Below are 112,638 nucleotides of genomic sequence, written 5' to 3'. Positions count from 1 at the left end.
GCATCGAAGTCCTGTCTGAATCCGAGCTGCACCAGGCCAGCGAAATGCACGACAGCTAGCCGTTTCCTGAGCTAGCTTCCGGGACTAACCGCCAACAATCTGCTTGGCGTACGTCGCACGCTCCATCTCGACGACATTCACCGATATCTGCACTGTCTGCCCGGCCGCGCCCGGGCGGACCATTTCCGAGATCGCATTGCACACGAGCTGGCCGAGTTCCTTGCGCATGGCCTGATCGCGGCCGTCCAGGATCTGCAGCGTTGCGTGGACGAATGCGCGATCCACGTTCTCGGTCCCCTGGCGATACGTGGATAGCGTCACGCAGCGCGACTTGATGTCGGGTTCCTGGAACTGCCCGCTCGACAGCAGCGCGGCATTCGCTTCGTCGAGCAGTTCCTCCTGCGAGCATGTCAGGCGCGTGTTCTCGGTGAGTTCGATGACGAGGTGAGGCATGAAACCGGATCCGGTTGATGGCAGGGAACTCGCATCGTACGGCATTCCGCGATATCGCGCCCCGAACTTTCACCGCGTGACGCCGAATGCCGATTCGATCCTGCCAATACTTGTGCGCAACAGCGGACGTACCTTTTCCAGCAGGTGCGTCGGCGGCACAAGCGCATTGGGCCCGCTGCAGCTCAGCGTCATCGGCGGCAGCGACGGGCCGGGGCGGAACGCCAGCGCAATCGAGTTGATGTCGGGCAGCCATTCGCCGAATGACGTGGTGCAGCCAAGCTTGCGTTGCTCGTCAAGGCAGTTCGCCAGAACGCTCTCGGCCTGGGCGGCAGTGATCTTGTCGTCGGTGCGGAACGCGGTCAGCGCCTGGCGCTGCTCCGTCGGCGGAAGGGCCGCCAGATACGCGCGGCCGGCCGCCGTATTGAGGCCGGACACGCGGCTGCCCACGGCCACGCGCAACGTCAGATAGGTTTCGGACTGGCAGTTCTCGAAGATCAGCATGCGGCCGCGATCGCGCACGATCAGCGATGCCACGCCTTGCGACAGATCGGCCAGCTCCTGCATATAGGGCCGGGCCACGGCCAGTACTTCGGCGCCTTGTTGTGCCGCCGGCGCCAATGCCAGCGCGGAGCTGCCAAGCCGGTAGCGCACGGGGTCCGTCAGCGCCTGCAGATAGCCGAGCTCTGTCAGCGTGTGGGTCAGACGCGAAATCGTCGATTTGGGCAGGCCGCAGCGCTGCGCCAGTTCGGCGTTGCCAAGTTCACTGTCGAATGCGCGAAAACACGCCAGCACGTCCAGGCCGCGTGCGAGGGCGGTCACGAAATGGCGGTCTTCCTTGCGCTTGCTGTCCTTGGGGGTGGCGGAGGCATCCGCCGATTCGATCATGTCTTCCATCGCGATGCTCACACGTTGTTCGCTGCAAGCTGCTCGCGCAGCTTTGCCTTGAGAATCTTGCCCGACGGCGCCGCAGGTAGCTGCGCGACGACGCGGATCTCGGCCGGAATCTTGTACGGCGAAAGCCGGTCACGCAGGAAAGTACGTAGCGCCGGTTCGTCGAGCGTCATGCCGCCACGCACTTCGACAAACGCGATCACTTCCTCGTTGCCTTCCACGGCGCGGCCCACCACGGCCGATTGCAGAACGGATGAAAAAGCATTCAGCGATTGTTCGACTTCCTCGGGATACACATTGAATCCCGAGTGGATGATGATTTCCTTCGAGCGGCCGACGATCGACACAGCGCCATCGGGATCAATGCGTGCGAGATCGCCCGTGTGCAGCCAGCCATCGCTGTCGATGGTCTGCGCGGTCAGGTCGGGGCGTCGATAGTAGCCCTTCATGACGTTCGGGCCGCGCACCAGCAGTTCGCCGCTGCCATCGGGCAGGGGCGTGCCCAGGCGGATCTCCACGTCCGGCACGGCGGGGCCGACCGAACAATCGCTGCGCGGGCTTTCAACGCGGGTCTGGCATACGGTAGGCGAGGTCTCCGTCATGCCGTAGCCGTTGTTCAGCACGATGCCGAAAGCCTCTTCGAATGCGGCCTTCAGCGATGCCGTCAGCGGCGCCCCACCGGACTGGGCGATGCGCAGCGAAGGCGTGCGCAGCGACTCGCCGTTCGCACGGCTCCATTCGATCACCTTGGCATACATCGCCGGCACGCCATGCAGAACGGTCAAGGCCTCGTCAACCAGCGTGCGCACAAGCTTGTCCGGACGGAAACGCGGCTCGTAGTAGACCGTCGCGCCATTCGATATCGGCCCGACAAGCAGCACCGAAAGGCCGTACACATGCGAGATCGGCAGCACGCCATAGATGCGGTCGCCCGGCTGCACGCGCGCCTGCATGCGGTTGGAATGACCGATGAACATCAGATTGGCATGCGTGAGCATGACCGCCTTCGAGGCGCCGGTGGTGCCCGTGGTGTAGATCAGCGCGGCCACCTGGTCGCGAGCGTCGGCCTCGACGGGCTCCGCCTGGGCGCTGTCATCGACAGCACCGACCAGCAGGCGCCCCACATGCGGCCATTCGGCCCACTGCGCGCCACGCGCCAGACCGTGCTCGCGCGCTTCGGGGAAATCGCTGTCGAGGTAGAGCGTCACGCGCGCATCTGCGTGCTCGACGATGTTGGCGATCTCGCGTGCCGACAGCCGTGCGTTGACCGGTACCGACCATGCATCGAGCGAACTCAGCGCCAGCAGGATCACCGCGCAGCCAACGCTGTTCTCGGTGACCAGCACCACCCGATCGCCACCGCGCACGCCAAGCTTGGCCAGCGTTTGCGCGGTCTGGCGCACGGCGGCATCAAGCTCCCCATAGCGCAGCGCGCGATGCGCATCCATGACGGCAATGCGTTCCGGATGACCGGCCACCCACGGGGCCATGGTCTGGTGCAGGCGTTGGAAGGCAGGCTGGAAGGGTGTTGCGGAAATGGGGGAGGACTCCGGACCAGAACGGCCAGCGGGTACAGCGGTACTGCGCATGATGTCTCCGGGGAAGGCTTCCGGCGTGATGCCGCCGGTATTCGATGTGTTGCATCGTCCCATCGAAGCTGGGCAGCTGTCAACCGCACCGTGGAATCATAGTTCTGCAAGGCAGAATTGCGGCGGCGCTCAGCCAATGAAAAAGGCCGCAATTGCTTGCGGCCTTTTTTCATCACAGTCTGAGGCGATCAGCGATCAGGCGTGGATCGCAGTGGATTCGAGTTGCTTGCCGGTCAGGCTTGCCACCGCCACGGCCATGGCCTTTTCGCGGGCCTCTTTGGCAGCGGGTGCCGGCATGAAGCGTTCCGGTGCTTCGCGCGCAAGCCGCTGCAGATGCCGCAGCTTTGCCTTGAGGCCCGGTTCAACGCGTGAGTCCGGCGTAACGGTGGACGGGCAGGCCACGCCAAGGATATCTAGCGCGCGGCGGAAGTTGTCGACGGTCAGGCCTTCTGCGGGGGCAACCTGTACGAGGTGGGCGCGCTGTGCTTCGCTGAGCGATTCGGGGGCGGCCGTCGAAATAACGACCCAGGCGCCCGGTGCCGCATGCTGTGCGAACCACGCTTCGATCTCCGCGCCATGGCCGCCGGAGACAGGTGGCGTCATGCCTTCCACCTGCAGATCCAGTTGCTGGAAGATGGCGGCCGGCGTGCCGCGGCGCCATGCGTCCGAGACCACCACGCGCGCACCGGCAATTCCAAACAGGCGGCGCAGATAGCCGAGTGCGATGGGGTCGAAGTACCTGACATCGCGCAGGGTTCCCGTGTTTGGCGTACCGCCCAGGCGGGCAGCGGAGCGGTCCGAATACAGGACGCCGGGGACGTCCAGCATGATGAGGCGTTCAGACATGGGATTCCTGTGGTTGTCAGTCGCTGTTGGGTTGAATCAAGCGTATCCGGCTTTGAGGTGCGATGGGCTACACAAAGTGCGTTCAAGTGCAACAGTTGTGTAACTTGGTCGCTCGACTCGTAAATGCCGGTTACCCCTTGATGTCAGTTGTTTCGTGCAGACACACTGGTCAGCGCTCGGCCAAATTGTCTTGACAATGTCTTCGCCGATACGAACCTGATGCACGCCTCAACGGGCGGTTTGACGCAACGGTTGACAGAAATTTGAAAGGAAATGTTCGTGTAGATGAAACATTCGGTTCGGGCGATTCGGTGCGGTCGTTCAGCGCTTATCAGCGCTTCCGCAGTAACTGCATTTCGAAATGCTCGAACGCGTATTGGCACGTGATGCTGCAAAACAGGTCAGTGCGGCCAACTGGTTTCTCGCACCCGTGACAGCTTCCGCAGGGCTTCAGGCGCGGCGCCCAGTCGCGCCCGGCGGCGTCAAAATCCTCCTGAAACGAGCTGTCGTCCTGCACGGCTTTTCGTAGCATGCGCGCCTTTCGCTAGATCATTCATGGGCCGGCCACGCAACGACCATGGCTCATGTATCAAGCTAGCGGGGGAGCGGCGCGCCGGCAATAGGAACAACCTTAATAATTACGGCAGCGTGCGACGAAGTTGAAGTTGCGCCGCTCCATCGGGTGGAGCAGCGCGGTGCGGTGGAGCGGCGAAGCAAGGCTCAGAAGCGGAATCGGGCGACGTCGGCTTCAAGCGCGGCAGCTTGCTGGTCGAGCAGCGCAGCCTGGCCGGTCACGGCCTGCACGAGCGCGCCGTTCTGTGCACTGGTCTGTTCAAGCCGGGTCAGCGCGTCTCCCACATGGCGGATGCCGGAGGCTTGCTCATCAGCCAGCGTGCGCAGTTCGCCGGCAAGCGTGTGGCTTTGGTTGACGGCGGCTTCGATGCCTTCCATCGCAGCCACAACGCGCGCGCTCAGATCTGCTCCGCGGGAGATTTCCTTCGCGGCGTCGCCGACGATGCCACCGATTTCGCGGGCAGCGGTTGCGCTGCGTTGGGCCAGCGCGCGGACTTCCTGCGCCACCACCGCGAAGCCGCGGCCCGCAGCGCCTGCACGCGCCGCTTCCACTGCCGCGTTGAGCGCCAGGATATTGGTCTGGAACGCGATCCCTTCGATCACGCTGACGATCTCCGAGATATTGCGTGACTGTGCATGAACGTTGGCCATGGCGCCGCTCATGTCGCGCACCGATGCCATGCCGGCCCCGGTCGCTTCACGCGCGCGGGTGGCCATTTCGCTCGACTGTATGGCCTGCGCGTGCGCCTGCTGGACCAGGTCCGTGAGGCGTGTCACCGTTCCGGCAGCTTCATGCAGGGCTTCGGTCTGCAAGCCGGTACGCGTGGCAAGCTCCCGGTTGCCGCTGTCGATGCCTTCACTGGCGGCGGAAATCTCATGCGCGCACTGCTGGATGCGCCCAAGCACGCCGGCCAGTTGATCCTGCATGCTGGCCAGGAAATACAGCAGGCTGCGCTGGTCTTTTGCGCGCACTGCAATGCGTGCGGTCAGGTCGCCGCTTGCAATGCGATTCGTCACGGCTGCGGCATCGCGCGGTTCGCCGCCGAGTTCGCGCGTCAGGCTGCGCGCGGCGATCCATGCGAGCACGGCGGCGGCCAGCAGACTGGCCACGAGCAGGATCGCCATGACGGATTGCGCCGTGATCTGGGCCGCAGCCACACCGGCAACCGTATCCGCTGCCTGGCGGTCCAGCGTTGTGCGTGTGGTCTCGATCAGTGCGCCGAGCTTTTGCAGTTGCTCCCCGACGAAATGTCCGTCAACGGAAACGGAGGCGTCGAACTGCAGCGAATCGAGCGGCTGCTTGCTAATCAACGCAACGAAGTTGTTCATCAGCTCGCCTGCGGTGGCGCGCTCTTTCTGAAGGGCCTGGGCCCGCTGTGGCGCCGCCAGGCGCACGCCATCGACTGCTTCATCGAGCCGTTGCAGCGCCTGTGCGATCTCTGCCGCGGCGGTATCGCGTTCGGCCGAACTGGTGGCCAGCGTCAGCGAAAGCTGGGCGCGCCCAAGCGTTGCCAGTGCCGTTTGCGCTCGCTCGGCCGAGATGGCGCCGCGCATGTCACGCTGGTAAAGCGTGTCGGTATCTCGCTTGAGATGAATGAGATTGACGATGCCGGTGAGCCCGACGATCGCGCCGAACGCGTAGATCAGCACAAAGGCGGCGGACAGCCGTATGACCAGCGGCAGATGCGCGAGTCCTTGCCATACGGATCTGCCGCGCATGACTGGCAGCCCAAGCTTGATGGCTTGCAACACGTGAAACGCTCCTTTTGGGGCCTTGCCCCCAATCCATGACCCGATGCATCGCAACAGGCCGGCCTCTCGGTTGTCACGATGCGGACATGGGGCGCTGGTTCTGCTGCGGCGCAGCGCGATCGTCGGCTAAAAATGTGACAGAGACGTGACATTCCCAAATGGGTGATGCTGTCATGCCAGTGACATATTTCCGCAATGAAATGACGATCGCTTCATTTACCTGCCCCCGTTCAAGCTTTGCTGCAAGAAGGCCGTAGCCGCCTAATCCCCCCTATTCCGCATTTCATGTTGACCGTAGCCTCCCTGTCGGCGACGGCCCCCGATGCCGTGCGCCTGCCACCGCTGCATGCGGTGTTCCAGCCCATCGTGACGCTGGGCAGCGGAGACATCCTGGGCTACGAGGCGCTGATTCGCGGACGGGCCGGATCCCCCTTCGCGGCGCCCGACGCGCTGTTCCGGCTTGCGCAGGCCGGTGGGGCAACCGTGGACCTGGAAGTTGCCGCCGCCCGCACCGCGCTCGATGCCTGGTCGACCCTGAACCTGCCGGGCAAGCTATTCCTGAACTTCAGCCCGCTGACACTGCGTCACTTGCTGACCGGACGCGGTCAGGCCATGGCTGCGTTGCTCGGCGCGGACGGCGCGAGTGGCGGCGCCGCGGCGATTGCGCCGTCGCAGGTCATCATCGAGATTACGGAGCAGACTGCGATCGGCGACGCGGCGAGCTTCGGCCACGCCATGGCGCTGCTGGGCGAGTTGGGCGTGCACTATGCGCTCGACGATTTCGGTTCGGGCCATGCCAACCTCGACATGCTGGCCGACCTGTCACCGCAGTTCATCAAGATCGACAAGTCGCTGGTGCGCGGAATCGGCACGTGCCCGCGCAGGCTGGAGATTCTGCGCGCGATGCTTCGCATGATGGGAGCGTTCGGCGGGCGGATGATCGCCGAGGGCATCGAGACCGCCGAGGAATTGGCCATGGTGCGGGATCTCGGCGTGACGGCCGGGCAAGGCTACTTCCTGGGCCGGCCTGTCACGCAGCCCGGGCGCCACGTATCGCCGGAGGTGCGGGGCGTGCTGGCGTCCAGGCAGATTGCGGTGTTTCCGCAGACCCTGCGTTCGGGATGGTCTGGCATGACGGCGGGCCAGCTACTGCGGCCGGCCCCGACGGTTGGCCCCTCCACGCTCAACGATGAAGTGCTGGCGCGGTTTCACAGCCAGCCAGAACTCCATGCCATCGTGGTGGTCGATGACCACAAGCGGCCGGTTGCGATGATCAATCGACAGAATCTGATTGATCGCTATGCCACACCGTTCCATCGCGAACTCTTTGGCCGCAAGGCCTGCATCATGCTGGCCAATCCGGCGCCCGTCTGTTTCGACAGGCGCGTGAGCCTGGAGGATGTTGCACAGGTTTTCGCGGGCGAGCGTTCGCATGCATTGGCCGATGGATTCGTGATTACCGACGAAGGGCGCTACGTTGGACTTGGCACTGGCGCCGACCTGCTGCGCGCCACCGCCGAGGTGCGCACGGAGGCGGCACGCTATGCGAATCCGCTGACGTTCCTGCCCGGCAATATCTTGCTGAACCAGCACGTGGACCGGCTTATCGACGCTGGCAGCCCGTTCCATGCGTGCTATGTCGACCTGAACCAGTTCAAGTCATTCAACGATCATTACGGCTACTGGAAGGGCGACGAAATGCTCAAGGGAGCCGCGGCGATCCTCTCGCAGGCCTGCGATCCGGCGCGCGATTTCCTGGGCCACGTAGGCGGCGATGACTTCCTGGTGCTGTATCAGGGAGACGACTGGGAGGCGCGCATTCGCGCTGCCATCGCGCGCTTCAATGATGCGGCGCTGATGCTGTACTCGCCGGCGGATCGCGCGGCCGGTGGCATCCAGGGCGAGGACAGGTTCGGCAGGACGGTGTTCTTCGCGCCGGTGACGATGGCCGTGGGTGTGGTGAGCGTCAGTGCCGGGGCGATGGCGACGCTGCGGCTCGGCAGCCAGCATATTGGCGCCGCGGCGGCCGTGGCCAAGCGCAGCGCCAAGCGCGCTGCGTCCGGCGTTGCCTTGATCGACATTGCCGAACTGGCCACACAGGGTGTGCTGGACGTCTAGGCAGATTACTTGTACAGACCGGCTCCGCCCGAAGCCGAGGCAGCATGCCGGCTCGCGGCGGATAACTCGGTGCGCGCCGCGTGGTCCAGGATGTCGAGCCGATAGCCCTGCGCATACACGACGCTGACCGTGACGCCGTTTTCGGGGCAGAGATTCAGCGTACGCCGCATGCGCGATACCAGGCCGGCAAGTGCACGCGAGTAGGGCGGCAGATCGTGGCCCCAGATCGTGTTTTCGATGCGCCGGGTTGCCAGGATGCGGCCAGCGTTGGCGAACATCAGCATGGCCAGGTCGAACTCCTTCGGCGTCATCGAAATCCGCTCGCCGTTGCGCACCGCATAGCGGCCAGGATTGTTCAGTTCATAGGGGCCGGCACGCAACGGCATGGTGGTGTGCAAACGCGTGCCGTTCATGCGCCGGCGCAGTGCGGCCATGCGCGCCAGCAGTACGCGCGCGCTGAGCGGGCGCACCACGTAGTCATCGGCGCCCGCGTCAAGCGCTTCAACCATGTCGTCATCGTTGGATGCGTTGGCGAACACCACGATCGGCATGTCCCGGTTGCGCACGGCGCGAACCGTGCGGATGACATCGATGGCGGAGATATCGGGCAGTTCGCGGTCGATCAGCAGCATGTCATGGCTGTCATGGCTCAGACCGTGGATCAGGTCGCGCCCGGAACGGAAGATGTTGCATTGATAACCTGCGACGGAGAGAAGCTCCTGCAACGGGTGAAGCGGCGATGCGCTGCCGGCAAGCAGGGCGATATTTGTCTGGACATTCATACGGCACTATCAAGAAAGCAAATCGGATTGAAAACGGGTAACCATGTCTGAGCGTAGCCAGAGCATCTCGCGCGAACAATCGGAGTTCCTTTAAATGGATGGCGCCAATGTCGGAATCAAACGAATAATTGCGCCGGGCGATGCCGGTGGATACCGGGCAACCCGCCGGCTTATCCACTGTTCCTGTGGATAACCGCGTCATCGGTGCCTGCGGACGCGCGATGCGACTGCCGCGCACTGGCTTGCACAGAAAACAGGCAGACCGCGGAGCCGGGGGATGTTGGAAGTGACGTGCTGTGCCAGAATAAGGACCATTCCGTCCGGGCCTGGCTGCCTATGTTGACCCCTAGCGTGATTGCCGCGATCGTTGTGACGTTCCACGTGGTGGGCGTGCTTGCCGCGCTGCACGCGGTCATCACGGTACGTACCGCGCCCGGCGCGATTGCCTGGGCGGGATCGCTGGTCATGATGCCGTACCTGTCGCTGATTCCGTATCTGATATTCGGGCGCAGCCGATTCGCCGGATACGTGAATGCGCGCCGCTTCAACAACCACCGGTTGCGCGAGATCCGGCAGAGCATGAGCTCGCAGGAACTCCAGGCGCTCAGTGCCTGCCTGGTGATGAGTCCCGAGCAGGAGTGCATGCGTGCATTGCCGCGCCTGACCGGCATGCCGTGCCTGGGCAACAACGATGTACGGCTGTTGATCAATGGCACCGCAACGTTCGAGGCGATCTTTGCCGCGATCGATGCCGCCACGCAGGTCGTGCTGGTGCAGTTCTTTATCGTTCACGACGACGAACTCGGACGCGAGCTTCAGCGCCGCATGTGCCAGCGCGCGCAGGCCGGGGTCCGGGTCTACTTTCTTTACGACAGCATCGGCTGCCACGCGTTGAGCCGTGGCTATCTGCGCGTGCTCGAGGACGCCGGCGTCAACGTGCGATCGTTCGCCACGCACCCCGGCTTCGTCAACCGCTTCCAGCTCAATTTCCGCAACCATCGCAAGCTGGTCATCGTCGATGGCGCGCACGCGTTTGTCGGTGGCCACAACGTCGGCAATGAATACCTGGGCAAGCGCCCGCCGCTCGCCCCCTGGCGCGACACGCACATCGAGATTCGCGGTGCGGCCGTGCTGGAACTGCAGATGACCTTCTCCGAGGACTGGTACTGGGCCGCGCGCGAGGTGCCCTACCTGCTGCTGCCGCCACCGGGGCACGTGGGCGAGATGGTGTGTCAGATCGTGCCGTCGGGCCCGGCCGATGCGCAGGAAACCTGCTCGCTGTTCTTCGTCGAAGCGATTCAGGCCGCGCGCAAGCGGGTCTGGATTACGTCGCCATACTTCGTGCCCGACGAAGCCGTGTTCGCGATGCTGCGGCTTGCGGTGCTGCGTGGCGTGGATGTGCGAATCCTGATACCGGCCCGGCCCGATCATCTTGTGGTCTACGGCGCCTCAACGATCTACGCCTACCAGGCCATTTGCGCCGGCGTGAAGATGTACCGCTACCAGCCGGGCTTCCTGCATCAGAAGGTGATTCTGGTCGACGATGAGGCAGCCGCGGTGGGCACCGCGAACCTCGACAACCGGTCTTTCCGGCTCAATTTCGAAATGATGGTCATGACGGCGCACCCGGAGTTTGCCGCGAGCGTGGCGGAGATGCTTGAAGCGGACTTTGCCGAAGCCCGCCAGATCGACCGCGACGACTTTCTCGGCGCCCCCGCCATCCTTCGCGTGGCCATGCACGTGGCCAAGCTGTTTGCGCCGATTCTCTGAAGGCCTGACGTATCGAGGCCAGATCTCACGCTGGCACTCCTTGTGTACACTGTCTACTATTGTTACAAGTCGCCCTGGACGCTGTCCACAAGGGAATTAGCATGAACCGTACCGCCGCAGCCACGCCGCCAACCCGGACCACCTATCGACATGGCGATCTGCGCCGGGCCTTGCTCGAAGCCGGTATCGACCTTGCGCGCCACGGTGGTCCGGACGCCATCATCCTTCGTGAAGCCACGCGCCGTGCCGGGGTAGTGCCCAATGCGGCATATCGGCATTTCGCCAGCCGTCAGGACCTGCTGCAAGCGGTGCGCGCGTCGGCACTGTCGAGCCTGGCGGTCGCCATGGAGGCCGAACTGGCGACGATTCCACCGGATGCCTCGCCGGCCGATCGGGCGCGTGCCAGCTTGCGAGCCGTAGGCACCGGCTATCTTCGCTTCGCCATGACCGAGACCGGTCTGTTCCGCACCGCATTCTCCGTTCCCGACGAGGTCGAGGACGATGTCGATCCGTCCAAGGCCGGCGAAAGCGGCCTGAATCCATTCCAGTTGCTGGGTGCGGCGCTGGATCGCTGGGTCGATGCAGGGCTTTTGCCACCCGAACGGCGGCCGGGCGCGGAGTACATCGCGTGGTCGGCAGTGCACGGGCTGGCTGTGCTGCTGATCGACGGTCCGCTGCGCGGCCATGCGAGGGAACAGGCTGCTCTGCTTGGCCAGAGGCTGCTCGATCTGGTGGAGAAGGGGCTATAGAACCGAACCAGCGATGGAACGAGCGATGAAAAAAAAGGATGCCACAGGGACGGGGGCCATGTGGCATCTGAAGGATAGAGTTTCAGGGGAGGGGTCAACCCTGAACTCGGTTGGGTCACCCGCATTGCACGGGCGAGGGCCAGTGTAAGGAGACGATTCTGAAACGAGAATCGGAGAAATCCGAAAAATGGACTTCTTGAGGCAGTTTTTGTCTAATTGACTATCGGATCGTGTATTCCGATGTCGACATTCACGTGAGTCGGGCTTGCGGGAGACAAAAATGAGGGGCGCCAACAAATGGGGCCTGGCGGGAGCGGCAGGGGCCGCGTTGATGCTGGCCGGCTGCGCAACCTACCCCGGGTACGACACCGCCCCTGGCTACGACATCAATTACCCGTTGGGAGATCTGGGCCCCGTCTATGGGGGATATCCGGGCTACGACTATGACTATTCGTACCCCTACTGGTACGGATATCCGTACGGGTACGCCAGTGGATACCCGTACTGGCCCGCGTACTGGCCCGTCTATGGTGGCGGGGTGTTCTTTGGAAGCTTCTGGTACGGGTGCTGCCACTACCACTACAGCCACTACAGCCACTACAGCCACTACGGCTGGTACGGGCATGGATACCGCGGCTACTACGGATACCGCGGCTATGATTACCACGGCTACGGGTACCACGGCTACTATCACGGCGGCCCCGGCTATGCCGGGTTCCAGGGAACCCCGGGCGTCCAGGGGGCTGGCGGATTTCATGGATGGGCCGGTGGAGGCCGTGGAGGCGGCCGGGGTGGCGGTGGCGGCCGTGGCGGGGGACATCATTGAGAGTTACCATCAACGCAGGCCACCAGGATTCGTGGCGACACGCATACCACACACCACACATACGCCGCCGCACCTGATGTCTCACTCGGAGACGCCATCAAGATTGCTGCACTTCATCCTGATAGCGTCATTTCAAATGGAGTTGATGACATGAGCAAGCACGATCCCGCAAAGACACCCGCTACTTCCACCACCAGGAAGGACAAGGGCAAAGAGGAAGGTCACGACCAGGATCTGGACGAGGCCCTGCGTGAGACGTTTCCCGCCAGTGATCCGATTGCAGTAGACACGCGCAAGCCAGCCAAGGGTGGCAAGGGCGGCAAGGGGTAGGAGCGTTACGGTGGGCGTTATGGAAGCTGGCGCAACTGCCCGATGACGGACATCAGCCGCCCATGCGCGACGGTGACAGCCGCTTCGTCCTGTAGGGCTTCCTGGTAACGCTTGCGAAAATCCACGTCCCCGCGCTCGCTGAACAGCTTCTGCGCTGCACCTGCCACAGCGCGGCATGTAGCGTCGTGATGCTCGTCGCCATCGAGTTCTTCGTCGATCTCGATGATCAGCCTCGATAGCGGATCGAGCCAGCGGAAGAATGATTCCTCGGTCACGAGCTGCACGAACTGGCCTGCGGGAATCGGACCGTGCAGTCGTTCATACTGGCCACGGTCATATCCGATGACTTCCTTGTGAACCTGGAGCAGCGCCGCGCGTAATGCTTGGAGCCCCGAGCGGCGGGTTTCCTGGATCGCAAGGAACTGTTCGCTGGGCATGCCCATCTCCACTTTCCTGTTCATGGGCAGGCTGAAAACACTTGTCCATCTGCGGCGCCCTCCCGGGGTACGCCAGTGCCTGCCCGCTGTTATATCGGGCACACGCGTTCACGCTCGGCGGCGTGCACGGTGCGAAGTCAGTATAGGCAGCAGGGCAGGCGCGATCTAGCGCGGACGCCTAGCGAAATACCCGTATTGCGGCCCCGCCGCAAACAATGGCGGTCATGCGGGACGCGCCATCGCCATGCAGCGGGCATTGCACTGCGGTATCAATCGGCAGGCACGGTGGGGCGATTGCGGCGTTACTTCTGCGGTGGCAGGTTCTGCAGAAGCTCTACGAGATAGCTCTTCCAGACCTCGGGGTGCTGCAGTGTCTGGTGCCCGTATGTGTGCTCGCTCTCGGGCAGCTCCACGAACTTGCCCTTCGGCACCTTGGGCACTGTGCGTTGCATGGTGCCCAGGTCCACGGCGTTGATCATGTCGTCCGCAAAGTTCACCGCGTAGAGCGGCGCGCGGATCTTGCCGAGTTCGGGCTCGGGGTTGTAATCCCATGACGACTCGAACCAGTAGAGATAGTCGTTGGCATCCACGCTGCGGGTTTCGGCCACGGTCCGGTCCATGTACTGGTTGACCTGGTCGCGCGTCGGCGCGGCTTTCTGCAGCGTGGCCGCGCTCTGCGTCATCAATGAGAACAACGGGACCGTATGGGTCCAGTGCTTTGGCTGCCGCGTGTAATTGCCGCCGTTCCAGTCCGGGTCATTGCGGATGGCATCGATCAGCATGCGGCGCCACAACCAGTTGCGGCCGGACATCGCCACGGGTTGGCTGGCAATCGGCATCAGCGCATCCATCATGTCCGGATGACGCTCGCCCCATAGCCACGTCTGCATGCCGCCCATCGATGTGCCGAGCACCAGGCGCAGATGATCGACCTTGAGCCCTTCGGTCAGCAGCCGGTAGTGGCCCTCCACCACGTCGTTGTACCCGTAGCGCGGGAACGAGGCGCGCATGCCGTCGCTGGGTTTGCTCGATCCGCCACGGCCGATGCCGTCCGGCATGATGATGTAGTAGCGCGATGCGTCGAGCGGTTGTCCCGCCGCGAACAGTTCCTTCTGCATCAGCGGCGTCAGGTATGCGCGGCCGGTGCCGGTGGTGCCGTGAAGCAGCAGCACGGCGTTCTTGACCTTGCCGTCAGCGCCGCGCGTGGGCGTGCCTAGCGTGGCGTAGTGCAGCTTGACGATCGGCAGCGTTTGTCCATTCTGGAAGCGGAAGTCGCTCGCTTCGAAGTCGCCTTCGTGGGGCTGCATTGAGGGCGCCGGGGTTTGCGCGTATGCCATGCCGCAAGCCAGCGCGGCTGCCACTGCGAAGTGTCGGACTGCAATCGCCACGATGCTTTTCATTGATGTCTCCCTGTTGTGGTTCGAGTACGCGCGATCATACGCGCGGCGGGAGAAGTCTGCCGCTCAGGCCAGCGCGGCGGCGCGCCAGGTGCCCGGGGGCTTGCCGAACCGGCGGGTGAATGCGCGTGTGAAGGTGGTCTGGTCGGGGTAGCCAATCGCGTATGCGATCTCTGCCAGCGGCATGGTGCCGGACATCAGCCATTGCACGGCCTGGTCGAGCCGCAGGCGCGTCTGATAGCCGTGGGGCGTATCGCCGAATGCTTCGCAGAACAGCGTGTGGAAGCGGCGCGGACCCCAGCCGATACGGGCCGCGAGCTGGTCGACGCGCAATGGCGACGCGAGGTTGGCGCGCATGAACGCATCGATAGCCATCACCGGAAAACGCGCGGCATCGTCGTGCGCGTCGTCAAGGCCGAGTGCCGATGCGAGGCCGCAGGCCAGGGTGGCGGCGCGTTGCCATGCGTGTTGTGCGGGCACGGCATCGTTTTGGGGGCGTGTCGCCAGCGAGCGTACGCGCGTGGCAAGACCCGTATCGATCGAGAACGTGCGTGGCCGTGCCATCAGCCGCGCTGGCAGTGCCACGGAGCTTGCAGGAAAGTCCGCTACGACCTGAAGGTTGCGGGTCAGTCCGGCGCAGACATGGTGCGCGCCCGCAGGCACTACGAGTCCATGTTCGCCATCGACCCGATAGGCATGACCGTCGATCTCGAGTTCGATCGCACCATCCATGCCGAACAGCAACTGGTGGTAGTCGTGCGCATGGCCGAACGGCTGCGGCGAATAGCAGCGCGGCTCCACCAGCGGTGCGGTGTGTTCAACGAGCTTCGGCATGTTGCGGTTTGCCTTGCGTCTGGCAGAGCCACACGCCGATACCGGCCACGGCCATGCCAAGCCACTGGAGCGGGCCAAGCCGGTCGCCGAACAGCAGGGCCGCCTGCACGGCGGCCAGCGGCGGCGCCAGGAACATCAACGCGGCTGCATTGGCGGCCTGGCCGCGACGCACCAGGCCCAGCAGCAGCCAAGTGCCCAGTCCGGACAGCACGAACGCGGCCCAGGCCAGCGACGCCCACAGCGTCACGCCCGTTTCCCAACGCAGCGCGCCGGCACCACCGGTGGCGACGACGAGCACGCCGGCCACCAGCATGGCGCCAACGTTCTGCCATGCCGAACTGGCGCGGATATCCGCCCTGGAGATCGAGGTCTTTTGCAGCAGGGTTCCCATCGTGATGGAGAGAATGGCAAGCACGCCGGTCAGCACGATCCATGGCGACACCGCGTGCGGCGCGCCAGCCTGCATGGCCGGCAACACCACCAGGCCCACGCCAAGCGCGCCCAGCGCAAGCCCGCGCCACGTGCGTGAGGAAGGTAGCTCCTTTAGCAGGGGAATGGCAAGCAACGCGGTCAGCAGCGGCTGCAGGGCGCCCAGCAGTGCCATGATCGACGGAGACAGGCCATGCGCCACCGCGCCATAGCCCGCGCACAGATAGATTCCCTGCATCAGCGCGCCGGCCAGCAGGTGGCGTGGCACCTGTGCGAGCGGTGGCCAGTCGGCGCGGCCGGCCGTTGCGGCTGCAGCGAACATCAGCGCGGCCAGCGCAAAGCGCGCAAGCAGGAACAGGTTGCTGTCGGCAACCGGCACGACGGCCTTGCCGACGATGAATCCGGTCGACCAGATCAGGACAAAGGCCATGGCCGGCAGCCAGGCGGGAACGGGGCGCGACATTGTTTGGAAACCGGGTGGGGCCTTGCACTGGCCGAAGTACGGGAAATTGTCCGGGAGACTATCGCGGCGGAAGGCCGGCCGTCTTGGCATTTCCTGCATTCTTGGCGCGGGCGCCGGATGGCGGCGTCGGCGCGCCCCCGTATTCTGTCATGCGCGGCTTTCGGGTAAGGTGGCGCATCCAGCGCACCAAAGACGCTCCCAAAGACGCGCCCCCAATCACAAGTACTCAACACCCGCCAACCATGCCCACGAACCGGCTGCCACAGCGCCTGATCGACGAACTGGCCCTCGTCCCGCACCCGGAGGGCGGCTTCTACCGCGAGACCTACCGGGACCCGGCGCGTATCAAACGCGTCACTGACGGCGCCGAACGGTCGGCATCCACGGCGATCTACTACCTTCTGACCGATGACGCATATTCAGCCTGGCATCGCATCCAGTCCGACGAGGGGTGGCATTTCTATGCCGGTGACGTGCTCAATGTGCACGTGCTGACACCTGATGGCGCGCTGACCCTCCACCGGCTTGGCAACCCGCTTAGCCAGCCGGGCACGGTCTTCCAGGCGGTGGTGCCCGCCGGATGCTGGTTTGCAGCGGAACGGGCGGCCGGTGCGGCAGGCTATGCGCTGGTCGGATGCACGGTGGCACCCGGATTCGAGTTCAGCGAGTTCGAACTGGCCGATCCGGCGGAGGTGGCACGGCTTGCGTCATCGCACCCGCGTCATGCCGCGTTGATCACCCGGCTGGGCAAGGCCTGAAGCTGTTTCAGCAGGCCGGTACAGGCACACGACGACCGTGGCCAGCGCAGCACGCACCGCCCCGCCGCCTCCGGACCAACCCTGATCCCGCCGCTTTCTCCTTGACACGCCACCACGTGTCTCCGATAGTTGCGCAAACTATGCGGTGATTAGTTTGATGTCGCACCGCTGCTTCCGGTGTGAAGACACCTGATGGAAACACGGAAAGGTTCTGCATGCGCGCACTTCTCTACGCCGTTCGCCCGGTCCTGTTCGATTCGCTTGGCGTCATCGTGTTCGCTGTTCTGTTCGCCATGAAGGTGGACACACTGGTGGCCACGGCAGCCGGCGTGGTCGTGGCCGTCGCCGTGGTCCTCTGGGCGAAACTGCGCCACGAGCCGATTGCCGCGCTGCAATGGATCAGCCTGATCAGCGTGCTGGTGTCTGCCGCTGCGACGATGCTGACCAATGATCCGCGCTACGTCATGGGCAAGCCGAGCGTGCTGTACGCGCTGGTCGGCTTTGTGATGCTGCGCGGCGGCTGGATGCACCGTTATGTACCGCCGATCGCACGTGAACGCATGGGCGATCTGCTGACACGCTACGGCTATCTCTGGGCCGCGCTGATGCTTGCCACGGCTGCGCTGAACCTGCTGGTGGCGGTAGCGTTCACAGCGTGGTGGCCGTTGTTTATCGCGGCATTTCCGCTGGCGTCGAAGCTTGTTCTGTTCGGCATCCAGTTCACGCAGATGAAGCTGACCGCGCGCAGGATGGGCATTGTGCAGGCGCCAGTCGGTGGGGAAGGGGCCGCTTGAGTGGCGGCCTGACCGGGTTCACGGTTCGACGTGGACCCCGCATCTGTTGGCGATATCCAGCAGTTTTTCAACGTCCGGCGGGCCCGGTGCAATTTCCGCGTCGATCGTCCTGAACAAGCTGGCCGCGTTGCCGCCGTGGCTGGTGATCGAGAGCATTTCGCCGCCCCCGGCCCCAAACCGGAAACTATGGAGCGTGCCGGCTGGAAGGTGAACCAGCGCGCCACGCGTGGCGGCCATGGTCGTGTCGCCATAACTGATTTCCACGCTGCCGCCGAGGACGAAGAAAGTCTCGTCCCAGTCATGGCTATGGGGTGGAGGTCCGGTGCCTTCGTCGCCTTGCTGGAAGAAGATCTCGTAGCCTTGCGTGGCCGCCTTCGAGGCCAATACGGTGATCTTCTCGCCCACCACGTTCAGGGCACGGTCATACGCGTCCGGTGTTACCACAAAAGGCAGCGGCTTCATGGCATCTCCCGCCTGGCTGATCCGAGTGGCATTCATTGTAGTGGTCAGGTTTCCACCGGGGCAGGCACTCGGTCTGTCCGCCATGCCACGCTGTGTGTCCCGCCGCACACAGTCCGGACGCACGTCCCTACCAGCGCAGCAGCCGTGGCCCCAGCAGCCAGCCGGCCAGTGCCGGGATAAGCATTCCCACCACGTACCAGACTGCCCAGAACGGGACTTCCATTTCCGGGCAATGCAGGCAGTACGCCACCGTTGCCACCGAACTCGCCAGCAGGCCGGCCATGGCGCCAGCCGTGCGCAGGCGCGTTGGGGCCATCTGGCGCACGGCCCAGATCACCGCCACGAACAGCGGCACCGAGAGAAGGGCGATATTGAAGGGGCAACTCTTCCAGGTCAGGCCGAGTATCAGGCGCAGCCGGTCTCCGTCTGGGGCATTTGCCAGCACCGCCAGCGCGCCGATCCAGACGATAAGCACCGGCATAGCCGGCACCGCCCACCGGGTACCCACGTCCGCACCCGGTACCACGAGCCGCTTGAGCACCAGGAAGGACGCCACCGCTAGCGAAAACGGCAGCGCCACCTTGATCCAGAACACCGGCGTGACCAGCATCTGCCCGATATCGGGGCGTACGCCGTACAAGGCGGCCAGCAGGACCAGCGCCCCGGCACCGCCAAGGACGATGGCGCGCACGAACGCGCGGCGCATGACATGCCTGTCCACCGGACGGATGCCGGTAGCCAGCAGGGAAACAAGGTCGTCGGTTTTCATGATGTGAACAAGCGTGCTTTGGCGGCCAGGGCTTTCAGGCCGCGGTGAATCCCCACCTTGACCGCCGATTCGGACAGCCCCGTCAGACGGGCCGTTTCCGCCACCGACAGGCCCTCAAGCTTCACATGGACGATAGGCAGGCGCTGCTTGTCGGGCAGTTGCTGAAGCAGGCCGTTGATATCGAGCCTGGCGTCGTTGGCCGGCGCCTCGTCGCTATAGGAAAGGATGTCGGCCAGGTCGTCGAGCGGCTCGGTTGCCCCCTGCCGCGAACGGCTGCGCAGGAAGTCCAGGAGCTTGTAGCGGGCGATCGCATAAACCCAGGCCGTCAGCGGTTCTTCCGCACGATAGGTATGGCGCGCATTGTGCACCGCAAGCAACGTCTCCTGGACGATGTCCTCCACTTCATCCTGCAACTGATAGAGCCGCCGACGGACGAAGGCGCGCAGCCGGCTGGTGAGTTCGGTCAGGAACGCGTGATAGGCGGCCTGGTCGCCATCCAGCCCGGCCAGGATCAGCGCGCGCAGGCGCTGCTCGACCGCGTCCATCGCTTCGATGCCGGCACGCTCTGGGGTTCGCTTCATGCGGGTGAAGACTGCAAGAAAGTTTGACCGATCAACATTGTCGGAAAGTTCTGGAGCGATCGCTTCGAAATGATATGTGAGGGCGCCCATGGCGACAATCCGCGAGCATGTGGTTCTCTTTTATTCGTTCGCGCAGCCCGTCTGGTTACACCGGGCTGCAAAAAAATATTCCGCGATGCTGCTGTAACCGGACGCGGACGCCTTGCGAATTGACAGACAGATCATCCGACGGACCCACAACGTGCCACGGATATCTGACCTTCTTTCATTCATTCGCTCTCAAGGAGTCCCACCATGAATACCATCAAGCTCGCAGCCGCCGTTACGCTGGCAGCCCTGACTTCCGGCGTTGCGCTGGCGCAGACCGGTACGATGCAGCCCGCCAAGGACAAGCCGGCCATGGAGAAGTGCTACGGCGTGTCGCTGGCTGGCCAGAACGACTGCAAGGCCGGCGCGGGCACCACCTGCGCAGGCACCCAGAAGACTGACTATCAGGGCGACCACTTCAAGAACGTGCCCGCAGGTACCTGCACCGGCATCAAGACGCCTCACGGCATGGGCTCGCTGAAGCCAATGTGAGATGAGGAGGCCGTCAGCCATGAAAGCGATGCCGCGTGCGGGGCTTGGGCTCAAGCCTCAGCACTTTGACGACGCCCTGTATTGCCCTGCGCCGGGCATCTGGTTCGAAGTCCATCCCGAGAACTACCTGATGGCGGGAGGTCCGCGGCTGGCATGGCTGGACGCCATCCGCGAACGCCATCCGGTGGCACTGCACGGGGTGTCGCTTTCGCTGGCCGGCGATGCACCGCCGGACGAGGCCCATCTGGATCGCTTGCAAAGCTTGATGCGCCGGATCGAGCCGATGCTGGTTTCGGAACACCTGGCCTGGTCGACATTGGACGGGCGCTATGTGCCCGATCTGCTGCCCGTGGCCCGCACGACCGACCGGCTGGTGCGGGTGGCGGCCAATATCTCCCGTGTTCAGGATCGACTGGGCTGCCCGATTGCGCTGGAGAACCCGTCGCACTACCTGCGCATGGACCGGCACGAATGGAGCGAGACCGATTTCCTGGCCGAGCTTGTGCGGCGCACGGGCTGCGGCCTGCTGCTGGATATCAACAACGTGTATGTCAGCGCGCGAAACATGGGGTATGACGCGTGGGACTACCTGACCCGTGTGCCAGCCGAGGCGGTGCGGGAAATTCATCTGGCCGGGCATAGCCGGGACGACGAACTCGGCGAGGCGCTGCTGATCGATTCCCACGACGCGCCGGTGGCAGATGCCGTATGGGCGCTGTACCGCCGGTTCGTGGAGCGCGTTGGCGAGCGCCCGACGCTGATCGAGCGCGACGGCAACATTCCCGATTTCGCCGAATTGCTTGCCGAACGGGACCGTGCGCAGGAGATCCTGGCTGCGGAGGTGGCCACACCATGAACGCCAATTCCAACGCCAACGCCAACGGAAACAGCTATCAGCACGACTTCCTGCGCGCGCTCTACGCGACGGACGGCAGCGCTCCGCCGCTGATTGAACTGACGAGCCAACCGGGCTTCAAGGTCTATCGCAATACCGTACTCAAGGGCTGCGTGGATGCGCTGGCGGCCAATTTCCCGACCGTCGTGCGGCTGGTGGGGGAGGACTGGTTCCGCGCGGCGGCTCTTGTTTATGCGTGTGCCGAGCCCCCCGGCAGTGTTTGCCTGATCGATTACGGCAACGGGTTTGCCGACTTTCTCTCAGGCTTCGAACCTGCGTCGGAGTTGCCGTATCTGGCGGACGTGGCCAGGCTGGACAGGCTCTGGATCGAATCGCACGTGGCGGCCGACGACATGGCGCTGGACGCATCGGCGTTTGCGGGGCTGGCCGGTGCAGACCTGCTGCAAGCGGTGTTGCGCCCCGGTGCCAGCGTGCGCTGGCGCTGGTTCGAGACGCCGGCGTATTCGATCTGGCAGGCCAATCGGGAACTGCGCGCGCTGGATGGCGAGCTGGAATGGACCGGGGAGGGCGCCTTGCTGACCCGGCCGGACGGCGGCGTGGTCTGGCAGCGTGCCAGCCGGGGCATGTGCGCATTCCTGGATGCCTGTGCCGCTGGCAATGACCTGCAGGCCGCCAGCCAGATCGCCATCGACGCGGAACCGGGTATCGACATCGGCCACATGCTGGCCATGTTGATCGGCGCACGCGTGTTTGTTGACATTCACTGAGCACAGAGGATTGCCATGTTCGATATTTCCCACACCGAATCGAAGGCGCCGGCCGATACCACGCTCTGGGCCCGCATCACCACGCACGCTTCACGGCTGATCAGCGATTCATTGCTGGCATTGCTGGCACGCCTGGCGATTGCCTCGGTCTTCTTCCTGTCCGGGCGCACCAAAGTCACCGGGCTGCTGACGATCAAGGACAGCACCTATTCGCTGTTCGAACAGGAATACAAGCTGCCGCTGGTCTCGCCGGAACTTGCGGCGCACCTGGCCGCCTATGCCGAGCATCTGTTTCCGGTGCTGCTGGTACTCGGGCTCTTCACGCGTTCGGCGGCGCTGGCGCTGCTGGGCATGACGCTGGTTATCGAGATCTTTGTCTACCCCGATGCGTGGCCGACTCACCTGACGTGGGCCGCGCTGCAGCTGTTCCTGATAGGCCGCGGCGCCGGCGCGCTCTCACTTGATCGCGTGTTTGGCATCAAGTAGCGCGCCCGGTCCGAAGATCTTCTCGCGCCACCCGACGACGGCCGGCATCTGGCGGATACGATTCCTGCCGCCGGCCCGGTGGCCCCGTGGCCCCGGGCTGTCCGGCACTCCGCAGAGCGCGTAGCATTGAGGGTCTCAGGACAACTTTTGCATGGGTGATGAGTGAGATGCGAGGTGGCTTGCCGGGATGGCGGCTGGCCATGGCTGTTGTGGGTGCCTTGTTGGTTGGCGATGGCCTGGTGCTGATGCTGCGGGGATTGTTCAACTTTGGCATCGTGCTGCCCGGCGTACTTGGCATCGCCTTGATGGGTCTGGCCTGGCGCTGGGACACCGTTGCCCGGTGGCGCGCCGCGCAACCGTGGCGTCAATGGCTCTGGCGTGCCGGCTGGGTGGCGCTGATTGCGTGGCTGGGCAGCCTGGCGCTGTTCTTCCAGTTCATGCGCCACGATATTGCCAGTCTCGCGCCGAAGGCTTCGGCGGGGGCGATGCCATCGGCCATCATCATTCTCGGTTCGGGTTCGCCTAACTGCGAGGTGTCGCCCACGCTTGCGGCCCGGCTCGACGATGGTTTGCAACAGGCGCGCCGATTCCCGGAGGCCGCGGTAGTTGTCAGCGGTGGCCAGGATTTCGGCCGACTGCCGTGCACCGAGGCCGGCATCATGGGGGATTACCTGCTGGCTCATGGACTGGCCCCGGATCGCCTGATCCGTGAGGATCGCAGCACCAGCACCGCCGAGAACATGCACTTCAGCCGCCAGTTGCTGGTGCAGCACGGTATCCGCACAACCGATCCGGTGATTGTGGTGACCAGCGACTTCCACCTGATGCGCGCGGAACGCATTGCTCGCAAGGCCGGCTTTGCCTCGGTGTCCGGCGCGGCCGCGCCCACACCGCTTTACATCCGCTACAACGCCTGGCTACGCGAGTATTTCGCGTATATCAGCGGCTGGCTGCTGGGCGAGTACTAGACCGGACCGAGCCGCCGGTGTCGGCATAACAAGACGCCGCAACGAGCGCGATGCCTGGCGCTGGCGTTTCACAGCCATATCTGCCAAGATTGCGCCCCCTTACTGACCACCGGCAAACAAGCGCAGTCGCATCATGGCCTCACGGAAAGCACACCACGCCACCGGATGGGCGGCCGCAGTCATCGCCGCCTCCGTTATCGCGAAGTGCGGTGGTGGAGGGTGGGCAAGCGCGGCAGGCTTCGTGGCGGCGCTGCTTGGCAGCACCGCACCGGACTGGCTGGAAGTGGCCTGGTGGTCAAGGTCGCGTCGCCTGTGGATTACCCATCGGACCTGGACGCACTGGGGCATCGCGTGGATCGGCTTCCTGCTGTGGGCATACTATGCACTGGGCACGCATGCGCTGGCGGCGCCGGCATTCGGCTTTGCCTGCGGCGGCGTCATGCACCTGCTGGCCGACTGGCCAAACCCGCTCGGCGTCCCATGGATTGCGGGACGCCACTCGCTAAATTGGTGGAAAAGCGGGCGCTGCGACCTCATCATCGTCACGCTGTCCTGGCTGATCGCGTTGGCCGTTTCCGACGAGATCTGGCTTCACGGAAGACATGGCATCGCGCTGATGCACCATTTCACTGCTGCCATGAACTGGCAGGCTCAGACCGGTGCCTATTGGCTTGCAGGCTGGTCGTGCAAGCTTGCCTTCGCTTCGGCCTCGCTCTGGTAGACCGATGGCGCCAGGCCGCGGCGGGCAAGCGTGTCGCCCAGCCTGGCGCGCATGAATGCGCTGGTGGCAAAGCGGGTCACGCGGAGGTAGTAGCGATTCACCACCTCCTCGACCATTGCCGTGTAGGCATCTTCGACGTCTCGATCCAGCTCGAACCCCTCGTAGTTGATCACCGCGTACACCTTGTGACCCAGCGGCTCGCAAATGCGGATGACATGTGCCCGGATTGCCTCGACGTCGTCCAGCCGCTTCACTTCAAGCCGCTCGAAGTTGATGAACAGGACGTTGATCGCACCGTTGTAGTTGAAGCGGGATTCCATCGGTACACGCATCACGTCGGCGCGTAGCCCCATGGGCTCGGGCAGGAAGATTCGCGCGTCCATAGGCACCGGCGCGTGGATGATGGGGGTGAAGTCCATCTTGGCGAGGATGTCGCGCTCCAGATCCACGCCCGGGGCAATCTCGATGAGCTCCATCCCTTGCGGGCCCAGCCGGAACACGCAGCGCTCGGTGATATAGAGCACAGGCTTGCCGGCCGCGGCCGCATAGGGGCCGGAGAAGGTACAGTGCTCCACCTCCTGCACAAACTTGGTTGCCTTGCCATCGCGGCGGACGTGCAGCTTGCCTTCTTCAATCGCGATCTCGCCGCAGCCCGCCATGAACGTGCCGACAAACACGACCTTCCTCGCGCTCTGGCTGATATTGATAAAGCCGCCGGCACCCGCCAGGCGTGGCCCGAACCTGGACACGTTCAGGTTCCCCATGCGGTCCGCCTGAGCCAGGCCAAGGAACGCGACGTCCAGTCCGCCGCCGTCATAGAAGTCGAACTGGTAGGGCTGGTCGATAATGGCCTGCGGATTGACCGCCGCGCCAAAGTCCATGCCGCCCGCAGGTATCCCCCCGATGACGCCCGGCTCGGCAGTCAATAACACGAGGTCGAGAATGCCTTCCTCGTTGGCGACGCTGGCGATGCCCTCCGGCATGCCGATACCGAGGTTCACCACGCCATGGGGCCGCAATTCCATCGCCGCCCGCCGTGCGATCACCTTGCGCTCATTCATCTGCATGTGTGGGACGCTGCTCGCCGGCACGCGGAGCTCTCCCGAGAAGGCCGGACTGTAGGCCGTGGCGAAAGTCTGCTTGTGATTCTCCGGCCGGGCCTGCACCACGCAGTCCACCAGCACGCCAGGGATCTTCACTTGCCGCGGATTGAGAGTGCCCCGTTCGGCGATGCGTTCGACCTGCGCGATGACCAGGCCACCGCAATTGTGTGCAGCCATGGCGATCGCAAGGCCTTCCAGCGTCAGGGCTTCGCGCTCCATGGTGATGTTGCCGTCCGGATCGGCGGTGGTGCCGCGCACGATGGCGACATGGATGGGAAATGCCTTGTAGAAGAGATAGTCCTCCTCGCCGATTCGCATCAGTTCGACCAGATCCTCGGTGGTGCGCTCGTTCAGCTTGCCACCGCCAAAGCGCGGATCGACAAAGGTACCAAGGCCGACTCGCGTAAGCAGGCCGGGCTTGCCGGCGGCAATATCGCGGAACAGGTGCGTGATTACGCCCTGAGGCAGGTTGTAGGCTTCGATCTGATTGCTCACTGCAAGCCGCTGGAGTTCCGGCACCAGGCCCCAGTGTCCGCCGATGACGCGCTTCACAAGTCCAGGCAGGGCGAAGTGGTTCAGCCCCTTGTCCTTGCCGTCGCCCTGTCCGGCCGCGTAGACGAGTGTCAGGTTGGCGGGGCGCGCGGGTGCGTCGTCGGCTTGCGCCAGGTAGCGCTCCTGGACCGCAAGGGCGATCTCTTCCGCGAAGCCGATGCCGACGAAGCCGCTGGTCGCCACCGTATCGCCATCGCGAATCAGGCGCACGGCGTCCTGCACCTGCACCAGCTTGCCATTCTCGCGTGAGATGACGGCCGCAGCCGTGTCGGATTGCGTATTCATCATCTGTCGCCTCAGTAGATACCGGTCAGGTAGTAGAAGGCTATGGCAATGAACACGGCCATCGTCTTGATGCAGGTGACCGCGAAGATATCGCCGTAGGACTGGCGGTGCGTGAGCCCGGTCACCGCCAGCAGCGTGATAACGGCACCGTTGTGAGGCAGCGTGTCCATCCCGCCGCTGGCCATCGAGGCAACGCGGTGGAGTACCTCCAGCGGAATGCCGGCGCTGTGCGCCGCCGCGATGAAGTTGTCGGCCATCGCGGCAAGCGCAATGCTCATGCCGCCCGAGGCCGAGCCGGTGATACCGGCCAGCGCGGTCACCGTGATTGCTTCGTTGATCAGTGGATTGGGAATCGACTTGAGCGCGTCGGCCACGATAAGGAAGCCCGGCAGGCCCGCGATTACCGCGCCGAAACCATATTCGGACGCGGTGTTCATCGATGCCAGCAGCGAACCGGCCACCGCCGCCTTGGAGCCTTCGGCAAATTTCTGGCTCACCGGCTTGAAGGCCAGTACCAGTACCGCGATGATGCCCACGAGCAGAGCGCCTTCCACCGCCCAGATCGCAGCAATCTTGGAGACTTCCGTGGTGATCGGTTTGGTGGCGCCTGCAAGCGTGAACTCATGGGTCTTGCCATAGAAGTGCGGGATGGCGTCGGTGAATACCTTGTTCAGTACGCCGACCAGCACGAGCGGAAGCAGGGCAATCCACGGATTCGCAAGCTTGCCATGCTCGAAAGCCTCGGGTTCATTGGTATGCCCTTCGCCATAGCCTTCCCCGGCGGAGGCCGCCGTGCGCCGGCGCCAGTTGAGATAGCCGAGTCCCGTCACCAGGATGAAGACTGTGCCGATCAGGCCGAGCCACGGGGCTGCCCATGTGTCCGTGTTGAAAAAGGTGGTCGGGATGATGTTCTGGATCTGCGGGGTGCCGGGAAGCGAATCCATCGTGAACGTGAACGCGCCCAGCGCAATCGTGCCGGGAATCAGCCGCTTGGGGATGTTGCCCTGGCGGAACATCTCGGCGGCAAACGGGTAGACCGCGAATACCACGACGAACAGCGAAACGCCGCCGTAGGTCAGGATCGCGCAAACCGCCACGATCGACAGCATTGCCCGCTCGCGTCCGACCAGTCCGATCACCGCCGATACGATCGATTTGGAAAAGCCGGAGAGTTCAATCGTCTTGCCGAATACCGCCCCCAGCAGGAAGACCGGGAAGTACAGCTTGACGAAGCCGACCATCTTGTCCATGAACACGCCCGAGAACATCGGCGGCACCAGGGATGGGTCGGTCAGCAGGACGGCGCCCAGCGCGGCAACCGGCGCGAACAGGATGACGCTGAAGCCGCGATAGGCCACGAACATGAGCAGGACAAGGGCGGCCACGACGATCAGGAAACTCAGCACGTTGTTCTCCTTCTTGGCGATGAGCCGGACAGCCCGGCCGGTTTGCTGTTACGGCTAGTAGCAGCCGCCGGTGTCCACGGTTATCTGGAAGAGGTCGTGCTCAAGGTCCTGGATAAAGTGTTCGTCTTCGCGGATCAGTTCTTCCAGCACATCGCCGTTCGAGATCACGCCGAGGACCCGCTGCGCTTCCAGAACCGGCAGATGCCGGATACGCCGGGTGTGCATCAGCGCCAGGCACTGGTCGCAGGCAGTATCTGGTCCCACGCAGATCACTTGCGTGGTCATGATCTCACTCACCTTCGTGTCCGCAGCCGTGCGGCCGGCGAGTTCAACTTTGTGGGAATAGTCCCGCTGGGAGAGGATGCCGGCCAGGCTTTCTCCCTGCATGACCAGCACCGTGCTGATGTCCTTGTCTACCATCAGGCGGAGCGCCGTCAGCACCGAATCGTCCGGGCCGACGGCGATGACATCGCGAGGCTTGTCGAGCAGAAGCTGGCGAGCCGTTTTCCTCACTTTTTTCATTGCCGTCTCCAGTTGAATGCGGGGCGCTGCGCGGGTGGCCTGACAGGCGCGCGCCGGCAGCCCGTATTCAGAATATTCTGCGCAACGGACGTGCGCAGGATTTTCCCCAGCCAATGGGACACAGGCGAGGAAAAGACCGGATTCCGGCGTCCCGACTGAGAAGCGTTGTTTTCTGCACTTTCCGGGTGGACGAATCGTTTGCGGTGTTTGGTATCGACAATCACCGCATAAAATGCGGCGATTAACTTGTGACTGCGGTGAATGCGCGCCATAATCACCGCATGAATCGCGGCGAATATACCTATATCTGGCAGGCTCCCGACTGGCCCGTCTGGCGTTACGACCTCAGTACGCTGGCTGCGCCGATGGCGGAGGTCAGCCGTGCCCAAGGCATGTTGATGGGGCGGCTGGCCGATCTCGGCGTGGGGTTGCGGGATCAGGCTTGCCTTGCGGCGTTGACCGACGACGTGGTCAAGTCCAGCGAGATCGAAGGCGAGCATCTCAACGCGCATTCGGTACGTTCGTCCATCGCTCGACGGCTCGGCGTCGACATTGGCGCGCTGGCGCCCGTGGATCGCCACGTCGAAGGGGTGGTCGAAATGGTGCTCGACGCAACCGCCAACGGCCAGGCGCCCGTCACCCGGGAGCGGCTGTTCGGCTGGCATGCCGCACTGTTCCCCACCGGCTACTCGGGCCTGGCGAAAATCAACATCGCCCAATGGCGCGACGATTCGGCCGGCCCCATGCAGGTGGTTTCCGGCCCGGTCAGCCGCCAACGCGTCCATTTCGAGGCGCCGCCCGCCGCACGGCTTCCTGCTGAGACCGGGCGATTTATCGACTGGGTCAACGCCGCGCCGGCCGAACCTGCCGAGCCGCCGCTGATCCGCGCCGGGCTTGCGCATCTGTGGTTCGTTACGCTGCACCCGTTTGACGATGGCAATGGCCGTATCGCGCGTGCCATTGGCGACCTGATGCTTGCAAGGGCGGACGGCAGTCCGCAACGTTTCTACAGTCTGTCAGCGCAGATCCAGCGCGATCGCAACGCGTACTACGACATCCTCGAACGCACGCAGAAGGATTCGATGGATGTCACCGCGTGGTTGTCGTGGTTCTTCGAAACGTTGCACCGCGCAGTGGATCAGGCGCAGGTCACGCTCGACGACGTACTGGCCAAGGCACGCTTCTGGCAGCACTGGGGAATGCAGGCGCTCAATGCGCGGCAGGTGAAGGTGCTGAACCGGCTGCTGGACGGATTCGACGGCAAGCTCACAACCAGCAAGTGGGCGGCCATCGCCAAATGCTCGAGCGACACCGCGCTGCGGGACATCAACGACCTGGCCGAGCGTGGCGTGCTGCGCAAGACGGTCGCGGGTGGGCGAAGCACCAGCTATGAGCTGAACGATGCATCATCCGGCGCTGGCGCCGGCGGGCACGGAGCGGGCTGAGGCGCCGAAACCGAAAGCATTCGGCGGAGCCTTCGCTGCCTTGTTCCGTGCCCGGTCGATGGCCTGGTCAGGCGATCGCCTCCAGCGCGAGCGCGATGCCCTGGCCGCCGCCGATGCACAGCGTCACCATGCCGCGCCGGATGCCATCCGCGCGCATCGCATGGAGCAGCCGGGTGGTCAGTACCGCGCCGGTCGCGCCGATCGGATGGCCGTGGGCGATGGCGCCGCCATCGACGTTGATGATGTCATGCGGCAGGCCAAGCTCTGCAGCCACGGCGAGCGGCACTGCCGCAAACGCCTCGTTGATTTCAAAACGCTCGACGTCACCGAGCGCCCAGCCCGCACGTGCCAGTGCCTGACGCACGGCCGGAACCGGGCCGAGGCCGAACAGCCCCGGCTCGACCGCGCCCAGCCCATACGCCACCAGCCGTCCAATTGGCTGAAGCCCGTGTTTTTCGGCGGCAGCGCGATCGGCGACGATCATCGCCGCCGCGCCGCTGTTGATCCCCGGCGCATTGCCAGCGGTAATCGTGCCGTCACTGCGAAAGGCCGGCTTCAGTTTGGCAAGCGCCTGCAGCGTGGTGTCGGGGCGATTTGCTTCATCTTCGTCGAACAGCGTGGCGCCTGCCTTGCCCTTGATGGAAACGGGCACGAGCTCGCCCGTGAACTTGCCCTGTGCCTGTGCGAATGCAAAGGCCTGCTGTGACCGCTCGGCCCAGCGGTCCTGCGCTTCGCGGCTGAGCTCGTAGCGGGTGGCCAGATCTTCGGTATGCCAGCCGGAATGCTCGCTGGAGAACGCATCGACCAGGCCGTCCATCAGCATGCTGTCATGCAGGACGGTGTCGCCCATGCGCTGCCCCCAACGTCCGGCGGGCATCAGGTACGGGGCACGGTCCATGTTTTCCATGCCGCCGGCAATCGCAATGTCGACATAACCGAGGCGGATCTCGTCGCCGGCCGAGGCGATGGCTTGTGCGCCGGAGCCGCAAACCCGATTCACGGCCAACGCGGGCACGGAGACCGGAATGCCTGCGTGGATGGCCGCCTGGCGCGCCGGGTTCATCTTGTTGCCAGCCTGGATGACATTGCCGAACACGACCGAGCCGACCAGTGCGGGGTCCAGGCGGGCTCGCTCCAGCGTTGCGCGAATTGCCGCTGCGCCAAGCTCCGTCGCCGGAATGGACTTCAGGGAGCCGTTAAACGCGCCAATGGGCGTGCGGACGGGCTGGCAAAGTACAACTTCCTTGGTACTCATAACATCCTCGCTATCGGAGTAATCCGGAGTAATCCGGCGTGAACCGGGGTGAATCAGGGTGAATCAGGGTGAATTCAGGCGTTGCGGTGCAGCCGGTCGGCGCGGCTGCCAGGAGCATCCTGCCGAACGGCGTTGCCGCCAGACAGGCAATAGGTGTTTTCGGCACGAGCGCACGCCACGCCGGTATCGCGCCCTGGTCTTCCGGCGGCGTTCGCGGCCGGTGCCAGGGTTGCAGTCGAGATGGCCGCGATAGCCGAAAGCAGGAGCAGGGTTGAGTGGTGTCGGAGCATGCTTGCCTCCACGATTGGCTTGTCGATCAATGGGCATCCGCGGACGGGGCAGCCGGCGCGTCGACCTTGCGCATCAGCGGAACCATCAGCGTTGCGATGACGAAGCACACGAAGATGGCAAGAAACGCATCGGCATAGGTCAGCGTGTGCGCCTCGCGCATGGTCAACGCCCAGAGCTGCTTGAGCGCGGCGGCATTGCCATCGATGACCTCGTTGTTCAGCCCCGCCGCGTGGCTCGTCGCATCGTTCAGGAACGCGGTCATCGTTTCGTTGCGAATGTTCAGGTGCTCCGCCAGCCGCAGGAAGTGAAGGTTGGTCCGGTCGTTCAGGATCGTGGCGCAGGCTGCAATGCCGATGGCGCCGCCAAGGTTACGCATCAGGTTGAACAGGCCGGAGGCCTGCTTCAGCCGGGACGGTGGCAGGGCACCGAGCGTCAGCGTTACCGTGGGCGCGACGGTGAACTGTTGCGCCATGCCGCGAATGGCCTGCGGGAGCAGCAGTTCCGCGCCGCCCCAGTCATGCGTGATCGGCGCGAAGTACCACATCGACACCGCGAACAGCGCAAGGCCGAACATCATCAGCCAGCGCAGGTCCACGCGGTTGGCAACATAGGAATAGAACGGGATCGACAGCACCTGGAACAGGCCGGTGGAGAAGATGGCCAGCCCGATCTGCAATGCGCTGAACCCGCGCACCTGTCCCAGGAACAACGGGGTCAGGTAGATCGTTGCGAAGATCCCGATGCCGGTGACGAACGAGAAAAAGCAGCCAAGCGCGAAATTGAGGTCTTTCAGCGCGCGCAGGTCGACAACCGCGTTCTTGAACGTCAGCGAACGCCACAGGAAGCCGATGCCGGCCAGGCCCGTTATCCAGGCGGTGGTCAGGATGGTGGGGTCACCGAGCCAGTCCCAGCGCGGGCCTTCCTCCATCGTGTACTCCAGGCACCCAAGAAACAGCGCCATCAGCGTGATGCCGAGGTAGTCCGCGCCTTTCAGCAGCGACCAGTCCGGCTCGTCGATCTTGACCAGCATCGGCACCGCGATGGTCACGAAAATCCCCGGCACGAGGTTGATGAAGAACAGCCAGTGCCACGAGAAGTTGTCGGTGATCCAGCCGCCGACGGTGGGTCCCAGCGTCGGGGCCAGCGACGCCAGCGCGCCGATGATCGCCGCTGCCGCCACGCGCTGGCGCCCCTGGAAGAACGCGAACGCCGTGGTGAAGACCATCGGAATCATCGAGCCGCCAAGGAAACCCTGCGCGGCGCGGAACGCGATCATGCTCTCGATGTTCCAGGCGATGCCGCACAGCAGGCTGGTGATGGTGAAGCCGGCGGCGGACGCGGCAAACAGCCAGCGCGTGGACATGACGCGGGCCAGCCAGCCGGACAGCGGAATGACGATGATCTCGGCGATCAGGTAGGCGGTCTGGACCCAGACCGTCTCGTCCGCGCCGGCGGAGAGGCCGCCGCCGATATCGCGCAGCGAAGCGGAAACGATCTGGATATCGAGCAATGCGATAAACATGCCGACGCACATCGACGCAAACGCGAACACCTTTGCGCCGGTGGACATTTCGCCGGGCGCGAGGGCGGAGGCGCGCGCCGTTACTGCGGTGGCTGCGGTGGCTGTTGGGGCGGGCAGTGTGTCGATGTCGGTGCTCATGACTTGCTCGCCTGCTTCGATGACTTGGTATCGACTTCCGCCACCACGGACAGGCCGGGGCGCAGCGTGCCGAGCTTTGCGTCCTCGTCGTCCAGCACGATGCGCACCGGCACGCGCTGGACGATCTTGGTGAAGTTGCCGGTGGCGTTTTCCGGCGGCAGCACGCTGAACTGGGCGCCAGTGGCCGGGGCCAGGCTTTCCACGCGGCCGTGGAAGACCCTGCCGGGCACGACATCAGCCACGATGGTCGCGCGCATGCCGGGCTTCATATGCGCAAGCTGGCCTTCCTTGAAGTTGGCATCGACCCACAGCCCGCTGGCCGGCACGATCGACAGCAACTGCCCGCCGTTGGGCGCATAGACGCCCACACGCACGCGTCGATTGCCGATCGTGCCGTCGACGGGCGCGCGAAGTTCCGTGTATCCGAGATTGAGGCGGGCGATATCGCGGTCGGCAATGGCCTGTGTCAGCGACGCCTGCGCCTGCTGCTTCTGCGTGGCGATGACGTCCAGCTGGCGCTGGGCGGCTTCCACGCTGGCCTTGGCTTTCTGGCCGTTGGCGACCGACTGCTTGAAGTCGGCATCAGCCTTCTGGGAGCTTTGCAGCGACACGGCGGATTTGGCGACGAGGCTTGCATAGCGCGCCTGGTCATCGCGGGCACGCGTCGTTTCCGCGTCGACGGCCAGAACGCCGGCCCTGGCCTCGGCAATCACGGCCTGCTGCAGCCGCTCACGCGCATCGAGGTTGGCAATCAGGGCCTGCTGCGATGCCACCGCGCCCTCCGCCTTGGCCAGTGCCGCGCGATAGTCGCGGTCATCGATGCGTGCCAGCAGGTCGCCCGCATGTACCTGCTGGTTGTCTGTCACCAGCACTTCCGCGATATAGCCGGGAACCTTGGCGGCGATCAGCGTGACGTCGCCGCCGACATAGGCATCGTCGGTGTTCTCCATGAAACGTGCCTCGGTCCACCAGTGATAGCCGTATCCCGCCGCGGCCACGGCGATCAACGCGCCGGCGCCACGGAGCAGCAAGGCCCGCTTGTTGAACTTGATCGTGGTGGGGGCGGCCTCGGAAGGGGCGCGGCTCGCGGTGGTGGTGCCTGTCATGACTGATGCTCCGTGATTAGAACGCGCCCGTTGCGGACGCGGTGTTACCTGTATGTGTCTGTGTTGCGCAGGCCGCCTGCTCCAAGCGCGCGCGAAGGCCCGCACTGGCCGCGGGGCCCGCTTCGATGTAGTGGTCGGCTTCGGTGATCGGCTTGCCTGTTGCGGTGTCTACCAGCGCCACTTGCACGGGGCGGCCCGAGTGGCGGTCCACCAGCCGCACGATCTCGCCTTCGGGGGCGAAGTGCCGGTTTCCCCACTCCAGTAGCGTCAGCAGGACCGGACGGAAGTCGTGTCCGAGGTCGGTCAGCACGTAGTCGTCACGGGGCGGGTGGGCGCTGTACTGGCGCCTGGCCATGAGCCCGGCTTCCACCAGCGTGTTCAGGCGCCGCGTCAGCATGTTGGGCGCGATGCTCAGCCGTTTCTGAAATTCGTCAAACCGCGTGGAGCCGTAGAACGCCTCGCGCAGGATCAGGATGCTCCAGGGGTCGCCCACGCGTTCGATGCCGCGTGCCATTGGGCACGGAGCATTCTTGTGTGACTTTCTAAGCATTGCTGGTTCCTCTACAAAAAGAGGTTGCTATCAACGTGAAAGTTAGTCTAGGCTAGTCACTACCATCATGCAAGTAAGAAATTTGCGTGAACCCTGACCGAAGGATTCGACATGACATTGAAAGCACTCCAGCGCGCAACGACACTGACAGCCGTCGCGCTCGCCGCACTGGCGCTGGCCGCCTGCGCGGTTGGTCCCGACTACCGCACGCCCGATAGCCCGATGCCGGCGCAGTACCAGCACGCAACTGACGTAGCCGCGATCAATGCCGCGCGCGAGCCGGTTGCGCTGGATACCTGGTGGGCCGGATTCCAGGACCCGGTGCTCACAAAGATCGTCGAGCGCGCACTGGAGCAGAACCTCGATATGGCGGCGTCGATCGCACGCGTGCAGCAGGCGCGTGCCGCCGCGAACTTCGCCGGGGCCGAACTGCTTCCGCAGGGCAATGCGTACGGCGACGTGACCAAGCTGCATCAGTCCGTGCAAAGCCCGCTGGGCAAGATCGGCAGCACTTTCCCCGGATACAGCCGGAACCAGACGCTCTATTCGGTGGGTGCCGCCGCAACATGGGAAATCGATATCGCAGGCGGACTGCGGCGCGGAGCGGAGGCCGCCGATGCGGAGCTGCAGGCCGCCGAAGCCAGCCACATGGGGGTGCGGATACTGGTCGCGGCCGAGGCCGCCGACGCCTACTTCCGCGTGAAGGGCGCACAGGCGCGGATTGCCATTGCGCAGCAGCAGGTAGAGACCAACCAGCGGCTGCTCGATCTCGTACGGCTGCGTCTTGCCGATGGCATCGGCGCCGAGCGCGAACAGGCCCAGGCCGAAGCGCAGGTTGCGCAGACGCGCGTCACGATCCCGCCGTTGCAGATCGAACTGGAAACGCAGCTGAACCGGCTTGACGTGCTGATGGGCGCGCAGCCGGGCACATACGCCGCCGAACTGCGCGATGCGAAGCCCGATGCGAAGCAGGGGCTGGTGGTGCCGCAGGTTGCGCTGTCCCAGGGGCCGGCGAACCTGCTGCAGCGCCGCCCGGACGTGATCGCCGCGGAGCGCCGGCTGGCGGCATCCAGCGCGCGCATTGGCGTGGCCACGGCGGAGTACTACCCGAAGGTCTCGCTATCGGGATTGCTCGGCTTCGAAAGCCTTTCGGCGAGCAAGCTGTTCACGGCACAGGCGTTCCAGCCTGCCGCTGCGGCCGGGCTGCGCTGGCGGCTGTTCGATTTCGGCCGGGTGAACGCGGAGGTCGCGCAGGCCAAGGGCGCCAATGCCGAGGCGCTGGCCATCTATCGCAAGTCGATGCTGCAGGCCACCGAGGACGTAGAGAATGCGCTGATCTCGCTGGCGCAGCTTGAATCGCAAAGCCGCGAACTGACCGTGGAGATCGGCGCGCATGTACGCGCGCGCGATGCGTCGGAAGATGCTTACAAAGGTGGCGTGGTCAGTCTCTACGAGGTGCTTGACGAGGACCGCCAGCTGCTCGCCGCGCGCGACGAGCAGGCCAGGGTCCAGGCGGACAACGCACGCGCCGCCGTCGCGGCATTCCGGGCGCTCGGCGGCGGATGGTCCTGATGCGCGCTCAGCCGCGCGGGTAGGTCACCACTGTTGCCTCCAGGCCGGCCATTGCACCAGCGGCTTCGATGGCCGGCTCGATCGCTTCGAACGGGAAGGTTTTCAGGCCAACCGTATCGAGCGAAAGCTGCCGGGCACGGACCAATGCCACCAGCGCACGGTAGTCCGCCGGCGAGTACATGAAATGGCCGATCAACTCCCAGCTATTGCGCAGCATCTGGGCATAGGGCACTGGCAGCGGAACGCTCATGCTGCCCATCAGCACCATGCGGCCACGCCGCTTCAGGCCGTTCAGCGCGGCAAGCGTGCTGTCCGGGTCCGTGGCCTGGCCAACCATGTCGAACGCCAGGTCGACCCCACCGGGGGCCGCATTCCGGATCGCCGCGCTATCGGCCGCGGCATCGCCGCCCAGCACCACCGGCAGCACCCGGCCATCGCCGAACCGGGCCAGCGATTCCAGCGGACCGGCACGGCGCCCCAGCGCAAGCACTGTCGATGCGCCCATTGCCAGCGCCGCCAGCACGGCCGCCGACCCGAACGCGCCGGTGGCACCGTTGACCGCCACCGTCTCGCCGGCAATCAGCCGGCCCCGCCGCAGGCCGCCAAACGGAATCGCGAACTTGGATAGCGTGGCCAGCCGCTCGGACGGAATGTGGTCGAGCCCGTCCAGCGCAATCAGCGTCGACGATGGGAACTCGGCGACTTCACGCAGCGTGCCGTGGGGGAAATCGCGTTGCAGGGGCCCGCTGTCGGCGCTGATGCCGGTCAGGCCGATCAGGATTTCCGCTGGCGCATCAACGCTTTCCGTGCTGGTCAGGTACGGGTTGACGGCCACGCGCTGCCCAACCCGGAAATGGTGGACGCCAGCGCCGGCCTCGATGATCGTGCCGATGCCGTTGGTGCCCGGTGTAAACGGGCCGGGCGGGTAGGCATAGGGCAGCGCGCCGTTCAGGTAGGCACGCGTGTAGCTGAGCAGCGGCACCGCTTCCATGCGCACGAGCACGGCGCCGGGCCGGGCGCGCGGGGTGTCGATATCGCGCAGTGCAAGCGGTTGACCGGGCTGGTCGAGCATCCAGGCTTTCATGAACGGGGCTCCAAGTGTTGGGTGCCTTGTACTGTAGGCGGTATGGGCATCCGCTGCGGGGGCGTTCAGATGGGTGCCGGATTTGTTGTGCCACGGCGGGTAGGTCTGTACGATGCCGGCACGGCTGATGGCCCGTTCTGCCGATCGTCTCGGCCATTCACACTGACGGGCGCAACAGGAAATTTCAGGAAATCTCAGGAAATCACATGCAAAGAACCCGGGTACTGCTGATTGCCGCCTTCGCGGCGCAACTTCTTGCGGCTTGCGCCAGCGGCAACACCACGGAGTACATCGAGTCGCAGGAGCCCAAGCGCATCCAGTCGAAGGCCAGTGTCGGCGACCTGGTCCAGTGCCTGAAGAGCAAGCTGCAGGAAGAAGCCAGCATCGTTCCCTATTCCGAGCCGGGCAAGGTCGATGTGCGGGTCGGCTACGCATCGAGTTCCGATACGCGGTACTTCTATCTGGTCAGCCTGCGTCGTGCGGAGCAGGGCACCAACGTGGAAATTCGCAGTGCCGGAGAGTGGCATCCAATCCTGAGGCAGGGCCGCATCCAGGGCATCGTGGAAGATTGCAAACCCGGTGCGGCAAGCGCCCGGTGAGCGCGCATGTCGTGCGGCCTCGCGCAAAACGTTACGTAACGCGTAACGCCGGCCAGCCAGTCACGCGCGCCGCAGGCGGCCTTCGCCCCACCGTCTTGAACATCTGTAAGTCATTGAAATGACTGATCTTCAATGGATGCGCCGCGCCGGTGCCGGCGCAGATCCGCACGATCTGCGCGGCGCTGGCACGCGGGTTGCGATATCAGGATCGTCAGGGGCCATGCAGATGAGTGCTGGCAGATCCCGACCTACCACCCCAGGCTGATACCTGCACAGCCTGGGGTCTTTTTTTGGGCGATCAGATCCTGAGAAGCAGGTCGCGCGCCATTGGCATTGCGCTAGACTTCGTCGAACCATTCGGCATCGATCTGGAGACACACACATGAAGGCCTGGCTCACAAGGCTTGCCGGCGCGCTTGGCTGCGCGCTGATGTTCGTTGCCGCCCCGGCTGGCGCAGCGGATACCGCAACGCTGACCGTCGTCGCCGGTTCTCAGGAACGAAGCTGGACACGTCAGGAACTGCTGAAGGACCACCGCCTGACCAGTGTGACGGTGGAAGACGACAACCTGAAGCGCCGCCTGACCTTCAAGGCCATTGCAATGCCGGAGCTGCTGCGCGGCCTGCCGGTCTCTGCCGATGCCACCGCCACCACCGCGGCCAGCGATGGCTATATCTCGCACCTGCCGGTGCGCCTGCTGCTGGGCGAAGGTGCCGGCGTGCCGCGTGCCTGGCTGGCCGTGGAAGATGCCAGGGCCCCGTGGCCGAAGCTCAAAGGGCAGGGCATCGGGCCGTTCAGGCTGATCTGGACGGTGCCGAAGGGCCAGGCCGGCGCCGCGATCAACGAGAGCCTGTGGACTTACAGCATCGTCCGTATCGACGTCACCGCATCGCCTGCCGAGCGCTTCGCGGCTATCCGGCCGGCCGCTGACCAGCCAGCCGACGGACCGGTCATGCGCGGCTTCGCCACGTTCCAGCGGGTCTGCTTCTCGTGCCATTCGATGAACCGGATGGGAGACGCCAACCTGGGTCCCGACCTTAACGTGCCATTCAGCGCGGTGGAATATCTTGGCGACGAGAAGCTCAGCGCATTGATTCGTAACCCGCAGTCGCTGAGGTGGTGGCCCGGTACGCGCATGTCGTCGATCGATGAACGGACGTTGTCCGATGCCGACCTGAAGGACCTGCTGGCGTACCTGCACCACATGGCCGGGCGCAAGGCGCCGCCGCCGGGTTCGGGGTCCTGACAGACCAACGACATTCGAACCATAGCGAAGGAGTCATGTGACCACTGCGGATTCGCCGAGCCCGACAGATAGCGCACGCAGCGGCAGTCCGGTGCGAGACGTAATCGCAGGCTGTTCGATCGCCGGCCTGCTGCTGCCCGAGGCCGTCGCGTACGCCGGCATTGCCAACCTGCCGCCGCAGGCTGGCCTGATCGGCCTGCTGGTGGGCCTTGTGGCCTACGGCCTGATCGGGACCAGTCGTTTCGCTCTGGTGTCGGCTACCTCGTCTTCCGCCGCCGTGCTGGCGGCCATCACGGTGTCGATGGCCGGAGGCGACGCGGCGCAACGGCTGCTGCTGGGCGCGGGCCTTGTGATCCTGGCTGGTGTGTTCCTGGTGCTGGCCGGCCTGTTCCGGCTTGGCGGCATCACCGAATTCATCGCCAAGCCGGTGCTGCGCGGATTCACGTTCGGGCTGGCCATCACCATCATCCTGAAGCAGGTTGCCAGCGTGGTGGGCGTGCACCCCACGCATGGCGACCTGCCTCGCTTCGCCTACCAGTTGATCCACCAGGCTTCGGCGTGGAACCTCAATGCGCTGGCCGCAGCCGGTGTCGTGTTGCTGATGCTGTTCTCGATGTCGCGCTGGAAGAACGTGCCGGGCCCGCTCGTGGTCATCGTGCTCGGTATCGCGCTGGCCTACGGCGTGGACCTGCATCACTATGGCATCGGGCAAGTCGGCACGATCGACCTGGCCGGCGTGTCATTCGATATTCCCGATCTGGCGCGGACCGAGTGGCTTCGCCTTGGTGAGCTGGCGTTTGCGCTGGTCCTGATCCTGTACGCGGAGTCGTACGGGTCGATTCGAAGCTTTGCGCTCAAGCACGGCGACAAGACATCGGCCGATCGCGACCTGATCGCGCTGGGCGTGGCGAACCTCGGCTCGGGCCTGCTGCATGGCATGCCGGTGGGGGCGGGCTATTCGGCCACGTCGGCCAATGAAGCGGCCGGGGCGCAGTCCCGGCTGGCAGGCTGGTGCGCTGCGGCCGTCGTTGCCGTGATCGTCGCGCTCCTGCTGCCGCAACTGGCGCTGACACCGGAGCCCGTGCTGGCTGCCATCGTGGTCTATGCGGTCAGCCATACGCTGCGCCTGAGCGTGTTTCGGCCGTACTGGTCATGGCGGCGTGACCGCCTGCTGGTGGTGCTGGCGTGCGTGGCTGTGCTGCTGCTTGGCGTGCTGGACGGCCTGCTGGCGGGCATTGGCGTCAGCCTGCTGATGACGCTGCGCAATCTTTCGGAACCGAGGGTCAGCCAGCTTGGCCGGCTGGGCAGCAGCCACGATTACGTGGACAACGCCGCGCACCCCGAGGCCACGACCATTCCCGGCGTGCTGATCGTACGGCCCGAAGCGCCGATCTTCTTCGCCAATGTCGAGCGCATCCTGACGCAGGTGCGGCATATGGCGGCGCAGGGCGCCGTGCATACGGTGATCTTCAGCCTGGAGGAATCGCCGGACCTGGACGGATCGACGATCGAGGCGCTGCACATGTTCGCCGCCGGCACGATTGCGCACGGGCGCCGCCTGCTGCTGGTGAGACTGAAGCCGCGTGCGCTGGAGGTGCTGGCCCGCGCGGCCAATGAAGCGCTGCCGCGTGAATCGCTGCATGAGCTCAGCGTCGATGAGTGTGTGCAGTCTCTCGGCAAGGAGAGCATGGGGGCCGCAAGCGCATGACGGCGGCATGGCCCCCGGAATAGCCCCGGAATGGCTTCGGCATCAAGCCATCACGTGACGGAGCAGCGCCCACCATCGCGCCAGCGTGCGCACGACATTGTCTACGTCCTGTGCGATGGGCTGGAGCATTGACCTGAGCGCCTGCCCCAGGTCCTCCCGCTCCCGCTCATGCTCTCGCTTTGGTTCGCGGGCGCCGTGCGCCGGCGATTCCGCGCGCATTTCCGGCGCCGTGGCGTTGGCATTGTCGGCAGGAACGATACCCGGCAGGAACTCAACACCCGTGCGCGCCACCAGCTCGCGATAGCTGATCGGCTTTGACGGGCGGGCCTCGTTGGTATTTGCAATCCAGTGCGCCCACGCCCGGTTCGTGGTCGGGTCGTAGACCAGTTTGAAGTAGTAGCTTGGCACCCAGACACGGCCCGCACCGATCGTCTGCGGATGGTCGGCGAAAACCGGGCCGGAGATGACATAGACATCGCCCCGGGCCCGCATCGCATATTTGCGCGTGGCCGATTCGATCGAACTCCACGCTTCCCGGTTGTTCTTCGGCGCCTGCGGCGTCATGTTGGCCAGGCTGAACGATTGGGCCATGGCCTGCGCGGTCGGCTGGTCGCCTGCCGGGGCCAGGTGGCCGCGGTCCCATCCGCTGCCCCGGTAATCATCAAGCTCGGCGCGTTCGGCACGCGGTAACCGCGCATCGGCAAAGAACTGGTTGGTCCGCTTTTCTTCGCGGGCATCCAGAAGCTGGGATCTGGATAATCGCTCGGCCACGTAGACGGGAGTCTTGCTGCGGCCCGAATGCATGACCGCGAATGCGTCATAGCAAAGCGGGCGCAGTTTCAGTTCAGGCGTGGCAACGACTTTCGGGGGCGCGTTGTGGGCAAAGAACTGGCGGCATTGGGAAAAATCCGCCGTACCGGTGGCGCCCGCAAGCACGGGCGCTAATCCCAGGATCAGGGAAAACACTAACTTCTTCATTGTTCTGGTGTAACTGGTAGGCCCAGATTGACTGCGCAAGTGCCAATACGTTCACGCAAAAATTTCAAATCCATGCCACGGTCCGGCCTGGCCGGGCCGCTGGCATGGTCGGCCAATATGTGGCGCAAAGCGTCAAGCGGCAAGCGGGCAGAGTGGCCACAATCATCTCCAGACGGCTGGCGGGCCAATCGAATTGCCCGCGCCACGGATTCCTGAGTGGATGCCATCCAGCCCAACTGTCCAAGGAATTGAAATCATGCAAGTCAATCCTCTCACATGCTCGATCGGTGCCGAACTGGCGGGCGTGAGTATCGCCGATGTTGCGCGCGACGATACGCTTTTTACCGAGATCAAGGCGCTGCTGCTGAAGCACCGCGTGCTGTTCTTCCGCGACCAGGACATCTCGCGCGCCGACCACGTTGCGTTCGCCAAGCGTTTCGGTGACCTGGAAGACCACCCGGTCAACAACACCGTCCCCGGGTATCCGGGCCTCATCGAGATCGTCAAGAGCCAGAAACGGGACCATTTCGAGAACACCTATCACAGCGATGCGTCGTGGCGGCCGAAGCCTCCCAAGGGGGCTGTGCTGCGCTGCATTTCGTGCCCGGATGTGGGCGGCGACACCATCTGGGTGAACATGGTGGAGGCGTACAAGCACCTGCCCGAAGAGATCAAGCAGAAGATCGCGGGACTGCGCGCCAAGCACGGCATCGAGCATTCGTTCGGCGCGATCATGTCGACGGAAGAGCGTGAGGAACTGGTGAGGAAGAACCCGCTGGTGGATCACCCGGTCGTGCGGACGCACCCCGAGACCGGCGAGAAGGTGCTTTACGTGACGCCGTTCTCGACCCATTTCATCAACTACCACACGCCGGAGAACGTGCGCTTCGGGCAGGACAAGACGCCGGGTGCCAGCCTGCTGCTCAACTACCTGCTGAGCCAGGCCGCGATTCCCGAGTACCAGGTGCGCTTCCGCTGGCGCCCGAACAGCGTGGCGCTGTGGGACAACGTGGCCACGCAGCACTATGCCGTGAGCGACTACTGGCCCGCGCCGCGCCACATGGAGCGCGCCACCATCATGGGCGATCGTCCGTTCTGAGGTTCGCTTGGGGGTCAGTTAAGGGCCGGCTGAGTGCCGGCCTGAGGCCTGAGGCCTGCCCGATCTTAGTTGGGCAGGCTGACGCGCCAGCGCGTGGGCGATTGGCCGAACTGCGCGGCGAACCAGCGCGAGAACGTGCTGACTTCGGAAAAGCCGAGCAGCGTTGCCACCTGGGATACCGGATAGCGCTGGTCACCGAGATATCGCCCGGCCAGGCCGCGCCGGATTTCATTGAGCAGCGCAGAAAACTCCACGCCCTCCTGTTCCAGCCGCCGCTGCAGCGTACGGGAACTCATGCCGAGCTTATGTCCCACCTGTTCGATGCCGCTCCGGCCGTGCGGCAGCAGCAACTGGATCGCGCGGCGCACGTTGGACGCCGTGGAAGGCTGTTTGCCGTGCGGACGCTCGTCAAGGAATTCCTTGGCGTAGCGCGCAAGGTTGACGTCGCCGAGCGGGTTGGGGCGGTCCAGGTCATGACGGTCCATCGAAATGCCGTTGAAGTCGCAGCCAAACTCGACCCGCGTGCCGAACAGCCGGTGATGGATATGCAGGCCTGACGGCGCCGCGTGCGAGAAATGGACGCTGCGCGGCTTCCACTGTCCGCCGAGCATCGACTTCATCAGGCTCAGCAGCGCTCCGAGCGACAACTCCACAGGCTGGCGCCCGGGGTTCGCCCGTTCGGTGATCAGTTGCTGATGGACGATGACGATATCGTCGAATTCCTCGACATGAACGGAAACGGATTCGCTCAGCAGGTGACGATACGACTCAAGATGGCCAAGCGCATGGCGTAGCGTCGGCTGATGCTGGAGCAGCAGGCTGATCGGACCGAAATCGGACATGCGCCAGGTCTCCGCCATCAGCAGGCCGATGGAAGCGGATGCGCCGCCCGATACCTGTTCGCTGGTTTCCAGAACCTTCGCCAGCCATGGCTCCGGCACATGCAGGTCCGGCGAGATCATGCACGAACGGTCGGCGCCGACATGCTGGATCAGACGCTCGGGATCGATGCCGACGGTCCGGGATACTTCGGAAAATTTAACGAGAAGGGCGCTGCGAATCAGAGTACTCATGGCATCACGGGGGCGTAGGCTCCGGCGCTGGCGTCACTTGCGGACGGCGCGGTAAGCAAAGCGGGAAAGCTGCAGGTCTTATCCGATGATTTGGCAGAACGGACAAGCCGGGATTGCCCTGATTCGAGCGCGGCCAGCGCCACTTCCCGCCATATATTGGACGGGAAGTGGCGCTGGCTCGTTGCCTGCCTTATTGCGTCTTGCGCAGGAAGCCCTGGTTGCCGCCGTTGCGGTTCGGGGCGAAACCGTTGGCTTGCAGCGATTCCTCCACGGTGTCATAGAACACGCCGATCTTGCTGATCTCGCGCGCTTCCTTGGCCGTGGCGATATCGCGGTCCAGTTCGCGCGAGATGCGCACCAGCTGTTCGATCTGCTTTACGGTGCTCATCTTCTCGGTGCGGCGCTGGTTCCACAGGCCGTCCTCGATGCCGCAACGCACGTGCAGGCCCATGGCGATGCCGATCGTGTTGATCGGTTGCACGTTGCGCACATGGCTTTCCACCGTCACCACTGCGCCGTCCGGCACCGGATGCAGGAAGTTGGCAAGGCTGTAGATGCTCGGCTTGTCCATGCCGCCACCAATCGCCACCCAGTTCATGACCAGCGGCCCCTTGTAGAAGCCGCGGCGCATCAGCCGTTCGACTGACTCGAAGCTGTTGATGTTGTAGCACTGGAACGCGCTCTGAATACCAGCGGCGCTCAGGCGGCGAACGTGTTCTTCCACCCAGTCAGGGTTGGCAGGCACCGTCATGTTCTTGTAGGCGTTGAAGATTGCCATGTTCTCGCGCGACGTGCCCTTGAAGTCAGCGTCTTCAGCCTGATCGGTGACGTTCATCTGCGAGGTGTTGACGGTGACGGTGACCTGGTCCGGCGTGGGGTCCAGATCGGCCAGCATGTGGCGCGTGTCGTCGGACAGCCACTTGGCGGCTTGGCCTTCATTCTCGGGTGCGAACGAGATGGAGCCGCCCACCTGGATGATCATCTCGGGCACGGCCTTGCGCACGCCGGAAATCAGCTCGTTGAACTTGGACAGGCGCTTGCTGCCCTTGCCATCGAGTTCGCGCACATGCAGGTGCAGCACCGTGGCGCCGGCGTTGTAGCAGTCCACCGCCTTCTGGATCTGCGCTTCCATGCTGACCGGGATGTCCTCCGGGAAGTCCTGGGGCAGCCAGCCCGGGGCATAGGGCGCGGCGGTAATGATCAGCGGCTGCTGGTTTTCAGGGAACAGGTGACCGTCGAGAAAGTTCATGTGATGTCTCCGGGTATTGGGGGTGCGTTGGGTGCGGTGGCTTCGGTGGCTTGAGGGATCGCTGTGATCCTGCCCTTGCAGTATCTGGAGCATTGATGGCCGTCGCTTGCTTTTTTGGGACATGCGTTTGCTTAGTTGGGACATCTCCGGGTCATTCCCGGGTCTCGCCATGCCCTTGGCAGATCATCGGCAAGCCAGCGCAGGGGCGGACTCCCACCCCCGGTAAACCCCGAGGGCCGGGTGGCGCAATTGGTATGTCGATGTCGTCCAAAGCAAAGCGCCTTTTCGCGCGAAACCACAGAATCTGGCTCAAGACCACACGGACGGCCACACGGACGACCACGGGCAAAGCCGTGGCACCGCAGAGTGCAAGCTGGCCGGAAAACAAAAACTACGCTTTCATCTATCCGGAGCGAGACATGCAATTTTCAAGCGCCCCCCTGCAACCGATGACCACGGGCGATTGCGCCTGCAGGCCGACTGCCCAGGCAACGGCGCTGCGCCGCCTTGCCTCGGTCGCGCGCCGCGCGCTGGGATTCTCTGCAGGACTCTCCGTCGGTCTCGCCGCGTTGCTGGCGACCGCGCCGGCCGTGCATGCGGCCGATTGGCCGACCAAGCCTGTACGTATCCTCGTCGGTGCGCCCCCGGGAGGCACCGCCGATATCGTGGCGCGCCTGGTGGCCCATGAACTGCAAGGTACGCTCGGCCAGTCGGTCATCGTTGACTACAAGTCGGGTGCGGCGGGCACCATCGCCGTCCAGAGCATGCTGTCGGCGCCGCGCGATGGCTACACGTTCCTGCTGATCCAGAAGGGGATCGCCTCGGAGGTGCCAAACGCCATCAAGGTGTCCTACGACCCGTTCAAGGACATCATCCCGATTGCCCAGTTGACGCGGCAAGGCCTGATCCTCGTCGGCAATCCCAGCCTGCCCGCGAAGAACCTCTCCGAACTCGTCACATACATCAAGGCGAACCCGGGCAAGCTTGACTATGCGAATTTCGGCATTGGCATGCGCGGCCAGACCATCGGCGTGCAGTTCAACCGCCTGGCTGGTGGGCTGGAGACCGGTACCGTGAGCTACAAGGGGTCCCCGCCCGCGCTGCAGGACGTCATGGGCGGCCAGGTGCCGCTGATGTTCGATGCACCGGCAACGTCGCTGCCGTTTATCAAGTCGGGCAAGCTCCGCGCCTATGCGGTGGCGTTTCCCCAGCGGATCTCCATGCTGCCCAACGTGCCGACGTTCAAGGAACTCGGATACCCCGACCTGCAGGAAGTGGGCTGGATGGGGCTCTGGACGACGCCGGGCGTGCCGCCGGCGGTCGTGGCAAAAATGCGTGACGCCACGCTCAAGGCGCTGCAGTCCCCGGATCTGAAGCAAAAGATCGAGGGTCTCGGCATGGAGATCGGCTCGCCAGCGACGACCGCAGAGCTCTCCAAGGATGTGCGTGAATCCCATGCGCGCCAGCACGCGCTGCTGCAGTCGATCCACTATGTACCGGAATGAAGACCAGGTTGAAGGAGCAGGCTTGATGCTGGCCGAGAACGCGAACGGAATCGTGCTGCCGGAGACCTCTCTCTGGTACAACCTCGAGGTTTCCGCACGGCGCTATCCCGGCAAGACCGCGCTGGACTGCTTTGGCCGTGCGATCCGCTACCGTGACCTGCACGCCGAGGCCGCCGGCATTGCCGGCTGGCTTCAGCAGCAGGCCGGTATCCGCAAGGGCGACCGCGTGCTGCTGTATATGCAGAACTGCCCGCAGTTCATCGCCGCCTACTACGCCATCCTGCGTGCAGACGCCGTGGTGGTGCCGGTCAATCCGATGAACCGCGCCGATGAGTTCCGCCACTACGTGACCGATAGCGGGGCGCGCGTGGTGATTTGCGCGGAGGATGCGTTCGAGTCGGGCATCACCGCGGATGTGCTGAACGCCGGCGGCATCGATCACGTGCTTGTTGCCCGCTATTCCGATGCACTGCCCGATGCACAGCCGGACGATGCAGGCTGCAGGCCACCCGCGTGGATGACCGCGCAACACGAATTGCCCGCCTGGGCCGCTGGATGCGCCTCGCGCTGGGCGGAAGCACTGGCGGGCAATCATGTGCCTGCGCCGCATACCGCGCAAGCTGGCGACATGGCGGTGATGCCGTATACGTCCGGCACCACCGGGGCCCCGAAAGGCTGCATCCATACGCACCGGTCCGTCATGCAGAACGCCGTGGGTAACAGCGTCTGGTCGGCGTGCGACGCGCAATCGGTCGTCCTGTCCGTCTTGCCGCTGTTTCACGTCAGCGGCATGCAGCACGGCATGCACACGCCGATCTACTGCGGCGCCACGATCGTGATGCTGCCGCGCTGGGATCGCGAGGCGGCAGGCAGGCTGATTGCTGACCACGGCGTTACGCACTGGATGGGCAATCCCACCATGGTGATCGACCTGCTTGCCAGCGCGAACCTGGACCAGTTCGACCTCACCAGCCTGCGCCACGTCGGCGGCGGCGGCGCGGCAATGCCGCAGGCCATCGCGGACCGGTTGAAGCAGCAGTTCGGCCTCAGCTACCTCGAAGGCTATGGCCTCTCCGAGACGATGGCCGCCACGCACAACAATCCGCACGACCGGCCCAAGCAGCAATGCCTTGGCCTGCCGGCGTTCAACACCGAGGCCCGGATCGTCGATCCGGAAACCCTTGAGGTGCTGCCTGCCGGCGCGGCAGGCGAGATCGTGGTCAGCGGGCCGCAAGTGTTCCAGGGCTACTGGGGCAAGCCGGACGCCACGCGGGAATCGTTTATCGAGCTGGAAGGCAAGACGTTCTTCCGGACCGGCGATATCGGCACCGTGGACGAGGACGGCTACTACTTCATTACCGATCGCCTGAAGCGGATGATCAACGTGTCCGGCTTCAAGGTGTGGCCAACCGAAGTGGAAAGCCTGCTGTACCGCCACCCCGACGTGCAGGAGGCCTGCATCATCGGCGCGCGTGACGCCTATCGCGGGGAAACCGTGAAGGCGCTGGTCGTGCTTAAGCCCAACGCCAGCCAGACCACGCCGGAAGCGTTGATCGAATGGGCCAGGAAGAACATGGCCGCGTACAAGTATCCGCGCGTGGTGGAGTTTGTCGATGCACTGCCGAAGTCGAGCACCGGCAAGGTGATGTGGCGGCAGCTTCAGGACCTTGAGAACGCGCGCAGCGCACAGAGCGGGAGGCCGTAGCCTCCGGGGCTTTCAACCTCGGTGCAAGGCATCCCAGATTCCATTCACACCCAATCAACCATTACCTGACGGAGTCCACGACCATGGCTGCGCCGCAAAGCAAAATTATCGTGACCTGCGCCATTACTGGCGGGATTCACACACCAACGATGTCGCCGTACCTGCCGATCACGGCCGATGAGATCGCCAGCGAGGCGATTGCGGCAGCGGAAGCAGGCGCATCGATCGTCCACCTGCACGCGCGCAAGCCGGAGAACGGCCAGCCGTCGCAGGACCCGGAACTGTTCCGCAAGTTCCTGCCGACAATCGCCGAGCGCTCGGACGTGGTCATCAACCTGACCACGGGCGGCGCGCCGAACATGCTCGTGGAAGAGCGCCTGCAGCCTGCGCTGGAACTGAAGCCGGAAGTGGCGTCGCTGAACATGGGCTCGATGAACTTCGGCCTCTACCCGATGCTTGCCCGGCACGAAAAGTTCAAGTACGACTGGGAGCGCCCGTATCTGGAAGGCTCCGAGGACCGGGTGTTCCGCAATACGTTCAAGGACATCCGCTACATCCTGGAGTCCTGCGCGGACAACGGCACCCGCTTCGAGATCGAGTGCTATGACACGAGCCATCTCTACACGGCAGCCCACTTCATCGATCGCGGCATCCTCAAGGCACCATTCTTCATCCAGTCCGTATTCGGCCTGCTCGGTGGCATCGGCACGCACCCGGACGACGTCATGCATATGCGCAGGACGGCCGAGCGGCTGTTTGGCAAGGACTACTACTGGTCCGTGCTGGGCGCTGGCCGCAGCCAGATGCCGCTGGCAACGATGGCTGCTTCGATGGGCGGAAACGTCCGCGTGGGCCTGGAAGATTCCCTGTGGGACGGCCCGGGCAAGCTTGCCACGAGCAATGCACAGCAGGTGCAGCGCGTGGTGTCGATGCTCAAGTCGCTGAACCTGGAAGTGGCCACACCCGACGAGGCGCGCGACATGCTGCAACTCAAGGGCCGGCAGGCCGTGGCGTTCTGAAGCAAATCAATCAACTTTACAGTTGAACTGGAGACAGAAATGAAAGCAGTACGAGTACTACCCAGCGCCGAAGGCGGTCTGCTTGAGGTACAGGACATTCCCGCTCCGACTCCCGGCCCCAACGAGGTGTTGATCCGGGTCCGCGCATCGGGCATCAACTACGGCGAAATCATCTACATGCGCGAGCATCGCTCCGGCAATCCGATGACCGCAGGCGTCGAGTTTGCCGGCGAAGTCGCTGCCGTGGGCGCTCAGGTGACCGGCTGGCGTGAAGGCGACCGCGTCATGGGCCATGGCCGCAGCTGCCACGCGCAGTATGTGGTTGCAGCCCCGCTGGCACTGATGCCGATCCCTGACGGTGTGTCGTGGGTCGACGCAGCCGCGTTCCCCAATGTCTTTATCACCGCCCATGACGCGCTGGTCACCAACGGCGAACTGAAGGCCGGCGAATCGGTGCTGATCAACGGCGCCTCGGGCGGCGTTGGCATGGCCGCGATCATGATCGCATCGGCGATGGGCGCCAAGCCGATCATGGCCTCCTCGCGTTCGGCGGAAAAGCTGGAGCGCCTGGCCGCGTTCGGCGTGGACGTTGGCATCAACGCGTCCAAGGAGTCGCAAGTCGAAGCCGTCATGGCTGCCACCGACAACCGTGGCGCCGATATCATCATCGATTTCATCGGCGGCTCGGTGCTCGAAGACCACGTCCAGAGCCTTGCAGTGAAGGGCCGTCTGGTCAATATCGCACGACTGAGCGGTGAGCAGTATGGCCGGTTGGACCTGAGGCTGCTTTGGCTGAACCGCCTGAAGCTGATCGGCGTCACGTTCCGCACGCGCACCGAGCAGGAACGTCTGGAGTGCATTCAGGCATGCGCGCGCGACCTGCTGCCGTTCTTCCGTGAAGGCAAGCTGCGCCTGCCGATCGACCGCACGTTCAAGATGGACGATATCGCCGACGCCTATGCGTATATCGCGAAGAGCCAGCACATGGGCAAGATCGTGCTGATCGCCGATTAAGGCGATTCAGTCGAGTAGTTCGATTAAGCAATGCTCTCCGAACTGGCGCTCTGCTTGCGCCAGTTCGAGACGCTGCAGCCATAGACCCTGTGGAACCAGTGGCTGAAGCTGCTTTGGGCCGAAAACCCCAGCAGCCCACCGACCTCGCCAATCGGGAGGTCGCTTTCCTGCAGGTGACGCATCACAAGTTCCGACCGCACTTCGTCCAGCAGCGTCGAAAACGAGAGCCCATCCGCATCCAGGTAGCGATGCAGCGTGCGCCTGTCCACGCCCAGGTGTAGTGCCACCTGCTGGGCCGTGCAGCGTCCGCCCGGGAGCAGCGCCTGGATAAGTTCGCGGCAGGCGTCGCGGACACCTATTTCGCGGCGTTGCAGGGCCGATTCAAGATAGTCGCGCGCAAAGCGCGCAGCGCCGGGGTTATCCGGTGTACGTGGAATCTCCAGATCCGCTGCCGTGCAGACCATGCCATTGAATGGCTGGTTAAACATCGGGTTGCGCCCGAAGAACGCGCGGTACGGCGACATGTCCGCCGGTGGACGGTGTGTGAAGCAGACCTGCTGCGGATGCCACCTCGGCCCGATCAGCTCGCGCAGCATGCGGAACGTCACGCCCATCGCCAGTTCCATTGCCTGGCGCGTCGACAAGCCAGGGCTCGGCAACAGATCCTCGCGAATAATCACTGCCTCGCCGGCATCCTCCACACGTGTGACAAGCGCGGCGCTGAGCAGCTTCAGATAGCGGCACAGCGTGTTAAGCGCCTGCCGAGGCGTGGGCTCTTCCTTGAGCACCAGGCTGATTGGCCCCAGGTTGGAAAAGGTACGCCGGGCCGCCAGCCGCAGCGCGAAGTCTTCCGCGCCGGTTGCCTGCGCCGTGATCTCCAGCAGTTCGCGCACGGCGTGGCTGGGAATGAGCGTTTCCGGGTTCTCCAGCAGCCGCGCAGAAAGCCCGACTTCCCTCAAGAACACGCGCGGATCGCGCCCAAGCGACTCCACCAGTTCCATGTACCCGTTCAGGCTGGCGCTGCGAACTAATCTGACGTGTTGCATGGTGGCGGTGGTTCCCGAATGCGTCCCGCCCAATGACAAGGGCTCGGGCGGCTGAAGGCATGATTTGAGCATATCCTTGCGGATCGCGACAGATAGCGGCACAGTCGGCTGGGCGTTACGCGGCCTGTGACTGACCGCTTGCGCAAACGTTCATCGGTGCGACGAACGGTCAAATTTATGTCCCGAATGGAAAACCGGGCGCAATGGCAAGTTGGTAGAATCGGGAGCCCTATGCAGGCTGGTCCAGCCGGCAGGCTACGCCGCCCCCCAGTTTTACTCTCGCGTGCCGCCGGATGTATCGAGGCTGATCTGCCTTGAGAATGGACCACCCTTTGCATGCTTCAAGAGAAAGTGCCCTTCCAGGATCGACCTGGAGTGTGGAGAAATATAGCGCATGCCACTACGTACCATCTCCGTCGTGATCGCGGACGATCACCCGGTGATTCAACTCGCCGTCAAGAGCACGTTGAGCGAGATCCCGAATGTGCGGATTTCTGCAACGTGCTCGTCGGGCAAGGAACTCTTCGCGGCACTGGAAACCCAACAGCCTGATCTCATCGTTACGGATTTCACAATGGAGCGTTCCCAGGGCAATGACGACGGGCTGCGCCTGATCCAGCGGCTCAGGCAGTCCAGCCCCGGGACGCCGATCGTTGTGTTCACGATGCTGACCAATGGCGGCCTGCTGACCCGTATCCAGGAATCGGGCGTCGCCGCCATCGTCGGGAAGAACGAAGAGCCGGCCATCCTGAGGCAGATGTGCATCGACGCGATGTCCGGCCACACCCAGCGCCTTTCGCCAACGATTTCCGCGCGGATGGCAAGTGCCGGTGCGCTGGCCGATGGCGGCACAAGCCCGCTGTCCCCGAAGGAAATCGAAGTCGTGCGGATGTTCGCGGCGGGCAGCACCATCACGGAAATCGCCGGATATCTGCACCGGACACTGGCCACCGTGGCCACGCAGAAGCGATCCGCAATGCGCAAGCTGAACATCACCAGCAATGCAGACCTTGTCACGTACGCACGCGACAACGGTCTCACATGATGCAAAGCACGTTCGAGCCGCCGCCGTCACCGGATCTTCAGGCCGTAGAACGGAACCTGCAGCGGGAACGCCGGGTGTTCTCGATGGTGATCCTGCTGCTGGCGCTGGTTGTCATCGCCATCGCATCGGCAACCGTGCTGGTGCGGCTCAATGGCTCGCTGCGTGCGCAGGAACAAGTTGCCCGCCTGTATGAGCAGGGGGTTGTCGATGCCGTGCTGGAACGCCGGAGCACGCTCACCGCAACCAACCTGATTCTTGAACTGCGTGCCAACAGCACGTTTCCAGTCTCGCAGGGCCGCACGGCCGCCAGTCTCTGCAGGCAGGTGTCGCCGTCGGCGCCGCCGGACGATGTGCTGCAGCAGAGTTGCGACCAGTCCGTGCGCACGCTGACGGCTGCAAGCCAGAAGCCGTCGATCGAGATGATCTCGATTGCCAATGGCGCAACATATCGCTACGAGGCGGAGGACCCATCGGGGGCGGGCGGGCAGTCGGTGCTGCCGCTGATTCCGTCGTCGGTGATCATCCGTGCGGTCCTCGATCGTTTTCAAAGCCGGGACCCGGACCTGCTGCAGGCCGCACGCGAAAAGCGCGTGATCTGGCAGGGCATTCCGGCGAGAGTCGCAGGCGACGATCCGGAGATGATTGGCGCATCGCTGGTGGCGAAGGGAGACGCGCTCTACGCCATTGTCCTGACACGCCTGCCGCTGCATGATCTGCTGCGGCCTGCGGGGCCCAACGTGTCGATCCCCGAGCCGATTGTCATCGACAGCCTCGGCACGCCGCTGGTTGCAACGGGCACGCGCGCGGGCGCGGAGCGCCTGGACGCCCAACTGGAGGCGCAGGCGGACGGGCTGTTTCACAGGGTGTCTGACTATGGGTGGGCGCTGCGTCGCCCGCCGCTGGTGGCGGACTTCGGGCACCTGATCTTTGCGCTGCCGGTTGGGCATCAGTTTCGCGAAATGACGGAGGAACTGGTCGTTATCGGCCTGATCGCCGCCGCGCTGATCGCCTTGCTGTTTGCGATGTACCGCTACTGGAACTATCGCTTCCTGACCGGCACCTACGCGGAAGCGGCACGCGCGCAGCGCCTGCTGCACGAGGCGAAGCTCGCGAGCGATGCGGCCGCCAAGGCCCGGGTGGCGTTCTTTGCCTCGATGAGCCACGAGATTCGCACGCCGCTTGCCTCGCTGCTGGGCAACATGGAACTTGTTGCCATGGGCGCGCTGGAGCCTGCACAGCGGGCCAGGGTCGGTGCGATGCAGCTTTCGGCCGAGGGGCTGCTGCAGATCGTCAATGACGTGCTCGATTTTTCCCGGATCGACGTGGGGGCGCTGAGCATCGTCGAGGAGCCCGTGTCCGTCACTGAACTGCTGGGCCGCATCGCCATTTCGCACGCGCCGCTGGCGGGGCAGCGCAAGCTGAGCTTCCTTGCGGTGTACGGCAAGGGCATTCCCGCCCGGCTTGAGCTTGATCCCGTGCGCCTGACCCAGATCGTCAGCAACCTGCTTGGCAATGCGTTCAAGTTCACGCAGGTGGGCAAGATCGTCCTGCGCGCACAGTGGGTGGACGAAAACCTGGAGATCATCGTCTCCGATACCGGCATTGGCATACCGGCGGAATACAAGGACCGGCTGTTCCAGCCGTTCTCCCAGGTCGATGACAACCGCGTTGCGCAGGTCCGGGGGACCGGGCTTGGCCTGTCGATCTGCATGCGGCTGGTGGAACGGATGAACGGCCGCATCACGCTGGACAGCATTCTGGGCGTTGGAACACGGGTCACGGTTCGCCTGCCGCTGAAGGTGTCGGAGATGGCGCCGCGCCCACGCCTGAACCTGCCGCCCAACCGAACGCTTGTGTTGTCCCGCGAACCGGAGTGCCTGGAAGGGCTGCTCAATCATTTCGACTGGGGCGCGTGCCCGCCATCGACGCGTTCGAACCTCGACGAACCCGTGGACGTGGACCGCTATGACTGCCTGCTGGCGACCGAGGGATTCGATCCCGCGCAAGTCATGGCCTGGTGGCCAAAGCCGGCCACCATCATATGGCTGAAGCAGTTGGGCCCGCTTGTGGAAACGACACGGCCCGACGGGGGCCACGAAGTTTCGGCCTATAGCCTGCCGGGCATCCACGCCGCCGTGCTGGCGGCGATGACGAAGGCCCAGGTTTCGAAGGAGCCTGGTGGCGCTCATGCCGAATCCTCCGCGCACGGGCACCCGCCAGCGCCGCTGGCAGGCCGCTCCGTGCTGATTGCCGAAGACAACGTGCTGAACCGGAACCTGCTGCGGGACCAGCTCCTCGCGCTAGGCGCCACGGTTGTCGAGGCGGGCAACGGTAGCGAGGCCATGGCGGCGCTGTCGAAGCACAGCGTGGACGCGGTTCTGACAGACCTCGACATGCCGGTGATGAGCGGCTTCGAGCTGCTCCGCGAGATGAAGCAGGCAGGTATGCAAACGCCGGTGTACGCCGTGAGCGCAAGCGCGCGGCCAGTGGATGTGGCGCAAGGGCGGGCGAGGGGATTCACTGGCTATCTCACCAAGCCGGTGCCGCTTGCCGCGCTTGTATCGGCCCTTGTACCGGCCCTTGTTCCGGCTCTCCCATCGGCTTTCGACGGCATGCGCGACGCGGCAGGCGCAATGCACGAGGACGCGCTTCCCGAACTGCCCGCCGTCCCTGCCGAGTACGTGGATGCGTTCGTCGCGCAGACTGAAGCAGACCTCGATGCGTACGACGCGATTCGCGCCAGCCGCAACGTGCAGCAGCTCGAACGGCTGCTGCATCGCATCTCGGGCACGCTCGCGGTGGTCGGCCGCTCGCAACTGGCCGAGCTGTGCGAAGACCTGCACGACCACACGGCGGATGCGGATGGCTGGGACGACGAGATCGAACACCAGTCCGGCTACATCGCACAGCGCCTGCGGCAAATGTGCGAGCTGCTGCTGGCCAAGGCAGACTAGCCCGTCGATTGGCTGTGGATTGGAAGCAGCGCATCGGCAGGGTGCCCGCCCGCGCCGCGCCACCGCTTTTCTAATTTCTATGATTGTGATTGATCCCCTGCAAAGCGAACATTGTGGGGACGGGTGCTTGTCCCCCTCTTACTGGCACCCGTCTTGGGTACTTCCCCAAGCAAGACCTCGCAGTTTGCCCGCCTCCCCGGCGGGCATTTTTTCTTTGAACAGGAGAGTTCATGAGCAATCGTCAGGACTTTGCTCTTGCCGCATGCACGGTATTCGCGCTGATGTCAGGCGCGTTGCCCGGCACGGCCGGCATGGCACGCGCTCAAACCATCTACCAGAAGCCCGTTATCTATCCGGCCAGAGGGCAATCGGCCTATCAGCAGGCCAGCGACGACAGTGCCTGCTACGGCTGGGCCAGGCAGCAGTCAGGCGTTGATCCGTACCGCGTAGCAAGCTCGCCGGTCCCGGTGGTCGTGCCGGGCGGCGAGCGGGTGAGGGGAGCAGCAGGTGGCGCGGCTGCCGGCGCAGTGGTCGGTGCAATTGCCGGTGACGCCGGCAAAGGGGCGGCAACGGGCGCGGCGGTCGGCACGGTAGCCGGTGGCATTGCGCATCGCCAGCAGCGCAGGCAGGCCGTTGCCGCGAGCGCGCAGATTCAGGCCAACAACGACTGGGCGATGAATTCCTACTGGCAGGCGTGGAGAGCTTGCATGACCGGCCGCGGCTATTCGGTTCAGTAGGAGGCCGCTTCAAAATGATTCTGGCGTCGTTGCGGGGCCTTGCCGTACCACTTGTACTGTCTGCGGCCCCGCGCCTAGCCAGAACCGCTTCGCTTCATTTTGAAACAGCCTCCAGTAGGCGGCCGAATGTGGACCAGGCCGATAGTGGCCGGTCCACGCTGGCTTGCGGGCGCAGCGTGGAAACCTGCCGAGCCTAGAGGACGGCGCAAGCCTCGGCGGCGGCGACGACGGTCAAGCTCACCGGTGCATCGTTGCGCAACAGTACGCATAGATACTGGCCCGTGACGTCTTCCGGGCGCGGCTTTTCAAACCAGAGGGGCGGCGGTGCGGCTGTGGACGCGTGCGGCTTTCCTCGACCGGTGGCGCTGGGTTCCGCGTCGCCCACGGCATCGGTCCATGTGATCGTGATCGGCCCTTCCGGCTTCTTGCCAAGGAAGCAGAACGCAGGCGTTGACTGCGATTGCCGTGATGCCGGCCCGGTTTCGCAACGGCCTGCGCGTACGGCCGAGATGTCCTGATCGGTGCGATTGACAACAACGACCTTGGTCCATGGCCAGGACTCCTGGAACGGACTCAGCGTTTCGGCGGTGGGGATTGCGCATCCAGACAGGACGCTTGTGGCTGCGATGGCAAGAATGCCCGCAGACATCGAGGAAACAGCATTCATGTTGTATTGGGGCAGGCAAGCCGGAGCTTTACCTGAGGGGCGTGCAACGACGGACAGGGTAGGGCGGCCCTGCCGCGCTTGCTATCAAAGGAATTCGAAAAGCCGGGTGACACGGGAGCTGGATCAACCGCGAGCGTGCTTACTTTCTAATTTCTTCGATAGCCGTGATTGATGCGCTGCAATAAGGTGTGCTCTCGATCGATACGTGGCCGGCAGCGCCGGCGGGCGTCGACGGTAGCTGAAACACTTCGGAGGACACTGCAGACATGATCAAGAACTGCCGAAAGGCCATCCCAGCCATCGCGGCTACAGGCATTGCGCTGCTGATCGTGGGCAGTGGGCAAACGTACGCGCAGATCTCGCCCGACACCGGGATGCATGCGTCCACCAATCAGTCGGATCTGTGCTCGGCCGACGGCCTTGCCGCAACGCCCGCGGTGTGCCGTGCTTCCGGTGACCCAACCAGGAGCAAGTACAACCTGCTGTATGCCGACGATGCGCCAGACACCGAAGACACCCCGACGTCAGGAGAAGACGCGCCAGCCGATCGGCAAACGGGGCGTACGCCCAAGGTTGCGCCCCACAGCGGTCTCCGCAGTGGGGCAGCGGATTCGTAGACCAGCCGCTGCATTGTGAACAGCCCCCGTGTTCCATCTCCATCCAATAACTACTCCATGAAACTGCGACCCTATCTGCTGGCGGGCATCGTCCTGCTGGCGCTCAGTGAACCCGCGCTTGCATCCGAACTTAGCGGAAAGGCCCTGGATACCGTGGCCAATGCCATCTCCTGGGTTGTGCTGATCTTTGTGCCCGTTGCGGGCATCTACCTGTTCTGGATCCTCCATATCTGGCCCGAGAAGATCGCGCACAAGAAGCGCCATCCGCAGAAGGAAGCAATCCACGCGTTGTGCCTGCTGTCGCTGTTCTTCGGGGGGCTGCTGTGGCCGCTGGCCTGGCTCTGGGCGCATACCAAGCCGGTGTTCTACCGCGCGGCCTATGGCACCGACAAGGCGCCGGAGGACGACGAAGTATCGGAGAGTGCGGCGTCAGGCGCGGGCAGGAACGGCGCAGCCTCATATGGAACGCAAAGCGCGGTGACGCTGCGGGCCTCGACGATGGCACCCGTCGCCAGCGCCATGCGCGGCGGAAAGGAGCCGATCTGAATGGACGCTCTGCTGCTTGCGGTCTACGCGCTGGTCGTGTGGCTGGTTTTCTTCAAGTTCAAATGGTTGCCGTGGAACACGACCTCGATGGTCATCGTGGTTACGATCCCGGTGGTTGCACTGACGTTGCTGATCCTGACGCTCAACGTGGTGGCGCCTTCTTCCCATGACATCCGCGTGGTGGGCAAGGTCCTTCAGGTGGTGCCGCAGGTTCGCGGCCGCATCGTCGAGCTTCCGGCCGAAGGTAACCGGAGCTACAAGAAGGGCGAAGTGCTGCTGCGCATCGATCCAACCCCGTATCAGGCCACGGTCAAGCAACTCGAAGGCAGGCTGATGGCAGACGACGCCGCGCTTGCCGAGGCCGAGGCATCGGCGCGCCAGCTTAGCGAATCGGTACGCGGCGCGGCTGGCCGTGTCAGCACGGTAGAGGCCAAGCTGAACCTGGCCCGCCAGCGGGTCAAGGAACATGACGCGCTGCTTGCTGCCGGTGCCGGCTCGAAGTTCGACCGGGACGACGCAATCGCCCGCCAGCGCGAACTGGAAGGCGAACTGGTCAGCGCACAGGCTGCCGAGGATGAGGCAAAACAGAAGCTGTCAGCCAAGAGCCAGGGTGAGTTCGCGGCCATCGCCACGGCACGCGCCAAGCGCGCGGAAACCGAGGTCACGCTTGAGAACGCCAAATGGGAACTTGACCAGACCGTGTACCGTGCGCCGTCTGACGGCAAGGTCGTGAACCTGCAGGTGCGCGTGGGCACCATGCTTGTGCCGTTCCCGTTCATGCCCGCATTCAGCTTTGTGGAGGACCAGCAGGAAGTGGTGGCCTTCTACCGGCAGAACGAGCTTTACAACGTCAAGGAGGGCGACCTCGCCGAGATCTACCTGCCGACGCGTCCGGGCGAGATCATCAAGGCCAAGGTGGATTCTGTTGTTTGGGCGCAGTCGCAAGGGCAGTTTGCCCAGAGCGGCATGATCCCGAACACTGGCGCCACGGATGTCGTGCCGAATCGGTTCGCGGTCAAGCTGGACCTCCGTGACGAGTCGAAGAACCTGATGCTTCCCGTTGGTGCGATCGGCGCCGGCGCAATCTACACCGAACATATGAAGATGTTCCACATCATTCGCATGGTGTTCCTGCGCGTCAGTTCCAAGCTGAACTACCTGGTATTCAAGCTTCACTAAGGGGATCACCGTGTCGTCGTCACATATCAAGAAGCTCCTTCCGGCGATGCTGGCGATTCCGGTCGCCTTGCTCTGCGGCTGCGCGCTGCAGTCGCCGCCTCAAGGTGCCGACCTTCAACAACAGGCCGTTCCGGCGCTCGAAGGAAAGGCCGCCTGGACCAACGACGCCGCAGCGGGCAATCCCGCCGACGGCTGGCTGGCAGACTTCGACGATGCCGAACTGCAGCGGCTGGTGCGGGAGGCCATCGCGCACAACGGTGACCTCCGGCTTGCCGCGGTGCGTGTCCAGCAGGCGCAGACGCTTGTCACCATCCAGAGCAGCGGCCTGCTGCCAAGCGCAGGCGTGAAGGGCAGGGCAGGCAATTCGGAGACCCAGATCCTTTCCATCGGCGCAAGCTGGGAGATCGATCTCTGGGGCCGTATCCGCGCGCAATCGCGGTCGGCGGAATCGCAGTACGCCGCCACCAGGGATGACTATCTCTGGGCCCAGCGCGTCGTCGCCGCGGCCACCGCCAAGGCATGGTTTTCGCTGATCCGGAACATGCAGCTGGAAGACCGGCTGCGGCAGGCCGTGGCCATTCAGGACCAGTTGGTGCAGATCGCCGGCCAGCGCGTGGCCATCGGCATCGCGCCGGACAGCGAGTTGCTGGAAGCGCAGAATGCGCGGCGGTCGCAGCTTGATGCGCTCAAGTCCGCCGAACTGGCCAGAAGCCAGGCCGCACAGGCGCTGGAACTGCTGCTGGGCCGTTACCCGGACGGGGAAATCGGCAAGATCGCGGCAGGGGTGAATCTGCCGGCCATGCCGGCGCAGCCTCAGGCAGGCGTGCCGGCCGATCTGCTCGACCGTCGTCCCGATCTGACGGCGGCCTCTCACAAGGTTGCCGCAGCCTTCGACATGAAGCAGTCGGCCCAGGCAGCGCGTCTGCCGCGCATCTCCATCAGCGCGGCCATTACCGGCATCAGCAGCGACGTGTTCCTGCTGAAGCAGGCCGGCAGCCCGATCAAGGGGCTCAACGGCTCGTTCTTCGCGCCGATCTTCACGGGCGGAGAGCTCAAGGCCCGGGCGGACTACTACTCCGAAGAGCAAAGGGCCGCGATGATCGCCTACGGCAACAGCGCGCTGCAGGCGCTGAGCGAGGTGGAAGCCGGGCTGCGGGCCGATTCCAACTACGCCGAACGCACCAGGCAACTGCAGGACAGGGCGAGCGAAAGCCGGGTGCTGGTCCAGCGGGAAGAGGCACGCGCCAGGATCGGGGCATCCGACACGCGCAGCGTGCTGAAGGACCGGCAATCACAGCTGGCGGCCGAGATGGACCTTATCAACGTGCAGGGTAGTCATCTGGACCAGCGCATTGCGCTGCTGCTGGCGCTGGGCGGGGACTGGAACGCGAAGGGCGATGCCGCCAGTACTCCCGGGGCCGGCGCCTGACGTACAAAAAGCGGCAACAAGGCAAGCCGGAGATGTGCTGGAATGTCGGTCATCCAGCCATTGGACTCCTCTCGGCGGAGGGTAACGATGACAATCGACTACCGTTGCACAATGTTCGCGCTGCTGGTGCTGGCCTTGCCCACGCACGCCGAGGACGACCTGCAGAACCGCGGGCATGATCCGTTCTTCCAGATCTCGTCGGCGATACCGAACTGCCCAGAGCCGGCGGGCCCGCGCGTGAGCGAGGCCGAGTGGATGCGCGAATCCCACCACCGCATCGAGCACGGCAACCACTGCTGGGTGGAAGGCCGCTGCCGTCTGCCGAATGCCTTCGCCTATGACGACGAAATTGCGGACAGTACGCGCCGCCGCCTGCAATGGCTGTCGGCCAACCTGCCGACGTGGCAGCAGAGCACCTTGTGGGTGACCGTGTGGCAGCGCTGGATGCTGGTTCAGGGCTGCGTGGATCCGGGTTTCCCGCTGGCGCGCTTCATGGCCGCGCTGCGTGACGTACCAGATGTCGAGCGAGTCATCGACGAAACCACGGCGCATCCAGAACGCGGCGTGCCATACGCGTTGTTCCGGAAGGGCCCGTGATCGCCGTCCGGTCGGCGCCGGGCAGGGCGCCTCCTGAAGCGGTGCCTGTAACATATGCCGACTCGATCCCGAGCGCACATTGGAGAACTGATGATCACAGGACACGTCTTCATTGCCACCAGCCTTGATGGTTTTATCGCACGGCCCGACGGCGACATCGGCTGGCTTCTCGAACGGGATGACCCGGCCGAAGACCACGGCTACCCGAGCTTTATCGCAGACAAGGACGCGATCGTGATGGGCCGGGGCTGCTATGAAAAAGTCCTGACGATGGGCGAATGGGCTTACGACAGGCCCGTGCTGGTGCTGTCCCGGCAATTGGCCGACAAGCCGGTGCCCGAGGGGCTGAAAGGAAGAGTGCGTTTCTCCGGCAGCACGCCGGTTGATGCGATGGCGCAACTGGAAGCAGAAGGCGTGCGCCGCGTATATGTCGATGGCGGCCAGTTGGTTCAGTCATTTCTGCGCGACGGATTGATCGCCGACCTGGTCGTCACCACGGTTCCAGTCTTGATCGGAGCTGGCAGGCCATTGTTCGGCGCGTTGCCGCACGATGTGAGTCTGGCGCTGGAATCGAGCCGGCATTTTCCGTCCGGCCTGGTGCAATCGACCTATCGCGTGCTGCGCTGATTCGTCCTCACTGCGGAACAATCAGGGGCGCCGATCGCCGGCCGCCCCATGACTGAACGGCCATCAGGCTGGGATCGGGGTGAAAGGGGAGTCGTAGCCAACGTTGCTCTTGGAGGGATCCGTGGTCTGGATGTTGATGCCGTCGTCGTAGAGCACAGTCGGCTCCTTGTAGTCGGGCACCATGAGGACCTTTCTGAAGATGCCTCCGCAGATTTTTGCGAGTACGGTGGGCTGGAGGGTGTCGACCTTGGAAAGATCGTGGATGAGGATGGCGGACATGGTTTTCTCCTTGTTGAGAGGTGCGGATTCCGTGATTGGGTCGCGCCATATCTCAGCAGCAAACATGCCAGCGGCGTACGCGGCATGTTCGAGGCTGCGGCAATCAGTTCGGTTGGCTCCGGAGAGACATTCGTCTGGATATCTGTTGGCGAAACACCAACATTTCCTGGGCCGGCAGGCGATGACCTTCTACGCTGCGGTAGACTGCTCGCGCATGCGGCGGGCTTCGTCGCGCAGGAACTGCTGGTAATCGTCCAGATCCCCGTCGAAGGGCTCGACGCCGCCCTTGGTGACCAGCCAGAACTCGTCACATACGGCGCGCAGCAGGGCCCGGTCGTGGCTGACCAGCATCACTGTGCCTTCGAATTCGTTGAGTGCCATGCCTAGCGCTTCCCGTGTGGCCAGGTCGAGGTGGTTGGTAGGCTCGTCGAGCAGCAGCAGGTTGGGGCGCTGCCACACGATCATGCACAACACCAGCCGCGCCTTTTCGCCGCCGCTCATCGTGCTAACCGCCTGATGGACCATGTCGCCACTGAAGTTGAAGGTGCCGAGGAAGGTGCGAAGGGATTGTTCGGTGCCACTCTGGCCGGGCGCGCGCATGTGCGGCGGCGTGTCCTTGGCAAGGCGGATCATGTGTTCCATCGGCGTGTCGAGCGGGCGCAGCACGTCGAGTTCCTGCTGTGCGAAGTAGCCGACATTCAGGCCCTTGCCTTCACTGATTTCGCCAGCAATCGGCGCCAGCGCGTGCGCCACCGTCTTCACCAGCGTGGACTTGCCCTGGCCGTTGGCACCGAGAATGCCGATGCGCTGCCCGGCCAGCACGGACCGGTTGATGCCCCGCACGATGACCGTGGGCGGCGTGCCCGGTACTGCGTCTGTCGGCGCCGGGTAGCCGAAGCTTGCGTCCAGCATCGACAACAGCGGGTTCGGGACGTTGAGCGGCTCCTTGAACTCGAAGTTGAATTCTGCATCGGCAAGCACCGGTGCAATCTTCTCCATGCGCTCCAGCGCCTTGACCCGGCTCTGCGCCTGCTTCGCCTTCGAGGCCTTGGCCTTGAAACGGTCGATGAATTTCTGCAGGTGGGCGATCTTTTCCGCCTGCCTGGCCACCGCTGCCTGCTGCAATACGAGTTGCTCGGCCCGCATGTCTTCGAACTTGCTGTAGTTGCCGCCATAACGCACGAGCTTGGCGTTGTCGACGTGGACTGTCACCTGAGTCACCGCGTCGAGAAACTCGCGGTCGTGGCTGATCACTACCAGGGTTCCCGCATAGCGCTTGAGCCAGGCTTCCAGCCAGACCAGCGCGTCGAGGTCGAGGTGATTGGTCGGCTCGTCGAGCAGCAGCAGGTCGGACGGGCACATGAGCGCGCGCGCCAGTTGCAGCCGCATGCGCCAGCCACCTGAGAAACTATTGACCGGCTGTGCAAGCTGCGCAGCACTGAAGCCCAGGCCCAGGATCAGCGCCTGGGCACGTGCGGGGGCATCGTGTGCGCCGGCGTCGTGCAGGGCCATGTAGGCGTGCGCCATGCGCATGCCGTCGTCGCTGGCCTCTGCGGCGGCCACTTCGGCCTGCGCGGCCAGCAGCACGGTGTCACCCTCGACTACGAAATCGGTCGCGTTCTGTTCGGTCTCCGGCATCTCCTGTGCAACCTGGCCCATCTTCCATGCAGCGGGTATCGAGAACTCGCCGCTGTCTTCGTGCAGCGTGCCGTTGAGCAGGGCGAAGAAGGACGACTTGCCGGCGCCATTGCGGCCGACAAGACCGATCTTTTCGCCGGGATTGAAAGTGACGGACGCGCGGTCGAGTACGACATTGACGCCGCGACGCAGCGTGACATTACGGATGGAAATCATAGGGAGCAACTTCGGAGAGGATTGGCATGATAGCCGACCGGACACGGCCCGCCGCAACTTACGCTTCCGATTTGTGTTCCCTGATGCAAGTCGCAATCCGGCGCTCATTCAGTGCGCCGCAAGATACGCCTTGGCTACCTCTGTCTCGGGGCGTGCGCTGTCTGCATTCTTCGTGAGCACAACGAGTTGCCTGTAATAGGCGGTCGCCGTCTCACGTTGCCCGTCGGCTTCCGCTGCACGCGCCGCGCCATACAGTCCGCGATAGCGGTTTGGGTATTCCCGCAGCGCTGCCTCGTATTCATGCAAGGCCTGGCCCGGCTTGCCTTCCTCGAACAGCAAGTCGGCAAGCAGTTCCCGCATGGGGAAGAGCCGGTTTTCCATGGCCACGTTCTTGATGGCGGCGTCCTCGCCGTCTGCGGCCGCTCGCATCAATTGCTCGGCCTGCGCGCTCTTGCCATCGGCCAGCGCAACCCATGCCGTAACAGCGGTGATCTCTTCGTCGGTTCGTGCCACCCAGTACGACTCATTGGCTCTCTCAAGGTCTTCGCGCAGACGTTTCATTGCGTCGATCTCCTGCCTTGCGCCGGCCGGATCGCCGCTGCGCGCCATCCCGAGACCGCGCGCAAAGCGCGTGATCGAATCCGCGTACGCCCAGTTGTTCGACGTGACGGGCAGGGCGGCCGCGCCCTTCCAGTCGGCGCGCTCAAGAGCGTAGCGAGCCGGCATCGCTGCAACGGAGTTCTTGTTGCCATTCAAGATTGGCGGCTTCTGCAAGGCATAGGCCTCTCCCTTGTCGATCAAGGCACGTGCCTTCACGTCCTGCGACAACTGCAGTTGCGCATAGACCACGAAGTCCATCGCGTGGTAGTAATCCGGCTGGACCTCAAGCGCGCTCAGGTTGGACGCGATGGATTGCTCCCAACGTCCGAGCATCGTGTAGATGTGCGACGGCATATGCCGCGCGTGTGGCGCCGCGGGAGCAATGCTGGCGTACTTGCTGGCCGCGGCGAGCCCCTTTTGCGCAAGGGGCGGATAGTCGTAGGCATGGATCAGGTAATGCGCGGCGCCGGGATGCTGCGGGTTCTTCGCGAATAGCCTCTCCAGAATCTCAGCGGACTTGCGCTGGTTGGCATAGGTTCGATCAGTCGGTGGAGCAGCAGCCTGCAGGGAGAGCGCGTAATAGATCCAGACTTCGTCGTCGTCCGGATAGCGCTGCGTCATCCGTTGCATCGCGTCCGCATAGGCCGACAGCCTGGTGCTGAGGGGCACCTTGTCGTAGTCACGGTAATACGCGCCGATCGCCTCGATCCAGTCTCGCTCGCGTTGAGTCTTTGCCCCAACCGCGCGAGCCTTCGCAAGGGCTTCGGACGCCGCCTGGGCATCGCGCTGCGGTGGCGGGCCAGCGAGGGAATTGCCCAACAGATTGACGGCGATCCCCCAGTAGGCGATTGCACAGCCCGGATCCTGGTCGATGACCGCTTCGAAGGTCTTGCCCGCCTCGGTGAACCAGAACGAGTGGAGTTGCGCTACGCCATGCTCGAACAATGGCTGGACCTTCGGATCGCACGAGGTCGGGAAGCTGACGTGGCCTAACTGGCCCGCGCTTGCTTCGTGCACATGTTCATCCGCGAGCACTAAAGCCGATTCCAGGATCAGCGCCGTGGCAACGACGCCGGCAATGTCCCGAGAGCGCATGATGACCCTTCTGATCGTCGCGACGATATGGATACTGTAGGAAAATCCTCGGACCTGTCCCGGCAGGGGGTACGACATTTCTATTTGGGCCACGTACGACAATTCTATTTGGCCCTGGCATCCGTTCACTGCATAATGCATATTATGTTAAATACGATACGTGCCGATTTTAGCCTTCGGCGTTGAGTCTTTGGCCGGCTCCGGCACCAACAACGCCTTCGTCTAGTCCTTTACTGCCCCGCCTGGCCGCATCGTCGCGCTTTCCAGCAGTTGCTCATGGACAAACGCGCGCAGAAGCAATGCTTCGCGCTCGCCGTAGCCGTCGAATGCCACCCCTACGCTATGGAAATTTGCCGATTCGGCCGTGTCGGGATCTTCCCGGGTGCAGCCTTCCAGCGCAAATCGGGCCTTCATTCCGGCGGCGCGCAACGTGAACTCAAGGTGCACACGCTGGCCAGGCGCAGTCAGTGCTTCGCTGGCCGTGGATACCGATGCGCCGCCCGTGCTCAGGTCGGTGATCAGTACGGTCTGCGTCGAGGCTGCGTCGCCGGACACTGAGAGCGAGCCCACCAGCCTGACCGGCACGCGGATGCTGCCGCGCATTTCGCGAGCGTCGACGTGCTGGATGTTCGTAAGCATCCAGTACGGGAATGGCGTGCGCGAAGTCGCCTGCACGCGGGCCGAGAAACTGTGGATGCTGGTGCCGGTGAAGCCACGGAACAGTACCAGGTCGTCATCGGAGATCTCGGCTGGCTTGCCGGCCAGCCCGGGCCACGCAATGAACGCTGCCCCTTCATTGAAGCCGATGAGCCGGCTGACCCATGCGCGATCGGCGTCGCCGGGTCGTTTGACATGCAGCAGCGTGCCAACCAGCAAGCCATAGCGATCGGACCATGGCGAAGTTGGTTCGTCGGGCCCGATCGGCGCCATGTCGTCGGCCCAGTAGCAGCGCCCGGTCTGGAGCACGAGGTTGCGCTCCTCGTCGCTGCGGAAGACAGTGCCCTCGTCCGCAACTGGAAAGCCCAGTGCATCCACCAGATCGGATTTCAGCGGTTGGCCCAGTTCGATATCGCCCGCCTGTACTTCCCTGCGCATTGTTCCTTGCCCCCTTGTGGCTGCCCGGCGCCCAGCGTGACGCCCCTACTCTACTGCCACCCGGCACGAACCGGCCGGCAATGGCGTGGTGACCGGCCCCGGTGCGACTGCCAATCAACTTTGGACACCCGTAATGTGCGCTGCTATATTGCTCGGGCCGATTTTGTTTCAGTTGCATGCATGCAAAACGATGCCATCCATGGTCTCTGAACTGTCAAAGTCCCCAAACAGCCGCAGGCAACCCACTCGCCGGTTTCCTGCGTTCGTATATCGATCACTGCAGCAGCAATTCGCCTGATGCCGGGTGTTTCGCGATGAAAGCCATCCATCGGCCCATCAATCGGCCCAGCTATCGGCCCGGTTATCGGCTTGGCTACCCGGCTCGCCTTGCCTTTATCGGCACCCTGACCTTTCTTCTTGAGGGTTGCGCCGGGGCGCCCTCGGTGAGTCTGTTCGGCGCCTACTTCCCGCTGTGGCTCCTGAGCGCCGTGATCGGCATTCTCGGAGCGGTGGTTTCGTACCGCGTGTTCGTGAAAACCGGCTGGGCGAAAACCGTTCCTTCCCAATTACTTGTCAATACAGCGATCGGGCTGATGATTGCCGAAATCGTCTGGCTCATTGGCACGGGGCATTTCCTATGAAAATGGCCGGCATTCAGAAGGGGCCGTTGCGCGGCCGGATCATTACCGCGGCGATCGTGCTGGTGGCCGTACTGCTTTCCGTCTACGCATACGAACGTACGGTACGTTTCCCATCCACCGACGATGCGACGCTCGACGCCGATGTAGTGCACGTGGCGTCGCCAGTTGGCGGGCGCATCGCCCGGATTGCCGTAGAGGAAAACCAGCAGGTTGCCAAGGGCGCTGTCCTGTTCGAAATCGACCCGGTGCCCTACAAGCTGGCGGTCAACCAGGCGCGCGCGGACCTTGAACTGGCGCAGGCCGCGCTTGGCACGCGACGGCGCACGATTGTCAGCGAACGCGCCGTGGCGACGATTGCATCCGAGCAGACCACGCGCGCCGCGCAGAACTACGCGCTGACGGCGCGCACTGTGGAGCGCCTGCGTCCGTTGGCTGCCGATGGCTATGTGCCGAAGCAGCAGCTGGATCAGGCGCAGGTGGCGCAGCACGACGCAGCGGTCTCCCTGAAGCAGGCAAACGTGCAGCATGCGGCGTCGACACAGGCCGTCGGCAACGAAGATGACGCCGTGGCAACGGTACATGCCCGCGAGGCCGCGCTGGCCATTGCCGAACGCGCGTTGCAGGATACGGTGGTCCATGCCCCGCAGCCCGGCCGTGTGACCGGGCTTTCCGTACTTGCCGGCGAAGTTGTGATTCCCAACCAGTCGCTTTTCCTGCTCGTGCATACCGGCGAATGGTTTGCGGTGGCCAATTTCCGTGAAACGGCGCTGGCGGATATCCATGTGGGAGATTGCGCCACGGTCTATTCGATGATCGACCGGCGGAAAGCCATGCGCGGCACCGTGACCGGCATCGGCGCGGGGGTTGTCGATACGGACCGTCTCAACCTGCCGCGCTCGCTGCCGTACGTTCAGGCATCGGTGAACTGGGTGCGTGTGGCGAAACGTTTCCCGGTGCGCGTCCGGCTGGAATCGCCGCCCGAGGCGTTGGCCCGCGTGGGCGCCAGCGCAAATGTCGAGATCCGTCATGGCGCGGCCTGCCGCTGACAAGCCGCGTCTGGGCCTGGCCGACATCGGCGCCCTGCTCGCGCCCACCCCCGGGCGCACGGGGGCCGCTACCCGCATCACGGTGGCGAGTGTGCTGACGGTGCTCGTCACCGCCATCTATGGCACGCCGGAAGCTGCCATCTCCGCTTATGTCGTTTTCTTCATCAATCGGGCTGACCGTACCACCAGCATCGTGATGAGCGTTGCCGCGATGGTGCTGGTTGGCCTGATCATCGGCCTGGTGACGTTACTGGCAGATTTCAGTGTCGATGACCCGTTGCGACGCCTTGCGTTCATGGCACTGCTGTCGGTTGGCCTGCTGTTCCTGACCTCGGCCAGCAAGCTTCGGCCAATCGGGGCGATCGTGGCGATGATTGTCGGCTTCGGGCTTGACGAGCTTGGCCTAGTGCCCAGCGGCGAGCTTGCCACGCGCGGCCTGCTCTATGCCTGGCTGATGGTGGCGATCCCGATTGGTGTGAACGTGGGGGTCAATCTGGTGATGGGGCCTGCGCCGCGCCGGCTGGCCTGCGACAGGCTCGCGCACTGCCTGCGGATGGTCGCCGCCAGCCTGCGGCAGAACGATGGTGATGCCGCAACGGTTGCCCCCCTGCTCCGCGACGGCGTGCAGCCGGTTGCCATGTGGCTCAGGCTGGCGAAGATTGAAGGCATTTCGCGCACGGAAGACCTGGCCGCATTGCAACGCGCGGCCGGTTCGACCATGGCCATCCTGATTGCCGCCGACATCGCCCAGCGACAACCGGGCGCGAAACTGCCGGCCACATTTGCAGAACCGGTTGCGGCCACGCTCGAGCAGATGGCCGGGATGCTCGACGCCGGCGGCTATCCGGTGGATATCACGCTGGCGCTCCCCGCGATGGACCGGCTTGCGGCTGTGCAGCAGGCCGTCGCAGTCGAACTGCGCGACGCCATCGTCGGATTTGCTGACATCGATAGACAGCCAGCGGCCGAAGCCACCCGCGAAGAAACGCCAGCGAAAGCCGAGAAAGCCGAAAAATCCGGCTTCCTCAGTGCGGACGCTTTCACGAACCCAGAGCATGTCCGTTACGCGCTGAAAACCACCGGCGCGGCCATGTTCTGCTACGTGCTATACCAGCAACTGAACTGGCCCGGCATCCATACCTGCTTTATCACCTGCTATCTGGTTTCGCTCTCGACGGCCGCGGAAACCGTGGAGAAGCTTGCGCTGCGCCTGGCCGGTTGCCTGATCGGTGCCGCGATTGGCACTGCCGCACTCGTCTACATCGTGCCGCACCTTGATTCGGTCGGCGGGCTGTTGCTGCTGGTGTTTGCGGGGACGTGGATATCAGCGTGGGTGGCGCAGGGTTCGCCGCGCATCTCCTATGCGGGATTCCAGATTGCGTTCGCGTTCTACCTGTGTGTGATTCAAGGCGCGGGGCCGGGGTTCGACCTGACCATCGCACGGGACCGGACCATTGGCATCGTGATCGGCAATCTTGCCGTCTATCTGGTATTCACGCGCATCTGGCCGGTCAGCATCGCGGCACGGATAGAAGGCGCGCTGGAGAACCTGGTGCAGCAATGGCGGCAGCTTGTTGGCACCGCCGATCGGGATGCCCAGCGCCAGCATGCCGCAGCCGCGTTGGCCCTGCATGGCGAGATTACGCAGGACCTGATTCTGGCGGCGTACGAGCCTGCTTCGGTTGGGCCGGCCGCCGACTGGGTGGAAACCCGACGGCGCCATCTGGCAGTGCTGGACGCCGTGGGCGGCCCCCTCTTCCTGTTGGCCGAGCGATTCCCCGGCGATCCGGAGATCGACCGGCGCCTGCAAGCGGTGCGTACTGATACCGGGGCCGACGCACCCGGCGGGGGCGCGCAGCATCCCCAGACTCGGCCGCAAACTTCTTCACGCGACGCGCTGTTCGCGCTGGTCGACCGGCATCTTGCCGGCCCGCCCCAGCGCGACCCACCGGGCGCCGCCACCGGATCTCCGTTGCATGCATAAATCTGGATTGCCGATCTTCCCGCTGATGCTTGTCAGCGCAAGCCTTGCCGGATGCGCGACATCGGCGCTCGAACTCGCGCCTGAGCAACCGGATCGGCCGTGGCAACCCGTCACCAAGGCTTCCGGAGAGATCGTCGCGGGCAAGCCGCAGCCATCCACCAGACCGCCTGACTACACGCTGCCGGCCAACTCCGCGCTTGCAACGATCGCGCCGCCGGCGGCGTTGGATGCAACTCATGCCTATACGCTGCCCGAACTGATCGACCTGGCTGAATCGGCGAATCCGCTGACGCGCGTTGCCTGGAACGATGCGCGCAACGCGGCGCTGGCAGCGGGCATTGCAAAGAGCAGCTATTTGCCGCAGATTTCGGCCTCTGCGCTGGGCGGGTACCAGAACGGGCATGGCTCGGTGTCGACGGGCCTGGGGGCGGTTGGTGCGAATTCGTCAGGTCATGGCGGTGTTGGCGTGCTGTCCCTGCAATGGCTGCTGTTCGATTTCGGCGAGCGCGCGGGCATCATCGACGCCGCCGAACAGACGTCGATTGCGGCGAACATCGCCTTCACGGCGGTGCATCAGCGCATCATCCACGATGTCAGCGTGGCGTTCTATCGCTACCAGGCGGCGCGCACGCGCGCTGGCACCGTGCAGCAGGCAATGGAAAATGCGGACGCGGTGCTGACAGCCGCCAAGTCCCGCTACCAGCGCGGTATCGGCACGGTTGTGGAAGTGGCCCAGGCCACGCAGAACCGTGCGCAGACCAACCTGGCGATGGTGCAGGCGCAGGGCGCGCAGACCGATGCCTACCTGGCGCTGGTGACCGCTATCGGCATCTCGCCGCTGTCGAAGCCGCGCATCGCCGAGATGCCGGCCCGACCGCTATCGCCGGCGCTGCATGGCTCCATCGAACAGATCGTGGAATCGGCCATTGCGCGGCGGCCCGATGTGCTCGGTGCCTTTGCGGTCGAGCGGGCGAACCAGGCCAGGGTCAAGGCCGCCGAAGCCGAGTTTCTGCCGAAGGTGTTCATGTCGGCGTTCACGTCGTATGCGTCGGGCGGGTCGTCGATCAGCGCGATACCGGCGGTGGGACAACAGGCGCCAACGGTCAACCTGAACGGCTACCGATATGGCGCCAGCGTGTTTCTTGGTGTGACGGTACCGATCTACGACGGTGGCCTGCGCTCGGCGGTGCTGGCGCAGGCGCGCAACGATGCCGATAGCGCTTCGACAAAGCTGACGCGCGCCAAGGAAGAGTCGGTGCGCCAGATTGTGGTCAGCCAAAGCGCGCTGGAAACCAGCCTCGCGGCCTATGAAGCGGCCAGGGCGCTGGCTGACGCCGCGCAGACGACCTATGACGCTGCGTTCGCGGCGTATCGCAAGGGTGTCGGCACGGTCACGGACGCCAACCTGGCGCAGAACCAGCTGCTGCTGGCGCAGAACGCGTCGGCTGATGCCTATAGCGGCGCACTGTCCGCGGCTGCGGCGCTGGCGCTGGCCACGGGGGCTATCGGCGGGGCGGCTGATGCGGGGGGATGGTCGGGGCGCTGATTGGCACGGTGATCGGCGCGCCCATGATCACTTGAACGCATCATCCATCTGCCTGGCGCGCTTGACGTCATCGCCATGCAGATAGAGGGACGTGGTGGAAACCGATGCATGCCGCAGGTTGTCGCGCACGGTCGTCAGTTCGGCGCCGCGTGCGAGTGCGTGCGTGGCGTGCGTGTGGCGCAACCAGTGGGGGCTGGCCCGACGCAATTTTTCAGCGGTGGCCGGGCGTTCGGCTTCCAGCAAATCTGCGGCAGTGCCGAAGAAGCGCTTGATCACCATCCACAGGCGCGCGCCGGTGATGCTGCCGGCTTCGTCGGTGCCCAGGTTGCCGACGATGGGTGTCATCGGGTCCCAGTGCGCGCGTGAGACCGGCAGGCCGCGTTCGACGAGGTACCGATCGAGCGCGTTCCGGGCCATCGGCGGCAGCGCCACCCTGCCCGCCTTCGCGCCCTTGCCCACCAGCCGCAGCCAGTGGTCGCCGTGCACGTCGGTTTCGATATTGCGCAGCGTGGCGCCCACCAGTTCGCTGGCCCGAAGCCCGGTTGCATAGGTGAAATCGAGGATAAAACGCAGGCGCTGGGCGGCTGGCGCTTCCCATCCATAGGACCATTCCAGGCCATCCGCGATGCTGCGCGTCAGCAGCCATTCCCCCTCGGAAAATGCGTGCGATACATCGAGCGCCGCGCTCTTGGCGCCGCCGCGGACCTTGATGCCGGCGAAGGGGTTGGCCAGCACGTAGCGTTGCTGCACCAGCCAGCGAAACAACGCACCCAGCACCTGCAGGCTGTATGCCGCCGAGCGCGGCGACAGGCCATCGGCGAACGGCTTCCAGTCAGCGGCGCTGCGTGGCCGCGCCGGCCCCACCCATCGCTCGCGCGGCTCGGGCTGCCGCAGGAAGTTGCGGTAGGCCGTGGCATCTTCCGTGGTCAGCGAGGACAGCGCCCGGCCGCGTTCGATGATGGCCCAGAGGATCAGCCTCTCGGCTTCCTTGCGATAGGCGCGCTGCGTGGACGGGGATTCATGCAGGGCCAGCCATGCCTGCACTGCCGCGTAGTCATTGTCGGCGTTGAGCGTGCAGGTCTCGCGCGGGGCGCGGAACTGGCCGAGCGTGCCGTCGACTTCGTGTGGCAGCCGGCCCATCTGTTCCCACGGCACGATCATGCCGCGCGGTTCCGCCTCGATCAGCGCCTGTGCGCGCACCGTCAGTGCCGGGTGGCGCGCGAAGAACGCCTCGATGCGCTTTGCCCCCGCCATGCCGAGCCCCGGAATATTGGCCCACCACTGGCGACGGCGCGGAATCCGCACGGTCAGATCGGCCAGCGTGTGGATGTCCTGGACGCGCAATGCTTCCACGGCCGCCGGGGCCAGCCACATGGCGATGTCATCGGAAATCGCCGGCGCCGGCGGCGGCAACGCGCGAAGGGTTTCGATGGCCTGGTCCGCGTCCCTGCCCTGCTTTGGGCGGTCGGCCGCCGGAAACTCAAACAGTCTGGCCAGATCCTCGCGCAGCCGGTAGCGCGCGTAAGCGGCAAGCTGGCGACGAATCCTGCCAAGGATGCCCCGCGAGGACTGCCCGCTGGCTCGTGCATCGTCCAGATACCGGACTACCGCGTCGCGTGTCGACAACCCGGCGTGCCACGCCCGCAAGGCGGCCAGAGAGGCGGCGTCGGGGAAATCAGTCGGCAAGGAAGTCTGGCGGTGGGTCTGGCGGTTTTCCATGGCCGCAAGTTTAGCATTCCATTGAATGCATTGCGATAAGAAAAGTTATCGCAATGCAATCTATAAAAAGCAGGATCCGGGGTGTAGTAATTGCTGCCGCGAGGGCTGGCCTGCATGGATTAGCCCTACGTTTTCACCGCATAATTCCGATACAGATTCTGGCCGATTAGGAAATCGTCCACTTTTGGCCGCGAATCGATATCAAGGAGCATGGCGATGGGTGTGGAAGTGCCAGCGGGCACCGATGACAACGGCGACTGGCGAATCGCCGTGAACGAGGCACGGCTGGCGGGGATTATTCGTTCGTCGATGGAGGCCATTATTTCCGTCGACGAGAACCAGCATGTGGTGCTGTTCAATCCGATGGCGGAGACGTTGTTTGGGCTGCCGGCGGACCAGGCGCTCGGACGCTCCCTCGGCGACTTCATTCCCGACCGCTTTCGTGCGGCCCATGCCATGCACGTTGCGCGCTTCGGCGTGACTGGCGTTTCAGACCGCCAGATGGGCCGGCAGCGAACGCTGTACGCATTGCGGCAGGATGGAACGGAATTTCCGATCGAGGCGTCGATCTCGCAGGCTACCGACGATTCCGGGCACAAGCTGTATACGGTGATGCTGCGCGACATCACAGCGCGCGTGGGTGCCGAAGCAGCGCTGCGCCGGTCCCGGGAGGAACTGCAGGCGCTATCGGACAGCATCCTGGCAGGCCGCGAGGAAGAAAAGCGGCGCGTTGCACGCGAGTTGCACGATGACCTGGGCCAGCGGATGAGCGCGTTGAAGATGGACCTTGTGATGCTGGAGGACGATCTTCGCGGCGAAGGCGGGTCGGCGCAGGTGCTTGGGCAGGTTGTCGCCATGCACGCCGTGATCGACGAGACAATTGCAGCCGTGCGCCGGATCTCGGCGGACCTGCGGCCGGCGCTGCTCGATGAACTAGGGCTTGCGGCGGCGCTGGACTGGCTGGCCAAGGATTTCAGCCGTCGCTACGCGATTCGCGTGAGCATGCAAGCCCCCGAGGAGGTCGAGGTGACAGAACAGGCGGCGACGGCGGTGTTCCGGATCGTCCAGGAGGCGCTCAACAATGTCGTTCATCATGCTGGCGCTGCCCAGGCCTGGATCACGCTGACGCAGGACGACCACCAGTACGTGCTGCGCGTGCGTGACGACGGCTGCGGCTGGGACGGCCGGCCCAGGAGCGGCGGCGCGCGCCGCTCGTTCGGCCTGCTGGGGGTTCGCGAACGGGCCCGCCTGCTGGGTGGCACGGTGGCCTTCGAACATCCACCGGGCCGTGGATTCGAACTGGTGGTGACGTTTCCGGGCCACCAGCTACAGGACGATCATAAGGAGATGCAGGCATGACGCGCGTGATCATTGCCGATGACCACGCCGTGGTGCGCAACGGATTGCGGCATATCCTGGAGCGCGCCAGCGGCTTCGAGGTAGTCGGCGAAGCGTCCAGGGGGACGGAAGTCCCGCATCTGGTGCGCGAACTGTCGCCGCAGGTCATCCTGCTTGACCTGTCGATGCCGGGCCGCAACGGGCTGGAACTGATACGGCAGCTTCGGGCCGACCACCCTGCCGTGCGCATCCTTGTGCTGACAATGCACGCCGAGGAACAGTATGTGGTTCGGGCGTTCCGTGCCGGTGCGGCTGGCTACCTGACCAAGGAGAGCGCCGCGACGGAACTGGTGGAGGCACTGCGAAAGGTGGCCTCAGGCGGCACGTACGTCAGCCCCGCCATGGCCGAAAAGCTGGCGATGGGCCTGCAGGAAAAAGCCGATGCGCCGCATGAAGGACTATCGGACCGCGAGCTGGAAGTATTCCGGCGGATCGTCGAAGGGGAATCGCTGACGCAGATTGCTGCGGCGCTCTGCGTCAGCGCCAAGACCATCAGCACCTACAAGATGCGCCTGATGGACAAGCTTCAGCTACGAAGCGATGCCGCGCTCGTCCGCTATGCGATCGAGGCGCGGCTGTTCGGCGACGGAGACAATCTGTAGTCGCCGGGCTGGCGGCACTCAGTGGAGGGGCTCGCCACGGATCAGCAGCACTGGCTTGCCGCTCCCGGCCACTACGCCCTCCGAGACGCTGCCCATGATGACGCGCCGCACGCCGCGGCGCCCATGCGTGCCCATGACGATCACATCCGCGGGCCAATGCTCGGCGGAACGGATGATGGTGCCCGCGATGTCGCCCGGCACCGTCGGTTTTTCGGCCAACTCGGTCTGGAACCGTATGCCGGCGTCCTGAAGGCGCCGGGCGGCGGCGGCCAGCGCCTTCTTGCCCACGCTGACCAGGCCGTCCATGATTTCCTGTGGGTTGACGAAGCCTGCGTCCAGGAATATGTCGCTGTCGTCCACCACGTACAGCACCTTTACCTCCGCACCCAGCGCCTTGGCCAGGGCGGCGGCCTGAGCAATCGCCAGGTCGGAGGATGGGCCGCCATCCACGGCTACCAGAATGCGGTCGTACATGTCGATCTCCTCTTTCGGGCATCAGCACCCGGATGCACCCAGCATAGGCCGTACCTCAGTCGCCCGGTTGATATACCGCAAGGCCGTCTAGGCGCTGTCGATCCCGGGTCTCTTGATCTGTCGCAACCCTGCCCCACAGGCCACGCATACATTGGAACCACCGACCGGCGCCGCGGCGCCCTGCCAGGAGATTTCATGGACATTTCGACGATCATGGTCCACGTCGATGCTTCCCCCACAGTTGGAGCCAGGCTGTCTCATGCGGTGGCGCTGGCAGGATCCTTCAACGCGACCCTGATCGGGCTGCTCTCGCTGAGCGCCGACGAACCTGCTTGGGTTTATCACGCTGCAGACGGCCGGCGCGAGCGGCAAGCGTTTGATCCAGATCTCGGTGCAGCATGTGAAGCGGCGCGGCAGGCCTTTGACCTTGCGACCGAAGCTGCCACGTTTCCCGTGGACTGGCGTGTGGGCGAAGGGGCACCGCGGGATGCCATTCAATGCGAAGGACGCCTTGCCGACCTGCTGATCGTGGGGCGCCCCGAGCGCTCGGAGCCCGGCACCGAGGTCGCAAGGCATTTCGTCGAAACAGCGATCCTGTCGAGCGGTCGCCCGGTACTGGTCGTTCCGCAAGGGCCGCCGCAAGACGCGTCGGATTTCCCTTATGGCGCTGTCATGGTGGCGTGGAACGGAACGCGGGAATCGGCGCGCGCGCTGCATGACGCGCTGCCGCTGCTGCGGCGCGCCGCCCAGGTAGACGTGGTGTCGTGCATCCCTCCCGAAGCGCGGCGCCAGGCGGCAATCTCGCCGCCCGCCTACGCGACGACGTGGCTGGCCCGCCACGGCGTCCACGCGGCCACGATAGAACTGATGCTGGAGCGCTCGGCGGGCATTGGCGACGCGCTACTGGCCGTGGCAACGCAACGTCGCGCCGATCTGCTGGTTTGCGGCGCGTACGGGCGCGGGCTGCTGCGCGAAGAGTGGCTGGGCGGCGTCACCGATACCGTGCTGCGCTCGGCCACGATCCCTACCCTCTTCTCCTATTAGGTCTGCCGATCCGGCGTCAGTAGCGTGAGTTGCGTGTGAGTTGCGTGAGTGCCGCAGGCGCCGTCAATGCGTCATCAGCACTGGCACGGTCATCGACGACAGGATCGTGCGCGTCACACCGCCCAACAGCAGTTCACGGAACCTGCCGTGGCCGTATGCGCCCATGACGATGAGGTCGGCGCCGATGTCTGCGGCACGCGACAGAATCAGTTCGCCAATCGCCAGGTCATTGGCGGCGGGCTCGTTTTCGATCTCGACTTCGGCGCCAATGTCCGCCAGCAGCCGGGCTGCCGAAGCGGCGGGCGCGGCGTCGGTGCGCAGGCTGTGCATCGATGCGTTGGCATGGAGCAGATGGATGCGGCTGCCGGCCAGCAGCGGCAACGCATCGTGCAACGCACGCGAAGCTTCGCGGCCGCCGTCCCAGGCCAGCAGCACCTTTGAGCCGATCGTCGGAAACTGGCCCGTGTAGGGGATCACCAGTACCGGCCGGCCGGACTCCAGCACCAGCGACTCCAGAAACTGCGGTGCAATGAAGCTTTCCGGGTCACTCTCGTCAAACTGGCCAGCGACGATCAGCCCGGCCTCATGAATCTCGCGCAGCGTCCGGGAGATCGGCTCGCCCTCCACTGCGCGCCATTCCGCCGAGACTGACTGATCCGCCATGTCGCGCTCGAAGTGCTGCCGGACACGGTCCCGCATTTGCCTGCGGTGTTCAAGATCCTCCTGCAGGCATTTGGCGGCGTGATCCATGCGATAGAACCAGTCGGGGTCCGGCGAAAACATCGTGCACAGCCCCACCAGGCGGCAATGTTGCGCAATGGCCAGGCGCGCCGCGATGTCCCGCCGTACGTCGGCGCGCGCGCTGGCATCCTGATGGACGAAGATACTTGTATAGCCCAGCATGATTCCCTCCTTCGTTCCAGGGCCGCGCGCACGCCGGTCAATGGGACATCAGTAACGGCACCGGCGAGTTCCGCAGCAGGGTGCGCGTGGTGCCACCCATGACGAGTTCGCCAAGCCGCGAATGGCCATAGCCGCCAGTCACCAGCAGGTCCGCGGCTTCATTGCGAACGACGCGCATCAGGCTGTCCGCGGGCGATGCGCCTTCGTCGATCCGCAGTGATACATCGACGCCGTGATGCGCCAGCCAGCGGACTGCGTCTGCCGCGCGGTGTTCGCCCTGACCGGAGCGGGTCAGCACCACTTGCATGATCACGCGCGACGCCAGCGCCAGGAGCGGCATGGCATCGGCAACGGCACGCGCGGCTTCCCGTCTGCCGTCCCAGGCGATGACAACGGTACCTCCCGGGACGAGGCTGGTACCTGGCGGCATTACCAGAATCGGCCGGCCGGAGTTGAGCAGCGCGTACTCGGCCGGTGTGGCCATCAGCATTGGCGTATCGTGCGCCAGCGCGGGCGCCGGCGGCAGTATCAGGTCACTTGCGGTGCCTAGCGTGGCCAGTGCCCAGCCTGCCTCCTGCTCGACCAGGACGTGCGTGGTGTCGACGCCCCGGCCTCGCCGGGCAACTGCCGCGTCAAGCGCCGAAGCGTCCGCCTGGCGCAGGTTTTGCAGCATGTCATCACGCATCTTCTGGTAGCGCGTGGCCTCTTCTCCTGCACTCCGGTACGGGTCAAGCAAGGTACCCGTAGCGGTCAGGCCCACGACCCGGGCGGAAAACAGCGAGGCCAGCGTAAGCGCCGCATCAAGGCGCGCATCGCGCGCGGCATCTGAGGCAAGATCTACCAGAATGGTTTTGAAATCCATGTGTGCTCCAGAGCGGGTCCGGCGGGATATGAGACAGGGCTTCAGGACAGGAATTACTTATCGTTCACTCTAATCGGCAAAGGTGTGCTGGGCTTGCTCCAAGTCAAATACATGACCGCCCAGAATCCAAAGATTGTTATCAGGATCGCCAAGGAGGACGCATCGTGAACACAACCATGCAAGCCATGGTGTTCGATGGCACCAACCCAACCCTGCAACTGCGAACGTTGCCGATTCCTGAGCCGGGTCCTGGGGAAGTCAGGGTGTGCGTGTCGGCCTGCGGGATCTGTCGTACCGATCTGCATGTGGTAGACCGGGATTTGCCCCATCCAAAGCCGGATCTTGTTCCCGGGCACGAAATCGTCGGCTATGTCGACGCGTTGGGCCCGGGTGTGGCGGCCCCCGCCATCGGGGACCGCGTCGGCGTGCCGTGGCTCGGCCACACGTGTGGGCATTGCAATTACTGCGTCGACGGCCGCGAGAACCTCTGCGACGCGCCGCTTTTCCACGGCTACACGCGTGATGGCGGCTACGCCGAGTTCGTAGTGGCAGATGCCGCCTATTGTTTCCCCATCCCCGATCGATACGACGACATACATGCGGCGCCGCTGCTATGCGCCGGGCTGATTGGCTATCGCACATTGCGGATGGCTGGCGACGCGCGCCGCGTAGGCATCTACGGATTCGGTGCGGCGGCGCATCTGGTCGCCCAGATCGCCGTGGCCGAGGGTCGCACCGTCTATGCCTTTACCCGCCCCGGCGACTCCGCAGCGCAACGGCTGGCAACCGATGTTGGCGCCGTCTGGGCCGGAGCCAGCACGGACACTGCCCCCGAACAGCTCGATGCAGCGCTGATCTTCGCGCCGGTGGGTGCCCTCGTGCCTGTTGCGCTGTCTGCCCTTGCGAAGGGCGGCATTGTGGTCTGCGGCGGAATTCACATGAGCGATATCCCATCGTTCCCCTATCGCCAACTGTGGGAAGAGCGCCGCATTGTGTCGGTAGCCAACCTGACCCGCGAGGACGGCCACGGCCTGATGCGGGTTGCAGCCACCACCCCGTTGCAGGTTCATACCACGGCCTATCCGCTCCGCGATGCGAATGCAGCACTTGACGACCTTCGCGCCGGCCGGCTGGCTGGGGCGGCGGTGCTTCACGTCGGCAATTTCCAACCTGTCAGGTAAACCTCACGCGTTGGCTCCGGAACCTGACGACGCTATCAGCCGACGCTGATTTCGGGCTTTGCGATGGCCAACCATACTCACGCGTACGAGGAATTATCAGATCAAAGAGGCTTGATTTGGCGCATGTGCCTGACAGGCTCAGGGGAGAGCATCATGTATGACTCAGTTGAGGCGGGGAACCTGGAGACCGTGGTTGGCATTGCCGACGCGCAGCCGTCCGCGTTTGCGGGCTCCGGAGCCGCACGCCAGTTTCCGGCGCGATGCAACGGATGCGGCCTGCGCCGACTCTGCATTGCATCATCCCTGGAACCCGAAGAGCTTCCGCAATTGGAAGCCGTGGTCAGCCACTGGCGCATGGTGCATCGCGGGGAATTCCTGTTCCGGGCCGGAGACCGCTTCCAGAGCCTTTATACGGTCCGCTCGGGGTCACTGAAGACCGTGGCAAGCCATGCGGGCGGTCTTGAGCATGTCACCGGCTTTTTCCTGCCGGGCGAGACCGTTGGCCTTGGCGCCATTGGCGAAGGCGAGTACGACTGCGACGCAATCGCTCTCGAGGACAGCGCCGTTTGCGTCCTTCCGTTTGCGCCGCTCGAATCGTTGTGCCGGGACGTGAAAAGCCTGCAGCAGCACTTTCACAAGATGCTGAGCCGCGAGATCCTGCGCGAGTCCAAGCAGATGATCCTGCTTTCCGGGATGACGTCGGAACAACGCGTTGCAGCATTCCTGATCAACGTATCCTGCCGGCTGCAGGAGCGCGGGTATGCGTCGCGTGACTTCACGTTGCGCATGACCCGCGAGGAAATCGGCAGCTACCTGGGCATCAAGCTCGAAACCGTCAGCCGCACGTTCTCGCGCTTCCAGCGCGAGGGCCTGATCCGCGTCGATGGCAAGCGCATCGAGCTTTACGACCTCGAGGCGCTCGCTGCGATCTGAGCGCCTGACCGAGCGCCAGTCCGAGTGCATGGCCGAGAGCCTCTGCGTCAGTTGTAGAGAACTGCCGGACGCGTCCAGTCTTCGATCCTCACGCCCGGATAGGCCCCGAAATCACGGACGTTGTTGGTGACCACGGTGGCTCCCACCGCCAGCGCATGCGCTGCGATCAGCCGGTCCAGCGCGTCTGCCTGCCGCTTGCGCACCGCTGCACGAATAGGGCCATATGCGTGGGCAGCCGTTGCCGTGAGCGGCAGCACCGGAACCCGCGCGACCAGTGCGCGGAGTGCGACCCGCGCTCTCCAGGGCTCCGAGGAAACCGTTACTCCGTATTCCAGTTCAGCGAGCGTAATCGCGGAGATTACGACTTCGCCTTCATGGCAATCCGCCAATCTCAGTGCCACCTGCGGTGGCTGGTCTTTCATCAGATAGACGCACATGTTGGTGTCGAGCATATAGACCGGCATCAGAAGGCCTCCCGCTCTGTCTGCTCCTGGCTCTCGCGGCCATCGACAAGGAAGTCAGAAGGAAACGCGGCGAAGATATCCAGCAGCCCGGTCAGGTTCCGGCGACTCGAAGGATTGCGAGTGTCGTCGTCCGCTTTTTCGACTTCGGCACGGATATCAGAGTCCGTGGCGGCAAGATCTTCGGGAATCAGGACAGACGCGATTCCATTCTTCAAAAGATTCGATTGATGCATGGAGTACCTCCTGTGCTTGGGGAAGGCACCCAGTATCCCCAGCAATGGAAAGCGTGGGGCGTATGTGTATGAAATGAGCTAATTGTTCACGCAATCACAGGAAATCGTCGCGGAAAAGCATCGATTGAACGCAGTTGCTATGTGCGAGCCTCCCGCCGTACGGCCTGCGGCGGCACCCCGAAGCCTCGGACGAATGCCTCGCGCATGTGTCGCCGATCACGGAATCCGGTTTCGCGCGCCACTGTGTCCAACGGATGACGGCTCTGCTCGATCATCAGCCGCGCCGCTTCCAGTCGCAGGTTCTCGATCGCCTTGGCCGGCGACAGGCCGGTTTCCGCGGTGAACACGCGGCTGAACTGGCGCGGGCTCAGGTGTGCGGTCTCCGCCAGTTCCTCAACCGTCAGCGGCTGGTTGAGGTGTTTTCGCGCATAGTCGAGCGCGATCTGGATTCGGTCGGACTTTGGCGCCATATCCAGCAGTTCCGAATGCTGCGATTGGCCTCCCGAGCGTCGCTGGTGCATCACGAGCTTGTGAGCAACCGAGCGCGCGATCTCCGCGCCGAGATCCTTCTCGACCAGTGCCAGCGCCAGATCGAGTCCGGCCGTCATGCCGGCCGATGTCCAGATGGGGCCGTCGATGATGTAGATGCGGTCGTCCTCCACCTTGATGCCAGGGTGGCGCCGCTGCATGTCACGCGCGTAAGCCCAATGCGTGGTGGCGCGCCGGTCTTCGAGCAGACCGGCTTCGGCCAGCACGAATGCGCCGGTACAGATCGATACCGTGCGCCGCGCGCGTGCCGCCGCCTTGCGGATGAACTCAAGCACCGGCTGCGGCGTGGGTTGTTCCAGCGGATCCCCTACGCCTGCCACTACCCATGTATCGACGGTCACGCGCGTCGTGGCTGCGCGCGTGTCAACTGTCATGCCCATCGAGGAGACCACGGGGCCGCCCCCGATCGAATAGTTGTCGATGCAATAGGCCGTCTCGCCGACCACGAGATTTGCGTACTCGAAGACGCTCTGGGTGGCCAGGGTCATGACCTGGAAACCGTCTGTCAACAGGAAGCCGATGCGGTGCATGATTCGCCCCTTCGTGCCGATGGCATAAAACCTAACCATAAACGTCATTTCGGTCATGATCAAGGCACCCTACGATGGAGCTCAAGGATTCATCGAATCCCGAATCCACGTCACATCGACATCGCAAGGAGAACCCTCATGACGCAAACGCACCTTGGCACAGCACTGATCACCGGCGCATCTTCAGGGATTGGAGCAATCTATGCCGACCGGCTGGCCCGCCGTGGCTACGACCTGATTCTGGTTGCCCGCAGCCGCGACAAGCTGGATACACTGGCCCGCCGCATCACCGACGAGACCCACCGCGTCGTCGAAGTGCTGCCAGCAGACCTCAATGACCGGAAATCGCTTTCGCAGGTGGAAGCCAAGCTTCGCGAGGATGCCAGCATTACGCTGCTGGTCAACAACGCCGGAATCGGCACGCATACGCCCTTGCTGGATAGCGATGCGGATGCCATGACGCGCATGATCGACCTCAATGTCACCGCCCTCACCCGGCTGACCTATGCGGCCGCGCCCGGATTCGTGGCGCGTGGCAAGGGCGCGATGATCAACATCTCGTCGGTCGTCAGTATCGCGCCCGAGATCCTGAACGGCGTGTATGGGGGGAGCAAGGCGTTCGTGCTGGCGTTCAGCCAGTCACTGCATCACGAACTGGCTGGCAAGGGAGTGCGCGTGCAGGCGGTGCTGCCAGGCGCCACGGCCACCGATTTCTGGGAAACCGGCGGCCTGCCGCTCGAACATCTCGACAAGTCGATCGTCATGCCTGCCAGCGCCATGGTCGATGCTGCGCTGGTGGGTTTCGACCGGGGCGAGCTGGTTACGATCCCGTCGCTGCACGCAGTCGAACACTGGGAAACCTACGAAGGTGCGCGCCAGGCAATGGCCGGACAGCTGTCGCGCGATGTGCCGGCGCCACGGTACGTGACTGCACGCTGAGCATGGCAGGCGCGGACGTTACTCTTCTTCCTTCGCATCGGCACTTGCCATCATCGCTTCGCCGATCAACGTGCTGCCCGTGGCCAGCAGCGCGCGGCCCGCGCCGCGTATATCACGCACCTCCTTGTTCTGGCCAAGCTTCGACTTGCCTTCCAGGCGGGTGATTTCGATCTCGAGGCCAACAATGGCCTTGAGCATCGTGTCGAGATACTCCGCTGGCGCGTCGGACATCTTCCACGGATCTGGCTGTACTGCCTCATGCGTGCGCGTCAGGCGTGCCACCACGCCACGGACAAAGCGTTCGTCATCGCGGATCGTGATGCGGCCGTGCGCGTGCACGACCATGTAGTTCCACGTCGGCACCTGCCGGTGCGCCTCGTGCTTGCTCGGGTACCAGTTCGGCGAAATGTACGCGTCGCCGGCGCGAAAGATCACAAGCACTTCATCGCCGTTTGCAACGTCCTGCCAGACAGGGTTGGCACGCGCGACGTGGCCCTTCAGGATCCCCATCGCCCCTTGAGCGGGATCGAAATCGAATGGGATGTGGTTGGCGTCCAGCCCGTTCCTGCCGTGCGTGACCAGCGTGCCAAACGGGTGGGCGGTCATCAGCGCATGCAGGGCTTGGGGGCGCGACTCTTCGAAATGGGCGGGGACGTACATGGCAGCTCCGGAGGCCGTGGGTTGGGGCAGTCGATTCGTGGTGGATTCGTGGCGAATTCGTGCCGATTGTCGCGCCAAACTGGAGTAGAGGGTAGAGACAGTTTGGCGATGTTTCATTGGGCCACTTTGCATGTCGCGAACCGCGAAAGTGCCAGAAGTGCCGTTTATCGGCCCGTTGAGCCGTGACGGCGCGCCGCTCAGCCGCCAGCTTGCCCAGCGCCCTTGCCCCCGAGCGTGTGGTCTACCTGAGCGTTGGCCGGGATTCACTAAAGATCCGCTGTATCCATCCCAATTCATTAATTTCAAAAAGAAAATTCATTACATCCTTCTCCAAGGAGGATTCACGATGCCGTACTTCATCGCACAAATTCCTTCATCAGAGGGGGCTTGGGCAGTAAGACGTGCAGTAGCGACTTTGGGCGCAGCTCTTCGAAGAAAACCGCCAGCAGTTTCGGATTTATACTATGGATCTGGGATGGTAGCGCGGCTAGTCTTCTTCCTTTCGGCTCGGCATCAGTCGGGGGTCGGCCCTTTGGTTTGTTGCCCGCTTTATTGTGCTTCCAATACGACTACTTGCGACAGGCAAGGCGTTACCCTCTCAACGTGTGACCTCTGCCGAACTGGATCTACGATTTGGGTACTCGGCCGGCTTCGTCCAGAAGAAATCCGGCATCGAGCATCGCTATCATGCCAACCTGCACGAAAGCCAGTCCGAGTTGGCTGCTGCAGCAGTGCGCGATGCTGTCGCCCGCGCCGACATCGCGCCGTCCTCTGTAGACCTGCTGATTTCCGCGGCCGGCGTCGCCGAACAAGCGCTTCCTAGTACTGCTGCCCGAGTTCTGGCGCCTGCTGGACTGACTTGCGGCACGCCAGCGTTTGACGTGAATGCCAGTTGCCTAAGTTTCCTTGCCGCGCTTCAGATTGCCGGCAGTCTGTTGGCGACAGGCACCTATAGACGCATTGCGATTGTGGCATCCGACCTGGCGTCGCGCGGGATTGACTGGGATGACGTAGAGTCGTCGCTTATCTTTGGCGATGGTGCTGCAGCAGTGATTGTTGAGCGCGGGGACAACACGAACGGCGCTATTCACGCCTATCGGATGGAAACGTATCCCGCCGGCAAGTCCTTCTGCGAGATTACTGCTGGAGGTACGCGCCGGAATCCTCGTACGGGTGCGGTGGCCTCAGACTACCTGTTCCATATGGACGGAAAACAGGTATTCAAGCTTGCCTCACAGCTCATGGGCGGCTTTCTCGATCGCCTCTTCGAGAGCACAGGCTATACCGTGACGGAAATGGAGATCGTGATTCCGCATCAGGCCAGCCATCTTGGCATGCAGCACTTGCGCAAGCGATTGGCCATTCCCGACCATGTGTTGGTCGACATCTATGGGCAGCACGGAAATCAGGTGGCCGCTTCCATCCCGACTGCCCTACACGAAGCCATAGTGGGTGGCCGACTCAAGAAGGATAGTCCAGCACTTCTGGTCGGTACCGCAGCCGGGCTAACCCTGGGCGGGATGGTACTGACGCTATGACCATCCTGGTGACGGGGGCCACCGGCGGGCTAGGCCGTAATGCGATCGAGGCATTATTGGCACAAGGCGTTCGTGTCCGGGCGACAGGACGTGATCCAGCGCAGCGCCACGCGTTTGCGACGCGGGGTGTGCAATACGTGCAGGCTGATCTGACGAACCTTACACCGCAGACGCTACGTATGTTGCTCGATGGGATTGACACTGTCTGGCATTGCGCGGCCCTCTCATCGCCATGGGGATCCCATGAGGCGTTCTTTGCCGCCAACGTTCGCGCCACAACGGATCTAGCCCAAGGGGCAATCGCCCATCAGGTACGCAGCTTCGTACACATCTCCACCCCGTCAATCTACTTCGACTACCAGCACCACGCCGATCTGCCGGAGAGCTATAGCCCAAAGCGATTTGCCAACCATTACGCCCATACGAAGATGTTGGCGGAGGATGCCATTCGGAAGCATGCGGCCACTCAGTCCCACACACATTTCGTCATCCTTCGGCCACGCGGCCTTTTCGGTCCGCACGATCGAGTCGTACTCCCACGGCTATTGCATCTTCTGAAATCGCGTAATGGGGTATTGCCGTTACCAAGAAGTGGATTGGCGCGCATGGACCTGACTTACCTTGGCAATGTCGTGCATGCCATGCAGTGTGCAACGTGGTCGGCAGTGCCGTCGGGGAGCGCTTACAACATTACCAACCATGAGCCAGCTTCCCTGCGTGAGCTACTGCGTCAGTTGTTCGGCCAGGAGCTTGATCTGCGTTACGAGATTCGGACTGTACCTTACCCAGTGATGGCCATGGCGGCATGCGCCATGGAGGGCATTGCTGCGATAACGCGCCGAGAACCGTTGCTGACGCGCTATAGCGCGGGCGTCCTGCACTACGACATGACACTCGCCAACGATCGCGCACGCCGCGAACTTGGCTACACACCACCCATAAGTATGGCGGAAGGCATCCGCCTTACCGCCAACTGGTTACGTTCGCATGGCCACGTTGACCACCTTTGAAGCCGGCTACTGCACGCACACGGCATGTGTTGCACTCCCCGGAGCGGGCTTTCGTACCTGTGCCTTTCCGGCGCGGGCCTGGATGATCGCGGCTGGCGGGCGGCGCTGGCTCTGGGACACAGGCTATGCCTCTCACTTCCACGATTGCACGCGGAGCGGTCTCTTGGCCATCTACCGAAAGGTCACGCCCGTCTATTTCGACCCGTCCGAATCGGTAGCCAGGCAGCTCGGACAACATGGAGTACGGCCAGTTGATCTCGACGCGCTGATTGTTTCGCACTTTCATGGCGACCACATAGCCGGGTTGCGGGATTTCCCAAGCATTCCCGTCATCTGCTCGGGGGCGGGTTGGGCGAGTGTACGCGCGTTGCGTGGGCTATCGGCCTTGCGGCGAGCCTTCGTGCCGGGGCTGATCCCGGAAGACTTCGATTCGCGCGTTCGCCCTGTTGAGCGGTTCGAGCAAGTTACTCTTGCCCCAGAGTTGGCGCCATTCACGACCGCCTGGGCATTGCCAGGGAGTAATGACGACGTGTTGTTGGTGCCACTGCCCGGCCACGCCGCCGGCCACCTGGGCGCCTTCATACGTACCGATGGCGGCTGGGTCATGCTGGCCGCCGACGCAGCCTGGTCGCCGCGCAGTTATCGCGAACTGAGGGGCCCATCCGCACTGGCCTACGCCATCCTGGAAGACAGACGTGCTTACCTTGAGACGCTGCGCAAGTTGCATCTCCTTGACCGCGGTGGCCACGTACGCATCCTGCTCACACACGAGGGGGCGCTATGACGGTATCTCCTCGCCTCCTGTGGTCGTACCTGCAGGCTCGCCACTTGCGCCTGACTGATCGCGCGAAGCTGCAAGCCCACCAGCACCGTCAGTTCGAGCAGTTCACGCAGCGCGTGCTGGCGCATAGTCCGTATTTCCGGCCGTGGCTAACGGAACCCCTGGCGAAATGGCCGCTGATGGATAAGGCCACGATGATGGCTAATTTCGATGCCATGAACACCGGAGGGATAAAACTGGATACCGTGATTGCCTGTGCAAGACGGGCGGAATTATCTCGCGACTTCCGGCCGATGGTCGGTCCTTACGCGGTAGGACTGTCCTCCGGCACATCGGGTGGGCGAGGAGTATTCGTGGTCAGTCCAAAGGAGCGCGCGACCTGGGCCGGCATACTGCTTGCCAAGCTATTACCGCGTGGGCTGCTGCATCGGGAGCGCGTGGCACTGTTCCTGCGCGCGAATAACAACCTGTATACGACGGTTCGGAACCCGTGGTTGAGCTTCGCATTCTTCGATCTGTTCGCGCCGCTCAATACGCACTTGGGGCCCCTTGCCGCCTTGCAGCCAACCATTGTCGTCGCGCCCGCGCAAGTACTGCGCGCACTGGCGCTCGAGAGGCTCGCGGGTCGCCTGAACATTGCCCCGGTCCTAGTGCTGTCCGGGGCCGAAGTGCTGGAACCAGCCGATCGTGAGCTACTGCAGCAAGCCTTCGACAAGGTCGGCGAAATCTATCAGGCGACGGAGGGATTCCTCGGCGCAACCTGTCCGCACGGTGCCCTCCATCTGAACGAAGCCCACGTGCACATCGAACCGGAATGGTTGGACGATCGCCGCTTCATCCCGATCATCACCGACTTCACGCGCAGTACCCAGCCAATCGTGCGATACCGGCTCGACGACATTCTCATCCGCCGCAATCCGGCTTTACCACCGTGCCCTTGCGGCAACCCCGAAATGGCGATCGAGCGAATAGAGGGCCGCTGCGACGACACGTTGATGTTGCCGGCCCGCGATGGCGGACCGACCACGATCTTCGCCGACACGTGCGCGCGCGCATTGGCTCACGTACTGCCTCTACAAACGGATTACCGACTAGTGCAAACCGATGCCAGAACACTGGCGTTGTCCGTGACGCCCGCCGGCGGCGCCGTGCTACACGCTTGCCATGCCCATCTTACTCACGTGTTCGAACAACTCGGCGTCGATATGGCAGGCGTGATCTGGCACCTGCACCCGGAGGCAATCGCGATTGACTTCACCACCAAACGTCGCCGTATCGTTCGACTTTGGAGCCCGCATTGACGTCTTTCACTACAAGATTGCGTCACATGACCCTTGGTTGGTGCTCGGTCGGCTTCGTCTATGCGACATGCGGCGTGCTGCAAGGGGCTGGAACGGTGGTCCCGGAAACGGCACTTGATCGCATGATTCCATTCAGCTCATCAGGGATCTGGCTGTATCTATCGTTCTTTTTATTGATCCCGCTGGCCTATCTGCGGGCGGACCCGCTTCGTCTGCGATGGCTGGAACGATCGATGCAAGCGAGCGCCCTGATCAGCGGCGCGGTTTTCTTGCTGTGGCCCACCACACTGCACTACCCGCCTTTCGCAACCGACAACCTGCCGAGCCATCTACAACGCGCATTGATGATGCTCGACACCAGTCAGAACTGCGTGCCATCGCTGCATGGGGCGCTGACGCTTCTCGCGGTAGCAGCGCTTGCCAATGGGCGGCGGCCCTGGCAAACACTGCTGGTGACCGTCTGGGGCATCGGCATTCTTTATGCGACAGTCCAGACCCGCCGACACGTAACGCTGGATCTGACGGCAGGCGTGGTGGTCGGCATGTGTTGCGGCGCCGCCGTCAGCCGATTCTTCTCGAGGCATACGCCCCGAGAGGCCGTCATTCGCAACGAGGTGACATCGACATGAATGCATTTGCCCTTCCTCTTTCCCTGATGCTGATTGCCGTAGTGGGCGAGTTAGCGATCCAGAAGTGGTGGCGTGGTGAAACGATTCCATGGCGCGACGTCATTCTGAATCTCAATTCTGGCCATGTACTTATGTGGCTGTGCCGCGGTATCGAGGTGGCAGGCTTTTCCTGGCTTTATCATCATGCCAGCCTGCAATGGGTTGCCGGCTGGCATCCAGTCGCTGGCTGGATATTTGCCTTTCTGGCGTGGGATCTGGGATTCTACTGGCTGCATCGAATGCACCACCGGTTCGGTTTCCTGTGGGCCGTTCATGCGGTCCACCACGAAGGGGAACACTTCAACTTGTCGCTTGGCGTGCGTAACGCCTGGATCTCCTCGCTGACCTCGTTGCCTTTCTTCGTGCCGCTGGCAGTACTGGGCGTTACGCCGACGATGTTCGTGGTGGTTTCTGGATTTCACTACTCGGTGCAGTTTTACAATCACTGCGGACTGGTTGGCAAATCGGGGATCTTGGATCGCTTCCTGGTGACCCCCGCCAATCATCGCGTGCACCACGGCTGCAACCCGGAGTATATCGACCGCAACTTCGGCGGCACGTTGCTCCTATGGGACAAGCTTTTCGGTACGTATCAACGCGCGCTGCCGGATGTTCCCATTCGCTATGGCGTTCATGAGAAGGTGGATAGCGACAATCCGTTCTGGGCCAACCTGGTACCGGCACTGCGGTACTTCGGCCTGAAAACACCGCGTTTGACGCGCAATGTCCACGCAATATCCGATGCCTGGATCGCCAGTGGCGGCCTGCTGCTGTTCGGTGTCGTCATCAATTATGTACGTACCGAGGGAATGTGGACAGCCCACTGGCAAGCGGTCTGGGCGGCCATGATTCTATTGCTGACTCTCGCTCTTGGGGGAATATCGGATGGCCGCAATTGGGCAAGATGGACATGGCCACTGCTGGCAATGACGCTACCCACCATGATGATTGCTCTCTATGGCGTACGCGATCCGCTGACCGTTGCGTTGCCCTTCCTGCTGGGTGCACACGGTATTGCCAGTGGTATTTGGTTTGCACGGGCCGAATTTTCATCTCTTACATCCGAACATGCCAGACATCGGTAAGCTCCGTTACGCGTCGCCGCAGTCGTCCTCTCTTGCAAGTGACCTCCGACAAACTGCCCACGACTATCTCCAGTCGCGGAACGACAACCGCTTCGCCGATTGGCGCCTCGTTGCGAAAGGTCTGTTCTTGCTGTCCTGCGGGATGTCGCTGTATGCCTCCATGCTGGCCGCGACGAGCGCAACAGCCTTCTTCTTCGCATACCTGGCAATTCCATTTCTGGCAATGATGCTCGCGATGAACGTCCTCCATGATGGCGCTCACCGAGCGCTGTCGCCCTGGCCCTGGCTGGATCGAGCGCTGATCCGCTTGATCGCAATACCGCTCGGCGTCGAGCCGGCTTATTGGACAGTGCGACATGTGCACTACCATCACGCCTATGCGAACATCGAGCACTACGACCTCGATACCGCCGCCAATCGCTTTTTGCGTCAGACCCCCTACCAGCCTTGGTATCCACAGTTTCAATACCAGCATCGATACTGGCCCCTGGTTGCCGCTCTGTCGCTGCCATATATTGGCTGCGTCTATGATTGGGCTGATCGCTTCGGGCTAACCCCACTCAAGCGGGACCGCGTCCTACCGGGTGCGGCAGGCTGGTCGATTTTCGTCTCGACCAAGGCTGCACACATACTGCTGGCGATGGTGGTCCCGGCATTGGTCGCTCATCGGCTCGGACTGAGTGCCAGCGTGGTCGTCGCCGGCTACCTGGTCGGCCAGATGCTGGCGTCATGCGTGCTGGTGGCGCTGATACTGGGGACTCATTGGTCGGACGTCAGGTTCTTTCTGCCTCCGGAGTCCGGGCAATTGCCTCACACGTGGCACGAGCACGCCTTTATGACCGCGTGCGACTGGCAGCCTCGCCCCAGGTGGATTGGTTATTGGCTTGGTGGACTGAACCTGCATCTGACTCACCACTTGTTTCCCACCTACAGCCACCGGCACTATCCAGCATTGGCAGCGGAAATCGCCAATGTCGCGCGCCGCCACAACATACGCTACCGGGTACTTTCGTACTCGCAGTTGCTGATTGCGCAGCAGAACTTTCTGCGCGCGATGGGACGACCCGGCCGCCGGCTTCCTCACGACAACGACACACAGAAAGAGCCGTAGGGCGGCACATCCCCTTCGCCGGCCTCGGAAAGCGGCACCAATGTGGTGGCGCTGGCAGCCAAGGCAGGTGTATCGCTGCGCGCGGTGTCGCCGACGTATGCGGGTGGCAACGGCCCTGCCGGGCTGGTACTAGGGTTTGGCGGCTTTACCGATCAGCAGATCGACGACGCCGCCAGAAAACTGGCGACGGCGATCAGGTCGTGCCGCTCTGCACGAGCCTGAAGCCGGCGCCGGATTCTCAGTGCAACCTTCGAGGCAACCTCACGGTTGAGCCGCGGGATAAATCCGGGACCAGTCCTGCTTCATGCTGATGACGGTCCAGCCGCGCGTGGTGGCTTCGTCGAGCGCCTTGTCGAGCCTGCCGATTTTTGACTGGCGGTCGTAGGCGAACTCTCGTTCGGCGTCATCGTGGTGGACCAGCACGGCCAGGCGCGAGCCCGTGCCGGCCATCGTGTACTGCAGCATCTGCAGATCGCCGTCGGAGTTGCCGACAGCCATGATCGGGCGGCGGCCAATCTGCCGGTAGATGCCAACGGGTTTGCCGGGGCCGTCATCGATGAAGTCGAGCCTGGGGCCGCGCACCAGCACGGGCTGGCCGTTGCGGACTTCATAGGTGACCGACTGCGTGGACCCTACAACCTGCTCGGGCGGAATCCCGTAGACGCGCTCGGACCAAGGCCGCATGAACTCGATGGTCCCGCCGGAAACGATATAGGTCTTGAAGCCGTTGGCGCGCAGGTAGGAAAGCAGTTCCAGTTGCGGCTGAAAGACCAGATCCGTATAGCGCCGGTTGAACTTCGGATGCCGCGCGGTTTCCAGCCAGGCGCGAATCGTCCGGTCGTACTCGTCGACGGTCATGCCGCTGTTGGCTGTGGTGATCAGCGGCAGCAGCCGCTTCTCTTCGCGCATGACCCCAGCCATGTCATTGGCCATCAGCGCCTTGAACGCGGGGTTGTTCTTCCATTCCGGATGCGATGGCGCGGCCGCCTTGACCTGGTCGAGCAGGAAGAAAAACTGGAAGTACAGCGGCTGTTCGCTCCAGAGCGTGCCGTCGTTATCGAACACCGCGATGCGTTCCGCCGGGGGCACATAGTTCGGCGAACCCTGCTGCGTCACGTCGGCGACGAACTTTACGATCGCCTGCCGGGCCGCGCCATCGCGCCACGACGCCAGCGTGGCCTCGGACGCGTTGCTGCTGGACTGTACGGACTCCTGCTGGCCAGTTGGCGGCGTCGCAGCACATCCGCCGAGCGTCGTGATGGTGGCGCCGACCACGATGGCCGACAGGGCTGCGCCAAGCCAGCGTTGCAGCCGTGATGCGCGAGCAAGTTCCATGGGCGAATCTCCAGTTTGACTCGGCCAGTAGGGGCTCCCGGGGATGGCGCGGGAATGCAATCCTTTCGGGATTGATCTGAAATGTTTCGCCGGTGGCCGGCCGGCTAATGGCGCAGTGTGGCGTATGCCGCCGTTGTCGACAAGGACGCGTGGCCCAACTGTTGCTGGATTGCCTTTCGCGAAACGCCGCGCGCCAGGGCGTGACTGCCGAACGTGTGGCGCAGCCAGTGCGCGCTGGCCTGCGCGAGTTGTCCGGCATCCGCCGAATCCGTGATAACGAGTTGACTGGCCGCCTGCGCGAAGAAGCGCTTCCAGATCGCGCCAAGCTGCGCGACCGACAACGGCCCTTGTGCACCGTCGTCCTTGACGCGGCCGATCAGCGGTGTGGTGGCCGGTAGCCGCTCGAAGTCGCGGCCGAGCCCGCGTGCCTCCATATGGGCGCGCAGCGCGTCGATCACGGGCGTCGCCAGCGGGATCTGGCGCGGGCGGGCGCCCGGCACCGCCAATATCCAGCCGTCATGCCAGGTCATGTCCCCCACCGTGGCTGCCGCCTGCTCTGAAATGCGCAAGCCCGAGCCATAGGCCAGGCGCAGCATGAACCTCACGCGTGCGGTGCGCGAATCGGCGGCCGGCAGGTTCGAAGCAAATGTCCGCAGATAGAGCCACTGCGGCTCGGTGAAGCTGCGTGCCACCTGGATACGTGCCGTCTCGCGGGCCTTGGGCGGGGCAATCGATGCGAACGGATTCATGCTCGCGCGCTGCTGATCGACCAGCCACGCATACAGCGCGCTGAGGATCTTGCGCGCGTGCCGGATACTGGCCGGGGACAGCGGTCCTTCGAATGGGCGCCAGTCGTGGCGATCGCGTGGCGTGCCACGCCGGCCCACCCATTGCGCCGCGGGCTGGGGATCGGCAAGGAACGCGAGATAGGCGCCGCAATCGTCCGCGCCGATTCCGGACAATGTCTTGCCGCGCGTGAACATGGCCCACAGCAGGAAGCGCTCGGCTTGGGTGCGGTAGGCGCGCCAAGTGTGACTGCCTTCCGGCTGATAGCCGCCAAGCCAGTCCTGAATCGCCATCACGTCGGCCTGTGCCGCGGACGTTCGCAGCGATTCGAGCGGCCCCATTGCCGCGCCTATTGCCGTGCCTATTGCCGTGCCTATTGCCGCGCCTATTGCCGCGCCCATTGCAGGCGCCGCCGTGGTGCCAATGTCCGCACCCTGCTCGCGCAGCCAGTCTTCGATCCGCCGTGCCGTCAGGCTGCCAATGCCTGGCACGTGCCGATACCATCCCTGCCCCGCTTCACACACGGCGGCCCGCAAGGCGCCCAGTGTCTGCCACCCGGCACCGGCAAGCTTCCCCGCGATGGCCGGCGCAAACCAGCCGCTGACCGCGTCGGTAAGCATCGGACGCGCCAGCAGCAATGGCTGGAGCGCGTCCAGCGCGCGCAGCAGCTTGCGTTGCCGTGCCTGTCTTGCCGTGGTGGATTCGGATGGCGATGGCTGAATCAAGGCAAGCCACGCCCGCTCGGTGAGAATTCGTTCCGCGCCGGCGCCGCCCGCTCTCGGCCGGGTGGCCAGCCGCTTGACGCCACGTACCAGTTCCCCTTCAATCCAGCCAAGCGTGGTGCGCGCCAGGCGCAGGTCCAGGCCACGGGTCAGGTAGCGGTCCGCCAGGCGGCCGAGATCAAGGCCCTGCAGGTACCCCCGGTAGAACGCGAAATGATTGGGGCCCAGCGCGCGCTCGGGGGCGACCGGCGGGCGCTGACGGCGGCGCACCGGCGAGGTGGCGCGGGGTACGGCTTTGGACAAGGCGGTAATGCGGAAACGGCAAAGGGCGCGATGATACCGCGAGTTGCGGTGCACCCTTCGCGCCAATGGCAGCGGCGCGAGGCATTCACATCGGTCTGGCCATGCGTCCGGGGCCAGGGCCGAAGGCAGCAGCCGTCAGAAAATCAGTGTGGCGGTGCCCATCACCGTGGCGGTGCTGTCCAGGCGGTTCGTGCTGGTGACGGTTGGCACCCAACGCAAGCTGAATGACAACGGGGCCTTGCCGCCGAGCTTGGTGTCATAGGTCACGATGGGGCCCATGGCGAAATCGCGGCCGCGAAAGCCGTTCAGCCGATCTGCCGTCGGTCCGCTGTCTTTGCCAAGCTGCTGCACGGTACCCATCACCAGGCCGGCGCCCCACTTGCCAAAGCGCTTGAGGCCCATCACGTCCAGCGTGAACAGCGGTGCGTTCTGGTAGTCGGTGGCGGTGTTTCGCGTATAGAACTGGAACGCCCCCACCACGTTGAATTCCGCCCCGTATTCCGGCATCTCGTGCGTGAAGGCAACCTGTGGCACGAACGTCCAGTTGTTGAGGCTCGGGTTGGCCAGCGCATTCTTGTCGTACTGGCCCGTCGGCGCCCAGACGTTGAAGCTCAGCGCCATGTGGCTGGTCTTCGAGAAGTGGTAGCCGGCAATGATCGGGCTGAAATACATGTCGTAGAGATTCGACGCGCGATCCGATGTCCCGCGTGAGAAAGTTCCGACGCCGGCCGTGGCGTGGACGGTGGTCCAGACATATGGCAGCGTAAAGCTCGACGCGAAATTCCAGGGGCCCGATCCGGTATCCCAGACCTTCATGAGCGTGGCCAGCGTGAACGCGATCTTTGCGTCAATGCCCAGCGAGGTCTTGCCCGCGATGGGCACCTCACGGCCGCCGCTGATCGACCCATTCATGTAGAGCTCTTGCAGATTCGCAATCCAGACCGGCTCTGTTGGCACGATGCCGACACCGGACGACACGCTGGTGCCGCTGACCGGGCGGCCCAACGCGCCTTCGGTGGCGTGGCCGGCCAGCGGTGCCATCAGCCCGCCGGTTGCAAGGGCGGTCAGGATGGCGGATTGCGCGCGTTTCATTGTGTCTCCCCGAATCACGAACGATGCGCCGCGAACGACGCAAATGCTGCATCGTCTCAGATTCCATCGGGCGTGGAGTTTAGTTTTCTCGGCGAGGAACTTGAAAGTTTTAGCGTGGCCGGAGTCGCGCCAGGCTGCTGCCGGCGGCTTGCCCACGTCGACAGCACGGGTAAGCGTCGGTGGTAAGGTGTGTCCATGCGCGTCCGGCTGTGCGGCCGTCCGGCTTTCCGGCTTTCCGGATCATGGACGCCCAATGTCTTCCCAACTCTCCGCTATCCAGCCAGACCATCATGGCCAGCGTCCTGCTCCTCGAGAACATTCACGCCAGCGCCCAGCAGTTGCTGGGCCGCCACCAGATCGACATCGCCACGCAAGGCAAGGCCCTGGCCGGCGATGCGCTGCTCTCCGCCGTGCGCGATCACGAGCTTCTTGGCATTCGTTCGGCCACCACGCTGACCGCCGAAGCGTTTGCAAATGCCCGGCGGCTGTTGTCCGTGGGCTGCTTCTGCATCGGCACGTCGCAGGTGGATCTGGGCGCGGCGGCCCATGCGGGGATTCCGGTTTTCAACGCGCCGTTCTCGAATACGCGCTCCGTGGCGGAACTGGTGATCGGGCAGGCCATCATGCTGATGCGCCGCATCCCTGAGAAGAGTCGCGCGGCCCACCAGGGACAGTGGCAGAAGACGGCCAAAGGCGCTTTCGAGATCCGCGGCAAGACCATGGCCGTGATTGGCTACGGGAATATCGGCGCTCAGGTTGGCATCCTGGCCGAGGCGATGGGCATGCGCGTGGTGTTCTACGACATTCGCCCGCGCCTGTCGATTGGTGGCGCGACGCCGGTGCATTCGCTTGAGGACGCGCTGTCTCAGGCCGATGTCGTGACATTGCACGTGCCCGCTACCCCGCAGACGCGCAACCTGATGGACAGCAAGGCGCTGGCGGCCATGCGCCGAGGCAGCATTCTGATCAATGCCTCGCGCGGAACGGTGGTCGATATCCCGGCGCTGGCGCAGTTGCTCGATGACGGCCATCTGGCAGGCGCCGCCATCGATGTGTTCCCCGAAGAGCCGCGCAGCAACGCCGATCCGTTCGTGTCGCCGCTGCAGGGCAAGCCCAACGTCATCCTGACGCCCCATGTGGGCGGAAGCACCGAGGAAGCGCAGGAGAATATCGGCGTGGAGGTGGCCACCAAGCTCGCCAACTTCCTGGAGACCGGCGCAACGCTCGGTGCGGTCAACCTGCCTCAGATTCAGCCGACGCCGCAACTGGCGCCGGCGCGCGTGCTCAATATCCACTACAACCGGCCCGGCACGCTGTCGCACTTCAACCAGGCGCTGGCGGAGATCGGGGCCAATATCGTGGCGCAGCAACTTCAGACCGAGGGCGATATCGGCTACGCCATCACCGATATCAATCTGGTGCCGCCGGAAGGCTGGGCCGAGAATCTGATGAAGGACGAGGCGTTCATTCGCACGCGCGTGATCGTGGCGCGCTGACCTGGCGAGCCTTCCTGTGCTCGCACGGCCCGGCTCCAAAATGTGGGCCGGGCCCCGACTGTGCCAGCGTGTCCTGCGGATTGCGCAGCGGACACGCCTTCAGCGACAGGCATCCACATCCGATGCAACCATCGAGCTGGTCCCGAAGCTGGGTCAGCGTGCGGATGCGTGCGTCCAGGTCCTCACGCCACGCGGCGGACAGGCGGCGCCAATCCGCCACGGTAGGCGCCTTGCCATTGGGAAGATGCCTGAACGCTTCGGCAATTACGCCAAGCGGCAACCCCATGCGCTGCGCCACCCTGATGACGGACAGCCTGCGCAAGACGCCGCGCGCGTAGCGGCGTTGATTGCCGCTGCTGCGCGTGCTTGCGATCAGCCCCTTCGATTCATAGAAATGCAGTGCGGAAACGGCGATGCCACTGCGTGCGGCAACTTCGCCGACGGTGAGCGGGTCGCGGGAGCGCAGCGGGCGTTCCGCTGGTTGGCTGGGGGTACGTTTCATGCGGTTCATCGTGTTGGGGGCGGACTGTGATGAGCAGTGGACGATCGTAGCGCAAAACGCTTGACCTCAAGCGTGCTTGAGGTTTGATACTGGCGCCACTTTCCACTGAGGACCGTTGCCATGCTGCTTGAATCCCCCCGCGCGCCTTACCTTGAGTTCATGAATCCGCCCGATCTCTATGACCCCAGGCTCAATGGGTATTCGCACGTCGCCATCGCCAACCGGCCCGCACGGATTGTGTTCGCCGCCGGCCAGGGGGGTGAGGACATGTGTGGCGGATTGCGCGCCGATTTCGCTGCGCAGGTGAAGCAGGCGCTGATCAACTTGCGCGTTGCGCTGCAGGCTGGTGGCGCAGATATTCCGGATGTCGCAAGGATCACGGTGCTGATCGTCGACCACTCGATGGAGCGCCTGGCCATCTTCAGCCGTGCGTGGCAGGCCATGCTGGGAGACTGGCCCGCCCCTGCCTGCACGCTGATCCCGGTCCCGCGCCTGGCCCTTGATGGCATGCTGTTCGAGATCGAGGCCACAGCGGTACTTCCCGCGTAGAGCGGCCCAGCGGCACCGGAAAGAGAACGCCGGCACGCAAGTTTCATACCGCGGGCAGGTCATGTCTCACGATGGTGCATGGCATGCCGCATGCATGTCCGATCTTCAGAAAAATAACTACGACGTGGGCAGCGGCGTCGGCCGATCGACACCGTGCGTCACCTACAGTAGTTGGAGATGCAACGGAGACGTACATGGATGCACTGACCAGTGCGCTTGCGCGGCTCAGCCGCCATGCCGAGCGGTGTGCGGAGTCGTTGACCGCCGTCGCTGCAGCCGCTGCGGACCCGCAGATGCGGGCCGAACTGGCGCATCGTGCCAACCTGCAGCACTGCGCAGCGACGGAGCTGGCCACACGCGCAGGCGTGGAAGGCGCTCAAGGCCGTGACGTGACCGATGGCCATCGCGAAATCCCGCCATTCGACGCGGGAGAACCCGGCTTGCTGGAATACGCCGCGCAGCAGGCCGGACGTGCCGCCGCCGCCTACGGCGCGCTGTTGCGCGAACCGCTGGACGACCCCGAGCTACGCCTGCTGCTGGCGCACTACTATCGCGGTGCAACAGAACTTCAGCGCATGCTCGAGCAGCGCGTTGCAGACTTTGCACCGTCACATGAATCCGGCCGGGCGGTGCGGCGCGCTACGCCGCCGCTGCACTGATCAGGTGCCGTGTGCCGGCGCCGGGTCACGGTGCAGTGCAGCCTGCGTATGAGCCGTCAGTTCCTGCTGTGGCAGATACGGGCGGATAACCAGCGCCACATAGTCCTCGTCCTCGGGGTTCACCACGAGATAGACCAGTCCGGAGATCACCAGCGCCACTTCGCCCAGTTGCTCGGCGATGCGCGCCGCCACGAAGCGCTGCAACAGGCTCTGGTCGATCGTCGAATCGATGGCCTGGGCCGCGGTCGATATCGTCTGCAGGCATTGCTCGGAAGTCTGGCAGACCACGATCACTTCTTCGATCGCGTAGCCGGTGTGCGCGCCGCGCACGAGCACGGAGATCCCTTCGCTGGTCTTGGCACGATGCCAGCCGGGCTTGGCACGAAAATCGGGCAAGGCCATTTTTTCCCCGGCATCGTGCGCCACGGCATTGAACTGCTGGGCAAAATCGTGGGGGCTGATGGCGAGCAACTGCTTCTCGACAGGCGTGGAGGACACGGCCACGGACGAGGCCAGGCTGACGCTGACCAGAATGCTGGCGAGATTCATCGCTACCTCCCTCGCTCGTGATACGGCGGGCCAGGCAGCGCCGCCAGCCGGTCACGAAGCACGCCTTGCCTGGGCAATCGGCGTTCCGGCCTCTGGCGGGCGGTTGGACGTCCCGAACGTTTCGTAGTCCCCTCGGTTCACTATAGGCGGCAGCGGCGCCCGGCGATATCTCGCGATTACTTCCGGGCGGTCTGCATGGCGGCGCTGTCTGCACTCTGCGGCGTGACCAGCCGCAAACCGCTGGCGACGGCTGCCGCACCGGCAAAGCCGGCACCCAGCGCCAGCGCAAGCGTCGGCCCGTGGCTGTCCGCGATGCTGTACGACAGCGCCACAAGTGCCGCGCCCGTCGCCTGCCCGAGCAACCGTGCCGTGGCCACCACACCGCTTGCGCCACCCGCCCGCTCACGCGGCGCGCTGGCCATCAGGGCCTTGAGATTGGGCGATTGGAAGAAGCCAAATCCGGCGCCGCAGATTGCCATGCGGATGCCGATATTGAGTACGCTCGCATCGGCCGGCATCAGCGCCAGCGAAGCGAGTCCTATCGACATGACCGCCATGCCGATGCCGCCGAGCAACCCCGGCGGGTAGCGGTCCGACAGCCGCCCTGCGATTGGCGCCATCACAGCCACCACTGCGGACCATGGCGTGAGCAGGAAGCCGGTTTCCACGGGGCTGCGGCCCAGGACATGCTCGAAGTAGAACGGCAGCGACACAAAGGCCAGGCCTTGCGCCGCGAACGAGCAGATGGCCGTCAGCGTCGACAGTGCAAACATTGGACGCCTGAACAGGTCCACCGGCAGCATCGGGGCCGGACGGCCGCGTTCGCGGCGCAGCAGCAGTGCGAATGCGATGACGAAGATGACAGCGGCGGTCACCACATACTCGGTCGGCGCGCGTTGCACGCCCTCGCCCAGCGCAAAGATCAGCGAGGAAAACGTGATGACGTTGAGGATTGCCGCCACGGGATCGAAGCCGTGCTGGCTCCGCTTGGTCTGGGGCAGAGATGGAAACGCGATCGCCAGGGCCAGCAGCCCGATCGGCAGGTTCACGGCGAACAGCCAGGGCCAGGACCCCATGGACAGGATGACCGAAGCCACGGTAGGTCCTACTGCGAACGAAACGCCCACGACGAGCGCGTTGAGCCCGACGCCGCGCCCAAGCCGGTGGATCGGGAAGATGGCGCTGATCAGCGCCGTGTTCACGCTCATGATTGCCGCAGCGCCGATGCCCTGCAGCGCGCGTGCGGCGGCCAGCGACGGCAGCGACCACGCCATCGCGCAGATCACCGACGAGACGATGAACACCATCACGCCGCCCAGGTAAATCCGCCGATGCCCGACAATGCCGCCGAGCGCTGCGAACGGCAGCAGCGTGGCGACCATGGCAAGCTGGTAGGCATTGATGATCCATACCGATGCCGCCGGTGTGCTGTTCAGGTCGGCGGCAATATTCGGCAGGGCCGTGTTGGCGATGGCCGTATCGAGCGTGGCCAGCGACACGGCAATCATGATGGCGGCCATGCCGCGCTTCTCGCGCGCGGTCATCGGGGCGTCGTGGGGTACGGTTTGCGCGGCGGGCGGCTGGCTGGCGTTGTTCTGCACGATCTCGATCGGGGCGAAGTCTCGGATGCGGCGATTTTCGTTGTGACGTCAACTATCGCCAGTTCCGAACAATACGGGAAAACGAGAAGGTTTGCTTGGGCCGATGCAATGCCAGCTTGAATGATGTCTGTTGAGTACCTTGCGGTCTTCCTCCATCGATCATTGATCAGCCGTCTTTTGTAGCGAACTCCGCCAAAACCCAATCAATAAATACCCTGACCCTCTGTGACAACTGACGACTGCGCGGGTATAGCAGCGATACCGGCATTGGCGGTGGGGGCATTTCTGGCAGTACGCTGACCAGCGTGCCACGGGCCAGATCGTCCTCCACGTGATAGCGCGGCACCTGCACCAGCCCCAGCCCCAGGCGGCAAGCGGCCACGTAGCTCTCCGCGCCGCTCATCGCCACGAGCGCGGGCAGCCGCACCTCGTGCCGGGTGCCTTCGGCCATGAATTCGAGCGGAAGGATGCCACCGGTCAGCGTAGACCGAAATCCGATCATCTGGTGGCTGTTCAACGTCTCCAGCGATGTCGGCACGCCATGCTGCGCCAGGTAGTCCGGCGATGCCAGCGTGACCTGCGCAAGCCGCGCCACAGGCCTGGCCACCATTTCGCTGTCCTGCAGTTCGCCTGCGCGCAGCACGCAGTCGATGCCTTCCCGGACAAGGTCGACAAGCCGGTCGCCTTCGCTCATCTCGAATGTGATGCCGGGATGGCGCACAAGAAACGCCGGCAGTGCGGGAAACAGGAAGCGTCGCGCCAGTTGGCCTTGCAAGTCAACGCGCAGGATGCCCTTCGGGATGGCGCCGGCAAACGCCGACTCGGCTTCCTCGAAATCGGCCAGCAGGCGCTGGCAGCGCTGGAAGTACGCCTCGCCATCGAGCGTCGGGCTGACATGGCGCGTGGTCCGCTGCAACAGGCGAACGCCAAGCCGCGATTCGAGCTGCTTGACGGCGTCGGTCACCGAGGACCGCGGGAGGTCCAGATCCTGCGCCGCCGCCGTGAAGCTGCGCCGCTCGACAATCCGCATGAATACGCGCATGGCGTCGATTCGATCCATATTGTCCGAAAATTCGAATTCTGATGCCGAATTTTGCCCATTTATCTGCCACAGCGTAAGGTCTATCGTTTCCTCACCAAATCACGATTCACCGAGGAATGTCATGGAAATGCAGAACCGACACCGTGTTGCCATTGTTACCGGCGCGTCGCGCGGCATTGGCGCGGCCATTGCGGAGCGGCTGGCCCGCGACGGCCTTGCAGTCGCCATCAATTTCGCAAATGACGCTGCCGCCGCCACGGCGCTGGCGCGCAAGATTGAAGCGGGCGGCGGGCGGGCCATGCCTGTGCAGGCCGACGTTGGAGACGCTGCGGCCGTATCGCGGCTGTTCGATGCCACGGAAGCCGCCCTCGGCAGGATCGACGTCGTTGTCAACAACGCGGGCATCATGTTGCTCGGCTCGATTGCGGAGTCCGATGACGCGATGTTCGATCGCGTAATGGGCATCAATCTGAAAGGCGCCTATCACGGCATGCGGGAAGCAGCGCAGCGCTTGCGGCACGGCGGCCGGATCATCAATTTCTCTACCAGCGTGATCGGCCTGCGCACGGAGCAGTACGGCATCTACGCCGCATCGAAGGCTGCCGTGGAGGCGATGACGGCAGTATTGAGCAAGGAGATGCGCGGACGCGGCATTACGGTCAACGCGGTGGCGCCCGGTCCAACCGCTACCGACCTGTTCCTCGATGGCAAGTCGCCAGAACTGATCGATCGCCTGGCGAAGCTGAATCCGCTGGAGAGGCTGGGCACGCCAGAGGATATCGCCGCTGTGGTGTCTTTCCTGGCCGGCCCCGATGGTGCGTGGGTCAATGGCCAGGTGCTGCGCGCAAACGGCGGGATGATCTAGGCGCGGGAGTCGGCGCCAGTACTACTGGCCGTACCGCATCTGCACGTCATCGACACGATTCGTGCGGGTGTTGTAGAGGCACGTGTAGCGGAACGACATGCTTTCTTCACTGCCGTCTGGCTCGAAAGTACCCTCACCGCTCACACCGGCCTGCGTGCCCGATTGCTGAAAGATCCGTTCGCGGTCCGGCATCATCATCACGCTGCCCGGTTGCGGGTAGCGATTCTTGACCGCATTGGCCACCGTTTTTTCGCAGGCATTGCCGGCGGCCTCCATCTGGGCGCGACTGACCCCGCCGCCATACGTGGCCGGCGGTGGCGATACGGAGGTGGAAGGCATGCGCTGCGGTGGCGCGGGCGGTGGCATCGGCGTGGTGGTACAGGCCGCGAGCAGTGCGGCCAGGATCAGGCACGGGTAGGAAAGACGTGGCATCAGGTCGTGTCCGGAGTCGGCGGGAAACCGTCGGAGAACGGGTGCTAGTGCAACGACTCTATGTCAGAAATGCCTCCGGAGCAACCTGGCAGTCTGGCGATCGTCACTCGATGCGACCCGCTTCCTGCACATGCGGGGCGGATGTTGTCATATGAGAAGCGGCCGACGAGAGTCGCGCGCGCGTGCGATCGTCGGCCGCAGGCCCTGCCCTGACCACATGCCGCCGCCCCATTTGCAGCGGCTCGCCATTCTCCGCATCGACCAGCAGCGGCTCCACGACCTTTCCGGTATCGCGGTCCACGATCTGCACGCTCGGCCCTTCCGGAGCGAAATTGCGATTGCCCCACGCCAGCAGCGACAACAGCACCGGGCGGAAATCGCGACCGCATTCGGTCAGTACATACTCGTAGCGCGGCGGGCGTTCCGAGTACTGGCGCTTTTCCAGCAGCCCCTCTTCGACAAGCCCGTTCAGCCGGCGTGTCAGCATGTTCGGCGCAATATCAAGATTGCGCTGGAATTCATCGAAGCGCTTCGTGCCATAGAACGCATCGCGCAGAATCAGGATGCTCCACCACTCGCCGACTCGTTCGAGGCTGCGGGCAATCGGGCATTGCATATTGCGGAAAGTCTTGCGTTGCATGTCGTCCGGACCCTTTGGCGTAAACATGGTGATGATACCTACGTTCAGCAGAATCGGACGATGACGGCGCCGGCTGTGGCTGGCCCCGACAAATAAAAAAGGCGCCGCAACGTCGATTGCGGCGCCAGAATGCCTGCGCGCGTAGTGGAGCACCGCGCCGGCACCTCCCTCGGCAACTCAGAAGATGTGACGCAGTCCCAGCGACACGCCGGTCTGGCCGCTGGCGCCGGGCGTCTTGTAGTAGACCTGCGACGTCGATGGCAGATACCCGACGGACTGGCCATTCGGCAGATACGAAATGTTGTCCCAGTTCAGCGACGCGTTGCGCGCGTACACAACAGCGAAGAACAAGTCGGTGCGCTTGGACAGGTTGTAGTCGGCCAGCGCGAGGTACTGCTGCGGATTCTTCGGGTTGACATGAACGCCGCCAATCGTCGCGTCCTTGATGTCGTCGTAGTAATACGCGGCGGTCAGGCGCAGCGCCGCCGTGGCATCCCAGGACAGGCCAGCCCAGTACATGTTGTCACGGTGCGGCAGCAGCGTTGGCGTACCCGTGGAAGGCGCGACCGAATTGCCCCAGCGATAACCGGCAACCATCTTGACTGGCCCAAGCCTGTAGCTGCCCGCGAACATCGCGCGCATGTCGCGGCCGTAGTCGTTGGACCCGGATGCGCCGGTGGCCTGCGCCACGTTGAGCGTCTTGACTTCGTCATACGCTGCGGCAATGCCGAACGGGCCGGACTGGTACGCGGCGCCCACGCCGTACGCGGAACCGGCTGCAAACGTCCCGGTGCGCTCGCCGAACGACCAGTGCGTCATCAGCGTAACCGGCCCGAACGCACCCTGGTACTGCACCATGTTGTTCTCGCGGAAGTTCGGCCCGGCAATGCCGACCACGGGCTCGAACTCCGGCGCGTAGGCCACGGGTGTGAAGCTGCCCATGGTCAGGAACGCCGACGTGTACTGGCGGCCGAACGTCAGCTTGCCCCACTGGTTCTGCAGCCCCACGAAGGCCTGGCGCCCGAACAGCAGGCCGCCGAGGCCCATTTGCCCGTTGTCGGTGTTGAACTGGTTCTCCAGCACGAACAGGCTCTGGAGCCCGCCGCCGAGATCCTCGGTGCCACGCAGGCCGAAACGGGACTGTGCAATGCCCGATGAGTTCATGAACACGGCCGAGCCGCTGCCGGGCGCCAGCACGCCATTGCTGGTGTTCTGTACGTGGTTCACGTACTGGATGCTAGTCGTCACGACGCCATAGAGCGTCACGGACGATTGCGCTTGCGCCCCTTGCGCAAGCAGCGCGCCGGCAATCGCGGCGAACAGCGTCTTCTTCATCTTGTGTACTTCCCGTCCTCTGGTGTTCCCGTGTGGTGCCCCATGGCGCCGGCGGGTCTCCACGCCCTGCGCCATGAGGTGCGATCTCCCGATCGCGGCGTCATTTAATCTCTCGTATTAAATCGACAGCGACGAAGGCTAATGGCATTCGGTGGTTCAGATAGTTAGGGCTTTCCCCAGGTGCGGGCACATTTGGACGAATTTCGACGCCGCGCGGATGTCGGACATCGGATTTTTCCGTATCCTTGCGGGGCTTCCACCCATCCAACAGCAAACAGCAAGCCCCCAAGGGAACGGCAGGACATTTCTGATGAAGCTCAAGCAAGCGCGCGCCGTGATCGTCGACGAGCACCAGCCCCCCGCGCATGGCAAGGCCAGGACAAATGCAAGCATGCGGGCCGCAGCCGCCGAGGAAGACGACGGGCTGACCGATACCGCACGGCGGATTCTGGAAATCGCTGAAAGGCTATTTGCCGAACAGGGTGTGGAACAGGTGGCGCTGCGGCAGATCGTGGTGGAAAGCGGCCAGAAAAATCGATCCGCCCTGCACTATCACTTCGGCTCGCGCGAGGCGCTGGTGAGCCATCTGCTCAACCGCCGCCTGCATCAGATCAACAGGATTCGCAACGAATATCTCGATGCGCTGGAGCAGCGTGGACAAGCCATCGACATTCACGACGTGGCGGAAGCCACGATTCTCCCGCTCGTCGACGTGGTGCTGCGCACGGACTGGGGCACCAACTACCTGCAGGTACTGGCCCAGACCACGTTCAGCCCCAGCCTGCTCAACAAGGGGCTGGTCGACCGGACGGCAATGAGCGCCCTGTACCGTGTGCGGGAGCACATCTTCCAGCTTTGTCCGAACGTGCCGCGCGAGGTGATGAAGCTGCGCATGGTCTGGTTCCTGGACACGGTGGTCTACTCGCTGGCTCACTGGGTGCGTGAACGCGGGAAACGGTCGCGTACCGAGCCGCCCGTGGGAGAACTGATCGACTTCTGCGCGGCGGCGCTCCAGGGGCCGCCACCGCGCAAGTCACCGAAGTCGCGCTAATCAGACCGAAGTCACGCTAATCAGGCCGCTGTAGTCGGCCCTTTTTGGTCAGCTCGTTCTGGTCAGCTCGTCCTGGTCAGCCCGTTGCCCGTGCCTCGTCCCGCGCGACGCGCGCGAGCACCGGCACCAGCGCGGCGCCCGTGTGGCTGGCCCGGGTACCTGACAGCGTCTCCGGATCTGCCGCGCTAACAATCGTGCCGCCGTTGGCACCGCCCTCCGGCCCGAGATCGATAATCCAGTCGGCCTCGGCGATCACGTCGAGATCGTGCTCGATCACCACCACACTGTGGCCCCCATCGGTCAGGCGGTGCAGCACGCGGATCAGCCGCGCTACGTCGGCCATATGAAGCCCCACCGTGGGCTCGTCCAGCACATACAACGTGTGCGGGGCCTTCTGGCCGCGGCGCGTGATGTCGTCGCGGACCTTCGACAGCTCGGTAACCAGCTTGATACGCTGCGCCTCGCCGCCCGATAACGTTGGCGACGGCTGGCCAAGCGTCAGGTAGCCCAGGCCGACATCCTTCATCAGTTGCAACGGATGCGCGATCTGCGTGATGGCCGAGAAGAACTCGACGGCCTCATCGATCTCCATCGTCAGCACTTCGCCAATATTCTTGCCACGCCAGGTCACAGCCAGCGTTTCGGGATTGAACCGCTGCCCATGGCAGACGTCGCACGGCACCTTCACGTCAGGCAGGAAGCTCATGCCGATCGTGCGCACGCCCTGCCCCTCACAGGCCGGGCAACGCCCTTCGCCCGTGTTGAACGAGAAGCGCGACGCGCTGTAGCCGCGTGCCTTGGCCTCCAGCGTCTCCGCGAACATCTTGCGGATGGCGTCCCACACGCCGATATAGGTGGCCGGGCACGAGCGCGGCGTCTTGCCAATCGGCGTCTGGTCGACTTCCAGCACGCGGTCGATAGCCTCCCAGCCGGTGATCGACTCGCAGCCATGCCATGCGTGCTCAACGCTGAGCGATTTCGTGGCGGTCGGCTTGCCCGCCTTCTCGGCCACCGCCCGTGCGCGGCGCGTGGCCGGCGACGACATCACCGAGCGGCCGACGGCGTCGAGCAGGTTCGTCATCAGTACGTCGCGTGCGAGCGTGGACTTGCCCGAGCCGGACACCCCGGTAATGGCCACCAGCCGCGTCAGCGGAATCCGCGCCGTGACATCGCGCAGATTGTGCAGATGGGCGCCGTGGACGGTCAGCCATTGCTGCGGCTCGGCTTCCTTGCCGGCGCGTGCCGGCCTCACCTGACGCCGCGGCTGCAGCGGGTGAGTCATCGGGTGGGCCAGGAAACGGCCCGTGGTGGATTCCCGGGCCGCGGCCAGCGCTTCCACGCCACCCTGCGCCACCAGGCTCCCGCCGCGTTTGCCCGCACCGGGACCAATGTCGATGATGTGGTCGGCGCGGCGGATCGTGTCTTCGTCGTGCTCCACCACCACCAGCGTGTTGCCCTTGTCGCCGAGCTTGCGCAGCGCATCGAGCAGGATCTGGTTGTCGCGCGGATGCAGGCCGATGGTCGGTTCGTCCAGCACATAGCAGACGCCCTGCAGGTTGCTGCCAAGCTGCGCGGCCAGACGGATACGCTGGGCCTCGCCGCCGGACAGGCTCGGCGCGGCGCGGTCCAGGCTCAGGTAGCCCAGGCCGACTTCCTCCAGGAACTGCAGGCGGCTGGCGATCTCGGACACCACGTCGCGTGCGATCTCGGCTTCGCGGCCTTTCAGCGTCAGGCCATCCACCCAGCGGCGTGTATCGGACACCGTCCATTGGGCGACATCGGTGATGGCATTCGTATCGAACGTGACCGCGCGCGCCACCGGATTGAGACGCGTGCCCGCGCAATCCGGGCACGGCGTATCGCCCACGCCTTCCGGTTCCTGCTCCTCCGACGGCAGGCTCTGCTCGCGGCCGCGATCGTCGCCGCCGAGTACGGTGTCGTCGAATGCGGCGCGTTGCTCGCGAGTCAGGGCCAGCCCGGTGCCGACGCAGGTATTGCACCAGCCGTGCTTGCTGTTGTACGAGAACATGCGCGGATCGAGCTCGGGGTAGCTCGTGCCGCAGACCGGGCAGGCGCGCTTGGTCGAGAACACCTTGGTTTGCCCGACGTGTCCCGTGCGCTGGCCGTCCTGCATGGCGTCATGCAGCCCATCCAGCGGCGCCAGCAGGTGCATCACGCCCTTGCCGAGTTCTAGCGTTCGCTCAAGCAATGCCCGCAGTTCCGCTTCGTTGTCTGGCGATACCACGATATCGCCGACGGGCAGCTCGATCGTGTGTTCGCGGAAGCGGTCCAGGCGCGGCCACGGATCGACAGGCAGGAACTCGCCATCGACGCGCAGGTGCGTGTTGCCGCGCGCCTTTGCCCACTTGGCCAGATCTGTATAGACGCCCTTGCGGTTGACCACCAGCGGCGCCAGCATGCCCACGTGCTCGCCGCGGTGATCGCGCAGCAACTGGGCCACGATCGATGCGGGGCTCTGCGACGTCACGGGCGCGCCGTCATGGACACAATGCTGGATACCGAGCTTGACGTACAGCAGGCGCAGGAAATGCCAGACCTCGGACGTGGTGGCCACGGTACTCTTGCGGCCGCCACGCGACAGCCGCTGCTCGATTGCCACGGTTGGCGGGATGCCGTACACGGCATCCACCTCGGGCCGCCCTGCCGGCTGCACGATCGAGCGCGCGTAGGCGTTGAGCGACTCCAGATAGCGGCGCTGTCCCTCGTGGAACAGGATGTCGAACGCGAGCGTCGATTTGCCCGAGCCCGACACGCCCGTAATGACGTTGAACTTGCCGTGGGGAATATCGACGTCGAGCGACTTGAGGTTGTGTTCGTGCGCGTTGACAATGCGTACGACATTCTCGCCTTCCACGGCGCGGCGCGCCCTCGCCGCTTGTACCGCGGCCTGCAGCGGCAGGCCGTGTGCGGCAGTCTCGGCGCGTTCGGCGGCCAGCGTGCCGGCTTCCCCGAGTGCCGCGTCATAGTGGATCAGCGCCTGGCCCGTGTGCGATTCGGCACAGGCCCTGACTTGCGCAGGCGTACCGGCGCAGACCACCTGGCCACCGGCATCGCCGCCTTCAGGGCCAAGATCGACGATCCAGTCGGCAGCACGGATCACGTCGAGGTTATGTTCGATCACGATCAGCGAATGGCCACCATCGAGCAGCTTGCCGAACGCACGCATGAGCTTGGCGATATCGTCGAAATGCAGGCCGGTGGTCGGCTCGTCAAACATGAACAGCCGTTTGGGCAGCACCACGGCCTTGCGGTTCTTCACTGGCTGGGCCTGCGCGGCCTCGGCAAGGAATCCGGCCAGCTTGAGGCGCTGCGCCTCGCCGCCGGAAAGCGTGGGCACGGGCTGGCCGAGCTTGACGTACTCCAGGCCGACGTCGGCGATAGGCGCCAGAACGCGCAGCACGGCGGGGTCGCTTTCAAACAGCGCGGTGGCCTCGTTGACAGTAAGTTCGAGCACATCGGCCACGCTCAATGCACGCGGCGCCTGGCCGCGCGCGGTGCGCTCGATCTTGACCTCGAGCACTTCGGCGCGATAGCGCGTGCCGTCGCAATCGGGGCAACGCAGGTAGACGTCCGACAGGAACTGCATCTCCACGTGCTCGAACCCCGAACCGCCGCAGGTCGGGCAGCGGCCATCGCCGGAGTTGAAACTGAACGTGCCTGCCGTGTAACCGCGTTGCAGCGCCAGCGGAGCCTTGGCAAACAGCTTGCGGATTTCATCGAACGCCCCGACGTAGCTGGCCGGGTTCGAACGAGCGGTCTTGCCAATCGGTGACTGGTCGACGAACACGACGTCGTCAACCTGCCCGGCGCCAACCAGATCACGGTAGGCGCCCGGCGATTCGGTGGCCTTGCCGAAATGGCGTGCCATTGCCGGGTGCAGCACATCCTGCAGCAGCGTCGACTTGCCCGAGCCAGAGACGCCGGTCACGCATACCAGGCGATTGAGCGGAATCTCGACGTTGACGTCCTTGAGGTTGTGCTCGCTGGCGCCTTCCAGCACCAGCCTCGGGGTATCGGCGTCGACCGCGCGCGTTTTCCAGTCCGACGAATCGGTCACGCGGCGGCGCCCACCAAGGTAGTCGCCGGTCAGCGTCGGTGTCTTGCGAATGTTCTCGGGGGTGCCGTCGAAGATGATCGACCCGCCGCGCTCGCCCGGCCCCGGCCCCATGTCGATCAGGCGGTCTGCGGCCAGCATCACGGATGGGTCATGCTCCACCACCACCAGCGTGTTGCCAGCGTCGCGCAGGCGATGCATGGCTTCCACGATCCGGTTCAGGTCGCGTGGATGCAGGCCGATGCTTGGCTCGTCCAGTACGAATAACGTATTGACCAGCGACGTGCCAAGCGCGGTGGTCAGGTTGATCCGCTGCACCTCCCCGCCCGAAAGCGTGCGGCTCTGGCGGTCAAGCGTGAGATAGCCCAGGCCAACGTCGCACAGGTACTTGAGCCGTGTGCGGACCTCGGCAAGCAGCAGCTTGAGCGCGTCATCAAGCAAGGCCGAAGGCAGCGTCAGGTCGTCGAAGAAGCGGCGGATGCGTGCAATCGGCATCAGCATCAGGTCGTGCACGGTCAGCCCGGGCAGCGATTCAAGCTGTGTGCGATCCCAGTCCACGCCACGTGGCAGAAAGCGATCTGCCTGCGGCAACACGGCATTGGCGTTGTCGGCACTGCCCAGGCGCCACAGCAGCGCCTCGGTCTTGAGGCGGGCGCCGCCGCAGGTTTCGCACGGGGTGTAGCTGCGGTACTTCGACAGCAACACCCGGATATGCATCTTGTAGGCCTTCGACTCCAGGTAGTTGAAGAACCGCATCACGCCGTACCACTGCTTGTTCCACTGGCCGTTCCAGTCCGGCGAGCCGTGGATCACCCAGTGCTGCTCGGCCTCGCTGAGCTGGTTCCACGGCAGGTCGCGCGGAATGCCGGCCTTTGCGGCGTAACGCATCAGGTCGTCCTGGCATTCCTTCCACGCCGGGGTCTGCATTGGCTTGATCGCCCCATCGCGCAACGATTTGCGGACGTCGGGGATCACCAGCCCGAGATCGACGCCGATCACGCGCCCGAAGCCGCGGCACGCATCGCACGCGCCGTAGGCGGAATTGAACGAGAACATCGCCGGTTGCGGATCGGCATAGCGGATATCGCTTTCCGGGCTGTGCAGGCCGGTGGAGAACTTCCAGACCGGGCCCTCGCCATCGTCGGTCACCACATGCACGCTCACGCGGCCACTGCCACGCTTCAGCGATGCCTCGATGGCCTCTACCGCGCGGGCTTTCTCGACGTTACCAATGCGGAAGCGGTCAGCCACCACGTCAAGCATCTTGCGGTTGCCGGTGGGCGATTCCACCAGGCGCTGCCCATGCACGCGCGTATAGCCGCTGACGGATAGCCATTGCGTGACTTCATCCTCGGTGGCCGATTCGGGTAATTCGACGGGGAAAGTCAGCACCAGGCGGGCATCGGCGAACGGCTGGCCGGCGCCGGTGCGGGCCACCAGTTCGGCGTAGATCGTCTCCGGCGAGTCATGCCGCACGGGCAGCGCGGTCTGCCGGTCGAATAGTTCCGACGCACGCGCGAACAGCAGTTTCAGGTGATCGTTGAGTTCGGTCATCGTGCCGACCGTGGATCGCGAGCTTCGCACCGGGTTGGTCTGGTCGATCGCGATTGCCGGCGGAACGCCGTCGACCTTGTCCACCTGCGGACGGTCCATGCGGTCCAGGAACTGCCGCGCATAGGCGCTGAACGTTTCGACGTAGCGGCGCTGGCCCTCGGCGTAGAGCGTGTCGAACACGAGGCTCGATTTCCCCGAGCCAGAAGGGCCGGTCACTACGGTCATCTGGCCCGTTTGGAGGTCGAGATCGACATTCTTGAGATTGTGCTGACGGGCGCCGCGAATGCGGATTAGGCCATGGTCTGACAATTTAGTCCCTCAAATCAATGAGTTATGCTCGATTCGCACGCGTCTTGCGCGGTGCCGATGCGCCATCATGCCCTATTCGGGATCCAACGCGTCCAGTGGGGTCTTGCACGGAGCCTGGGGTCGGCAGTGTCGGCTAAGGCGTCACTATACTGTATAAACGTACAGT

The 112,638-nt window shown here is 64.1% G+C and carries 103 protein-coding genes and 3 pseudogenes (1 of these 106 only partly in view); 56 read left to right on the top strand and 50 right to left on the bottom strand.

The features are described 5' to 3' along the window. On the top strand, positions 1-59 hold the final stretch of the coding sequence (locus B552_RS0109800; protein ID WP_019448839.1) for a Crp/Fnr family transcriptional regulator. It extends 643 nt beyond the left edge of the window; 59 of the gene's 702 nt are visible here — the last part of the coding sequence; its start codon lies off the left edge, out of view; the stop codon is at positions 57-59. 25 nt (positions 60-84) lie between these two features. On the opposite strand, the gene B552_RS0109795 is transcribed toward B552_RS0109800, so the two are convergent. The 5 genes from B552_RS0109795 to B552_RS0109770 form a co-directional block, all read right to left on the bottom strand. Further along, positions 85-453, bottom strand: coding sequence for a 5-carboxymethyl-2-hydroxymuconate Delta-isomerase (locus tag B552_RS0109795; protein ID WP_026035505.1), 369 nt, complete (start codon positions 451-453; stop codon positions 85-87). Between the two features lie 69 nt (positions 454-522). After that, entirely contained in the window at positions 523-1,347 is an 825-nt protein-coding gene (locus tag B552_RS0109790) for a helix-turn-helix domain-containing protein (protein WP_019448837.1), read from the bottom strand. Positions 1,348-1,355: 8 nt separating this feature from the next. Then, a complete protein-coding gene (locus B552_RS0109785; RefSeq protein WP_026035504.1) occupies positions 1,356-2,933 on the bottom strand; it encodes an AMP-binding protein in 1,578 nt (525 codons plus the stop codon). Positions 2,934-3,128: 195 nt separating this feature from the next. After that, complete coding sequence (locus B552_RS0109780; RefSeq protein ID WP_019448835.1) at positions 3,129-3,779, bottom strand: HAD domain-containing protein; 651 nt, start codon at positions 3,777-3,779, stop codon at positions 3,129-3,131. Between the two features lie 720 nt (positions 3,780-4,499). Then, complete coding sequence (locus tag B552_RS0109770) at positions 4,500-6,104, bottom strand: methyl-accepting chemotaxis protein (RefSeq protein WP_019448833.1); 1,605 nt, start codon at positions 6,102-6,104, stop codon at positions 4,500-4,502. A gap of 285 nt (positions 6,105-6,389) precedes the next feature. On the opposite strand from B552_RS0109770, the gene B552_RS0109765 reads away from it, so the two are divergent. Beyond that, positions 6,390-8,222, top strand: a complete 1,833-nt coding sequence (locus B552_RS0109765) for a phosphodiesterase (protein WP_019448832.1) — start codon at positions 6,390-6,392, stop codon at positions 8,220-8,222. A 5-nt stretch (positions 8,223-8,227) separates the two neighbouring features. On the opposite strand, the gene B552_RS0109760 is transcribed toward B552_RS0109765, so the two are convergent. After that, positions 8,228-9,004, bottom strand: coding sequence for a response regulator transcription factor (locus B552_RS0109760; protein WP_019448831.1), 777 nt, complete (start codon positions 9,002-9,004; stop codon positions 8,228-8,230). Positions 9,005-9,340: 336 nt separating this feature from the next. Between B552_RS0109760 and cls the strand changes: the two genes are divergently transcribed. The 4 genes from cls to B552_RS0109740 all read left to right on the top strand — a co-directional run bounded on the left by cls (position 9,341) and on the right by B552_RS0109740 (position 12,679). Further along, entirely contained in the window at positions 9,341-10,774 is a 1,434-nt protein-coding gene (gene cls / locus B552_RS0109755; protein ID WP_019448830.1) for a cardiolipin synthase, read from the top strand. A gap of 101 nt (positions 10,775-10,875) precedes the next feature. Then, positions 10,876-11,523 (top strand): TetR/AcrR family transcriptional regulator, encoded by a 648-nt coding sequence (locus tag B552_RS0109750; RefSeq protein ID WP_019448829.1) that lies wholly within the window; start codon positions 10,876-10,878, stop codon positions 11,521-11,523. A 280-nt stretch (positions 11,524-11,803) separates the two neighbouring features. Beyond that, positions 11,804-12,349: a hypothetical protein gene (locus B552_RS28665; protein ID WP_085958772.1), complete on the top strand. Its 546-nt coding sequence runs from the start codon at positions 11,804-11,806 to the stop codon at positions 12,347-12,349. Between the two features lie 150 nt (positions 12,350-12,499). After that, positions 12,500-12,679, top strand: a complete 180-nt coding sequence (locus tag B552_RS0109740) for a hypothetical protein (protein WP_019448827.1) — start codon at positions 12,500-12,502, stop codon at positions 12,677-12,679. Positions 12,680-12,696: 17 nt separating this feature from the next. On the opposite strand, the gene B552_RS0109735 is transcribed toward B552_RS0109740, so the two are convergent. The 4 genes from B552_RS0109735 to B552_RS0109720 all read right to left on the bottom strand — a co-directional run bounded on the left by B552_RS0109735 (position 12,697) and on the right by B552_RS0109720 (position 16,239). Beyond that, positions 12,697-13,122 (bottom strand): hypothetical protein, encoded by a 426-nt coding sequence (locus B552_RS0109735; RefSeq protein WP_019448826.1) that lies wholly within the window; start codon positions 13,120-13,122, stop codon positions 12,697-12,699. Between the two features lie 296 nt (positions 13,123-13,418). Beyond that, positions 13,419-14,516: an alpha/beta fold hydrolase gene (locus tag B552_RS0109730; RefSeq protein ID WP_019448825.1), complete on the bottom strand. Its 1,098-nt coding sequence runs from the start codon at positions 14,514-14,516 to the stop codon at positions 13,419-13,421. Positions 14,517-14,579: 63 nt separating this feature from the next. Then, on the bottom strand, positions 14,580-15,347 hold the full coding sequence (locus tag B552_RS0109725; RefSeq protein ID WP_019448824.1) for an AraC family transcriptional regulator: 768 nt from the start codon (positions 15,345-15,347) through the stop codon (positions 14,580-14,582). Next, complete coding sequence (locus B552_RS0109720) at positions 15,331-16,239, bottom strand: DMT family transporter (RefSeq protein WP_019448823.1); 909 nt, start codon at positions 16,237-16,239, stop codon at positions 15,331-15,333. Before B552_RS0109720 ends, B552_RS0109725 begins: the two co-directional genes overlap by 17 nt. Positions 16,240-16,481: 242 nt before the next feature. Between B552_RS0109720 and B552_RS0109715 the strand changes: the two genes are divergently transcribed. Beyond that, positions 16,482-16,997, top strand: a complete 516-nt coding sequence (locus B552_RS0109715; RefSeq protein ID WP_019448822.1) for a cupin domain-containing protein — start codon at positions 16,482-16,484, stop codon at positions 16,995-16,997. A 215-nt stretch (positions 16,998-17,212) separates the two neighbouring features. After that, a complete protein-coding gene (locus tag B552_RS0109710) occupies positions 17,213-17,791 on the top strand; it encodes a septation protein IspZ (RefSeq protein WP_019448821.1) in 579 nt (192 codons plus the stop codon). An 18-nt stretch (positions 17,792-17,809) separates the two neighbouring features. On the opposite strand, the gene B552_RS0109705 is transcribed toward B552_RS0109710, so the two are convergent. From B552_RS0109705 to B552_RS0109695, 3 genes are all read right to left on the bottom strand, one after another. Then, positions 17,810-18,253 carry a cupin domain-containing protein gene (locus B552_RS0109705; protein ID WP_019448820.1) on the bottom strand — a complete coding sequence of 148 codons (444 nt, stop codon included), beginning with the start codon at positions 18,251-18,253 and terminating at the stop codon, positions 17,810-17,812. A 127-nt stretch (positions 18,254-18,380) separates the two neighbouring features. Then, entirely contained in the window at positions 18,381-19,022 is a 642-nt protein-coding gene (locus tag B552_RS0109700; RefSeq protein WP_019448819.1) for a DUF1109 domain-containing protein, read from the bottom strand. Next, positions 19,019-19,603, bottom strand: coding sequence for a sigma-70 family RNA polymerase sigma factor (locus B552_RS0109695; RefSeq protein WP_026035501.1), 585 nt, complete (start codon positions 19,601-19,603; stop codon positions 19,019-19,021). The genes B552_RS0109700 and B552_RS0109695 overlap by 4 nt, the downstream gene beginning before the upstream one ends. Positions 19,604-19,897: 294 nt before the next feature. Between B552_RS0109695 and B552_RS0109690 the strand changes: the two genes are divergently transcribed. From B552_RS0109690 to B552_RS27385, 6 genes and pseudogenes are all read left to right on the top strand, one after another. Further along, positions 19,898-20,182, top strand: coding sequence for a DUF2282 domain-containing protein (locus B552_RS0109690; protein ID WP_019448817.1), 285 nt, complete (start codon positions 19,898-19,900; stop codon positions 20,180-20,182). A gap of 19 nt (positions 20,183-20,201) precedes the next feature. Then, on the top strand, positions 20,202-21,038 hold the full coding sequence (locus B552_RS0109685) for a DUF692 domain-containing protein (protein WP_019448816.1): 837 nt from the start codon (positions 20,202-20,204) through the stop codon (positions 21,036-21,038). Continuing rightward, positions 21,035-21,805: a DNA-binding domain-containing protein gene (locus tag B552_RS0109680; protein WP_019448815.1), complete on the top strand. Its 771-nt coding sequence runs from the start codon at positions 21,035-21,037 to the stop codon at positions 21,803-21,805. Before B552_RS0109685 ends, B552_RS0109680 begins: the two co-directional genes overlap by 4 nt. A gap of 15 nt (positions 21,806-21,820) precedes the next feature. Beyond that, the gene (locus B552_RS0109675) at positions 21,821-22,291 is read left to right on the top strand and encodes a DoxX family protein (protein WP_019448814.1); all 471 of its coding nucleotides are present in this window, start codon (positions 21,821-21,823) and stop codon (positions 22,289-22,291) included. 158 nt (positions 22,292-22,449) lie between these two features. Beyond that, entirely contained in the window at positions 22,450-23,259 is an 810-nt protein-coding gene (locus B552_RS0109670; RefSeq protein ID WP_237718185.1) for a YdcF family protein, read from the top strand. 133 nt (positions 23,260-23,392) lie between these two features. Further along, positions 23,393-23,887, top strand: a pseudogene (locus B552_RS27385) (metal-dependent hydrolase); the annotation flags it as partial. Positions 23,888-23,922: 35 nt separating this feature from the next. On the opposite strand, the gene B552_RS0109660 reads toward B552_RS27385, so the two are convergent. From B552_RS0109660 to B552_RS0109650, 3 genes are read right to left on the bottom strand one after another with little or no spacing between them, the layout of a single operon-like run. Further along, positions 23,923-25,920: an acyl CoA:acetate/3-ketoacid CoA transferase gene (locus tag B552_RS0109660; RefSeq protein WP_035879656.1), complete on the bottom strand. Its 1,998-nt coding sequence runs from the start codon at positions 25,918-25,920 to the stop codon at positions 23,923-23,925. A gap of 11 nt (positions 25,921-25,931) precedes the next feature. Next, complete coding sequence (locus B552_RS0109655; RefSeq protein ID WP_026035498.1) at positions 25,932-27,323, bottom strand: GntP family permease; 1,392 nt, start codon at positions 27,321-27,323, stop codon at positions 25,932-25,934. A gap of 57 nt (positions 27,324-27,380) precedes the next feature. After that, the gene (locus tag B552_RS0109650; RefSeq protein WP_019448809.1) at positions 27,381-27,848 is read right to left on the bottom strand and encodes a CBS domain-containing protein; all 468 of its coding nucleotides are present in this window, start codon (positions 27,846-27,848) and stop codon (positions 27,381-27,383) included. A gap of 281 nt (positions 27,849-28,129) precedes the next feature. Between B552_RS0109650 and B552_RS0109645 the strand changes: the two genes are divergently transcribed. Continuing rightward, positions 28,130-29,293, top strand: a complete 1,164-nt coding sequence (locus tag B552_RS0109645; protein ID WP_035879638.1) for a Fic family protein — start codon at positions 28,130-28,132, stop codon at positions 29,291-29,293. Between the two features lie 67 nt (positions 29,294-29,360). Here B552_RS0109645 and B552_RS0109640 read toward each other — a convergent pair whose 3' ends face one another. From B552_RS0109640 to B552_RS0109620, 5 genes are all read right to left on the bottom strand, one after another. Then, positions 29,361-30,548, bottom strand: coding sequence for a thiolase family protein (locus B552_RS0109640; protein WP_019448807.1), 1,188 nt, complete (start codon positions 30,546-30,548; stop codon positions 29,361-29,363). Between the two features lie 74 nt (positions 30,549-30,622). Then, positions 30,623-30,838, bottom strand: coding sequence for a hypothetical protein (locus B552_RS0109635; protein ID WP_157160223.1), 216 nt, complete (start codon positions 30,836-30,838; stop codon positions 30,623-30,625). Positions 30,839-30,864: 26 nt separating this feature from the next. Then, the gene (locus B552_RS0109630) at positions 30,865-32,409 is read right to left on the bottom strand and encodes a DHA2 family efflux MFS transporter permease subunit (protein WP_085958773.1); all 1,545 of its coding nucleotides are present in this window, start codon (positions 32,407-32,409) and stop codon (positions 30,865-30,867) included. A gap of 86 nt (positions 32,410-32,495) precedes the next feature. Further along, on the bottom strand, positions 32,496-33,605 hold the full coding sequence (locus B552_RS0109625) for an HlyD family secretion protein (RefSeq protein WP_019448804.1): 1,110 nt from the start codon (positions 33,603-33,605) through the stop codon (positions 32,496-32,498). A 16-nt stretch (positions 33,606-33,621) separates the two neighbouring features. Then, positions 33,622-34,155, bottom strand: a complete 534-nt coding sequence (locus B552_RS0109620) for a helix-turn-helix domain-containing protein (protein WP_026035497.1) — start codon at positions 34,153-34,155, stop codon at positions 33,622-33,624. A 111-nt stretch (positions 34,156-34,266) separates the two neighbouring features. Between B552_RS0109620 and B552_RS0109615 the strand changes: the two genes are divergently transcribed. Next, the gene (locus B552_RS0109615; RefSeq protein ID WP_019448802.1) at positions 34,267-35,727 is read left to right on the top strand and encodes an efflux transporter outer membrane subunit; all 1,461 of its coding nucleotides are present in this window, start codon (positions 34,267-34,269) and stop codon (positions 35,725-35,727) included. A 7-nt stretch (positions 35,728-35,734) separates the two neighbouring features. Here the strand turns inward: B552_RS0109615 and B552_RS0109610 are convergent, their stop codons facing one another. Then, positions 35,735-36,811 (bottom strand): zinc-binding dehydrogenase, encoded by a 1,077-nt coding sequence (locus B552_RS0109610; RefSeq protein ID WP_019448801.1) that lies wholly within the window; start codon positions 36,809-36,811, stop codon positions 35,735-35,737. A gap of 206 nt (positions 36,812-37,017) precedes the next feature. On the opposite strand from B552_RS0109610, the gene B552_RS0109605 reads away from it, so the two are divergent. The 3 genes from B552_RS0109605 (at position 37,018) to B552_RS0109595 (ending at position 40,364) form a co-directional block, all read left to right on the top strand. Continuing rightward, positions 37,018-37,410 carry a hypothetical protein gene (locus tag B552_RS0109605; RefSeq protein ID WP_019448800.1) on the top strand — a complete coding sequence of 131 codons (393 nt, stop codon included), beginning with the start codon at positions 37,018-37,020 and terminating at the stop codon, positions 37,408-37,410. A gap of 382 nt (positions 37,411-37,792) precedes the next feature. Beyond that, entirely contained in the window at positions 37,793-38,656 is an 864-nt protein-coding gene (locus tag B552_RS0109600) for a cytochrome c (RefSeq protein WP_019448799.1), read from the top strand. Positions 38,657-38,693: 37 nt separating this feature from the next. Next, on the top strand, positions 38,694-40,364 hold the full coding sequence (locus B552_RS0109595) for a SulP family inorganic anion transporter (RefSeq protein WP_019448798.1): 1,671 nt from the start codon (positions 38,694-38,696) through the stop codon (positions 40,362-40,364). Between the two features lie 240 nt (positions 40,365-40,604). Here B552_RS0109595 and B552_RS27380 read toward each other — a convergent pair. Continuing rightward, positions 40,605-41,342 (bottom strand): annotated as a pseudogene (locus B552_RS27380) (DNA/RNA non-specific endonuclease); the annotation flags it as partial. Positions 41,343-41,598: 256 nt separating this feature from the next. On the opposite strand from B552_RS27380, the gene B552_RS0109585 reads away from it, so the two are divergent. Beyond that, on the top strand, positions 41,599-42,441 hold the full coding sequence (locus tag B552_RS0109585; RefSeq protein ID WP_019448796.1) for a TauD/TfdA family dioxygenase: 843 nt from the start codon (positions 41,599-41,601) through the stop codon (positions 42,439-42,441). A 65-nt stretch (positions 42,442-42,506) separates the two neighbouring features. Here B552_RS0109585 and B552_RS0109580 read toward each other — a convergent pair whose 3' ends face one another. Next, a complete protein-coding gene (locus B552_RS0109580; protein WP_019448795.1) occupies positions 42,507-43,514 on the bottom strand; it encodes an AraC family transcriptional regulator in 1,008 nt (335 codons plus the stop codon). Positions 43,515-43,704: 190 nt separating this feature from the next. Next, positions 43,705-44,763, bottom strand: coding sequence for a 3-keto-5-aminohexanoate cleavage protein (locus B552_RS0109575; RefSeq protein ID WP_019448794.1), 1,059 nt, complete (start codon positions 44,761-44,763; stop codon positions 43,705-43,707). 419 nt (positions 44,764-45,182) lie between these two features. Here B552_RS0109575 and B552_RS0109570 point away from each other — a divergent pair, with 419 nt between their 5' ends. From B552_RS0109570 to B552_RS0109555, 4 genes are all read left to right on the top strand, one after another. Next, positions 45,183-46,268 (top strand): tripartite tricarboxylate transporter substrate binding protein, encoded by a 1,086-nt coding sequence (locus B552_RS0109570; protein WP_237718184.1) that lies wholly within the window; start codon positions 45,183-45,185, stop codon positions 46,266-46,268. Positions 46,269-46,293: 25 nt separating this feature from the next. Further along, entirely contained in the window at positions 46,294-47,973 is a 1,680-nt protein-coding gene (locus tag B552_RS27375) for a long-chain fatty acid--CoA ligase (protein ID WP_019448792.1), read from the top strand. 83 nt (positions 47,974-48,056) lie between these two features. Further along, entirely contained in the window at positions 48,057-48,992 is a 936-nt protein-coding gene (locus tag B552_RS0109560) for a 3-keto-5-aminohexanoate cleavage protein (RefSeq protein WP_019448791.1), read from the top strand. A 39-nt stretch (positions 48,993-49,031) separates the two neighbouring features. After that, positions 49,032-50,006 carry a zinc-binding dehydrogenase gene (locus B552_RS0109555; protein ID WP_019448790.1) on the top strand — a complete coding sequence of 325 codons (975 nt, stop codon included), beginning with the start codon at positions 49,032-49,034 and terminating at the stop codon, positions 50,004-50,006. 23 nt (positions 50,007-50,029) lie between these two features. On the opposite strand, the gene B552_RS0109550 is transcribed toward B552_RS0109555, so the two are convergent. Then, positions 50,030-51,052 (bottom strand): AraC family transcriptional regulator, encoded by a 1,023-nt coding sequence (locus B552_RS0109550; protein ID WP_026035494.1) that lies wholly within the window; start codon positions 51,050-51,052, stop codon positions 50,030-50,032. A 394-nt stretch (positions 51,053-51,446) separates the two neighbouring features. On the opposite strand from B552_RS0109550, the gene B552_RS0109545 reads away from it, so the two are divergent. The 3 genes from B552_RS0109545 to B552_RS0109535 all read left to right on the top strand — a co-directional run bounded on the left by B552_RS0109545 (position 51,447) and on the right by B552_RS0109535 (position 55,788). Beyond that, a complete protein-coding gene (locus B552_RS0109545; RefSeq protein WP_019448788.1) occupies positions 51,447-52,097 on the top strand; it encodes a response regulator transcription factor in 651 nt (216 codons plus the stop codon). Then, positions 52,094-55,051, top strand: a complete 2,958-nt coding sequence (locus B552_RS0109540) for a hybrid sensor histidine kinase/response regulator (RefSeq protein WP_019448787.1) — start codon at positions 52,094-52,096, stop codon at positions 55,049-55,051. The genes B552_RS0109545 and B552_RS0109540 overlap by 4 nt, the downstream gene beginning before the upstream one ends. 230 nt (positions 55,052-55,281) lie before the next feature. Next, the gene (locus B552_RS0109535) at positions 55,282-55,788 is read left to right on the top strand and encodes a YMGG-like glycine zipper-containing protein (protein ID WP_019448786.1); all 507 of its coding nucleotides are present in this window, start codon (positions 55,282-55,284) and stop codon (positions 55,786-55,788) included. 193 nt (positions 55,789-55,981) lie between these two features. On the opposite strand, the gene B552_RS0109530 is transcribed toward B552_RS0109535, so the two are convergent. Further along, entirely contained in the window at positions 55,982-56,455 is a 474-nt protein-coding gene (locus B552_RS0109530) for a hypothetical protein (protein WP_019448785.1), read from the bottom strand. 266 nt (positions 56,456-56,721) lie between these two features. On the opposite strand from B552_RS0109530, the gene B552_RS27370 reads away from it, so the two are divergent. The 6 genes from B552_RS27370 to B552_RS0109500 all read left to right on the top strand — a co-directional run bounded on the left by B552_RS27370 (position 56,722) and on the right by B552_RS0109500 (position 61,450). Then, positions 56,722-57,072, top strand: coding sequence for a hypothetical protein (locus B552_RS27370; RefSeq protein WP_019448784.1), 351 nt, complete (start codon positions 56,722-56,724; stop codon positions 57,070-57,072). A gap of 57 nt (positions 57,073-57,129) precedes the next feature. Next, positions 57,130-57,618, top strand: coding sequence for a DUF3302 domain-containing protein (locus B552_RS0109520; protein ID WP_019448783.1), 489 nt, complete (start codon positions 57,130-57,132; stop codon positions 57,616-57,618). After that, complete coding sequence (locus B552_RS0109515) at positions 57,619-58,797, top strand: biotin/lipoyl-binding protein (RefSeq protein WP_019448782.1); 1,179 nt, start codon at positions 57,619-57,621, stop codon at positions 58,795-58,797. Positions 58,798-58,807: 10 nt separating this feature from the next. Beyond that, on the top strand, positions 58,808-60,226 hold the full coding sequence (locus B552_RS0109510) for an efflux transporter outer membrane subunit (RefSeq protein ID WP_019448781.1): 1,419 nt from the start codon (positions 58,808-58,810) through the stop codon (positions 60,224-60,226). 87 nt (positions 60,227-60,313) lie between these two features. Continuing rightward, entirely contained in the window at positions 60,314-60,823 is a 510-nt protein-coding gene (locus tag B552_RS0109505) for a hypothetical protein (protein WP_019448780.1), read from the top strand. Positions 60,824-60,913: 90 nt separating this feature from the next. Further along, on the top strand, positions 60,914-61,450 hold the full coding sequence (locus B552_RS0109500) for a dihydrofolate reductase family protein (RefSeq protein ID WP_019448779.1): 537 nt from the start codon (positions 60,914-60,916) through the stop codon (positions 61,448-61,450). A 63-nt stretch (positions 61,451-61,513) separates the two neighbouring features. On the opposite strand, the gene B552_RS0109495 is transcribed toward B552_RS0109500, so the two are convergent. The 4 genes from B552_RS0109495 to B552_RS0109480 form a co-directional block, all read right to left on the bottom strand. Then, positions 61,514-61,729 carry a hypothetical protein gene (locus B552_RS0109495; protein WP_019448778.1) on the bottom strand — a complete coding sequence of 72 codons (216 nt, stop codon included), beginning with the start codon at positions 61,727-61,729 and terminating at the stop codon, positions 61,514-61,516. 189 nt (positions 61,730-61,918) lie between these two features. Then, the gene (locus tag B552_RS0109490) at positions 61,919-63,583 is read right to left on the bottom strand and encodes an ATP-binding cassette domain-containing protein (RefSeq protein ID WP_019448777.1); all 1,665 of its coding nucleotides are present in this window, start codon (positions 63,581-63,583) and stop codon (positions 61,919-61,921) included. A 108-nt stretch (positions 63,584-63,691) separates the two neighbouring features. Beyond that, positions 63,692-65,278: a hypothetical protein gene (locus B552_RS0109485; protein WP_019448776.1), complete on the bottom strand. Its 1,587-nt coding sequence runs from the start codon at positions 65,276-65,278 to the stop codon at positions 63,692-63,694. A gap of 222 nt (positions 65,279-65,500) precedes the next feature. Next, positions 65,501-66,373: a flagellar brake protein gene (locus B552_RS0109480; protein WP_019448775.1), complete on the bottom strand. Its 873-nt coding sequence runs from the start codon at positions 66,371-66,373 to the stop codon at positions 65,501-65,503. Between the two features lie 314 nt (positions 66,374-66,687). Between B552_RS0109480 and B552_RS0109475 the strand changes: the two genes are divergently transcribed. The 4 genes from B552_RS0109475 to B552_RS0109460 are packed head-to-tail and all read left to right on the top strand — an operon-like array spanning position 66,688 to position 71,590. Beyond that, complete coding sequence (locus B552_RS0109475) at positions 66,688-67,014, top strand: YtcA family lipoprotein (protein WP_019448774.1); 327 nt, start codon at positions 66,688-66,690, stop codon at positions 67,012-67,014. Next, positions 67,011-68,060: a multidrug transporter subunit MdtN gene (mdtN, locus tag B552_RS0109470; protein WP_019448773.1), complete on the top strand. Its 1,050-nt coding sequence runs from the start codon at positions 67,011-67,013 to the stop codon at positions 68,058-68,060. The genes B552_RS0109475 and mdtN overlap by 4 nt, the downstream gene beginning before the upstream one ends. Continuing rightward, positions 68,041-70,044 (top strand): FUSC family protein, encoded by a 2,004-nt coding sequence (locus B552_RS0109465; protein ID WP_019448772.1) that lies wholly within the window; start codon positions 68,041-68,043, stop codon positions 70,042-70,044. Before mdtN ends, B552_RS0109465 begins: the two co-directional genes overlap by 20 nt. Next, positions 70,037-71,590 (top strand): TolC family protein, encoded by a 1,554-nt coding sequence (locus B552_RS0109460; RefSeq protein ID WP_035879634.1) that lies wholly within the window; start codon positions 70,037-70,039, stop codon positions 71,588-71,590. The genes B552_RS0109465 and B552_RS0109460 overlap by 8 nt, the downstream gene beginning before the upstream one ends. Positions 71,591-71,617: 27 nt before the next feature. Here B552_RS0109460 and B552_RS0109455 read toward each other — a convergent pair whose 3' ends face one another. Then, a complete protein-coding gene (locus B552_RS0109455; protein ID WP_026035492.1) occupies positions 71,618-73,309 on the bottom strand; it encodes a site-specific integrase in 1,692 nt (563 codons plus the stop codon). A gap of 216 nt (positions 73,310-73,525) precedes the next feature. Between B552_RS0109455 and B552_RS0109450 the strand changes: the two genes are divergently transcribed. After that, a complete protein-coding gene (locus tag B552_RS0109450) occupies positions 73,526-74,668 on the top strand; it encodes a PAS domain-containing sensor histidine kinase (RefSeq protein ID WP_019448769.1) in 1,143 nt (380 codons plus the stop codon). After that, positions 74,665-75,309 carry a response regulator transcription factor gene (locus tag B552_RS0109445; RefSeq protein WP_019448768.1) on the top strand — a complete coding sequence of 215 codons (645 nt, stop codon included), beginning with the start codon at positions 74,665-74,667 and terminating at the stop codon, positions 75,307-75,309. Before B552_RS0109450 ends, B552_RS0109445 begins: the two co-directional genes overlap by 4 nt. An 18-nt stretch (positions 75,310-75,327) precedes the next feature. Here B552_RS0109445 and B552_RS0109440 read toward each other — a convergent pair whose 3' ends face one another. Continuing rightward, positions 75,328-75,783, bottom strand: a complete 456-nt coding sequence (locus B552_RS0109440) for a universal stress protein (protein ID WP_019448767.1) — start codon at positions 75,781-75,783, stop codon at positions 75,328-75,330. 195 nt (positions 75,784-75,978) lie between these two features. On the opposite strand from B552_RS0109440, the gene B552_RS0109435 reads away from it, so the two are divergent. Next, on the top strand, positions 75,979-76,827 hold the full coding sequence (locus tag B552_RS0109435; protein WP_019448766.1) for a universal stress protein: 849 nt from the start codon (positions 75,979-75,981) through the stop codon (positions 76,825-76,827). 63 nt (positions 76,828-76,890) lie between these two features. On the opposite strand, the gene B552_RS0109430 is transcribed toward B552_RS0109435, so the two are convergent. Then, positions 76,891-77,730, bottom strand: a complete 840-nt coding sequence (locus B552_RS0109430) for a universal stress protein (protein ID WP_019448765.1) — start codon at positions 77,728-77,730, stop codon at positions 76,891-76,893. 37 nt (positions 77,731-77,767) lie between these two features. After that, positions 77,768-78,592 (bottom strand): universal stress protein, encoded by an 825-nt coding sequence (locus B552_RS0109425; protein WP_019448764.1) that lies wholly within the window; start codon positions 78,590-78,592, stop codon positions 77,768-77,770. Positions 78,593-78,768: 176 nt separating this feature from the next. On the opposite strand from B552_RS0109425, the gene B552_RS0109415 reads away from it, so the two are divergent. Together B552_RS0109415 and B552_RS0109410 are read left to right on the top strand one after the other, a co-directional pair. After that, positions 78,769-79,773 (top strand): zinc-dependent alcohol dehydrogenase family protein, encoded by a 1,005-nt coding sequence (locus B552_RS0109415; protein WP_026035490.1) that lies wholly within the window; start codon positions 78,769-78,771, stop codon positions 79,771-79,773. A gap of 153 nt (positions 79,774-79,926) precedes the next feature. Beyond that, positions 79,927-80,706 carry a helix-turn-helix domain-containing protein gene (locus B552_RS0109410; RefSeq protein WP_019448761.1) on the top strand — a complete coding sequence of 260 codons (780 nt, stop codon included), beginning with the start codon at positions 79,927-79,929 and terminating at the stop codon, positions 80,704-80,706. A gap of 47 nt (positions 80,707-80,753) precedes the next feature. Here the strand turns inward: B552_RS0109410 and B552_RS0109405 are convergent, their stop codons facing one another. The 3 genes from B552_RS0109405 to B552_RS0109395 all read right to left on the bottom strand — a co-directional run bounded on the left by B552_RS0109405 (position 80,754) and on the right by B552_RS0109395 (position 82,482). Beyond that, positions 80,754-81,170: a type II toxin-antitoxin system VapC family toxin gene (locus B552_RS0109405; RefSeq protein ID WP_019448760.1), complete on the bottom strand. Its 417-nt coding sequence runs from the start codon at positions 81,168-81,170 to the stop codon at positions 80,754-80,756. Next, a complete protein-coding gene (locus B552_RS0109400) occupies positions 81,170-81,403 on the bottom strand; it encodes a hypothetical protein (protein ID WP_019448759.1) in 234 nt (77 codons plus the stop codon). Before B552_RS0109400 ends, B552_RS0109405 begins: the two co-directional genes overlap by 1 nt. Before the next feature lie 137 nt (positions 81,404-81,540). Further along, positions 81,541-82,482 carry a GlxA family transcriptional regulator gene (locus B552_RS0109395; RefSeq protein WP_026035489.1) on the bottom strand — a complete coding sequence of 314 codons (942 nt, stop codon included), beginning with the start codon at positions 82,480-82,482 and terminating at the stop codon, positions 81,541-81,543. Between the two features lie 138 nt (positions 82,483-82,620). Between B552_RS0109395 and B552_RS0109390 the strand changes: the two genes are divergently transcribed. Next, the gene (locus tag B552_RS0109390; protein WP_019448757.1) at positions 82,621-83,421 is read left to right on the top strand and encodes an SDR family oxidoreductase; all 801 of its coding nucleotides are present in this window, start codon (positions 82,621-82,623) and stop codon (positions 83,419-83,421) included. Positions 83,422-83,439: 18 nt separating this feature from the next. On the opposite strand, the gene B552_RS0109385 is transcribed toward B552_RS0109390, so the two are convergent. Beyond that, on the bottom strand, positions 83,440-84,081 hold the full coding sequence (locus tag B552_RS0109385) for an FMN-binding negative transcriptional regulator (RefSeq protein ID WP_019448756.1): 642 nt from the start codon (positions 84,079-84,081) through the stop codon (positions 83,440-83,442). A 605-nt stretch (positions 84,082-84,686) separates the two neighbouring features. Here B552_RS0109385 and B552_RS0109380 point away from each other — a divergent pair. The 8 genes and pseudogenes from B552_RS0109380 to B552_RS0109345 form a co-directional block, all read left to right on the top strand. Then, a complete protein-coding gene (locus B552_RS0109380) occupies positions 84,687-85,619 on the top strand; it encodes a 3-oxoacyl-[acyl-carrier-protein] synthase III C-terminal domain-containing protein (protein ID WP_019448755.1) in 933 nt (310 codons plus the stop codon). Further along, complete coding sequence (locus B552_RS0109375; RefSeq protein ID WP_019448754.1) at positions 85,616-86,629, top strand: NAD-dependent epimerase/dehydratase family protein; 1,014 nt, start codon at positions 85,616-85,618, stop codon at positions 86,627-86,629. Before B552_RS0109380 ends, B552_RS0109375 begins: the two co-directional genes overlap by 4 nt. Beyond that, positions 86,607-87,413, top strand: coding sequence for an MBL fold metallo-hydrolase (locus B552_RS0109370; RefSeq protein WP_026035487.1), 807 nt, complete (start codon positions 86,607-86,609; stop codon positions 87,411-87,413). The genes B552_RS0109375 and B552_RS0109370 overlap by 23 nt, the downstream gene beginning before the upstream one ends. Further along, positions 87,410-88,711, top strand: a complete 1,302-nt coding sequence (locus tag B552_RS0109365; RefSeq protein WP_019448752.1) for a F390 synthetase-related protein — start codon at positions 87,410-87,412, stop codon at positions 88,709-88,711. The genes B552_RS0109370 and B552_RS0109365 overlap by 4 nt, the downstream gene beginning before the upstream one ends. Before the next feature lie 26 nt (positions 88,712-88,737). Beyond that, entirely contained in the window at positions 88,738-89,340 is a 603-nt protein-coding gene (locus tag B552_RS0109360) for a phosphatase PAP2 family protein (protein ID WP_019448751.1), read from the top strand. Beyond that, entirely contained in the window at positions 89,337-90,464 is a 1,128-nt protein-coding gene (locus B552_RS0109355; RefSeq protein ID WP_019448750.1) for a sterol desaturase family protein, read from the top strand. The genes B552_RS0109360 and B552_RS0109355 overlap by 4 nt, the downstream gene beginning before the upstream one ends. Then, complete coding sequence (locus B552_RS0109350; protein ID WP_019448749.1) at positions 90,448-91,575, top strand: acyl-CoA desaturase; 1,128 nt, start codon at positions 90,448-90,450, stop codon at positions 91,573-91,575. Before B552_RS0109355 ends, B552_RS0109350 begins: the two co-directional genes overlap by 17 nt. A gap of 42 nt (positions 91,576-91,617) precedes the next feature. Then, positions 91,618-91,797 (top strand): annotated as a pseudogene (locus tag B552_RS0109345) (PLP-dependent aminotransferase family protein); the annotation flags it as partial. A 39-nt stretch (positions 91,798-91,836) separates the two neighbouring features. Here the strand turns inward: B552_RS0109345 and B552_RS0109340 are convergent. From B552_RS0109340 to B552_RS0109330, 3 genes are all read right to left on the bottom strand, one after another. Further along, entirely contained in the window at positions 91,837-92,910 is a 1,074-nt protein-coding gene (locus tag B552_RS0109340) for an HAD family hydrolase (RefSeq protein WP_019448747.1), read from the bottom strand. A gap of 104 nt (positions 92,911-93,014) precedes the next feature. Then, positions 93,015-94,721, bottom strand: a complete 1,707-nt coding sequence (locus B552_RS0109335; RefSeq protein ID WP_026035486.1) for a phage integrase family protein — start codon at positions 94,719-94,721, stop codon at positions 93,015-93,017. A gap of 135 nt (positions 94,722-94,856) precedes the next feature. Next, positions 94,857-95,813, bottom strand: a complete 957-nt coding sequence (locus B552_RS0109330) for a transporter (RefSeq protein WP_019448745.1) — start codon at positions 95,811-95,813, stop codon at positions 94,857-94,859. A 242-nt stretch (positions 95,814-96,055) separates the two neighbouring features. On the opposite strand from B552_RS0109330, the gene serA reads away from it, so the two are divergent. Next, positions 96,056-97,309: a phosphoglycerate dehydrogenase gene (serA, locus tag B552_RS0109325; protein ID WP_085958771.1), complete on the top strand. Its 1,254-nt coding sequence runs from the start codon at positions 96,056-96,058 to the stop codon at positions 97,307-97,309. Here serA and soxR read toward each other — a convergent pair. Beyond that, positions 97,278-97,811: a redox-sensitive transcriptional activator SoxR gene (gene soxR, locus B552_RS0109320; RefSeq protein ID WP_019448743.1), complete on the bottom strand. Its 534-nt coding sequence runs from the start codon at positions 97,809-97,811 to the stop codon at positions 97,278-97,280. The genes serA and soxR overlap by 32 nt on opposite strands. A 120-nt stretch (positions 97,812-97,931) precedes the next feature. Between soxR and B552_RS0109315 the strand changes: the two genes are divergently transcribed. Both B552_RS0109315 and B552_RS0109310 read left to right on the top strand, forming a co-directional pair. Then, on the top strand, positions 97,932-98,360 hold the full coding sequence (locus B552_RS0109315) for a Rid family hydrolase (RefSeq protein WP_019448742.1): 429 nt from the start codon (positions 97,932-97,934) through the stop codon (positions 98,358-98,360). A 194-nt stretch (positions 98,361-98,554) separates the two neighbouring features. Further along, positions 98,555-99,019: a hypothetical protein gene (locus tag B552_RS0109310; RefSeq protein ID WP_019448741.1), complete on the top strand. Its 465-nt coding sequence runs from the start codon at positions 98,555-98,557 to the stop codon at positions 99,017-99,019. Here the strand turns inward: B552_RS0109310 and B552_RS0109305 are convergent, their stop codons facing one another. The 3 genes from B552_RS0109305 to B552_RS0109295 form a co-directional block, all read right to left on the bottom strand. Continuing rightward, positions 99,020-99,568, bottom strand: coding sequence for a malto-oligosyltrehalose synthase (locus B552_RS0109305; protein ID WP_019448740.1), 549 nt, complete (start codon positions 99,566-99,568; stop codon positions 99,020-99,022). A 176-nt stretch (positions 99,569-99,744) separates the two neighbouring features. Then, positions 99,745-101,112 (bottom strand): MFS transporter, encoded by a 1,368-nt coding sequence (locus B552_RS0109300; RefSeq protein ID WP_019448739.1) that lies wholly within the window; start codon positions 101,110-101,112, stop codon positions 99,745-99,747. Between the two features lie 223 nt (positions 101,113-101,335). Then, the gene (locus B552_RS0109295) at positions 101,336-102,229 is read right to left on the bottom strand and encodes a LysR family transcriptional regulator (RefSeq protein ID WP_019448738.1); all 894 of its coding nucleotides are present in this window, start codon (positions 102,227-102,229) and stop codon (positions 101,336-101,338) included. Between the two features lie 103 nt (positions 102,230-102,332). Between B552_RS0109295 and B552_RS0109290 the strand changes: the two genes are divergently transcribed. Beyond that, positions 102,333-103,076: an SDR family oxidoreductase gene (locus B552_RS0109290; RefSeq protein WP_019448737.1), complete on the top strand. Its 744-nt coding sequence runs from the start codon at positions 102,333-102,335 to the stop codon at positions 103,074-103,076. Between the two features lie 21 nt (positions 103,077-103,097). On the opposite strand, the gene B552_RS0109285 is transcribed toward B552_RS0109290, so the two are convergent. The 3 genes from B552_RS0109285 to B552_RS0109275 form a co-directional block, all read right to left on the bottom strand. Further along, positions 103,098-103,508, bottom strand: a complete 411-nt coding sequence (locus tag B552_RS0109285; protein ID WP_019448736.1) for a hypothetical protein — start codon at positions 103,506-103,508, stop codon at positions 103,098-103,100. Positions 103,509-103,611: 103 nt separating this feature from the next. Further along, on the bottom strand, positions 103,612-104,175 hold the full coding sequence (locus B552_RS0109280) for a helix-turn-helix domain-containing protein (RefSeq protein ID WP_035879644.1): 564 nt from the start codon (positions 104,173-104,175) through the stop codon (positions 103,612-103,614). 150 nt (positions 104,176-104,325) lie between these two features. After that, the gene (locus tag B552_RS0109275) at positions 104,326-105,483 is read right to left on the bottom strand and encodes a porin (RefSeq protein ID WP_019448734.1); all 1,158 of its coding nucleotides are present in this window, start codon (positions 105,481-105,483) and stop codon (positions 104,326-104,328) included. A gap of 310 nt (positions 105,484-105,793) precedes the next feature. Between B552_RS0109275 and B552_RS0109270 the strand changes: the two genes are divergently transcribed. Continuing rightward, the gene (locus B552_RS0109270) at positions 105,794-106,534 is read left to right on the top strand and encodes a TetR/AcrR family transcriptional regulator (RefSeq protein ID WP_019448733.1); all 741 of its coding nucleotides are present in this window, start codon (positions 105,794-105,796) and stop codon (positions 106,532-106,534) included. Between the two features lie 76 nt (positions 106,535-106,610). On the opposite strand, the gene uvrA is transcribed toward B552_RS0109270, so the two are convergent. Beyond that, on the bottom strand, positions 106,611-112,472 hold the full coding sequence (uvrA, locus tag B552_RS0109265) for an excinuclease ABC subunit UvrA (RefSeq protein ID WP_026035483.1): 5,862 nt from the start codon (positions 112,470-112,472) through the stop codon (positions 106,611-106,613). Positions 112,473-112,638: the final 166 nt, after the last annotated feature.

The organism is Cupriavidus sp. BIS7 (assembly GCF_000292345.1).
GTDB lineage: Bacteria > Pseudomonadota > Gammaproteobacteria > Burkholderiales > Burkholderiaceae > Cupriavidus.
This window is presented reverse-complemented; position numbering and strand designations above follow the sequence as displayed.

What these genes read in the sequence shown, in the direction of transcription:
- B552_RS0109795 (WP_026035505.1), bottom strand. Translation starts at nt 453, where the DNA reads ATGCCTCACCTCGTCATCGAACTCACCGAGAACACGCGCCTGACATGC.
- B552_RS0109790 (WP_019448837.1), bottom strand. Translation starts at nt 1,347, where the DNA reads ATGGAAGACATGATCGAATCGGCGGATGCCTCCGCCACCCCCAAGGAC.
- B552_RS0109785 (WP_026035504.1), bottom strand. Translation starts at nt 2,933, where the DNA reads ATGCGCAGTACCGCTGTACCCGCTGGCCGTTCTGGTCCGGAGTCCTCC.
- B552_RS0109780 (WP_019448835.1), bottom strand. Translation starts at nt 3,779, where the DNA reads ATGTCTGAACGCCTCATCATGCTGGACGTCCCCGGCGTCCTGTATTCG.
- B552_RS0109765 (WP_019448832.1), top strand. Translation starts at nt 6,390, where the DNA reads ATGTTGACCGTAGCCTCCCTGTCGGCGACGGCCCCCGATGCCGTGCGC.
- B552_RS0109760 (WP_019448831.1), bottom strand. Translation starts at nt 9,004, where the DNA reads ATGAATGTCCAGACAAATATCGCCCTGCTTGCCGGCAGCGCATCGCCG.
- cls (WP_019448830.1), top strand. Translation starts at nt 9,341, where the DNA reads ATGTTGACCCCTAGCGTGATTGCCGCGATCGTTGTGACGTTCCACGTG.
- B552_RS0109750 (WP_019448829.1), top strand. Translation starts at nt 10,876, where the DNA reads ATGAACCGTACCGCCGCAGCCACGCCGCCAACCCGGACCACCTATCGA.
- B552_RS28665 (WP_085958772.1), top strand. Translation starts at nt 11,804, where the DNA reads ATGAGGGGCGCCAACAAATGGGGCCTGGCGGGAGCGGCAGGGGCCGCG.
- B552_RS0109740 (WP_019448827.1), top strand. Translation starts at nt 12,500, where the DNA reads ATGAGCAAGCACGATCCCGCAAAGACACCCGCTACTTCCACCACCAGG.
- B552_RS0109735 (WP_019448826.1), bottom strand. Translation starts at nt 13,122, where the DNA reads ATGGGCATGCCCAGCGAACAGTTCCTTGCGATCCAGGAAACCCGCCGC.
- B552_RS0109730 (WP_019448825.1), bottom strand. Translation starts at nt 14,516, where the DNA reads ATGAAAAGCATCGTGGCGATTGCAGTCCGACACTTCGCAGTGGCAGCC.
- B552_RS0109725 (WP_019448824.1), bottom strand. Translation starts at nt 15,347, where the DNA reads ATGCCGAAGCTCGTTGAACACACCGCACCGCTGGTGGAGCCGCGCTGC.
- B552_RS0109720 (WP_019448823.1), bottom strand. Translation starts at nt 16,239, where the DNA reads ATGTCGCGCCCCGTTCCCGCCTGGCTGCCGGCCATGGCCTTTGTCCTG.
- B552_RS0109715 (WP_019448822.1), top strand. Translation starts at nt 16,482, where the DNA reads ATGCCCACGAACCGGCTGCCACAGCGCCTGATCGACGAACTGGCCCTC.
- B552_RS0109710 (WP_019448821.1), top strand. Translation starts at nt 17,213, where the DNA reads ATGCGCGCACTTCTCTACGCCGTTCGCCCGGTCCTGTTCGATTCGCTT.
- B552_RS0109705 (WP_019448820.1), bottom strand. Translation starts at nt 18,253, where the DNA reads ATGAAGCCGCTGCCTTTTGTGGTAACACCGGACGCGTATGACCGTGCC.
- B552_RS0109700 (WP_019448819.1), bottom strand. Translation starts at nt 19,022, where the DNA reads ATGAAAACCGACGACCTTGTTTCCCTGCTGGCTACCGGCATCCGTCCG.
- B552_RS0109695 (WP_026035501.1), bottom strand. Translation starts at nt 19,603, where the DNA reads ATGAAGCGAACCCCAGAGCGTGCCGGCATCGAAGCGATGGACGCGGTC.
- B552_RS0109690 (WP_019448817.1), top strand. Translation starts at nt 19,898, where the DNA reads ATGAATACCATCAAGCTCGCAGCCGCCGTTACGCTGGCAGCCCTGACT.
- B552_RS0109685 (WP_019448816.1), top strand. Translation starts at nt 20,202, where the DNA reads ATGAAAGCGATGCCGCGTGCGGGGCTTGGGCTCAAGCCTCAGCACTTT.
- B552_RS0109680 (WP_019448815.1), top strand. Translation starts at nt 21,035, where the DNA reads ATGAACGCCAATTCCAACGCCAACGCCAACGGAAACAGCTATCAGCAC.
- B552_RS0109675 (WP_019448814.1), top strand. Translation starts at nt 21,821, where the DNA reads ATGTTCGATATTTCCCACACCGAATCGAAGGCGCCGGCCGATACCACG.
- B552_RS0109670 (WP_237718185.1), top strand. Translation starts at nt 22,450, where the DNA reads ATGAGTGAGATGCGAGGTGGCTTGCCGGGATGGCGGCTGGCCATGGCT.
- B552_RS0109660 (WP_035879656.1), bottom strand. Translation starts at nt 25,920, where the DNA reads ATGAATACGCAATCCGACACGGCTGCGGCCGTCATCTCACGCGAGAAT.
- B552_RS0109650 (WP_019448809.1), bottom strand. Translation starts at nt 27,848, where the DNA reads ATGAAAAAAGTGAGGAAAACGGCTCGCCAGCTTCTGCTCGACAAGCCT.
- B552_RS0109645 (WP_035879638.1), top strand. Translation starts at nt 28,130, where the DNA reads ATGAATCGCGGCGAATATACCTATATCTGGCAGGCTCCCGACTGGCCC.
- B552_RS0109640 (WP_019448807.1), bottom strand. Translation starts at nt 30,548, where the DNA reads ATGAGTACCAAGGAAGTTGTACTTTGCCAGCCCGTCCGCACGCCCATT.
- B552_RS0109635 (WP_157160223.1), bottom strand. Translation starts at nt 30,838, where the DNA reads ATGCTCCGACACCACTCAACCCTGCTCCTGCTTTCGGCTATCGCGGCC.
- B552_RS0109630 (WP_085958773.1), bottom strand. Translation starts at nt 32,409, where the DNA reads ATGTCCACCGGCGCAAAGGTGTTCGCGTTTGCGTCGATGTGCGTCGGC.
- B552_RS0109625 (WP_019448804.1), bottom strand. Translation starts at nt 33,605, where the DNA reads ATGACAGGCACCACCACCGCGAGCCGCGCCCCTTCCGAGGCCGCCCCC.
- B552_RS0109620 (WP_026035497.1), bottom strand. Translation starts at nt 34,155, where the DNA reads ATGCTTAGAAAGTCACACAAGAATGCTCCGTGCCCAATGGCACGCGGC.
- B552_RS0109615 (WP_019448802.1), top strand. Translation starts at nt 34,267, where the DNA reads ATGACATTGAAAGCACTCCAGCGCGCAACGACACTGACAGCCGTCGCG.
- B552_RS0109610 (WP_019448801.1), bottom strand. Translation starts at nt 36,811, where the DNA reads ATGAAAGCCTGGATGCTCGACCAGCCCGGTCAACCGCTTGCACTGCGC.
- B552_RS0109605 (WP_019448800.1), top strand. Translation starts at nt 37,018, where the DNA reads ATGCAAAGAACCCGGGTACTGCTGATTGCCGCCTTCGCGGCGCAACTT.
- B552_RS0109600 (WP_019448799.1), top strand. Translation starts at nt 37,793, where the DNA reads ATGAAGGCCTGGCTCACAAGGCTTGCCGGCGCGCTTGGCTGCGCGCTG.
- B552_RS0109585 (WP_019448796.1), top strand. Translation starts at nt 41,599, where the DNA reads ATGCAAGTCAATCCTCTCACATGCTCGATCGGTGCCGAACTGGCGGGC.
- B552_RS0109580 (WP_019448795.1), bottom strand. Translation starts at nt 43,514, where the DNA reads ATGAGTACTCTGATTCGCAGCGCCCTTCTCGTTAAATTTTCCGAAGTA.
- B552_RS0109575 (WP_019448794.1), bottom strand. Translation starts at nt 44,763, where the DNA reads ATGAACTTTCTCGACGGTCACCTGTTCCCTGAAAACCAGCAGCCGCTG.
- B552_RS0109570 (WP_237718184.1), top strand. Translation starts at nt 45,183, where the DNA reads ATGCAATTTTCAAGCGCCCCCCTGCAACCGATGACCACGGGCGATTGC.
- B552_RS27375 (WP_019448792.1), top strand. Translation starts at nt 46,294, where the DNA reads ATGCTGGCCGAGAACGCGAACGGAATCGTGCTGCCGGAGACCTCTCTC.
- B552_RS0109560 (WP_019448791.1), top strand. Translation starts at nt 48,057, where the DNA reads ATGGCTGCGCCGCAAAGCAAAATTATCGTGACCTGCGCCATTACTGGC.
- B552_RS0109555 (WP_019448790.1), top strand. Translation starts at nt 49,032, where the DNA reads ATGAAAGCAGTACGAGTACTACCCAGCGCCGAAGGCGGTCTGCTTGAG.
- B552_RS0109550 (WP_026035494.1), bottom strand. Translation starts at nt 51,052, where the DNA reads ATGCAACACGTCAGATTAGTTCGCAGCGCCAGCCTGAACGGGTACATG.
- B552_RS0109545 (WP_019448788.1), top strand. Translation starts at nt 51,447, where the DNA reads ATGCCACTACGTACCATCTCCGTCGTGATCGCGGACGATCACCCGGTG.
- B552_RS0109540 (WP_019448787.1), top strand. Translation starts at nt 52,094, where the DNA reads ATGATGCAAAGCACGTTCGAGCCGCCGCCGTCACCGGATCTTCAGGCC.
- B552_RS0109535 (WP_019448786.1), top strand. Translation starts at nt 55,282, where the DNA reads ATGAGCAATCGTCAGGACTTTGCTCTTGCCGCATGCACGGTATTCGCG.
- B552_RS0109530 (WP_019448785.1), bottom strand. Translation starts at nt 56,455, where the DNA reads ATGAATGCTGTTTCCTCGATGTCTGCGGGCATTCTTGCCATCGCAGCC.
- B552_RS27370 (WP_019448784.1), top strand. Translation starts at nt 56,722, where the DNA reads ATGATCAAGAACTGCCGAAAGGCCATCCCAGCCATCGCGGCTACAGGC.
- B552_RS0109520 (WP_019448783.1), top strand. Translation starts at nt 57,130, where the DNA reads ATGAAACTGCGACCCTATCTGCTGGCGGGCATCGTCCTGCTGGCGCTC.
- B552_RS0109515 (WP_019448782.1), top strand. Translation starts at nt 57,619, where the DNA reads ATGGACGCTCTGCTGCTTGCGGTCTACGCGCTGGTCGTGTGGCTGGTT.
- B552_RS0109505 (WP_019448780.1), top strand. Translation starts at nt 60,314, where the DNA reads ATGACAATCGACTACCGTTGCACAATGTTCGCGCTGCTGGTGCTGGCC.
- B552_RS0109500 (WP_019448779.1), top strand. Translation starts at nt 60,914, where the DNA reads ATGATCACAGGACACGTCTTCATTGCCACCAGCCTTGATGGTTTTATC.
- B552_RS0109495 (WP_019448778.1), bottom strand. Translation starts at nt 61,729, where the DNA reads ATGTCCGCCATCCTCATCCACGATCTTTCCAAGGTCGACACCCTCCAG.
- B552_RS0109490 (WP_019448777.1), bottom strand. Translation starts at nt 63,583, where the DNA reads ATGATTTCCATCCGTAATGTCACGCTGCGTCGCGGCGTCAATGTCGTA.
- B552_RS0109485 (WP_019448776.1), bottom strand. Translation starts at nt 65,278, where the DNA reads ATGCGCTCTCGGGACATTGCCGGCGTCGTTGCCACGGCGCTGATCCTG.
- B552_RS0109480 (WP_019448775.1), bottom strand. Translation starts at nt 66,373, where the DNA reads ATGCGCAGGGAAGTACAGGCGGGCGATATCGAACTGGGCCAACCGCTG.
- B552_RS0109475 (WP_019448774.1), top strand. Translation starts at nt 66,688, where the DNA reads ATGAAAGCCATCCATCGGCCCATCAATCGGCCCAGCTATCGGCCCGGT.
- mdtN (WP_019448773.1), top strand. Translation starts at nt 67,011, where the DNA reads ATGAAAATGGCCGGCATTCAGAAGGGGCCGTTGCGCGGCCGGATCATT.
- B552_RS0109465 (WP_019448772.1), top strand. Translation starts at nt 68,041, where the DNA reads ATGGCGCGGCCTGCCGCTGACAAGCCGCGTCTGGGCCTGGCCGACATC.
- B552_RS0109460 (WP_035879634.1), top strand. Translation starts at nt 70,037, where the DNA reads ATGCATAAATCTGGATTGCCGATCTTCCCGCTGATGCTTGTCAGCGCA.
- B552_RS0109455 (WP_026035492.1), bottom strand. Translation starts at nt 73,309, where the DNA reads ATGGAAAACCGCCAGACCCACCGCCAGACTTCCTTGCCGACTGATTTC.
- B552_RS0109450 (WP_019448769.1), top strand. Translation starts at nt 73,526, where the DNA reads ATGGGTGTGGAAGTGCCAGCGGGCACCGATGACAACGGCGACTGGCGA.
- B552_RS0109445 (WP_019448768.1), top strand. Translation starts at nt 74,665, where the DNA reads ATGACGCGCGTGATCATTGCCGATGACCACGCCGTGGTGCGCAACGGA.
- B552_RS0109440 (WP_019448767.1), bottom strand. Translation starts at nt 75,783, where the DNA reads ATGTACGACCGCATTCTGGTAGCCGTGGATGGCGGCCCATCCTCCGAC.
- B552_RS0109435 (WP_019448766.1), top strand. Translation starts at nt 75,979, where the DNA reads ATGGACATTTCGACGATCATGGTCCACGTCGATGCTTCCCCCACAGTT.
- B552_RS0109430 (WP_019448765.1), bottom strand. Translation starts at nt 77,730, where the DNA reads ATGCTGGGCTATACAAGTATCTTCGTCCATCAGGATGCCAGCGCGCGC.
- B552_RS0109425 (WP_019448764.1), bottom strand. Translation starts at nt 78,592, where the DNA reads ATGGATTTCAAAACCATTCTGGTAGATCTTGCCTCAGATGCCGCGCGC.
- B552_RS0109415 (WP_026035490.1), top strand. Translation starts at nt 78,769, where the DNA reads ATGCAAGCCATGGTGTTCGATGGCACCAACCCAACCCTGCAACTGCGA.
- B552_RS0109410 (WP_019448761.1), top strand. Translation starts at nt 79,927, where the DNA reads ATGTATGACTCAGTTGAGGCGGGGAACCTGGAGACCGTGGTTGGCATT.
- B552_RS0109405 (WP_019448760.1), bottom strand. Translation starts at nt 81,170, where the DNA reads ATGCCGGTCTATATGCTCGACACCAACATGTGCGTCTATCTGATGAAA.
- B552_RS0109400 (WP_019448759.1), bottom strand. Translation starts at nt 81,403, where the DNA reads ATGCATCAATCGAATCTTTTGAAGAATGGAATCGCGTCTGTCCTGATT.
- B552_RS0109395 (WP_026035489.1), bottom strand. Translation starts at nt 82,482, where the DNA reads ATGCACCGCATCGGCTTCCTGTTGACAGACGGTTTCCAGGTCATGACC.
- B552_RS0109390 (WP_019448757.1), top strand. Translation starts at nt 82,621, where the DNA reads ATGACGCAAACGCACCTTGGCACAGCACTGATCACCGGCGCATCTTCA.
- B552_RS0109385 (WP_019448756.1), bottom strand. Translation starts at nt 84,081, where the DNA reads ATGTACGTCCCCGCCCATTTCGAAGAGTCGCGCCCCCAAGCCCTGCAT.
- B552_RS0109375 (WP_019448754.1), top strand. Translation starts at nt 85,616, where the DNA reads ATGACCATCCTGGTGACGGGGGCCACCGGCGGGCTAGGCCGTAATGCG.
- B552_RS0109370 (WP_026035487.1), top strand. Translation starts at nt 86,607, where the DNA reads ATGGCCACGTTGACCACCTTTGAAGCCGGCTACTGCACGCACACGGCA.
- B552_RS0109365 (WP_019448752.1), top strand. Translation starts at nt 87,410, where the DNA reads ATGACGGTATCTCCTCGCCTCCTGTGGTCGTACCTGCAGGCTCGCCAC.
- B552_RS0109360 (WP_019448751.1), top strand. Translation starts at nt 88,738, where the DNA reads ATGACCCTTGGTTGGTGCTCGGTCGGCTTCGTCTATGCGACATGCGGC.
- B552_RS0109355 (WP_019448750.1), top strand. Translation starts at nt 89,337, where the DNA reads ATGAATGCATTTGCCCTTCCTCTTTCCCTGATGCTGATTGCCGTAGTG.
- B552_RS0109350 (WP_019448749.1), top strand. Translation starts at nt 90,448, where the DNA reads ATGCCAGACATCGGTAAGCTCCGTTACGCGTCGCCGCAGTCGTCCTCT.
- B552_RS0109340 (WP_019448747.1), bottom strand. Translation starts at nt 92,910, where the DNA reads ATGGAACTTGCTCGCGCATCACGGCTGCAACGCTGGCTTGGCGCAGCC.
- B552_RS0109330 (WP_019448745.1), bottom strand. Translation starts at nt 95,813, where the DNA reads ATGAAACGCGCGCAATCCGCCATCCTGACCGCCCTTGCAACCGGCGGG.
- serA (WP_085958771.1), top strand. Translation starts at nt 96,056, where the DNA reads ATGGACGCCCAATGTCTTCCCAACTCTCCGCTATCCAGCCAGACCATC.
- soxR (WP_019448743.1), bottom strand. Translation starts at nt 97,811, where the DNA reads ATGAAACGTACCCCCAGCCAACCAGCGGAACGCCCGCTGCGCTCCCGC.
- B552_RS0109315 (WP_019448742.1), top strand. Translation starts at nt 97,932, where the DNA reads ATGCTGCTTGAATCCCCCCGCGCGCCTTACCTTGAGTTCATGAATCCG.
- B552_RS0109310 (WP_019448741.1), top strand. Translation starts at nt 98,555, where the DNA reads ATGGATGCACTGACCAGTGCGCTTGCGCGGCTCAGCCGCCATGCCGAG.
- B552_RS0109305 (WP_019448740.1), bottom strand. Translation starts at nt 99,568, where the DNA reads ATGAATCTCGCCAGCATTCTGGTCAGCGTCAGCCTGGCCTCGTCCGTG.
- B552_RS0109300 (WP_019448739.1), bottom strand. Translation starts at nt 101,112, where the DNA reads ATGACCGCGCGCGAGAAGCGCGGCATGGCCGCCATCATGATTGCCGTG.
- B552_RS0109295 (WP_019448738.1), bottom strand. Translation starts at nt 102,229, where the DNA reads ATGGATCGAATCGACGCCATGCGCGTATTCATGCGGATTGTCGAGCGG.
- B552_RS0109290 (WP_019448737.1), top strand. Translation starts at nt 102,333, where the DNA reads ATGGAAATGCAGAACCGACACCGTGTTGCCATTGTTACCGGCGCGTCG.
- B552_RS0109285 (WP_019448736.1), bottom strand. Translation starts at nt 103,508, where the DNA reads ATGCCACGTCTTTCCTACCCGTGCCTGATCCTGGCCGCACTGCTCGCG.
- B552_RS0109280 (WP_035879644.1), bottom strand. Translation starts at nt 104,175, where the DNA reads ATGTTTACGCCAAAGGGTCCGGACGACATGCAACGCAAGACTTTCCGC.
- B552_RS0109275 (WP_019448734.1), bottom strand. Translation starts at nt 105,483, where the DNA reads ATGAAGAAGACGCTGTTCGCCGCGATTGCCGGCGCGCTGCTTGCGCAA.
- B552_RS0109270 (WP_019448733.1), top strand. Translation starts at nt 105,794, where the DNA reads ATGAAGCTCAAGCAAGCGCGCGCCGTGATCGTCGACGAGCACCAGCCC.